Annotated in this window: 102 protein-coding genes, 1 pseudogene and 1 riboswitch (1 of these 104 running past the window's edge); of the genes and pseudogenes, 54 read left to right on the top strand and 49 right to left on the bottom strand. The window is 69.3% G+C overall.

Annotated features, from left to right (window positions below; genetic code table 11):
- The 3 genes in view from AC1DYD_RS02675 to AC1DYD_RS02665 are tightly spaced (at most 57 nt apart) and all read right to left on the bottom strand, a layout consistent with a single transcriptional unit that may run on beyond the window.
- Positions 1 to 989, bottom strand: partial view of a 3-hydroxyacyl-CoA dehydrogenase NAD-binding domain-containing protein gene (locus AC1DYD_RS02675; RefSeq protein WP_478171197.1) — the 5' portion only. The gene continues 19 nt to the left of window position 1, outside the view; only the first 989 of its 1,008 coding nucleotides appear in the window; the start codon lies at positions 987 to 989; its stop codon lies beyond the left edge, outside the window.
- Positions 941 to 2,149 carry an ABC transporter substrate-binding protein gene (locus AC1DYD_RS02670; protein ID WP_478171196.1) on the bottom strand — a complete coding sequence of 403 codons (1,209 nt, stop codon included), beginning with the start codon at positions 2,147 to 2,149 and terminating at the stop codon, positions 941 to 943. Before AC1DYD_RS02670 ends, AC1DYD_RS02675 begins: the two co-directional genes overlap by 49 nt.
- A 57-nt stretch (positions 2,150 to 2,206) precedes the next feature.
- Positions 2,207 to 3,127: a beta-keto acid cleavage family enzyme gene (locus tag AC1DYD_RS02665; protein ID WP_478171195.1), complete on the bottom strand. Its 921-nt coding sequence runs from the start codon at positions 3,125 to 3,127 to the stop codon at positions 2,207 to 2,209.
- A gap of 101 nt (positions 3,128 to 3,228) precedes the next feature.
- Here AC1DYD_RS02665 and AC1DYD_RS02660 point away from each other — a divergent pair, with 101 nt between their 5' ends.
- The 4 genes from AC1DYD_RS02660 to AC1DYD_RS02645 all read left to right on the top strand — a co-directional run bounded on the left by AC1DYD_RS02660 (position 3,229) and on the right by AC1DYD_RS02645 (position 6,365).
- Positions 3,229 to 3,948, top strand: a complete 720-nt coding sequence (locus tag AC1DYD_RS02660) for a Crp/Fnr family transcriptional regulator (protein ID WP_478171194.1) — start codon at positions 3,229 to 3,231, stop codon at positions 3,946 to 3,948.
- 114 nt (positions 3,949 to 4,062) lie between these two features.
- A complete protein-coding gene (locus AC1DYD_RS02655) occupies positions 4,063 to 4,665 on the top strand; it encodes a DUF1326 domain-containing protein (RefSeq protein WP_478171193.1) in 603 nt (200 codons plus the stop codon).
- Positions 4,666 to 4,678: 13 nt separating this feature from the next.
- A complete protein-coding gene (locus tag AC1DYD_RS02650; protein WP_478171192.1) occupies positions 4,679 to 5,497 on the top strand; it encodes a DUF2182 domain-containing protein in 819 nt (272 codons plus the stop codon).
- Complete coding sequence (locus AC1DYD_RS02645) at positions 5,490 to 6,365, top strand: DMT family transporter (protein WP_478171191.1); 876 nt, start codon at positions 5,490 to 5,492, stop codon at positions 6,363 to 6,365. The genes AC1DYD_RS02650 and AC1DYD_RS02645 overlap by 8 nt, the downstream gene beginning before the upstream one ends.
- Before the next feature lie 133 nt (positions 6,366 to 6,498).
- Here AC1DYD_RS02645 and AC1DYD_RS02640 read toward each other — a convergent pair whose 3' ends face one another.
- From AC1DYD_RS02640 to AC1DYD_RS02585, 12 genes are all read right to left on the bottom strand, one after another.
- The gene (locus AC1DYD_RS02640; RefSeq protein ID WP_478171190.1) at positions 6,499 to 7,281 is read right to left on the bottom strand and encodes an adenylate/guanylate cyclase domain-containing protein; all 783 of its coding nucleotides are present in this window, start codon (positions 7,279 to 7,281) and stop codon (positions 6,499 to 6,501) included.
- Positions 7,278 to 8,363 carry a carboxymuconolactone decarboxylase family protein gene (locus AC1DYD_RS02635; RefSeq protein ID WP_478171189.1) on the bottom strand — a complete coding sequence of 362 codons (1,086 nt, stop codon included), beginning with the start codon at positions 8,361 to 8,363 and terminating at the stop codon, positions 7,278 to 7,280. Before AC1DYD_RS02635 ends, AC1DYD_RS02640 begins: the two co-directional genes overlap by 4 nt.
- 82 nt (positions 8,364 to 8,445) lie before the next feature.
- Positions 8,446 to 8,631, bottom strand: coding sequence for a TetR/AcrR family transcriptional regulator C-terminal domain-containing protein (locus AC1DYD_RS02630; protein ID WP_478171188.1), 186 nt, complete (start codon positions 8,629 to 8,631; stop codon positions 8,446 to 8,448).
- Positions 8,632 to 8,654: 23 nt separating this feature from the next.
- Positions 8,655 to 9,356, bottom strand: coding sequence for an ABC transporter ATP-binding protein (locus AC1DYD_RS02625; protein ID WP_478171187.1), 702 nt, complete (start codon positions 9,354 to 9,356; stop codon positions 8,655 to 8,657).
- Between the two features lies 1 nt (position 9,357).
- Positions 9,358 to 10,104, bottom strand: coding sequence for an ABC transporter ATP-binding protein (locus tag AC1DYD_RS02620; RefSeq protein WP_478171186.1), 747 nt, complete (start codon positions 10,102 to 10,104; stop codon positions 9,358 to 9,360).
- On the bottom strand, positions 10,101 to 11,057 hold the full coding sequence (locus AC1DYD_RS02615; RefSeq protein WP_478171185.1) for a branched-chain amino acid ABC transporter permease: 957 nt from the start codon (positions 11,055 to 11,057) through the stop codon (positions 10,101 to 10,103). Before AC1DYD_RS02615 ends, AC1DYD_RS02620 begins: the two co-directional genes overlap by 4 nt.
- Entirely contained in the window at positions 11,057 to 11,929 is an 873-nt protein-coding gene (locus AC1DYD_RS02610) for a branched-chain amino acid ABC transporter permease (protein WP_478171184.1), read from the bottom strand. The genes AC1DYD_RS02615 and AC1DYD_RS02610 overlap by 1 nt, the downstream gene beginning before the upstream one ends.
- A 154-nt stretch (positions 11,930 to 12,083) precedes the next feature.
- Entirely contained in the window at positions 12,084 to 13,250 is a 1,167-nt protein-coding gene (locus AC1DYD_RS02605; RefSeq protein ID WP_478171183.1) for an ABC transporter substrate-binding protein, read from the bottom strand.
- Between the two features lie 109 nt (positions 13,251 to 13,359).
- Positions 13,360 to 14,157: an alpha/beta fold hydrolase gene (locus tag AC1DYD_RS02600; protein ID WP_478171182.1), complete on the bottom strand. Its 798-nt coding sequence runs from the start codon at positions 14,155 to 14,157 to the stop codon at positions 13,360 to 13,362.
- A complete protein-coding gene (locus AC1DYD_RS02595; protein ID WP_478171181.1) occupies positions 14,157 to 15,722 on the bottom strand; it encodes a benzoate-CoA ligase family protein in 1,566 nt (521 codons plus the stop codon). Before AC1DYD_RS02595 ends, AC1DYD_RS02600 begins: the two co-directional genes overlap by 1 nt.
- A gap of 38 nt (positions 15,723 to 15,760) precedes the next feature.
- Positions 15,761 to 17,314, bottom strand: a complete 1,554-nt coding sequence (locus tag AC1DYD_RS02590; protein WP_478171180.1) for a 3,4-dehydroadipyl-CoA semialdehyde dehydrogenase — start codon at positions 17,312 to 17,314, stop codon at positions 15,761 to 15,763.
- Positions 17,315 to 17,435: 121 nt separating this feature from the next.
- Positions 17,436 to 17,900 (bottom strand): 4-hydroxylaminobenzoate lyase, encoded by a 465-nt coding sequence (locus tag AC1DYD_RS02585; RefSeq protein WP_478171179.1) that lies wholly within the window; start codon positions 17,898 to 17,900, stop codon positions 17,436 to 17,438.
- Between the two features lie 160 nt (positions 17,901 to 18,060).
- Between AC1DYD_RS02585 and AC1DYD_RS02580 the strand changes: the two genes are divergently transcribed.
- The 5 genes from AC1DYD_RS02580 to AC1DYD_RS02560 all read left to right on the top strand — a co-directional run bounded on the left by AC1DYD_RS02580 (position 18,061) and on the right by AC1DYD_RS02560 (position 24,182).
- Positions 18,061 to 18,993 (top strand): helix-turn-helix transcriptional regulator, encoded by a 933-nt coding sequence (locus AC1DYD_RS02580; RefSeq protein WP_478171178.1) that lies wholly within the window; start codon positions 18,061 to 18,063, stop codon positions 18,991 to 18,993.
- A gap of 157 nt (positions 18,994 to 19,150) precedes the next feature.
- The gene (boxC, locus tag AC1DYD_RS02575; RefSeq protein ID WP_478171177.1) at positions 19,151 to 20,818 is read left to right on the top strand and encodes a 2,3-epoxybenzoyl-CoA dihydrolase; all 1,668 of its coding nucleotides are present in this window, start codon (positions 19,151 to 19,153) and stop codon (positions 20,816 to 20,818) included.
- A 35-nt stretch (positions 20,819 to 20,853) separates the two neighbouring features.
- Positions 20,854 to 22,281, top strand: a complete 1,428-nt coding sequence (gene boxB / locus AC1DYD_RS02570) for a benzoyl-CoA 2,3-epoxidase subunit BoxB (RefSeq protein ID WP_478171176.1) — start codon at positions 20,854 to 20,856, stop codon at positions 22,279 to 22,281.
- A 186-nt stretch (positions 22,282 to 22,467) separates the two neighbouring features.
- Positions 22,468 to 23,745: a benzoyl-CoA 2,3-epoxidase subunit BoxA gene (boxA, locus tag AC1DYD_RS02565; protein WP_478171175.1), complete on the top strand. Its 1,278-nt coding sequence runs from the start codon at positions 22,468 to 22,470 to the stop codon at positions 23,743 to 23,745.
- Complete coding sequence (locus AC1DYD_RS02560) at positions 23,745 to 24,182, top strand: MaoC family dehydratase (RefSeq protein WP_478171174.1); 438 nt, start codon at positions 23,745 to 23,747, stop codon at positions 24,180 to 24,182. Before boxA ends, AC1DYD_RS02560 begins: the two co-directional genes overlap by 1 nt.
- A 349-nt stretch (positions 24,183 to 24,531) precedes the next feature.
- On the opposite strand, the gene AC1DYD_RS02555 is transcribed toward AC1DYD_RS02560, so the two are convergent.
- The 8 genes from AC1DYD_RS02555 to AC1DYD_RS02520 form a co-directional block, all read right to left on the bottom strand.
- Positions 24,532 to 26,160, bottom strand: a complete 1,629-nt coding sequence (locus AC1DYD_RS02555; RefSeq protein WP_478171173.1) for a mechanosensitive ion channel family protein — start codon at positions 26,158 to 26,160, stop codon at positions 24,532 to 24,534.
- A 174-nt stretch (positions 26,161 to 26,334) separates the two neighbouring features.
- Complete coding sequence (fahA, locus tag AC1DYD_RS02550; protein ID WP_478171434.1) at positions 26,335 to 27,660, bottom strand: fumarylacetoacetase; 1,326 nt, start codon at positions 27,658 to 27,660, stop codon at positions 26,335 to 26,337.
- 8 nt (positions 27,661 to 27,668) lie between these two features.
- The gene (locus AC1DYD_RS02545; RefSeq protein ID WP_478171172.1) at positions 27,669 to 28,475 is read right to left on the bottom strand and encodes a cyclase family protein; all 807 of its coding nucleotides are present in this window, start codon (positions 28,473 to 28,475) and stop codon (positions 27,669 to 27,671) included.
- Positions 28,476 to 28,610: 135 nt separating this feature from the next.
- Positions 28,611 to 29,366, bottom strand: a complete 756-nt coding sequence (locus tag AC1DYD_RS02540) for an ABC transporter permease (protein ID WP_478171171.1) — start codon at positions 29,364 to 29,366, stop codon at positions 28,611 to 28,613.
- Positions 29,366 to 30,223 (bottom strand): ABC transporter permease, encoded by an 858-nt coding sequence (locus AC1DYD_RS02535; protein ID WP_478171170.1) that lies wholly within the window; start codon positions 30,221 to 30,223, stop codon positions 29,366 to 29,368. The genes AC1DYD_RS02540 and AC1DYD_RS02535 overlap by 1 nt, the downstream gene beginning before the upstream one ends.
- Positions 30,216 to 31,010: an ABC transporter ATP-binding protein gene (locus tag AC1DYD_RS02530; protein ID WP_478171169.1), complete on the bottom strand. Its 795-nt coding sequence runs from the start codon at positions 31,008 to 31,010 to the stop codon at positions 30,216 to 30,218. Before AC1DYD_RS02530 ends, AC1DYD_RS02535 begins: the two co-directional genes overlap by 8 nt.
- Positions 31,007 to 31,951: an ABC transporter substrate-binding protein gene (locus AC1DYD_RS02525; RefSeq protein ID WP_478171168.1), complete on the bottom strand. Its 945-nt coding sequence runs from the start codon at positions 31,949 to 31,951 to the stop codon at positions 31,007 to 31,009. Before AC1DYD_RS02525 ends, AC1DYD_RS02530 begins: the two co-directional genes overlap by 4 nt.
- Positions 31,948 to 32,670, bottom strand: coding sequence for a TetR/AcrR family transcriptional regulator (locus tag AC1DYD_RS02520; protein ID WP_478171167.1), 723 nt, complete (start codon positions 32,668 to 32,670; stop codon positions 31,948 to 31,950). Before AC1DYD_RS02520 ends, AC1DYD_RS02525 begins: the two co-directional genes overlap by 4 nt.
- A gap of 98 nt (positions 32,671 to 32,768) precedes the next feature.
- Here AC1DYD_RS02520 and AC1DYD_RS02515 point away from each other — a divergent pair, with 98 nt between their 5' ends.
- Positions 32,769 to 34,787 (top strand): acetoacetate--CoA ligase, encoded by a 2,019-nt coding sequence (locus AC1DYD_RS02515; protein ID WP_478171166.1) that lies wholly within the window; start codon positions 32,769 to 32,771, stop codon positions 34,785 to 34,787.
- A gap of 95 nt (positions 34,788 to 34,882) precedes the next feature.
- On the opposite strand, the gene AC1DYD_RS02510 is transcribed toward AC1DYD_RS02515, so the two are convergent.
- The 3 genes from AC1DYD_RS02510 to AC1DYD_RS02500 form a co-directional block, all read right to left on the bottom strand.
- Complete coding sequence (locus AC1DYD_RS02510) at positions 34,883 to 35,281, bottom strand: phage holin family protein (protein WP_478171165.1); 399 nt, start codon at positions 35,279 to 35,281, stop codon at positions 34,883 to 34,885.
- Between the two features lie 89 nt (positions 35,282 to 35,370).
- Positions 35,371 to 35,646, bottom strand: coding sequence for a hypothetical protein (locus AC1DYD_RS02505; protein ID WP_478171164.1), 276 nt, complete (start codon positions 35,644 to 35,646; stop codon positions 35,371 to 35,373).
- A gap of 119 nt (positions 35,647 to 35,765) precedes the next feature.
- Positions 35,766 to 37,184, bottom strand: coding sequence for an 8-oxoguanine deaminase (locus AC1DYD_RS02500; RefSeq protein ID WP_478171163.1), 1,419 nt, complete (start codon positions 37,182 to 37,184; stop codon positions 35,766 to 35,768).
- Positions 37,185 to 37,288: 104 nt separating this feature from the next.
- Between AC1DYD_RS02500 and AC1DYD_RS02495 the strand changes: the two genes are divergently transcribed.
- Positions 37,289 to 37,936, top strand: coding sequence for a hypothetical protein (locus AC1DYD_RS02495; RefSeq protein WP_478171162.1), 648 nt, complete (start codon positions 37,289 to 37,291; stop codon positions 37,934 to 37,936).
- 248 nt (positions 37,937 to 38,184) lie between these two features.
- Here the strand turns inward: AC1DYD_RS02495 and AC1DYD_RS02490 are convergent, their stop codons facing one another.
- The gene (locus AC1DYD_RS02490) at positions 38,185 to 38,553 is read right to left on the bottom strand and encodes a hypothetical protein (protein WP_478171161.1); all 369 of its coding nucleotides are present in this window, start codon (positions 38,551 to 38,553) and stop codon (positions 38,185 to 38,187) included.
- A 120-nt stretch (positions 38,554 to 38,673) separates the two neighbouring features.
- On the opposite strand from AC1DYD_RS02490, the gene AC1DYD_RS02485 reads away from it, so the two are divergent.
- Complete coding sequence (locus AC1DYD_RS02485) at positions 38,674 to 39,399, top strand: TetR/AcrR family transcriptional regulator (RefSeq protein ID WP_478171160.1); 726 nt, start codon at positions 38,674 to 38,676, stop codon at positions 39,397 to 39,399.
- Here the strand turns inward: AC1DYD_RS02485 and AC1DYD_RS02480 are convergent.
- The gene (locus AC1DYD_RS02480) at positions 39,293 to 40,255 is read right to left on the bottom strand and encodes a LysR family transcriptional regulator (RefSeq protein ID WP_478171159.1); all 963 of its coding nucleotides are present in this window, start codon (positions 40,253 to 40,255) and stop codon (positions 39,293 to 39,295) included. The genes AC1DYD_RS02485 and AC1DYD_RS02480 overlap by 107 nt on opposite strands.
- A 173-nt stretch (positions 40,256 to 40,428) precedes the next feature.
- On the opposite strand from AC1DYD_RS02480, the gene AC1DYD_RS02475 reads away from it, so the two are divergent.
- The 4 genes from AC1DYD_RS02475 (at position 40,429) to AC1DYD_RS02460 (ending at position 45,673) form a co-directional block, all read left to right on the top strand.
- Positions 40,429 to 41,628 (top strand): acyl-CoA dehydrogenase, encoded by a 1,200-nt coding sequence (locus AC1DYD_RS02475; RefSeq protein ID WP_478118562.1) that lies wholly within the window; start codon positions 40,429 to 40,431, stop codon positions 41,626 to 41,628.
- Positions 41,628 to 42,875: a CaiB/BaiF CoA transferase family protein gene (locus tag AC1DYD_RS02470; RefSeq protein WP_478171158.1), complete on the top strand. Its 1,248-nt coding sequence runs from the start codon at positions 41,628 to 41,630 to the stop codon at positions 42,873 to 42,875. The genes AC1DYD_RS02475 and AC1DYD_RS02470 overlap by 1 nt, the downstream gene beginning before the upstream one ends.
- Positions 42,872 to 44,542 carry an alpha,alpha-trehalase TreF gene (gene treF, locus AC1DYD_RS02465; RefSeq protein ID WP_478171157.1) on the top strand — a complete coding sequence of 557 codons (1,671 nt, stop codon included), beginning with the start codon at positions 42,872 to 42,874 and terminating at the stop codon, positions 44,540 to 44,542. The genes AC1DYD_RS02470 and treF overlap by 4 nt, the downstream gene beginning before the upstream one ends.
- Before the next feature lie 240 nt (positions 44,543 to 44,782).
- Positions 44,783 to 45,673 (top strand): LysR family transcriptional regulator, encoded by an 891-nt coding sequence (locus AC1DYD_RS02460; protein WP_478171156.1) that lies wholly within the window; start codon positions 44,783 to 44,785, stop codon positions 45,671 to 45,673.
- A gap of 12 nt (positions 45,674 to 45,685) precedes the next feature.
- Here the strand turns inward: AC1DYD_RS02460 and AC1DYD_RS02455 are convergent, their stop codons facing one another.
- The 7 genes from AC1DYD_RS02455 to AC1DYD_RS02425 are packed head-to-tail and all read right to left on the bottom strand — an operon-like array spanning position 45,686 to position 50,842.
- Positions 45,686 to 46,150 carry a CopD family protein gene (locus tag AC1DYD_RS02455; RefSeq protein ID WP_478171155.1) on the bottom strand — a complete coding sequence of 155 codons (465 nt, stop codon included), beginning with the start codon at positions 46,148 to 46,150 and terminating at the stop codon, positions 45,686 to 45,688.
- 36 nt (positions 46,151 to 46,186) lie between these two features.
- A complete protein-coding gene (locus AC1DYD_RS02450) occupies positions 46,187 to 46,669 on the bottom strand; it encodes a hypothetical protein (protein ID WP_478171154.1) in 483 nt (160 codons plus the stop codon).
- A complete protein-coding gene (locus tag AC1DYD_RS02445) occupies positions 46,670 to 47,584 on the bottom strand; it encodes a glutaminase (RefSeq protein ID WP_478171153.1) in 915 nt (304 codons plus the stop codon).
- On the bottom strand, positions 47,581 to 48,483 hold the full coding sequence (locus AC1DYD_RS02440) for a DMT family transporter (protein ID WP_478171152.1): 903 nt from the start codon (positions 48,481 to 48,483) through the stop codon (positions 47,581 to 47,583). The genes AC1DYD_RS02445 and AC1DYD_RS02440 overlap by 4 nt, the downstream gene beginning before the upstream one ends.
- Before the next feature lie 51 nt (positions 48,484 to 48,534).
- On the bottom strand, positions 48,535 to 49,035 hold the full coding sequence (locus AC1DYD_RS02435; RefSeq protein ID WP_478171151.1) for a BON domain-containing protein: 501 nt from the start codon (positions 49,033 to 49,035) through the stop codon (positions 48,535 to 48,537).
- Positions 49,032 to 49,568 carry a flavin reductase family protein gene (locus AC1DYD_RS02430; protein WP_478171150.1) on the bottom strand — a complete coding sequence of 179 codons (537 nt, stop codon included), beginning with the start codon at positions 49,566 to 49,568 and terminating at the stop codon, positions 49,032 to 49,034. Before AC1DYD_RS02430 ends, AC1DYD_RS02435 begins: the two co-directional genes overlap by 4 nt.
- Before the next feature lie 44 nt (positions 49,569 to 49,612).
- Positions 49,613 to 50,842, bottom strand: a complete 1,230-nt coding sequence (locus AC1DYD_RS02425; protein ID WP_478171149.1) for a nucleoside recognition domain-containing protein — start codon at positions 50,840 to 50,842, stop codon at positions 49,613 to 49,615.
- A gap of 55 nt (positions 50,843 to 50,897) precedes the next feature.
- On the opposite strand from AC1DYD_RS02425, the gene AC1DYD_RS02420 reads away from it, so the two are divergent.
- The gene (locus tag AC1DYD_RS02420; RefSeq protein WP_478171148.1) at positions 50,898 to 52,445 is read left to right on the top strand and encodes an alkaline phosphatase D family protein; all 1,548 of its coding nucleotides are present in this window, start codon (positions 50,898 to 50,900) and stop codon (positions 52,443 to 52,445) included.
- A 10-nt stretch (positions 52,446 to 52,455) separates the two neighbouring features.
- Here AC1DYD_RS02420 and AC1DYD_RS02415 read toward each other — a convergent pair whose 3' ends face one another.
- Positions 52,456 to 53,274 (bottom strand): metallophosphoesterase, encoded by an 819-nt coding sequence (locus tag AC1DYD_RS02415; protein ID WP_478171147.1) that lies wholly within the window; start codon positions 53,272 to 53,274, stop codon positions 52,456 to 52,458.
- A 37-nt stretch (positions 53,275 to 53,311) separates the two neighbouring features.
- Between AC1DYD_RS02415 and AC1DYD_RS02410 the strand changes: the two genes are divergently transcribed.
- The gene (locus AC1DYD_RS02410; RefSeq protein ID WP_478171146.1) at positions 53,312 to 53,569 is read left to right on the top strand and encodes a hypothetical protein; all 258 of its coding nucleotides are present in this window, start codon (positions 53,312 to 53,314) and stop codon (positions 53,567 to 53,569) included.
- 3 nt (positions 53,570 to 53,572) lie between these two features.
- Here AC1DYD_RS02410 and AC1DYD_RS02405 read toward each other — a convergent pair whose 3' ends face one another.
- Positions 53,573 to 54,547: a LysR family transcriptional regulator gene (locus tag AC1DYD_RS02405; protein ID WP_478171145.1), complete on the bottom strand. Its 975-nt coding sequence runs from the start codon at positions 54,545 to 54,547 to the stop codon at positions 53,573 to 53,575.
- 107 nt (positions 54,548 to 54,654) lie between these two features.
- Here AC1DYD_RS02405 and AC1DYD_RS02400 point away from each other — a divergent pair, with 107 nt between their 5' ends.
- Positions 54,655 to 55,200 (top strand): hypothetical protein, encoded by a 546-nt coding sequence (locus AC1DYD_RS02400; RefSeq protein ID WP_478171144.1) that lies wholly within the window; start codon positions 54,655 to 54,657, stop codon positions 55,198 to 55,200.
- Positions 55,201 to 55,446: 246 nt separating this feature from the next.
- On the opposite strand, the gene AC1DYD_RS02395 is transcribed toward AC1DYD_RS02400, so the two are convergent.
- A complete protein-coding gene (locus AC1DYD_RS02395) occupies positions 55,447 to 57,294 on the bottom strand; it encodes a phosphoenolpyruvate carboxykinase (GTP) (RefSeq protein WP_478171143.1) in 1,848 nt (615 codons plus the stop codon).
- 213 nt (positions 57,295 to 57,507) lie between these two features.
- The gene (locus tag AC1DYD_RS02390; RefSeq protein ID WP_478171142.1) at positions 57,508 to 57,660 is read right to left on the bottom strand and encodes a hypothetical protein; all 153 of its coding nucleotides are present in this window, start codon (positions 57,658 to 57,660) and stop codon (positions 57,508 to 57,510) included.
- A 262-nt stretch (positions 57,661 to 57,922) separates the two neighbouring features.
- On the opposite strand from AC1DYD_RS02390, the gene AC1DYD_RS02385 reads away from it, so the two are divergent.
- Complete coding sequence (locus tag AC1DYD_RS02385; protein WP_478171141.1) at positions 57,923 to 58,309, top strand: hypothetical protein; 387 nt, start codon at positions 57,923 to 57,925, stop codon at positions 58,307 to 58,309.
- A 10-nt stretch (positions 58,310 to 58,319) separates the two neighbouring features.
- Here AC1DYD_RS02385 and AC1DYD_RS02380 read toward each other — a convergent pair whose 3' ends face one another.
- Positions 58,320 to 59,519: a threonine ammonia-lyase gene (locus AC1DYD_RS02380; protein WP_478171140.1), complete on the bottom strand. Its 1,200-nt coding sequence runs from the start codon at positions 59,517 to 59,519 to the stop codon at positions 58,320 to 58,322.
- Between the two features lie 120 nt (positions 59,520 to 59,639).
- Between AC1DYD_RS02380 and AC1DYD_RS02375 the strand changes: the two genes are divergently transcribed.
- Together AC1DYD_RS02375 and AC1DYD_RS02370 are read left to right on the top strand one after the other, a co-directional pair.
- Positions 59,640 to 61,961 (top strand): ATP-binding protein, encoded by a 2,322-nt coding sequence (locus AC1DYD_RS02375; protein WP_478171139.1) that lies wholly within the window; start codon positions 59,640 to 59,642, stop codon positions 61,959 to 61,961.
- A gap of 50 nt (positions 61,962 to 62,011) precedes the next feature.
- Positions 62,012 to 63,577: a S41 family peptidase gene (locus tag AC1DYD_RS02370; protein ID WP_478171138.1), complete on the top strand. Its 1,566-nt coding sequence runs from the start codon at positions 62,012 to 62,014 to the stop codon at positions 63,575 to 63,577.
- A 27-nt stretch (positions 63,578 to 63,604) separates the two neighbouring features.
- Here AC1DYD_RS02370 and AC1DYD_RS02365 read toward each other — a convergent pair whose 3' ends face one another.
- A complete protein-coding gene (locus AC1DYD_RS02365) occupies positions 63,605 to 65,665 on the bottom strand; it encodes a RecQ family ATP-dependent DNA helicase (RefSeq protein ID WP_478171433.1) in 2,061 nt (686 codons plus the stop codon).
- 100 nt (positions 65,666 to 65,765) lie between these two features.
- Positions 65,766 to 66,227, bottom strand: a complete 462-nt coding sequence (locus tag AC1DYD_RS02360; protein ID WP_478171137.1) for a PaaI family thioesterase — start codon at positions 66,225 to 66,227, stop codon at positions 65,766 to 65,768.
- Positions 66,228 to 66,547: 320 nt separating this feature from the next.
- Here AC1DYD_RS02360 and AC1DYD_RS02355 point away from each other — a divergent pair, with 320 nt between their 5' ends.
- The 13 genes from AC1DYD_RS02355 (at position 66,548) to AC1DYD_RS02295 (ending at position 81,018) form a co-directional block, all read left to right on the top strand.
- On the top strand, positions 66,548 to 67,513 hold the full coding sequence (locus AC1DYD_RS02355; protein WP_478171136.1) for an ABC transporter substrate-binding protein: 966 nt from the start codon (positions 66,548 to 66,550) through the stop codon (positions 67,511 to 67,513).
- Between the two features lie 33 nt (positions 67,514 to 67,546).
- A complete protein-coding gene (locus AC1DYD_RS02350; RefSeq protein ID WP_478171432.1) occupies positions 67,547 to 68,389 on the top strand; it encodes an ABC transporter permease in 843 nt (280 codons plus the stop codon).
- Positions 68,389 to 69,168 carry an ABC transporter ATP-binding protein gene (locus tag AC1DYD_RS02345; protein ID WP_478171135.1) on the top strand — a complete coding sequence of 260 codons (780 nt, stop codon included), beginning with the start codon at positions 68,389 to 68,391 and terminating at the stop codon, positions 69,166 to 69,168. Before AC1DYD_RS02350 ends, AC1DYD_RS02345 begins: the two co-directional genes overlap by 1 nt.
- A gap of 25 nt (positions 69,169 to 69,193) precedes the next feature.
- The gene (hutC, locus tag AC1DYD_RS02340) at positions 69,194 to 69,991 is read left to right on the top strand and encodes a histidine utilization repressor (RefSeq protein ID WP_478171134.1); all 798 of its coding nucleotides are present in this window, start codon (positions 69,194 to 69,196) and stop codon (positions 69,989 to 69,991) included.
- 57 nt (positions 69,992 to 70,048) lie between these two features.
- Entirely contained in the window at positions 70,049 to 71,686 is a 1,638-nt protein-coding gene (hutH, locus tag AC1DYD_RS02335; protein WP_478171133.1) for a histidine ammonia-lyase, read from the top strand.
- 41 nt (positions 71,687 to 71,727) lie between these two features.
- On the top strand, positions 71,728 to 73,446 hold the full coding sequence (hutU, locus tag AC1DYD_RS02330; RefSeq protein ID WP_478171132.1) for a urocanate hydratase: 1,719 nt from the start codon (positions 71,728 to 71,730) through the stop codon (positions 73,444 to 73,446).
- 12 nt (positions 73,447 to 73,458) lie between these two features.
- Positions 73,459 to 74,079, top strand: a complete 621-nt coding sequence (locus AC1DYD_RS02325) for a HutD/Ves family protein (protein ID WP_478171131.1) — start codon at positions 73,459 to 73,461, stop codon at positions 74,077 to 74,079.
- A gap of 5 nt (positions 74,080 to 74,084) precedes the next feature.
- Entirely contained in the window at positions 74,085 to 75,338 is a 1,254-nt protein-coding gene (gene hutI, locus AC1DYD_RS02320) for an imidazolonepropionase (protein ID WP_478171431.1), read from the top strand.
- A complete protein-coding gene (locus tag AC1DYD_RS02315; protein ID WP_478171130.1) occupies positions 75,335 to 76,783 on the top strand; it encodes a formimidoylglutamate deiminase in 1,449 nt (482 codons plus the stop codon). The genes hutI and AC1DYD_RS02315 overlap by 4 nt, the downstream gene beginning before the upstream one ends.
- 5 nt (positions 76,784 to 76,788) lie before the next feature.
- Entirely contained in the window at positions 76,789 to 77,607 is an 819-nt protein-coding gene (gene hutG, locus AC1DYD_RS02310; protein WP_478171129.1) for an N-formylglutamate deformylase, read from the top strand.
- Positions 77,608 to 77,619: 12 nt separating this feature from the next.
- On the top strand, positions 77,620 to 78,753 hold the full coding sequence (locus AC1DYD_RS02305; RefSeq protein ID WP_478171128.1) for a histidinol-phosphate transaminase: 1,134 nt from the start codon (positions 77,620 to 77,622) through the stop codon (positions 78,751 to 78,753).
- 123 nt (positions 78,754 to 78,876) lie between these two features.
- A complete protein-coding gene (locus tag AC1DYD_RS02300; protein ID WP_478171127.1) occupies positions 78,877 to 79,923 on the top strand; it encodes a homocysteine S-methyltransferase family protein in 1,047 nt (348 codons plus the stop codon).
- 336 nt (positions 79,924 to 80,259) lie between these two features.
- Positions 80,260 to 81,018, top strand: a complete 759-nt coding sequence (locus AC1DYD_RS02295) for an SH3 domain-containing protein (protein ID WP_478171126.1) — start codon at positions 80,260 to 80,262, stop codon at positions 81,016 to 81,018.
- A 10-nt stretch (positions 81,019 to 81,028) separates the two neighbouring features.
- Here the strand turns inward: AC1DYD_RS02295 and AC1DYD_RS02290 are convergent, their stop codons facing one another.
- Positions 81,029 to 81,916, bottom strand: coding sequence for a LysR family transcriptional regulator (locus tag AC1DYD_RS02290; protein WP_478171125.1), 888 nt, complete (start codon positions 81,914 to 81,916; stop codon positions 81,029 to 81,031).
- A 100-nt stretch (positions 81,917 to 82,016) separates the two neighbouring features.
- On the opposite strand from AC1DYD_RS02290, the gene AC1DYD_RS02285 reads away from it, so the two are divergent.
- The 5 genes from AC1DYD_RS02285 to AC1DYD_RS02265 all read left to right on the top strand — a co-directional run bounded on the left by AC1DYD_RS02285 (position 82,017) and on the right by AC1DYD_RS02265 (position 88,489).
- Positions 82,017 to 82,454 carry a PACE efflux transporter gene (locus tag AC1DYD_RS02285; protein ID WP_478171124.1) on the top strand — a complete coding sequence of 146 codons (438 nt, stop codon included), beginning with the start codon at positions 82,017 to 82,019 and terminating at the stop codon, positions 82,452 to 82,454.
- Between the two features lie 8 nt (positions 82,455 to 82,462).
- A riboswitch (S-adenosyl-L-homocysteine riboswitch) is annotated at positions 82,463 to 82,555 on the top strand.
- A 21-nt stretch (positions 82,556 to 82,576) separates the two neighbouring features.
- The gene (gene metH / locus AC1DYD_RS02280) at positions 82,577 to 85,330 is read left to right on the top strand and encodes a methionine synthase (protein WP_478171123.1); all 2,754 of its coding nucleotides are present in this window, start codon (positions 82,577 to 82,579) and stop codon (positions 85,328 to 85,330) included.
- Between the two features lie 54 nt (positions 85,331 to 85,384).
- On the top strand, positions 85,385 to 87,151 hold the full coding sequence (locus tag AC1DYD_RS02275) for an ArnT family glycosyltransferase (RefSeq protein ID WP_478171122.1): 1,767 nt from the start codon (positions 85,385 to 85,387) through the stop codon (positions 87,149 to 87,151).
- On the top strand, positions 87,144 to 88,109 hold the full coding sequence (locus AC1DYD_RS02270) for a glycosyltransferase family 2 protein (protein WP_478171121.1): 966 nt from the start codon (positions 87,144 to 87,146) through the stop codon (positions 88,107 to 88,109). Before AC1DYD_RS02275 ends, AC1DYD_RS02270 begins: the two co-directional genes overlap by 8 nt.
- On the top strand, positions 88,106 to 88,489 hold the full coding sequence (locus AC1DYD_RS02265; protein WP_478171120.1) for a GtrA family protein: 384 nt from the start codon (positions 88,106 to 88,108) through the stop codon (positions 88,487 to 88,489). The genes AC1DYD_RS02270 and AC1DYD_RS02265 overlap by 4 nt, the downstream gene beginning before the upstream one ends.
- 178 nt (positions 88,490 to 88,667) lie before the next feature.
- Here the strand turns inward: AC1DYD_RS02265 and AC1DYD_RS02260 are convergent, their stop codons facing one another.
- From AC1DYD_RS02260 to AC1DYD_RS02250, 3 genes are read right to left on the bottom strand one after another with little or no spacing between them, the layout of a single operon-like run.
- Complete coding sequence (locus AC1DYD_RS02260) at positions 88,668 to 89,855, bottom strand: amidohydrolase family protein (protein ID WP_478171119.1); 1,188 nt, start codon at positions 89,853 to 89,855, stop codon at positions 88,668 to 88,670.
- Positions 89,801 to 90,571: a TetR/AcrR family transcriptional regulator gene (locus AC1DYD_RS02255; protein WP_478171118.1), complete on the bottom strand. Its 771-nt coding sequence runs from the start codon at positions 90,569 to 90,571 to the stop codon at positions 89,801 to 89,803. The genes AC1DYD_RS02260 and AC1DYD_RS02255 overlap by 55 nt, the downstream gene beginning before the upstream one ends.
- Positions 90,572 to 90,584: 13 nt before the next feature.
- Complete coding sequence (locus AC1DYD_RS02250; protein ID WP_478171117.1) at positions 90,585 to 91,358, bottom strand: ferredoxin--NADP reductase; 774 nt, start codon at positions 91,356 to 91,358, stop codon at positions 90,585 to 90,587.
- A 249-nt stretch (positions 91,359 to 91,607) separates the two neighbouring features.
- Here AC1DYD_RS02250 and AC1DYD_RS02245 point away from each other — a divergent pair, with 249 nt between their 5' ends.
- From AC1DYD_RS02245 to AC1DYD_RS02190, 12 genes are all read left to right on the top strand, one after another.
- A complete protein-coding gene (locus AC1DYD_RS02245) occupies positions 91,608 to 93,233 on the top strand; it encodes a 6-hydroxynicotinate reductase (RefSeq protein ID WP_478171116.1) in 1,626 nt (541 codons plus the stop codon).
- A gap of 15 nt (positions 93,234 to 93,248) precedes the next feature.
- A complete protein-coding gene (locus AC1DYD_RS02240) occupies positions 93,249 to 94,172 on the top strand; it encodes a UPF0280 family protein (RefSeq protein WP_478171115.1) in 924 nt (307 codons plus the stop codon).
- A 21-nt stretch (positions 94,173 to 94,193) separates the two neighbouring features.
- Positions 94,194 to 94,835, top strand: a complete 642-nt coding sequence (locus tag AC1DYD_RS02235; protein ID WP_478171114.1) for an amino acid synthesis family protein — start codon at positions 94,194 to 94,196, stop codon at positions 94,833 to 94,835.
- Between the two features lie 35 nt (positions 94,836 to 94,870).
- On the top strand, positions 94,871 to 95,455 hold the full coding sequence (locus AC1DYD_RS02230; RefSeq protein ID WP_478171113.1) for an amino acid synthesis family protein: 585 nt from the start codon (positions 94,871 to 94,873) through the stop codon (positions 95,453 to 95,455).
- 50 nt (positions 95,456 to 95,505) lie between these two features.
- The gene (locus AC1DYD_RS02225) at positions 95,506 to 96,717 is read left to right on the top strand and encodes an ABC transporter substrate-binding protein (RefSeq protein ID WP_478171112.1); all 1,212 of its coding nucleotides are present in this window, start codon (positions 95,506 to 95,508) and stop codon (positions 96,715 to 96,717) included.
- Between the two features lie 18 nt (positions 96,718 to 96,735).
- Positions 96,736 to 98,652: an ABC transporter permease gene (locus AC1DYD_RS02220; RefSeq protein WP_478171111.1), complete on the top strand. Its 1,917-nt coding sequence runs from the start codon at positions 96,736 to 96,738 to the stop codon at positions 98,650 to 98,652.
- Positions 98,649 to 99,452, top strand: coding sequence for an ABC transporter ATP-binding protein (locus AC1DYD_RS02215; RefSeq protein WP_478171110.1), 804 nt, complete (start codon positions 98,649 to 98,651; stop codon positions 99,450 to 99,452). The genes AC1DYD_RS02220 and AC1DYD_RS02215 overlap by 4 nt, the downstream gene beginning before the upstream one ends.
- The gene (locus AC1DYD_RS02210; protein ID WP_478171109.1) at positions 99,449 to 100,183 is read left to right on the top strand and encodes an ABC transporter ATP-binding protein; all 735 of its coding nucleotides are present in this window, start codon (positions 99,449 to 99,451) and stop codon (positions 100,181 to 100,183) included. The genes AC1DYD_RS02215 and AC1DYD_RS02210 overlap by 4 nt, the downstream gene beginning before the upstream one ends.
- A gap of 26 nt (positions 100,184 to 100,209) precedes the next feature.
- Positions 100,210 to 100,926 carry a bifunctional nicotinamidase/pyrazinamidase gene (gene pncA / locus AC1DYD_RS02205; protein ID WP_478171108.1) on the top strand — a complete coding sequence of 239 codons (717 nt, stop codon included), beginning with the start codon at positions 100,210 to 100,212 and terminating at the stop codon, positions 100,924 to 100,926.
- A gap of 13 nt (positions 100,927 to 100,939) precedes the next feature.
- A complete protein-coding gene (locus tag AC1DYD_RS02200; RefSeq protein ID WP_478171107.1) occupies positions 100,940 to 101,500 on the top strand; it encodes a (2Fe-2S)-binding protein in 561 nt (186 codons plus the stop codon).
- Positions 101,497 to 105,219, top strand: a complete 3,723-nt coding sequence (locus AC1DYD_RS02195) for a molybdopterin cofactor-binding domain-containing protein (RefSeq protein ID WP_478171106.1) — start codon at positions 101,497 to 101,499, stop codon at positions 105,217 to 105,219. The genes AC1DYD_RS02200 and AC1DYD_RS02195 overlap by 4 nt, the downstream gene beginning before the upstream one ends.
- A gap of 74 nt (positions 105,220 to 105,293) precedes the next feature.
- Positions 105,294 to 106,478: a fumarylacetoacetate hydrolase family protein gene (locus tag AC1DYD_RS02190; RefSeq protein ID WP_478171105.1), complete on the top strand. Its 1,185-nt coding sequence runs from the start codon at positions 105,294 to 105,296 to the stop codon at positions 106,476 to 106,478.
- 108 nt (positions 106,479 to 106,586) lie between these two features.
- On the opposite strand, the gene AC1DYD_RS02185 is transcribed toward AC1DYD_RS02190, so the two are convergent.
- From AC1DYD_RS02185 to AC1DYD_RS02175, 3 genes and pseudogenes are all read right to left on the bottom strand, one after another.
- Entirely contained in the window at positions 106,587 to 107,816 is a 1,230-nt protein-coding gene (locus tag AC1DYD_RS02185) for an MFS transporter (protein ID WP_478171104.1), read from the bottom strand.
- A gap of 49 nt (positions 107,817 to 107,865) precedes the next feature.
- Positions 107,866 to 108,117: pseudogene (locus AC1DYD_RS02180) on the bottom strand (aquaporin); the annotation flags it as partial.
- A gap of 56 nt (positions 108,118 to 108,173) precedes the next feature.
- Positions 108,174 to 109,715, bottom strand: a complete 1,542-nt coding sequence (locus tag AC1DYD_RS02175; protein WP_478171103.1) for a YifB family Mg chelatase-like AAA ATPase — start codon at positions 109,713 to 109,715, stop codon at positions 108,174 to 108,176.
- A gap of 166 nt (positions 109,716 to 109,881) precedes the next feature.
- Here AC1DYD_RS02175 and AC1DYD_RS02170 point away from each other — a divergent pair, with 166 nt between their 5' ends.
- Entirely contained in the window at positions 109,882 to 110,742 is an 861-nt protein-coding gene (locus AC1DYD_RS02170) for a TorF family putative porin (protein ID WP_478171430.1), read from the top strand.
- A 56-nt stretch (positions 110,743 to 110,798) separates the two neighbouring features.
- On the top strand, positions 110,799 to 111,137 hold the full coding sequence (glnK, locus tag AC1DYD_RS02165) for a P-II family nitrogen regulator (RefSeq protein WP_162565354.1): 339 nt from the start codon (positions 110,799 to 110,801) through the stop codon (positions 111,135 to 111,137).
- Positions 111,138 to 111,296 lie beyond the last annotated feature (159 nt).

Genomic DNA, 111,296 nt, shown 5'->3' with positions numbered 1-111,296 from the left:
TCGCTGAATACTGCGGCCTTGGCGCGGATCAGGTCCAGCAGCAGCGTGTCGCGTGCCGCTTCGAGCTCGGCGCGGCTGCGCTCGCCGAGTTCGGACGCCACGCCGTCGGCCACCTGCTGCTTGAGTTCCGTCGTCATCGACGGTGCGCCGAGGTCGTGCCACCAGTCCTCGATCGGCCCGCCCAGGTGGTCGAGGAGGTGGGCGATGCCGCCGGCCCCGCCCGAGAGATGCAGGTTCATGAACGGACCCATCAGCGCCCAGCGCAGGCCCGGGCCGTGCGCGATGGCGGTGTCGATGTCGGCCACCGACGCCACGCCTTGCTCGACCAGGTGAAAGGCCTCGCGCCACAGCGCCGCCTGCAGCCGGTTCGCGATATGGCCCTTGACCTCGCGCTTCACGTGGATCGGCCGCTTGTCGATCGCGGTGTAGAAGGCCATCGCACGCGCGATGGCGTCGGCCGAGCTGCGCTCGCCGCCCACCACTTCGACCAGCGGGATCAGGTGCGGCGGGTTGAAGGGATGGCCCAGCACCACGCGCTCCGGGTGCCGGCATTCGGACTGCACCGCGCTGATCGCCAACCCCGACGAGCTCGACGCCAGCAGCGTGGCCGGCCGCGCCGCGGCGTCCATGCGGCGGAACAGGTCGATCTTGAGGTCGAGGCGCTCGGGCCCGTTCTCCTGCACGAAGTCGGCGCCGGCCACCGCGTCCTCGAGCCGCGCGTGGAAGCGCAGCCGCTCGGGCGAGGCGCCGTCGGCGAGCCCGAAACGCACCATCGTCGGCCAGTGCTGCGCCACCGCCTCGCGCAGCCGCGCCTCGGCGCCCGGCGAGGGATCGGTGGCGTCGACATCGAGTCCGCGGGCCAGGAAGCAGGCGGCCCAGCTGGCGCCGATGACGCCGGTGGCGACCACCGCCACCCGTTTCACGTCGCTTTCCGCCCCGCTCATGATGCCTTCCAGCGCGCGCAGCGGCTCTCGGCGCGCGTGGTCCATGCGGTCTCGCCGCGAATCGGCTCGACCACCTTGTAGTAGTCCCAGGGCTCCTTCGATTCCTCGGGCGTCTTGACCTGCATCAGCTGCATGTCGTGCACCATCAAGCCGTCGTCGCGCAGCCAGCCGCCCTTGACGAACATGTCGTCGAACTTCGACTTCCGCAACCGCGCCATCACCTTGTCGCCGTCGTCGCTGCCGGCTGCCTTGACTGCCTTCAGGTACTGGAGCGCGGCCGAATAGTCGCCGGCCTGGAAGGAGGAGGGCATGCGCTTGTTCTTGTCGAAGAAGCGGTGTGCCCAGGCGCGCGATTCGGGGCTCTGGTTCCAGTACCAGCTGTCGGTCAGGTACATGCCCTGCGAGGTCTTGAGCCCCAGCGCGTGCACGTCGTTGATCGTGATGATCATGCCGGCCAGCTTCATCTTCTTGTTGATGCCGAATTCGGCTGCCGACTTGATTGCGTTCACCGTGTCGCCGCCGGCGTTGGCGAGCGCCAGCACCTGGGCCTTGGCGTTCTGCGCTTGCAGCATGAAGGATGAGAAGTCGCTGGCGCCGAGCGGGTGCTTGACCGCGCCGGCCACCGTCCCGCCGTTGGCCTCGACGACTTTGCCGGCGTCGTTCTGCAGCGCGGCGCCGAAGGCGTAGTCGGCGGTCACGAAGTACCAGCTCTTGCCGCCGGCCTTGACCACTGCGCCGGCGGTGCCGCGCGCCATCGCCACCGTGTCGTAGGCGTAGTGCAGCGTGTAGGGCGAGCAGAACTCGTTGGTCAGACTGGAGGCGCCCGCGCCGACCACGAAGTACGGTTTCTTCTTGTCGGCCGCGACGCCGGCCATCGCGATCGCGGCGCCCGAGTTGACGCCGCCGATCAGCATGTCGACCTTGTCGACATCGAACCACTCGCGCGCCTTGGCGGCGGCGATGTCGGGCTTGTTCTGGTGGTCGGCGGTGACCAGCTCGATCTTCTTGCCGTCGAGGCTGCCGCCCATGTCGGCGATCGCCATGCGGATCGCTTCCGCGCCGGCCGGGCCGTCGTAGTCGCGGTAGAGGCCCGACATGTCGCTGATGAAGCCGATGCGGATCACCTCGTCCGATACCTGGGCCGAGGCGCCTGCGGTGAAGGCGGCGCCCAGTGCCAGGGCGAGGGCGGTGCGTGCGGGGGGCATGGGTGTCTTGTCTCCGGAAGGTCTTGTCGTATGCGGTGCGGCTGCCGTGTGGGAACCTCAGCGCGGCGCGAATTCGGGCCGCGGCGCGCCCACGCGCGGCAGGCCCATGATCTCGCGCGCCTCGGCCGGCGTGGCGGGCTCCATGTCCATCTCGCGGATGACCCGCACGATCCGTTCGGTCAGCTGCAGGTTGGTCGCCAGCTCGCCGTGGCGGTAGTAGAGGTTGTCCTCGAGCCCCACGCGCGCATGGCCGCCCAGCAGCAGCGCCGCGATGTTGGCCTCGAGCTGCGACGGGCCGATGCCGCTGACGCCGAAGATCGCGCCCTTGGGCAGCGTGTCGACCATCATCTGCAGGTTGCGCGGCGAGTAGGGCATCGCGTTCTGGAAGTTGCGGTGCACGTTCATCACCAGGTTGATGAAGTAGGGCTCGTCGTCCAGGCCCTCCTGGATCAGCGTGCTCGTGTCCTGCAGGATGTGGGTCGGGCTGAACACCTCCCACTCAGGCTTGATGCCGCGCGCCTTCATGCCGGCGGCCAGCTCGCGGCCCTTGGTCAGCGGCGTATCCATCAGGATCTCGCGGCCTTCGAAGCTGAGGTTGAGCGTGGTGGCATCGAGCGTGCACATCTCGGCGCCGGCGTCCATGCCCTTGATGCGCTCCTCGAAGGCGATCTCCCAGCGGTCGCCGGGCAGCGGCTTGATCATGTCGCCGTGCACGCCGCCGCCGGTCGAGTTGTTGATCACGATGTCGCAGCCGGCCGCCCGGATGCGGCTGTTGATGTCGCGGTAGACGTCCGCGTTGCAGGTGGCGCCGTCGTCGGGCCGGCGGGCGTGCAGCGCGACCACGCTGGCGCCGGCGCGCCAGCAGGCCACCACGTCGGCGGCGATCTCGGCCGGCTGGGTCGGGAGGTGGGGGTTCTGCGACTTGTGGGCCATGCCGCCGGTGGGGGCAATGGTCACGATCACTTTGCGCTTCGACATGGGTGTCTCCTGTGAACAGCGGAGTATTATTTTTGGCTGCCGACACCCGTGCAGTCATCGCAACGACATTTGGGATCAGGGTTTACGAGGCGAAAGCGTTCATGCCCCACAAGCCGACACAGAGACAACACGCCGCGCTATCGCTGTCCATCCCGGGCCTGCTCGAGGTCTCGGGCTGGTTCCCGGACCTCGACGCCGAGGCCCAGGCGCGCGTGCTCGACGAAATGCGCGAGGAGCATGTCGCCGCCGGCGCCGCCCTCTGCCGGCGCGGCGAGACGCCGCTGCACTGGTACGGCACGCTGGAAGGCCTGCTCAAGTGGTCGATCACCTCGGACGACGGCCGTTCGGTGACCTTCGGCGGCCTCTCGGTCGGCAGCTGGTTCGGCGAGGGCACCTTGCTGCGCGCCGTGCCGCGCACGGCCGACATCATCGCGCTGCGCGACAGCCGGGTGGCGGTGCTGCCCATCGAGACCTTCGAATGGCTGCACCGCACGCAGATGAGCTTCAACCACTTCCTGCTGGTGCAGATCAACGAGCGCCTGCACTGGTTCATGGGCAACTACGCGGCCCAGCGGCTGCTCGATGCCGACAGCCAGGTGGCGCGGGCGATCGCCGGGCTGTTCCACCCCTGGCTGCATCCGCTGGGGCAGGCGCACCTGGAGACTTCCCAGGAGGAGATCGCGAATCTGTCGGGGCTGTCGCGGCAGCGCTGCAATGCGGCACTGAACCGGCTGCGCGCCGCGGGGCTGCTGCAGATCGACTATGGGGGGATCACGGTGGTGGATCTGGAAGGGCTGCGGCGCTTCGTGGATCAGATCTGAGGGGCGGGGCATCGAACTGGACTTGGTTCGTCTCGCGGCGTAGCATCGTCGGGCCCCTTGCCGCCCGAGCCGCGGCGACAAGGCGATATGCGTGCGGCTTCAATGGAGGTTCGTATGAGCTATCACCTGGAAGGACGTCTCCTGGAGGTGTGCAACTGCAATGTGCTGTGCCCCTGCTGGATCGGCGAGGACCCCGACAACGGAACCTGCGACACCATCATCGCCTGGCGCGTCGACAAGGGAACCATCGACGGCGTCGACGTGGGCGGCAACACCATCGCAGCCGTGGCGCATGTGCCGGGCAATATCCTGCAAGGCAACTGGACCGCGGCGATCTTTGTCGACGACCAGGCTTCGAAGGCGCAGGAGGAGGCCCTGCTCAAGGTCTACACCGGCCAGGCCGGCGGGCCGATTGCCGACCTCGCCAAGCTCATCGGCCAGGTGGTGTCGGTCGAGCGGGCGCCGATCCGCTTCACGGTGAACGAGGGCAAGGGCGAACTGGAGATAGGCAAGGACTACTACGCCGAACTCGAACCCTATCGCGGCGCGACCGGCGGCCAGACCACCCTCTCCGACACCGTGTTCTCGACCGTGCCGGGCGCTCCGGTCTTCGTCGGCAAGGCCCCGTCCTATCGGTCCAAGAACGCCGCCCTCGGCATCGACGTCGACATCAAGAACCACAACGCCCTGCAGAGCACCTTCGTCTTCGACGCCTGAACACGTGCTGCCAATGAGCGCCACGCCGGCGCGCCCATCGCCGAGCAGCGCCTCCCGCCACCGCCGGGTGTTCCTGCCGGTCCTGGCCGCGCTGGTCTCGCTCGCGTGGCTCGTGTTGTGGGCCTGGGCGCGCAGCCCGTACGGCCGCTATCTCGCGCACGACGAGTGGACGTCGTCGGGACCGGCGGCGTTTCTGTGCCGTGCCGTGCCGGCCGGCGACGTGGTGGTGCCGCTGGTGCTCTACGCCGCCGCGTGGATCCTCATGACGGCCGCCATGATGCTGCCGACCACGCTGTCCCTGTTCAACGCCTTCGATCGGTTGACGGCCCAGCGCCCGGACCATGGGCGCCTCCTGGTGCTGCTCGGCCTGGGCTACATGGCGGCGTGGGGGGGCTTCGGGCTGCTGGCGCATGGGCTTCACAGCGCAATGCTGTTCCTGCTCGCCAGGGAGCCCGCGCTCGCCTGGCATGGCTGGATGATCGGCGCCGCGACGATCGGGTTGGCTGGCGCCTTCCAGTTCAGCAAGCTCAAGCACCGCTGCCTGGACAAGTGCCGCACGCCCCTGAGTTTCGTCATCCAGCACTGGCGCGGGCAGGCGCAGGCGCGTCATGCCTTCATGCTCGGCGTGCACCACGGCGTGTTCTGCGTCGGCTGCTGCTGGGCGCTGATGCTGCTGATGTTCGCGCTCGGCGCCGGCAGTCTCGGCTGGATGCTGCTGCTCGCTGCCGTGATGGCGGTCGAAAAGAACCTTCGCTGGGGCCGGCGTCTCAGCACGCCGGTCGGCATCGCCCTGCTGGCCTGGGCCATCGTCCTGGTGGCGACCCATGCGTGAGGCGCGCGGCGACCTGCCCGCGCTGCGGACGATCCTCCTCACCGCTGCGGCCATGCTCGCCTTTGCCGCCAACTCGCTGTTGTGCCGGCTCGCATTGCAGCGCAAAGGCATCGATCCGGCCAGCTTCAGCAGCGTCCGGCTGGTTTCCGGAGCGCTCACGCTCGCCGTCATCGTCCATGTCCGGCCGGGCCGGCCGTCGCAGGGGCGCACCGACTGGCTCGCCGCGGCGATGCTGTTCGCCTATGTCGCGTTCTTCTCCTTCGCCTATCTCAGCCTGTCTGCGGGCACCGGTGCGTTGATTCTGTTCGGCGCCGTTCAGTTGACGATGTTCAGCGTGGGACTGCGCGCCGGCGAGCACTTCGGACCCATCGCGTGGACCGGTCTGGTGCTGGCTGTCGCAGGGCTGGTCTACCTCGTGTCGCCGGGCGTGGCCGCGCCGCCGCTGCTGGGTGCCGCATTGATGGCCATCGCCGGCGTGGCCTGGGGCGTGTATTCGCTCCGCGGCCGCGGAGTCGCCGATCCGCTGGCCGCGACGGCGTCCAACTTCGCGCGGGCGGCGCCGATGGCGCTGCTGCTGAGCCTGATGCTCGCGGCCAGAGCGCAGGCGGATGCCGGCGGGCTCGCCCTGGCCATCGCCTCCGGCGCCCTCACGTCCGGCATCGGCTATGTCATCTGGTATGCCGCCCTGCCCGGGCTGTCCGCCATGCGCGCCGCCACGGTGCAGTTGTCGGTGCCGCCCATCGCCGCGTTCGGTGGGGTCCTGTTCCTGGCGGAGTCGATCACGCCGCGCCTGGCCCTTGCCTCCGGGGCGATCCTCGGCGGCATCGCGCTGGTGCTGACCAGCAGATCGCGCAAGCCGCGGCCGTAGCCGGCCTTCAAGAAGATCCGGTCGCTGCCGATAAGAAGGCGTGGCGGCCTTGAGCCGCCGCGCCGAACCATGACCACGACCGAAGTTTCCACGCCCGAGGCGTTGCGCGCCGGGCTCGCCGAACAACAGCCCCTTACGCTTTGGCCTCCACGTGATAGGTCCGGATCGGCTCCGCCTTGCCCTTGACCAGTGCCGGTGGCATGGGCCGCAGGCGAAACTGATCATCGATCGCGCGGCGAATATCCTCTGTGATCAGCAGATCGACTTCGTACTTGCTGGTCAGCCCTTCGACCCGGGAGGCGACGTTGATCGGGTCGCCCGTGACGCTGAACTTCGACAGCCCGGTGGTGCCGATCACGCCTGCCACCACCTCCCCACCGTGAATGCCGATGCCGAAGCGCAGTTCGGGCAGTCCCTTCTCACGCAAAATGGCGTTGTAGCGCGCCAGCTCCGCGCGCATTTCCAGAGCGGCCAGCACGGAATCTCGCGCCTGCCAGGGGTTGGGTTCCATGGCGCCGAACAGGGCCAGCAAGCCGTCGCCCACGAACTCGGTGACATGGCCGTGATGATGGGCAATGGCAATCGTCATGTGGCGGAAGTAGTCGTTCAGGATGCTCACCGTGACGGCGGGGTCGAGCCGATCGCACAGGGCCGTGAAGCCGCGCAGGTCGGCAAACAACATCGTCACCTGGCGTCGCTCGGGCGCGAAGGCGTCACCGGGACGAGTGAGCCGCTCCACCACGTCCGCCGGCGCGAAACGCTCGAACTGACGTTGCAGTCGCTCCAGCTTTTCATCGGCGGCCAACAGCAGCTTCTCGAGCTGGTCGTTCTGGCGGCGGCCGCGCAGGACGAGCACTGCCAGGCCCGAGAGAACGAAGGCCCCGACCGCGGCAAGGACCCAGGCCAGCGCCATCATTCCAGCAACATGGCCAACCGGACGGTCCCATTCGCCAGCGATGCCACGCCGATGGCTTCCAGCAACGCGTCGGCGCCCAGTTCGGCACCGAGGGCGCGTGTCTCTTGCTGGATCGACGAAGGTTCGTAGTACACGGTGTCGCGCGCCCAGGCCAGGAGGCCGGCTTCGCGTTGCGCCAGGCGGGGGCAACGAAGCGTCGCCATCGCGCTGTCGATTTCCGTCTGACCCAGGCCCTCTGCGAGAAGCAACTGCGTCGCCGCGGCTTCGCAATGCGGGCAGCCGAGTGTGCGCGCCACCACGGCGAACATCAGCGCCTTGGCGCTGCGGCTCAGCACCCCCGTTTCGAACGCGCCGTCGAGCGCCGCCTTCATGACCCGACCTGCACGCAGACCGGCAAGCGGCGCCACCACCACGCCAAAGGGTCCGGCAGCCAGCGCAGCCCGATCCAGCGCCGCTTCCACCGGCCTTCTCGGCGCGAGCTTCTTCATCAACGGGATCGCGAGCGCGAGCAGCCAGCGCAACGGTCCGCTGGCCATGCGTTCGAACTTCTGTTCCGGCGGACACGCGAGCAGGGTGCTGACGCGGTTGTAGAAGCACCCGAGCGAGATCGCGAAGGCGATCTCGCCTATTTGCTCCGGGGTGTAGCCGAGCGTGAGCAGGGCGGCACGCTCGGCCGCAGCCGGGCGTGGCCTCGATCGAGCCAGACTGCGGCAGAAGGCGATGTACGCGCGCTCCTTGTCGTCCAGCTCGGCCGTCTGCACGTCGCGTTCGACTTGCTGGATGAAAGACTCGGAATAGCCCAGCACCTTCATGTAGGCGCGGGTCGCGCCATAGCAGTAACGGCACGAATTCTCCTGTGCCGTCACCATGTTGCCGATGCGGTACAGCCGCTCCGGCAGGGCGACCGGCACATAGCTCATCGTTTCGTAGGCGGCCTCGCGCAACCAGCGGCTGGGTGCGACCCGGCGGTCAACTTCAAGGACCTGGGCGCCGCGGCGCTTGAGCTCGGCTTCCCATGCCACATCGTGCGCTACCGGCAGGACCGGGTCTCCCCACTGAATTTCGCTCAGCAATACAGCCATCAGCCACTCCACGGATATCGGACGCAGTTGTGGCCGTATTCTGCGCCCGGCCGAACACCGGGCGCCAGCCGAGCGTGGCTGATCAGCGCGGTGCGGCGCCGCCCAGGAACATGTCGACCGCGCGCTCGACCATGCCCCGGATCTGCCGAGCCGTCAGCGGCGGCGGATTCTGCTGGTACAGCCGAAGGTCGGTCTCGGAAGTCACGATCCCCAGGAAGTGCAGCGCCATGACATGGGGATCCGCGCCGCGCAGCTCGCCGCGTTCCATGCCCTGCTCAAAATCGCGGCGCGTCAAACGCCGAGCAGTTCCTCGAGCACGGCCGGTTCGGCGACGAGATCGGCGGACGGCCCGTGCCGCACGATCTTCCCCTTCTCCATGACCACCGCGCGGTCGGTGTGCGCGAGCACCTTGCGCCAGTCGCGGTCGACGATCAGCGTCGCGATGCCGGTCGAGCGGATGTCGGCGATCACGCGCCAGATCTCGGCCACGATCAGCGGCGCCAGCCCTTCGGTCGCCTCGTCGAGGATCATCAGCCGCGGGTTGGTCATCAGCGCACGGCCGATCGACAGCATCTGCTGCTCGCCGCCCGACAGCTGCTGGCCACCATGCAAGAGCCGCTCGGTCAGCCGGGGAAAGGTCGCCATCACGCGGTCGTAGGTCCAGTCGCGCTTGCCGTCGATGCCGGCGCGCGCGCTCATCAAGAGGTTCTCGCGCACCGACAGGTTCGGGAAGATGCCGCGGCCCTCGGGCACGTAGCCGATGCCGCGCCGGGCCATCTTCTCGGGCGTCCAGCCGGTGACGTCCTGGCCGTCCAGCTTCACCTGGCCGGAGGCCGGCCGCACGTAGCCCATCAGCGAACGGATCAGCGTGGTCTTGCCCATGCCGTTGCGGCCCAGCAGGCCGACCGAGGTCGCGGCCGGGATCTCGACGTCGACGCCGCGCAGGATGTGGCTGTCGCCGTAGTAGGTGTTCAGGCCTTCGATCGTCAGCATCTCAATGATCCTCGCCCAGGTAGGCGGTGCGCACGTCGGGATTGGTGCGGATCGACGCCGGATCGCCGGTTGCGATCACCGTACCGTTGACCATCACCGTGATGCGGTCGGCGATGCGGAACACCGCGTCCATGTCGTGCTCCACCAGCAGGATCGCGTGCTGTGCCTTGAGGTTCGCGAGCAGGCCCAGCATGCGCTCGGTTTCTTCTGCGCCCATCCCGGCCAGCGGCTCGTCGAGCAGCAGCACGCGCGGCTTGGTCGCCAGGCACATCGCGACCTCGAGCTGGCGCTTGGCGCCGTGGCTCAAGGTGCCGGCGATGCGTTCCGCCACGCCGTCGAGGCCGGCCGCCGCCAATGCCTCATGGGCCGCGGCGTTGCTCGCCGCGCACTGCCGCGAGGACTGCCAGATGGCCCACGGCCGCGGCGTCGCGGCCTGCGCCGCCAGGCGGCAGTTCTCCAGCACCGTGAACTCCGGGAAGATCGTGGTGCGCTGATAGCTGCGCCCGACACCGGCCAGCGCGCGGCGGAACTGGGCCCGCGTCGTGATGTCCTCGCCGTCGAGCGTGATGCGGCCGTCGGAGGCATCGATCTCGCCCGACAGCATGTTGATCAAGGTCGACTTGCCTGCGCCGTTGGTGCCGATCACCGCGTGGACTTCGCCGCGGCGCAGGTCGAGCGTCACGGCGTTCACCGCGACCAGGCCGCCGAAGCGGCGCGTGAGCGTTTCGACTGCCAGCAACGTGCTCATGTCGCAGCTCCCTTCGGCGACAGCCGCGCCGCAATCCCGATGATGCCCTTGGGCAGCAGCGCGACGAAGGCGATGATCGCCAGCCCCAGCGTCAGCTGCCAGTGGTCCGCCATCGGGCCGACCAGCGCATGGGTGGAGAGCAGCTCCTTCAGCAAGGTGAACGCCACCGCGCCGATCACCGCGCCGCGCAGGTGGCCCAGGCCGCCGAGGATGATCATCAGCAGCACCTCGCCGGAGTTGTGCCAGGCCAGCAGTTCGGGGTTGACGACACCGTCGCGCGAGGCGAGCAGGAAGCCCGCCAGCCCGGCCAGCGCGCCGGCGATCACGAAAGCCGCCAGCTTGTAGCCGTAGACCGGGAAGCCGGCCGCGCGCATGCGCTGCTCGTTGACGCGGATGCCGGCCAGCGCGGCGCCGAAGCGCGAGCGCCGGATCAGCGCCAGCAGGCCGTAGGTCGCCGCCAGCGCGGCCAGCACGAAGTAGAACTGCACGCCGCGGTTCTCCATGTCGAGCGCGCCCAGGGCCGGGCGGATGTACATGTAGATGCCGTCGCTGCCGCCGCCGAGCGCGGTGTCGTGGAAGACGAAGAAGGCCATCTGCGCGAAGGCCAGCGTGACCATGATGAAGTAGACGCCGCGGGTGCGCAGGCTCAAGGCGCCGACGGCCAGCGCGTAGGCCGCGGCCGAGCCCATGGCCAGCGGCAGCAGCAGCGCGATCGAGCCGCCCTCCTTGCCGGAGCCGAGCACCGTGGCATAGGCGCCGATGCCGTAGAAGGCCGCATGGCCCAGGCTCACGAGCCCGGTCATGCCGACCAGCAGTTCGAGGCTCAGCGCGAAGATCGACAGGATCATCACCTTGACGACCAGGTCGGACATGTAGGGGCTCAGCATCGGGCCGAGCAGTGCCAGCGCGATCGCGCAGAGCAAGGGGAGCCAGTGGTTCAGTTTGGTCATCATCAGGTCTTGCGCCCCATCAATCCTTCGGGACGCCATATCAAGACGATCGCCATCAGTACGTACACGCCCATGCCGCTGAGCTCGGCGAAGAACACCTTGCCGAAGGTGTCGACGAAGCCGACCAGCAGCGAGGCCACCAGCGCACCGGTGATCGAGCCGATGCCGCCGATCACCACCACCACGAAGCAGATGATCAGCACGCTCGCGCCCATGCCCGGGTAGACCGAGGACATCGGCGCCGCGATCATGCCGGCCAGCGCGGCCAGTGCCACGCCGGCCGCGAACACGATGCGGTAGAGCCGGCGGATGTCGATGCCGAGCCCGCGCACCATGTCGCGGTTGCTGGCGCCGGCGCGGATCATCATGCCCAGCCGCGTGCGGTTGACCACGAAGTACAGGCCCACCGCCAGCAGCACGCAGGCCGCCGAGGCGAAGAGCCGGTACCACGGGTAGCTCATGAGGTCGCCGAGCGCGAAGCTGCCCTCGAGCCAGGGCGGCGCCTTGACGCCGTGGACGTCGTTGCCGACCAGCAGCGAGCGCAGTTCCTCGAACACCAGGATCAGGCCGTAGGTCATCAGCACCTGCTGCAGGTGGTCGCGCTGGTAGAGGTAGCTGAAGAAGGCCCACTCGAGCAGGTAGCCGAACACCGCGGCCAGCACCACGCCGGCCGCCAGCATCAGGATGAACTGGTCGCCGAACAGCGGCGACAGTGCGAAGGCCATGTAGGCGCCCAGCATGTAGAAGCTGCCGTGCGCCAGGTTGATCACGCCCATGATGCCGAAGATCAGCGTCAGGCCGGAAGCCACCAGGAACAGCAGCAGCCCGTACTGCACGGAGTTCAGGCACTGAACGAGAAAGGTACCGAAGTCCACAAGCAGTTTTCTAGGTTGAGATCGTTGAAAGGTGAGTTCCCCTTTCGGGAAACACCGCGGAACCGGCTCCGCCGGGCCGCCGGTGTTGCCCCCGGTAGGGGGTGGGCGCGCGACACGAAGTGCGCGCAACCTGGGGGCGAGCTACATGCTCGAGCTACATCCTGCAGCCGCGGGCCGGGTCGGAGAGGTTCTTGACGGCGATGCTCACCATCTTGTTCTCGTTGCCCTCGACCTTGCGCAGGTAGAAGTCCTGCACCGGGTTGTGCGCCTTGCTGATCGTGAAGGCGCCGCGCGGGCTGTCGATCTTCGCCTTCTCGATGGCACCGGCGAACTCGGCCTTCTTGCTGATGTCGCCCTTGACCGCGGCGAGGCCGATCGCCAGCATCTGGGCCGCGTCGTAGCCCTGCACCGCATACACGTCGGGCTGCAGCTTGAAGGACTTGGCGTAGGCGGTGCGAAAGGCGGTGTCGCGCGGCGTGTTCAGGCCGTCGGCGTAGTGCAGCGTGGTCAGCATGCCCTGGGCGGCTTCGCCCTGCGCTTCGAGCGTGCCGTCGGTCAGGAAGCCCGGGCCGACCAGCGGAATGGTCTTGTGGAGGCCGGCCGCCGCGTAGTCCTTGACGAACTTGACCGCCCCGCCGCCGGCGAAGAAGGAATACACCACGTCCGGCTTGGCCGCCGCGATTTCGGTCAGCAGGGCCTGGAACTCGACGTTCGGGAACGGCACGGTGAGCTGCTTCTCCACCTTGCCGCCGGCCTTCTCGAAGCCTTCCTTGAAGCCGGCCACGGATTCATCGCCGGCCGCGTACTTCCAGGTGATGGTCATCGCCTTCTTCTTGCCCTGCTTGCCCGCCACCTCGCCCATGGCGTAGGCCGGCTGCCAGTTCGAGAACGAGCTGCGGAAGATGTTCTGCGCGCACATCGGGCCCGTGACGGCGTCGGCGCCGGCGTTCGGCACGATCAGCACGGTGCCGCTTTCCTTCGCCGCCTTGGCCATCGCCATCGCCACGCCCGAATGCACCGTGCCGACGATGACGTCGACGTTGTCGCGCTTGATCAGCTTGTTGACGTTGTCGGTGGCCTTGGCCGGGTCCGACTCGTCGTCGACCTTGACGAACTCGATCTCGCGGCCGCCGAGCTTGCCGCCCTGTTCCTCGATGCGCAGCTTGAAGCCGTTCTCGATGGCGACGCCGAGCGCGGCATAGGTGCCGCTGAACGGCAGCATCAGGCCCACCTTCAGCTTGCCCTGCTGGGCATGGCCCAGGGTGGCGATACACGCCAGCGCCAGGGCTGTGAGGGTGGTGCGTGCGACGCGGTGGCTCATGGGAAGCTCTCCTTCGGTTGATTGAAATTACTTTACAGCTAAACTATTCATGACTCAAGTAAGAGTTTCCCCCAGGGCTGCCGGTTCGTCGCGCGTGCGAGCCGGCAGGTCAAGAGGAGTTTTCTGACTTGATGAATGAAACGGTCGCCACTATCGCTGTTTCGGGCTGATCGCGATGCGGGGAATGCCCGCAGTCCGGGATCTCCACCAACCGGGTCTGCGGCACGCGCTCGGCGATGCCGCGAATCTGCCGCAGTGTGCCGTACTCGTCGTCGACACCCTGGATCGCGAGCACCGGGCAGCGGATGCCGTCGAGCTCGGGCTCGATGTTCCATTGCCGGAAGGGCGGGTGCAGCCAGATCCGGTTCCAGCCCCAGAAGGCGGAGTCGGCATCGTCGTGGTATTGGCCCAGCTTCTTCGGCAGGTCGGTCTCGAGGTAGGCCTGCCGCGCCAGTTCGATGTTGGCCACGGTCACGTCCTCCACGAGGATGTGCGGCGCCAGCACCACCAGGCCCGCGACCCGTTCCGGGAATCGCGCGGCGTAGAGCAGCGAGATCGAGCCGCCGTCGCTGTGCCCGAAGAGCCACGGCTTCTCGGCGATGCCCAGCGCCTCGAAGAACGCCGGCAGCACCTCGTGTGCCTGCCGGTGCATGAAATCGACGTCCCAGGTTTCGTCGGCCCCGCGCGGCGTCGAGCGGCCGTAGCCGGGGCGCGAGAACACCAGTCCGCGGAAGCCGCCGGCCACGCACAGGCGCTCGGGGAAGTCCTTCCACATCGCGATCGAGCCGAGGCCTTCGTGCAGGAAGACGACCAGCGGGGCGTCGGCGCGCTCAGGGGCGATGCGCTGGTATTCGATGCGCACGTCCTTTCCCCGCCAGCGGATGGCGGCGAATTCGGGCTGCGCCATCACGCCTTCCGCTCCCGCTCGCGCAGGCGGAAGCGCTGGATCTTCCCTGTGGCGGTCTTCGGAAGTTCGTCCACGAACTCGATGAAGCGCGGGTACTTGTAGGGCGCCAGCCGTTCCTTCACGAAGGCCTTGAGCTCTTCGTCGGTGGCCGAGCGGCCGTCCTTCAGCACCACGTACGCCTTGGTCTTGGTCAGCCCGTCGGCGTCTTCCTTGCCGATCACCGCCGCCTCCAGCACGGCCGGATGCTGCATCAGCGTGGCCTCGACCTCGAAGGGCGAGACGTAGATGCCGCTGACCTTGAGCATGTCGTCGCTGCGCCCGGCATAGGTGTAGTAGCCGTCGGCGTCGCGCGAGTACTTGTCGCCGCTCTTGGTCCAGCCGTCGCGGAAGGTCTCGGCGCTCTTTTCCGGATTGCCCCAGTACATGATGGCCGTGCTGGGACCCTTGATGTAGAGGTCGCCGACCTCGCCGACCCCGACCGGCTGGCCGTCCTCGCCGCGCAGCTCGATCTCGTAGCCCTCGACCGGCTTGCCGGTGGTGCCGTAGCGGATGTCGCCGGGCCGGTTCGAGAGAAAGATGTGGAGCATCTCGGTCGAGCCGATGCCGTCGACGATCTCGCAGCCGAAGTGGGCCTTGAAACGCTGCGCGATCTCGCCCGGCAGCGCCTCGCCGGCGGAGGAGCACATGCGCAGCGCCACCGCTTCGCGCGCCGGCAGGTGGGGCGAAGCCAGCATGCCGGCAAAGCCGGTGGGCGCGCCGAAGAACACGGTCGGCTTGAGGCCTGTCTGGCCGGTCCAGCGCTTGAAGGTGGCGTCGGGCGTCGGCCGCTCGGCCATCAGCAGCACGGTGGCGCCGACCGACAGCGGGAAGGTCAGCGCGTTGCCGAGGCCGTAGGCGAAGTACATCTTGGCGGCCGAGAAGCAGACGTCGTCTTCGGTCAGGCCCAGCACCGGCTTGCCGTAGAGCTCGGCGGTCCACCAGGGGTTGGCGTGGGTATGGACCGTGCCCTTGGGCTTGCCGGTGGAGCCCGAGGAGTAGAGCCAGAAGGCGTGGTCCTGGGGCGTGGTGGCGGCGGGTGCCGCGAGCGGCTCGCTGGCGGCGATGGCCGAGTCGAAGTTCCGAGCGCCGGCGGGCAGGGCGCTGGTGGGCTGCGATACGAACAGGGCGCGGACAGGGTTGGGTCCCTTCGAGTCCTTCGCCATGGCCTCCTGCAGCACCGGCAGCAGCGCGCCCGACACCAGCGCCGCGGTGGCGCCGCTGTGGGCCAGCATGTAGGCGTAGTCGTCGGCCGTGAGCAGCGTGTTGACTGCCACCGGCACCACGCCGGCATAGAGGCTGCCGAGGAAGCTGATCGGCCAGTCGCTGCCGTCGAGCATCAGCAGCAGCACGCGGTCCTCGCGGCGCACGCCGCTGGCGAGCAGGGCGGCGGCGAGGCGGCGCGCGCGGTCCTCGAGCTGGCCGTAGCCGAGTGCGCCGCGGTCGTCGATGTAGGCCGCCTTGGTGGCGCGGCCGCGGTTCAGCGCGAACAGGTGTTCGGCGAAGTTGAAGGTGTCAGGCAGGTTCATCGTGTGTCTCCTCGGGTCCCATTTCGTCGGCAGGCGGCCTACTGGAGGCCGAGCTGCGCCAGCACCGCGGGGCTGGCCTGCACCGCGCTCCGGCGGTGATAGAAGTCCAGCGCCCGCAGGCCGCCGAGTTCGGCGCCGCCGCCGGCGCGCCCCGGGCCGCCATGCAGCGACATCGGCATCACGTTGCCGTGGCCGGTCTGCGCCTGGGCCACCTCGGGCGTGATCACGTGCACCCGGCCATGGCTGGCGGCGAGCCGTACCGCGGCCTGGCCGAGCGCCGCATCGTCCGCGCCATAGAGCGAGGTCACCAGCGAGCCCTGGCCGCGGTGGGCCAGCGCCACCGCGTGGTCGAGATCGCGGTACGGCAGCAGCGTGGCGACCGGGCCGAAGACCTCGATGTCGTGCACCAGGCCCGCCGCGTCGGCATCGCGCGCGCCCAGCAGCACCGGGCCGATGCAGGCCGCGATCGCCGGATCGGCATCGACCAGTGCCCGGGCGCTGCCGTCGTGCAGCACGTCGGCCTGCGCCTTGAGCTGTTCCAGCCCTTCGCGCACCGCGACGAGTTGGGCGCGACTGACCAGCGAGCCCATGCGCACGCTCTCGTTGCGCGGATTGCCGACCGTGACGCCGGCCAGCTTCGTGCCAAGCGCTTCGGCCGCGGCGTCGTAGAGCGCGGCGGGCACCAGGATGCGCCGGATCGCGGTGCATTTCTGGCCCGACTTCACGGTCATCTCGCGCACCACCTCGCGCACCAGCAGGCTGAAAGCCTCGCTGCCGGGCGTGGCGTCGGGCAGCAGCAGGGCCGAGTTCAGGCTGTCGGCCTCGATGTTCACGCGCACCGAGCGCTGCGCCACCGCCGGGTGCGAGCGGATCACGGCGCCGGTCTCGGCCGAGCCGGTGAACGACACGACGTCGAAGGGCTCGAGCGGGTCCATGAGCCCGGCCGAGCTGCCGCAGATCACCGACAGGGCGCCGGCCGGCAACACGCCGGCCTCGACCACGTCGCGCACCATGCGCTGCGTCAGCCAGGCGGTGGAGGTCGCGGGCTTGACGATCACCGGCACGCCCGAGAGCAGCGCCGGTGCGGCCTTTTCCCAGAGACCCCAGGACGGGAAGTTGAAGGCGTTGATGAACAGCGCCACGCCGCGCGTCGGCACCTGCAGGTGCTGCGACAGGAAGACCGGCTCCTTGCCGAGCTTGGCGGCATCGCCGTCGCGCAGCGCGCGCACGTCGCCGAGCGCATCGCCCCACTTGGCGTACTGGCCGAGCGTGAAGATCGCGCCGTCGATGTCGACCGCCGAGTCGTTCTTCACGGTGCCCGAATTGGCCGTGGCGATCTCGTAATAGGCGTCGCGGTGGGTCTGCAGCACCTTGACGATCGCGGCGAGCAGCCCGGCACGCTGGCGGTAGGTCAGGGCGCGCAGCGCCGCACCGCCGGTGTCGCGTGCAAAGCGGAAGGCCTCGGGCAGGTTGAGCCCCGTGGCATCGACCCGCGCCAGCTCGGTGCCGAGCACCGGGTCGACGAGCGCCGTGCCGGCGCCGCTGCCGGCCTGCCAGCGGCCGGCGACGTAGTTGGAAAGAAGTTCAGTCATTTCGGATGGTTCCAATCGTCTGTTCGGGAAACACCGCGGAACCTGCTTCGCCGGGCCGCTGGTGTTGCCCCCTGCAAGGGGGTGGGCGGCTACACGCAGTGAGCCAACCTGGGGGTGTGCGTCATTTGGTGAACTGGATTTGCCCTTCGGGCAGCAGGTAGAGAACCAGCGCGCGGCCTTGTGCGACGGTGGGGTGATGGGCGCTCCCGGGCGGATAGACGCACCAGCCGGCCGGCTGGCCATCGAAGGTCGCGTCGCCTTCCAGCGGCATGATCAAATCGATCTCGCCATTCGGATGCGTGTGGTGCGGGCCGGCGATGTCGCGCATGTCGACCACGTCGACCGAGAATCGGCCGAGCGCGTCCTCGGCCTTGAAGACGCGTCCATAGCGGATGCCGCCGCCTTCGCGATCGCACAGCCAGCCTTCGGCGACGCCGTCGATGCAGGCCTGCTTGAGCTGCTCGAAGCGCGTGCTGCCGGCGCCGTGCTGGCTGTTGAGCCAGCGGTCGAGGTCCTGGTCGAGCGGGCGGCCGGCGATCTGGCCCGTGAGCTCGGCGACGAGTTGGTGGAAGCTGTCTTTGGACATGGAAGTGTTCATGCGTGGGAGTTGAACTTGCGGCAATCGGCTGCGTGCAGTATCTTGCCTGTGCATGAACCATAAGCACCGACTACAAAGGTGTCAAGCAATATAATGCATGTACAGGTGTTAACCCTTAGCCGAACTGCCGGCCGAGCGAAAGCGAGTCATGAACCAGCGAGCTGAGGAGGTGGTGCTGTCCGCCTCTCCCGATGTCCCCGCGCCGCCCGAGGAGGCGAAGAACCCTTTGCTGGCGGCGCTCGGCGAGCGCGTGCGCAACCTGCGCGCGCGCCGCGGCCTCACGCGCAAGGCGGTGGCACTGGCGGCCGACGTGTCGGAGCGGCACTTGGCGAATCTCGAATACGGGATCGGCAACGCCTCGATCCTGGTGCTGCAGCAGGTCGCGACCGCGCTCCAGTGCTCGCTGGCCGAGCTGGTCGGCGACGTCACGACCATTTCGCCCGAATGGCTGCTGATTCGCGAACTGCTCGAGAACCGCAGCGAGGCCGACCTGCGCCGGGCCCGCGTCGCGCTCGGCGAACTGCTCGGCACCGCGGCGGGCGACCCGGCGCGGCATCGGCGGATCGCGCTGATCGGGCTGCGCGGCGCCGGCAAGTCCACCCTGGGCCAGATGCTGGCCGACGACCTGGAGATGCCCTTCATCGAGCTGAGCCGCGAGATCGAGAAGGTCGCCGGCTGCAGCGTGCGCGAGATCCACGACCTCTACGGCACCAACGCCTATCGCCGCTACGAGCGCCGGGCGCTCGAGGAAACCGTGCAGATCTACGGCGAGGTGGTGATCGCCACGCCGGGCGGCATCGTCTCCGACCCGGCCACCTTCAACCAGCTGCTGGCCCACTGCACCACGGTCTGGCTGCAGGCCGCGCCCGAAGAACACATGGGCCGCGTTGCCGCCCAGGGCGACACGCGCCCGATGGCGGCCAGCAAGGAAGCCATGGACGACCTGCGGCGCATCCTGAGCGGCCGGGCCGCGTTCTATTCGAAGGCCGATATCAGCGTCGACACCGGTGGGCAAGACCTGGCGCGCAGCTTCGAACGCTTGCGCAGCGCCGTGCGCGAAGCCATTCGCCATTCCGGCTGAGCGGCCCCCAGGAGGCGCCGGCCGGTGCTCGGACGCGGCCTGTAAAAAAGTCATTCGAGGGTTGACGCGCGCCAGAACATGCAGCATGATGCATGTTCTGGCGATCGACAAATGCACTATTGTTCCTCGTCAGCCCCCGACACCCCAGGAGACCCGCATGACCGACAGCACCCAAGCCCTTCGCGTGGATTACCGCACCGACCCCACGCAGTACCGCCACTGGAAACTCAGCGTCGAGGGCCCGGTGGCCCGCCTGTCGCTCGACATCGCGGAAGACGGCGGCATCCGCCCCGGCTACAAGCTCAAGCTCAACAGCTATGACCTGGGCGTGGACATCGAACTCAACGACGCCCTCAACCGCGTGCGCTTCGAGCACCCGGAAGTCCGTTCGGTGGTCGTCACCAGCGGCAAGGACCGGATCTTCTGCTCGGGCGCCAACATCTTCATGCTCGGCGTGTCGAGCCATGCCTGGAAGGTGAACTTCTGCAAGTTCACCAACGAGACCCGCAACGGCATCGAGGACACGTCGAAGCACTCGGGCCTGAAGTTCATCGCCGCGGTGAACGGCGCCTGCGCCGGCGGCGGCTACGAACTGGCGCTGGCCTGCGACGAGATCATCCTGGTCGACGATCGTTCTTCTTCCGTCTCGCTGCCGGAAGTGCCGCTGCTCGGCGTGCTGCCCGGCACCGGCGGCCTGACCCGCGTGACCGACAAGCGCCGCGTGCGCCATGACCTGGCCGACATCTTCTGCACCAGCGTCGAAGGCGTGCGCGGCCAGCGCGCGGTCGACTGGCGCCTGGTCGACGCGATCGCCAAGCCGGCCCAGTTCGCCGCCACGGTGCAGGAGCGCGCCGCCAAGCTGGCCGAAGGCAGCGACCGCCCGGCCGGCGGCAAGGGCGTGAGCCTCGCGCGCCTCGAGCGCGAAGACGGCGCCGACAGCCTGCGCTACGAACACGTCACTGTCGAGATCGACCGCGCGCGCCGCACCGCGACCCTGACCGTGAAGGCGCCCACGGGCGCGCAGCCGGCCGACATCGCCGCGATCGAAGCCGCGGGCGCCGCCTGGTGGCCGCTCGCGATGACGCGCCAGCTCGACGACGCCATCCTCAACCTGCGCACCAACGAGCTCGACATCGGCACCTGGCTGCTCAAGACCGAGGGCGACGCCCAGGCCGTGCTGGCCAGCGACGCCACGATGGTGGCCCACAAGGACCATTGGCTGGTGCGCGAAACGCTCGGCGCGCTGCGCCGCACGCTGGCCCGCCTGGATGTCTCGTCGCGCAGCCTGTTCGCGCTGGTCGAGGCCGGCTCCTGCTTCGCCGGCACGCTGGCCGAACTCGCCTTCGCGGCCGACCGCGCCTACATGCTGGCCTTGCCCGACGATGCCGCCAAGGCGCCTAGGCTGACGCTCGACGAACTCAACTTCGGCTTCTTCCCGATGGTCAACGACCAGAGCCGCCTGCAGCGCCGCTTTTACGAGGAGACGGCGCCGATGGAAGCCGCACGCGCCGCAGCCGGCCAGGCGCTCGACGCCGACGAGGCCCTGAAGCTCGGCCTGGTCACGGCCGCGCCCGACGACATCGACTGGGACGACGAGATCCGCATGGCGATCGAGGAGCGCGCCGCGATGTCGCCCGACGCGCTGACCGGCCTCGAAGCCAACCTGCGCTTCGCCAGCAAGGAGAACATGAACACCCGCATTTTCGGGCGGCTCACCGCCTGGCAGAACTGGATCTTCAACCGCCCCAACGCGGTCGGCGCCAAGGGCGCGCTGAAGGTCTACGGCACCGGCGAGAAGGCCGGCTTCGACCTCAACCGCGTCTGATCCACCCCGCCCGCAACGAACCCGAGGAACCTGACATGAGCACGATCAACTACAGCGAGAAGATCCCGAACAACGTCAACCTGAGCGAAGACCGCACCTTGCAGCGTGCGCTCGAAGGCTGGCAGCCGAACTTCATCAACTGGTGGGACGACGTGGGCCCCGAAGGCTCGACCAACTTCGACGTGTACCTGCGCACCGCCGTGAGCGTCGACCCGAACGGCTGGGCCCAGTTCGGCCACGTGAAGATGCGCGACTACCGCTGGGGCATCTTCCTGAATCCGGGCGACGCGGAGCGCAAGATCCACTTCGGCGATTCCCTCGGCGACAAGGCCTGGCAGGACGTGCCCGGCGAGCACCGCGCCAACCTGCGCCGCATCATCGTCACGCAGGGCGACACCGAGCCCGCCTCGGTCGAGCAGCAGCGCCACCTCGGCCTGACCTGCCCGAGCCAGTACGACCTGCGCAACCTGTTCCAGGTCAACGTCGAGGAAGGCCGCCACCTGTGGGCCATGGTCTACCTGCTGCACAAGTACTTCGGCCGCGATGGCCGCGAAGAAGCCGAAGCCCTGCTGCAGCGCCAGTCCGGCGACCAGGACAACCCGCGCATCCTCGGCGCCTTCAACGAGAAGACGCCCGACTGGCTGGCCTTCTTCATGTTCACGTACTTCACCGACCGCGACGGCAAGTTCCAGCTGTCGGCGCTGGCCGAGAGCGCCTTCGACCCGCTGGCGCGCACCACCAAGTTCATGCTGACCGAAGAAGCGCACCACATGTTCGTCGGCGAGAGCGGCGTGTCGCGCGTGCTGCAGCGCACCGCGCAGGTCATGAACGATCTCAAGACCGACGATCCGCAAAAGGTGCGCGCGGCCGGCGCCATCGACCTGGGCACCATCCAGCGCTACCTGAACTTCCACTACAGCGTGACCATCGACCTGTTCGGCGCCGACCAGTCGAGCAACGCCGCCATCTTCTACAGCTCCGGCCTCAAGGGCCGCTACGAGGAAGGCAAGCGCACCGACGACCACGTGCTCAAGGGCCAGACCTACAAGGTGCTCGAAGTGCAGAACGGCCAGCTCGTCGAGAAAGACGTGCCGATGCTCAACGCGCTCAACGAAGTGCTGCGCGACGACTTCATCAAGGACTCGGTGGCCGGCGTGCAGCGCTGGAACAAGGTGCTCGAGAAGGCCGGCATCCCGACCCGCCTGACCGTGCCGCACAAGGCCTTCAATCGCCAGATCGGCGCCCTGGCCGGCATCAAGGTGTCGCCCGAAGGCCGGGTGGTGAACGAGGCCGAATGGGCCGCGAAGAAGAGCGAATGGCTGCCGACCCCCGAGGACTTCGCTTTCGTGGCATCGTTGATGGGCCGCGTGGTCGACCCGGGCAAGTTCGCCGGCTGGATCGCACCGCCGGTGATGGGCATCAACCGCCAGCCGGTCGATTTCGAGTACGTGAGGTTCGGTTAGATGTTGCTCGCCCCCAGGTTGCCCGGCACTTCGTGTCCGGGCGCCCACCCCCCTGCCGGGGGCAACACCAGCGGCCTGGCAAAGCCAGTTCCGCGGTGTTTCACGAAGGGGCCTGCGCTTTGCGCGGCCGGGGCGTACAAAGGTGTTGAGCGGTGATTGGCCGTCGGGGCGATAGAGGAGATACACATGGATATGGCGGTCGATATCAACGTCATCAGGCAGCACCTGATCGACCCCGAGATCTGCATTCGGTGCAACACCTGCGAGGCGATCTGCCCGGTCAATGCGATCACGCATGACGAGCGCAACTACGTCGTGCGCGCCGATGTCTGCAACAGCTGCATGGCCTGCATCTCGCCGTGCCCGACCGGCTCGATCGACAACTGGCGCACCATGCCCCTGGTGCGCGCCTATTCGATCGAGGAGCAATTCACCTGGGACGAGTTGCCGGCCGAACTCACGCCCGAGCAGCTCGAGGCCGAAGGCGTGGGCGCGCCACAGGAGGCGCTGATGCAAGTGCCGGCCGCGTCGCCGCAGCCGCCCGCCGCGCCCGGCGAAGTGGTCTTCAATTCGGCCCAGTACGGCGCCACTGTGCCGCCCTGGTCGGCGGCCCATGCGTACACCAACCTGCATCCGCCGAAGAACCCGACCACGGCCACCGTGGTCGGCAACTTCAACTGCACCGAGGCCGGCTACGAGAACCAGACCCACCACATCGTGCTCGACTTCGGCGCGATGCCGTTCCCGGTGCTCGAGGGCCAGTCGATCGGCATCATTCCGCCCGGCACCGATGCCAACGGCAAGGCGCATTTCGCGCGCCAGTATTCGATTGCCAGCCCGCGCAACGGCGAGCGGCCCGGCTACAACAACATCTCGCTGACCGTGAAGCGCGTGCTGGAGGACCACCAGGGCAAACCGGTGCGCGGCGTGGCCAGCAACTATGTGTGCGACCTCAAGGTCGGCGACAAGGTGCAGGTGATCGGGCCCTTCGGCACCTCGTTCCTGATGCCGAACCATCCGAAGTCGCACATCGTGATGATCTGCACCGGCACCGGCAGCGCGCCGATGCGCGCGATGACCGAATGGCGCCGGCGGCTGCGCAAGAGCGGCAAGTTCGAGAGCGGCAAGCTGATGCTGTTCTTCGGCGCCCGCACGCAGCAGGAGCTGCCGTACTTCGGCCCGCTGCAGACCTTGCCGAAGGATTTCATCGACATCAACTTCGCTTTCTCGCGCACGCCGGGAAGCCCCAAGCGCTACGTGCAGGACCTGATGCGCGAGCGCGCCGCCGACCTGGCCGAGTTGCTGAAGGACGGTCAGACCCATTTCTATGTCTGCGGCCTCAAGAGCATGGAAGAGGGCGTCGTGCTGGCGCTGCGAGACGTCGCGACCGATGCCGGGCTCGACTGGGACACGGTCGGTGCGAGCCTCAAGCGCGAGGGGCGGCTGCACCTCGAAACCTACTGATGAAATTCGCCGACTTCCACGAGGGACAGGTCATCGAGGCCGGCCCCTACCTCGTGACCGAGGCGGAGGTGCTTCAGTTCGCGCGGGCCTACGACCCGCAGTGGTTCCACACCGATGCCGATGCGGCGGCCGAAGGCCCCTTCGGCGGCCTGATCGCGAGTGGCTGGCACACCAGCGCGATCGCGATGCGCCTGGTCGCCGATGCCGCGCTGGCGGGCTCCGAATCCTTCGCCTCGCCGGGCCTGGCCTTCCTCAAGTGGCCGAACCCGGTGCGCCCGGGCGACATCTTGCGGCTGGTGGCCGACGTCATCGAAGTGCGCCGCTCGGAGAAGAGGCCGCACCTTGGCATCCTGCGCTGGCGCTGGCGGCTCTTCAGCCAGCGCGAACTACCGGTGCTCGACCTCGAGGCGACCAGCCTGTTCAGGCTGGCGGCTTGAAGACGGGATCAGCGCCGTTTCCGTCTCAATGCCAGGGATACCGCGGAACCGGCTTTGCCGGGCCGCCGGTATCGCCCCCCTTGAGGGGGCTGAGGTCCGCGGCTCCAAGCCTGCCTGCGCAGGCTTGGACGGACCCGAAGAGCCGCTGCCTCTGGCAGCGACTCGAGGCGCCGCAGGCGCTTCGGGGGGTGTTTCATCCTAGCGGCTCCACCGCGCCTGGCGCGACCCACGACGCATGAAACCGGCGCAGTTCGATACCAGGGATACCGCGGAACCGGCTTTGCCGGGCCGCCGGTATCGCCCCCCTTGAGGGGGGAGGCGCCGCAGGCGCTTCGGGGGGTGTTTCATTTCAGTCCGCCGCGGCCGGCGCCGCCCGCAAGTCCTCCTTGGTCACCAGCACCGGCGTGGCCGGCTGCAGCACGAAGTTCGGCGACATGATCTGCACGCCGTACTCGTTGAACACATCCTGGATGTGGCCGTGCAGGACGCTGAGCACGTCGTACTTGGGCGCGCCCGCGCGCATGAAGACGTTGAGCTCGTATTCGGGGTAGAAGTCCTGCAGCCGCACCTGCCGCACCGTCGGTGGCGGCTCGCTGAGCAGGTCGGGCGTGCGGCCGGCGGCCATCATGAGCATGGCGTGCACCTGGCGCCAGGGGCTGTCGTAGCCGATCGTGACCGAGGTCGACAACGCGATGCCGCCGCCGCTGGTCTTGGTGGTGTCGCTCGAATTGAGGATGCGCGTCCCGACCACCACCGAGTTGGGCAGCGTCACCTCCTGGTCGAGCCGGTTGCGCAGCTTGGTCGAGAGCGTGCCGAGCTCGACCACGTAGCCCTCGGATTCGCCGATCTGCACGTAGTCGCCGGGCCGCAGCGCACGCGAATAGATCAGCACGAAGCCCGACATGATCTGCGACACGACGCCGGACGACCCGAGCGTCACCAGCACGCCGAAGAACACGCTCAGGCCCTTGAACGCATTGGAGTCGGAGCCGGGGATGAAGGGATAGGCCACCACCGCGGCGAACAGCCACACCAGCACCACCGTCAACCGGCGCGTGGCGCCGATGGTGTCGCTCTGCAGCGCCGCCACCTTCACGCCGCTGGCGTGCGCGGCGTTGAAAAGCGTGTGCAGGCCGCGAACGCCAAGGTGCGCCAGCAGGAAGATCAGGGCGACCATCGCCAGGTCGGGCAGCGCGTGCAGCACCGTGACCGCGACCTGCGAGGCCACGGAGATCAGCGAAGTGTCGAGTGTCTCGCCCCAGGGGGCGGTGTAGGGGAAGCGGGTCAGCACATAGGCCAGCCACACATACGCCGCCATCCCCATCAGCGCGATCTTGAACCACTGGATCGCATAGCCCAGCACCGAGACCGCGATGCGGCGGGCGTTGAACAGCGGCCGGGACGCCGCACGCTCGCGCAGCCCGCGGGTGCGGGCCCCGATGGCGCGGGCCAGGTGCTGCAGCCCGATCAGCACGGCGAAGAGCGCCAGCGTGGCGAGCGCAATCCAGCCGAGCGAGGCCGCGAACTGGCGCCCGCTGCTTTGCGCCTGGCGCGCCAGCAGTGCCTGGTGCAGCCGCGAGGCGGCCTGCGCAGCCACCTGCGCCAGCGCCGGATCGCCGGGCTCCAGGTCGCTGGCGAAGACGGCGAACAGCGTCCCGCCGTCGAGCATCACCGCGTAGCCCGGCACGCCTTCGTGCGCGAAGCTCGCGACCTCGACCGGGGCACCCAGGCTGGTCAGCGGAATGTCGCCGATGCGCTCGGCTGCCCGGCTGGCGCGCTGTTGCGGCGAGAGGCCGAACATCGGCACCCGGAAGACGAAGACCGTGCGGTTCCAGACCTTCAGCGTGGCGCCGGTGGAGGGGGCCTCCTGGGCGCCCGCGCCGCCGGCCGCGCACAGCAGCAAGGCCAGCAGCCAAGGCCCCCGGCGCAGGGCCATCCCGAGAAGCACGAAAATGCGGACGAATCGAAAGAGCACCATCCCGGGCTGCCGCATCAGGCGCCAGCGGCCGACCGCGCCGCACACCGGCGGCCATCCGGAGGGAGGGGCGCCTGCCCCGGTGCAAGCTTTCGACAGTCGTCCATGGGTGTTCCTTTCAGGTGCGGCCACCGGAAAGTACACCACGATCGGCGGGCGCAGACAAGGCGCGCGGCCTCAGCCCGGCACGCGGCACGGCAGCACCGTGCCGCGGCTTTCGCCGAAGCCGATCCGCGCCGCGCCCGGCTTCTCGCACCAGCCGCGCAGCATGACGGCGTCGCCGTCCTGCAGGAAGCCGCGCGGGTCGCCGTTCGCAAGCGTGATCGGCGCCTGGCCGCCGCGCGTCAACTCGATCATGGCGCCGGCTTCGCCTGGACCCGGACCGGAGATGGTGCCGCTGCCGAACAGGTCGCCCGGGTTCAGGCTGCAGCCGCCGACGGTGTGGTGCGCGACCATCTGGGCGACGCTCCAGTACTGGTGGCGGAAGCTGGTCCCCGACAGGCGGGTCGGGCCGAGACCCTGGTCGCGGTCGCGCTGGCTCTCGAGCCAGACCTCGAGCCGGATGTCGATCGCGCCGCCCTCCCGGTTGGCCCGGCCTTCGAGGTACGGCAGCGGCTGCGGGTGATCGGCCGGCCGCGTCCATGCGGCGCGGTACGGCGCCAGCGCATCCATCGTGACGATCCAGGGCGACACCGTGGTGGCGAAGTTCTTCGCCAGGAAGGGCCCGAGCGGCGCCATCTCCCAGAACTGGATGTCGCGCGCCGACCAGTCGTTCAGCAGACAGATGCCGAAGACATGTTCTTCGGCGCGCTCGAGCGGAATCGCTTCGCCGGCCGCGTTGCCCTGGCCGATGTAGATGCCGAGCTCGAGCTCGTAGTCGAGCCGCGCGCAAGGGCCGTAGCTCGGCGCTTTGGCGCCCGGCGCCATCGTTTGCCCCATCGGACGGTGGAACCGTTGTCCGCTGACGCCGAGGGTCGACACCCGTCCGTGGTAGGCGATCGGGATCCACTGGAAGTTCGGCGTGATCGGGTCCTCGGGCTTGAGCAGGCGGCCGATGTTCAGCGCGTGGTCGATCGAGGTGTAGAAGTCGGTGTAGTCGCCGATGCGCGCCGGCAGCGCGAACTCGATCGCCGACTGGGGTCGCAGGCAGGCGCGCATCGCATCGGCGGTGGCGGCGGCAGCGCCTTCCTTCAGCGCCGCGAACAGCGCATGCCGCAGCGTGCGCCAGGCCGCGGGGCCGAGCGCGAAGAAGTCGTTGAGCACCGGCTGCGCACAGGCGCGCGCGGCCTGCAGCGCCGGGCCTTCGAGGAGCCGCGCGTCGGCCAGCGCCGCCAGGTCGACGACCTGGTCGCCGATCGCGACGCCGCCGCGAAAGGCCTCGCCGCTGCCCGCGCCGCGAAACACCGCAAAGGGCAGGTTCTGGATCGGAAAATCGCAGCCCCCGGCCTGGGCCGAGGCGAGCCAGCTGCGGGCGGCGGGGTCGTGCGTGTGATCGAGCGGCATCGCGGTGCTCACGCGCTGGCCATCAGGGCGTCGTCGAAGATCGCGACCGCGCGCGTCCAGCCGGCCGAGGCGCCGCGGATCTTGTGCGGGAAGCAGCTGATGAAGAAGCCGTCGGGCGGCAGCACCTCGAGGTTGTGCAGCTTCTCGATGTGGCAGTAGCCGATGTCGCGGCCGGCCTTGTGGCCTTCCCAGATCAGCGAGGCGTCGTGGGTCTCGCCGTACTTCTTGGCGGTGTGCACGAAAGGCGCATCCCAGCTCCAGGCGTCGGTGCCGGTGAGCCGCACGCCGCGCTCCAGCAGGTACATCGTCGCCTCGTAGCCCATGCCGGCGCCGGCCGACACGTAGTCGTTGTGGCCGTAGCGCGAGCCGGCGCGCGTGTTGACTACCACGATCTCGAGCGGCTTGAGCGTGTGTCGGATGCGCTTGAGCTCGGCCTCGACGTCGTCGGCCGTCACCACGTAGCCATCCTCGAAGTGGCGGAAGTCGAGCTTCACGGCAGGCTGGAAGCACCACTCGAGCGGCACCTCGTGGATCGCGATCGCGGGCTTCTTGTCGCCCAGCGCCTTGTCCATCGTCGAATGGAAGTGATAGGGCGCATCGAGGTGCGTGCCGTTATGGGTCGACAGCTGCACCAGCTCGACGGCCCAGCCCTCGCCGTCGGGCAGGTCCTCGCGCTGAAGGCCCGGGAAGAAGGGTTCGATCTGCTCGTAGGTCTGCGCGTGCGTGAAGTACTGGATCTTCGGCGCGAAAGCCGGCGGGTCGGACATCACGTCGTTTTCGAGAAAGATGGACAGGTCGACGAACTTGCGGGTCATGGTGGGGCTCCTTTTAGTCAGTTGGGGACAGAGCAAAAACTGCTGCGCAGTTTCTTGGTCTGTCCCGCAAGGTTTCAATCAGTTGAGGACAGAGCAAAAATGGCTGCGCCATTTCTTGGTCTGTCCCGCAAGGTCTCACGGGTGCTGCCAGCGCAACAATTTCTTTTCCGCGAATGCCAGCAGCGCGTTGCTGGCAAAGCCGATCAGGCCCAGCAGCGCGATGCCGGCGAACAGGTCGCTGGCGCGGAAGGCGCGCGCCGCGAGCAGGATGGCCTGGCCGAGACCGCTCTGCGAGGCGATCATTTCGCCGACCACGGCGACGATCAGCGAGATCGTCATCGACAGGCGCATGCCGGCCAGGATGTCGGGCAGCGCATTCGGCAAACCGATCTTCCAGACGAAGGCGGCGCGCGGCAGCTGCAGGCAGCGCGCCACCTCGGCCAGCCGCGGCTCGACGGCCGCGAAGCCGTGCACGGTCGCCAGCAGCACCGGCCACATGGCGCCGAAGGCGACCACGAACAGCACCATGCCGGGGTTCAGGCCGAAGATCGAGATCGCCAGCGGCAGCAGCGCCGAGGCCGGCAGCGGACGGATGAATTCGAGCGTCGGCTGCACCCATGCGCGCACCGCCGGCGAGACGCCGATGGCGGCACCGAGCACGACGCCGAAGACCGACGCCAGCAGCCAGCCTTCGAGCATCCGGCGCACGGTCGCCAGCGTGTAGCCGAGCAGGTCGCCGCGCAGGCCTTCGGCCAGGCCCGCGAGCGTGGCTTCGGGGGTCGGCAGGAACACGCGGCTGACCCAGCCGGCATGGCTCGCGGCCCACCACAGCGCGACCAGCGCCGCGAGCACGCCAGCCGAGCCGAGCCAGCTTCCCAGACGGGCGTTCATCACGTTGCAGCTCCCATGCGCCGCGCCACGCGCTGCTGCAGCCGCTGCATCGCGGCGTTGATCGCATAGCCGACGATGCCGATCCAGCCCAGCCAGGCCAGCATCAGCGCCGGGTCGAAGCTCTGCTGCGCGATCATCATCGCGTAGCCCATGCCGTTGGGATTGGCCGCGATCTCGACCGTCACCGCCACCACCAGCGCCACCGCCACGCCCAGGCGCAGCGCCACGAACAGGCGCGGCATGATCGCCGGCAGCACGATCTTGAAGGCCCGGTCGCGGCGCGACAGGCCCAGCACCCGGCTGACTTCGAGCAGCCGAGGGTCGACCTGCCGCACCGCCGCCTGCACCAGGATCAGGATCGGCCAGAAGGTGGCGAAGGCGACGATTGCGAGCTCCATGCGCACGCCGAAGCCGAACATCAGCATCGCCAGCGGAATCAGCGCCACCGACGGCACCGGGCGCAGCACCTCGATCGACAGCAGGCCCAGATCGGCGGCGCGGCGCGAGAGCCCGAGCACGATGCCGCCGCCGATGCCGAGCACGGCGCCGAGCAGCAAGCCGAGCGCCGCGGTGCCGAGCGTGAAGGCGGTGGCCTGCCACAGCGAGCCGTCGACGGCTGCAGCCGCGAAGGCCCGTGCCGCGGCGCTCGGCGGCGCCAGCGCATCGCTGCCCAAGGCGGCGGCGCGGCGCGCATACCACTCGAAGGCGCTGAGCAGCAGGGCCGGCAGCACCCAGGGCCGCAGCAGGGCGCCGAGGCTGCGGCGTTCAGGCCGGCGCCGGGCCGCCCCATGCCGACCTGCGCCCCCTCGGGGGGCAGCGCGTACACGCAGTGACGAGCGTGGGGGCCTCTCAGTCATGGCTCTGCGCGATGAAGGCGAACAGCTCGCGGCGCAGCCGCAGGAACTCGGGGTGTTCCTTGGTCGTGAGTTGGTCGCGCGGGCGCGGGATGTCGACCTCGATCATCCGCGCCAAGCTGGGCCGTCCCGGTCCGGGGTCGGCCTGCAGCGCGATCACGCGGTCGCCGAGATAGATCGCTTCTTCGAGATCGTGGGTGACGAAGAGCACAGTGAGGCCGTCCTCTCGCACCAGCCGGGCCAGCTCGTCCTGCAGGCCCTGGCGCGTCAGCGCGTCCAGCGCGCCGAAGGGCTCGTCCATCATCATCAGCTCGGGCTTCTGCGCCAGGCAGCGCGCGATCTGGGCCCGCTGCTGCATGCCGCCCGACAGCTGCGTCGGGAACTTGGCTGCATGGCGCGCGAGGCCGACCTTGGCCAGCGCCTCGGCGATGCGCGGCGGCCGCAGGCCCGCGGGTACGCCGGCGGCTTCCAGTGCCAGGCTGACGTTGCCCTCCACCGTGCGCCAGGGCAGCAGGGCGCGGCCGTAGTCCTGGAACACGAAGGCGACTTCGCGCGACGGGCCGGTCATCGGCAGGCCGTGGCGCCGCACCTCGCCGGCGCTGGCCGCGACCAGCCCGCTGGCGGCGCGCAGCAGGGTGGTCTTGCCGCAGCCGCTGGGGCCGACGATGCACACGAACTCGCCGCGCGCCACCGCGAAGGAGGTCGGCGACAGCACCTCGCGGCCGTCGTAGCGGATGGCGACGCGGTCGACGCAGAGGACGTCCGCGGGCTGGATGTCGCGGGCGTTCACTTCACGACCAGCTTCGCGACGTCGATCGGGGTTTTCAGCATCTCCTGGTCCTTCATGAGCCCGACCCAGTAGGCGAGCTGCTTTTCGCTCACCAGGGCGCCGGGCGGAGAGATCTGCACCTTGGCCAGCACCTCCGGCGGCAGCTTGATGTACTTGCCGATGCTGGCGCGGACCCGGGCATCGTTCTTCGGCTGCTGCATGAAGGCCGCGCCCTCCTGCACCGCCTCGCGGAAGCCGCGTGCGGCGGCGGCGTTCTGCTGTACCCACTCGCGCTTGGCGGCGTGGACGATGGTCTGGTTGCCTTCGGGCAGGAAGGTCGAGTAGTACGAGGCCACGTAGCCGGCGCCGCTGTCGGTGATGCGGCTCATGAACGGATCGGCCGACACCACCGCGTCGACCGAGCCGCCGCGCAGCAGATCGCCGTGCTGCGGAAAGGCGGCCTCGACGAAGTTCACCTTGCGGTAGTCGACGCCGTTGTCCTTCAGGTAGGCGCGGAAGGTCACGTGCAGGAAGGCGCCGAGGCCGGGCACGCCGATCTTCTTGCCCACGCAGTCCTGCGCGGTCTTGATGCCCGAGCCCGCCCGCGCCACCAGTCCGAAGCCGGTGATGGTCTTGGAGGTCAGGCCGCCGCCGGACACGACCACCAGGTCGAGCCCGCCATCGACCGCCTGCAGGAACACCGATGGCGTCGGCCCGCCGATCTGCAGCGAGTCCGACTGCAGGGCGGCCGGAATGGTCGAGTTCAGCGGAATGAACTTGAGCTCGACGTCGAGGTTGCGCTTCTTGAAGCAGCCCTCTTCGGCGGCCACGAAGACCGAGGCGAAGTCGGTCACGGCGGTGTAGCCGAACACGATCCGGGTGGCGGCTTGGGCGCGGGCGGGCAGGGCGGCGCCGAGGCCGGCGGCGCCGAGCGCCGACAGCAGGCTGCGTCGTTTCATCATGTCTGTCTCCTGGGGTGGGTTTTCTTCTGCGGGGTCCGGGGTCGCGGCAGCGCGGCGCGCAGGCCGCCGACGATGAAGCTCACGAGCATCGGCGCGGCGGCCGGGTCGGCGCGCCGGTTTTCGCCGTGCGACAGCCGTTCGATGCGGCTGTCGTTGAGGTGGTGCAGCAGAGCGCCCAGCGCGAACTGGTAGCCCCAGGCGACCTGGCCGCGCGTCGCGTGCGGCAGCGCGATGTGCAGGGCGTCGATGTAGGCCTCGGCCAGCGGGTCGAAGTAGCCGCGCAGCACACGGTCGGCTTCCTCGGTCGCGTGGTAAAGCTCGCGCGCCACCAGCAGGGCGTAGTACTCGCCTTCGGCGCTGGCGCGCAGGGCCAGCACCGGGCCCGTGAAGGCCTCGATGATGCGCGGCAGCGTGCGCGGATCGGCCGGGTCGTTGCGCACCGCGCGCAGGCCCTCGAGCCGCTCCTCGATGGTGTGGCTCCAGTGCGCGAAGATCGCGTGGAAGAGTTCGTGCTTGGGCCCGAAGTAGTAGCCCACCAGCGCCAGCGGCACGCCGGCCTCGTCGGCGATCTGGCGGATCGACACCACGTGGTAGCCGTGCTGGGCGAACAGCTTTTCCGCCGCCAGCAGGATCGCCTGCCGACGATCGGGCCGCGCGTCCTCGGCCGCCGCGGCGCTGCGGCGAGGCGATCGGCGAACGGGTGCGGTGCGTTGGACCATGGCGCTATTGAACGAGCGTACAAACTTATTGAACACTCGTACAAACCCTGTGCTAACCCGAATTGATGTCCGGGTACCGGCGGCGTTAGGCTGGAAGGGTGAAACCCACGACACCCGCCCCCTTCGTTCCCCGGATCCGCCTCTACCAGAACTGGTTGCGCGACACGCGCGGCCTGGCCTTCGACAGCTACGATGCGCTGTGGCGCTGGTCGGTCACCGACCTGCCGGCCTTCTGGCAGAGCATCTGGGACTTCTTCGGCATGCAGTCGCCCACGCCGGCGAGCGACGTGATCACCGACCGGCACATGCCCGGCACGCGCTGGTTCCCCGGCGCCCAGGTGAACTATGCGCGCGAAGTGTTCCGGCATGTCGATGCCGCGCACGCGGCCGGCATGCCGGCGGTGATCAGCGAGAACGAGCTCGGCGACGTGCGCGAGATGTCGTGGCCCGAATTGCGCCGGCAGGTCGCCGCCTTCGCGCTGGCGCTGCGCGAACTGGGCGTCGAGCGCGGCGATCGCGTGGCGGCGTACCTGCCCAACGTGCCGGAGGCGCTGATCGCCTTTCTCGCCTGCTCGAGCATCGGCGCCGTGTGGAGCGTGTGCGCGCCGGACATGGGAACGGTCGCGGTGGTCGATCGCTTCCGGCAGATCGAGCCGAAGGTGCTGGTCGCGATCGACGGCATCCACTACGGCGGCAAGCCGCTGGACCGCAGCGCCGTGGTGCAGGAATTGCGCGCCGCGCTGCCGAGCGTGCGCAGGCTCGTGCTGGTGCGCACCCCCTTCGCGGCGACGCAGATCCCGGCCGACGCCGAATGGAGGAAGGCGGTGGCCCGCGACGATGCCGCGACCGCCGCCTTCGAGCCCGAGTGGCTGCCGTTCGAGCATCCGATCTGGATCGTCTATTCGAGCGGCACCACCGGCCTGCCCAAGCCCATCGTGCATGGCCAGGGCGGCATCATCGTCAACCTGTATGCCTGCGGCCTGCACCACGACCTGGGGCCGAGCTACAGCGCCAACAACCACGGCGAGCGCTATCACTGGTACAGCTCGACCGGCTGGGTCATGTGGAACTCGCAGCTCTCGGGCCTGGCTTTCGGCTCGACCCTCTGCATCTACGACGGCCATCCGGCCGGCAGCAAGGAGCAGCCCGACTGGGGCGTGCTGTGGCGCTTCGTCGCCCGGCACGAGGTGACTTTCTTCGGCGCCGGCGCGGCCTATTTCACCCACTGCATGAAGTCGGGGCTGGACGCGAAGGCGTGCGGCGACCTGTCGCGGGTCAGGGCGCTCGGGAGCACCGGCTCGCCGCTGCCCGAAGAGGTGCAACGCTGGGGCACGGCGCAGGTGCTCGCTGCGGGTTCGCCGGCGGTGTGGTGGTACAACATCTCGGGCGGCACGGACTTCTGCGGCGCCTTCGTCGGCGGCAACCGCGAGCTGCCCGAAGTCCCGGGCCAGATGCAGTGCCGCTTCCTGGGCGCCGCGGTCGAAGCCTGGAACGAAGCCGGCCAGCCCGTGATCGGCGAAGTGGGCGAGCTGGTCTGCGTCCAGCCCATTCCCTCGATGCCGTTGTACTTCTGGGGCGACGCGGGCAACGCGCGCTATCTATCGAGCTACTTCGACACCTACCCGGGCGTCTGGCGCCACGGCGACTGGATCAAGATCGGCGAGGACGGCGGCTGCATCATCTACGGCCGCAGCGACGCCACCATCAATCGCCAGGGGCTGCGCATGGGCACCAGCGAGATCTACACCGCGGTCGAGGGCCTGCCCGAGGTGCTCGACTCGATGGTGGTCGATCTCGAATACCTCGGCCGCGAGAGCTACATGCCGCTGTTCGTGGTGCTGCGCGAAGGCGTTGCGCTCGACGACGCGATGCGCGCGAAGATCAACCAGGCGATCAAGACCTCGCTGTCGCCGCGCTTCGTGCCCAACGACATCTTCCAGGTGGCGGAGATTCCGCGCACGCTCTCCGGCAAGAAGCAGGAGCTGCCGATCAAGAAGCTGCTGCTCGGCCAGCCGATCGACAAGGTCGTGAACCGCGAGGCGATGGCCAATCCAGGCAGCCTGGACTGGTTCGTCGCTTTCAAAGGCTCGCCCCCAGGTCGGGCTCACTTCGTGTAGCCCTCCCACCCCCTGCCGGGGGCGCAGTCCGCGGCCCGGCGAAGCCGGTTCCGCGACTGCCCACGAACAGGCGCGCTGCGCGCGGCCGTGGGAGGTCAGAGCCAGTTACCTGTGGACGGCAGCTGGATCGCATCGGGGCCGCTGGTGTCGACCAGCGCGCCGAGGAAGACGCTCAGCAGCGAGATGAAGATGCTCGCAAACATCGCGGTCCAGAAGCCGGACACCTTGAAGCCACGCACCAGCGCCGACACCAGCAGGATCATCAGCGCATTGATCACCAGCAGGAACAGGCCGAAGGTCAGCAGCGTCAGCGGCAGGGTCAGGATGATCAGCAGCGGCTTGACCACCGCGTTGGCGAAACCCAGCAGCAGCGCGGAGATCACCAGCGAGCCGGTGCTCTCGAACTTGAGCCCGCGGAAGATGTAGCTCGCGACCCAGAGCGAGAGGGCGGTGATGGCCCAGTGCAGCAGGAAGGGCGCCAGGGAATTCAGCATGTCGAGGCTCGCGGTTCGGATTGGAGCGGCCGATCATATCGACCGCCCGCAGGGTCATGCCGGCAAACGTGAACGTGCACGCGTTTCCGTCAGGCTCGACGGTTCGACAGCTTGGTCAGCAATTCGTCGGCCAGTTCGAAGGCGCGGTGCTCCAGCACGGCCACCGGGTAGCTGCCGATCCGCATGCGGTCGTAGATCACGGTGGCGTAGCTGAACTCGGTGCCGAGTGCGGCGGCCGCGTCCTGCAGGCAGTCGGCCACCGACGGCAGCCCCTCGCGCGCGTAGCGCCGGGTGCCGTCCCCGATCCCGACGTAGGCGTTGAAGTTCCCGTCTCCGCGTTTCGTGATCTCGACCTCAGGTTGCATGTCTGACTCTTCCAGAATTCCAGATGACTTCGTTCGTTGGGTCCGCCGGGGCGGAACCCTCGAAGATACAAAGAGATGCGCGCTTGCGCCATCACGGAAAACGGTGAGCGAGGGGGCAGTCAATTCAGATGCGGGTGGCGTGCCTGTTCGTACAGCGTGCGGGCCAGTTCGCGGTGACGCGCCAGCAGGGGCGCGAGCGCCAGGTCCGCGAAGCGGCCGTCACGGATCCGCACGCGGCCGTTGACCAGGTTCAGCGAGACGGCGCCCGGCTGGCAGAACACCAGTGCGGCCACCGGGTCGTGGCCGGCGCCCGCGTGCCCGACGCCGCGCAGGTCGAAAGCCACAATGTCGGCCGACATGCCCGGGGCCAGCGCGCCGATGTCGTCGCGCCCGAGCACGCGGGCGCCGCCCAGGGTGGCAATCTCGAGCGCCTCCCGGGCGGTCATCGCGGCCGGGCCGAAGCCCACGCGCTGCAGCAGCATCGCCTGGCGCGCTTCGCCGAGCATATGGGCGCCGTCGTTCGAGGCGCTGCCGTCGACCCCGAGGCCCACCGGCACGCCGGCCCGGCGCATGGCGCCGATCGGCGCGATGCCCGAGGCCAGCCGCATGTTCGAACAGGGGCAGTGCGCCACGCCGGTGCCGGTGCGGCCGAACAGCGCGATGCCGGCCGCGTCGAGCTTGACGCAGTGCGCATGCCAGACGTCGCGGCCGACCCAGCCCAGGTCCTCGGCGTACTCGGCCGGCGTCATGCCAAATTTCTCGCGCGAGTAGGCGATGTCGTTGTCGTTCTCGGCCAGGTGGGTGTGCAGCGAGACGCCGCGCTCGCGCGCCAGTTCGGCCGACAGCCGCATCAGGTCGCGCGAGACCGAGAACGGCGAGCAGGGGGCCAGCACGATGCGGCGCATGGCGTGGCGCGAGGGATCGTGCCAGCGGCCGATCAGGCGCTCGCTGTCGCGCAGGATCGCCTCTTCGCTTTCGACCACCTCGTCGGGCGGCAGGCCGCCGAGGCTCTTGCCCACGCTCATGCTGCCGCGGGCGGCATGGAAGCGCATGCCCATCGCGTCGGCGGCCTCGATCGAGTCGTCGAGCCGGGAGCCGTTCGGGAACAGGTACAGGTGGTCGCTGGTGGTGGTGCAGCCCGACAGCATCAGCTCGGCCATCGCCGTCTGGGTCGAGACCCGGATCATCTCGGGCGTGATGCGGGCCCACAGCAAATACAGGCTCGTGAGCCAGCCGAACAGCTCGGCGTCCTGCGCCTCCGGTACGGCGCGCGTCAGGCTCTGGTACATGTGGTGATGGGTGTTGACCAGGCCGGGCATCACCACGTGGCCGCGCATGTCGATCGCCTCGGCCCGGCCGCGCGCCAGCGCCTCGGCGTAGACCGCCGGCAGCTCGGCCGTGGCGCCGACCCAGGCGACCGCGGGGCCTTCGGTCACCACGGCGCCGTCGGGGATCTCGCGCCGGGCGGTGTCCATGGTGACCAGCACGTCGGCGTGCCGGAGGATCAGCGGGCGGGGGGGCGTCGCGGGGGCGTTCATGGAGGGGTTCCGTGTGAGGGGCCGGGGCACAGTGTGCCCCAGCGGGCCCGACTTTTTTTCCATCTTCCCCTGTTCCCGCGCGCCATCGCTGCCGATAGATTGGGGTGGACACGCGGACGATTCTTCCCACCGGCGAGCCGGGCTATCGCATCCTGATGCGCGAAGGGTGCCGGGTGGTCTATGGGCACATGCCGCTGCCCGAGTTCCTGGCCCTGGTGAAGCAGGCCCACGACACCGAATTGCTGCACGCCGGCCTGGCGCGCATGCTGGACGCGAACGCGGTGATCGGCACCCCCGCGGCGCTGGCGCGGCTGCGGCTGCGCGAGACGCCCGCCGCGATCGAGCGCATGCGCGCCCAACTGGGGCGTGCCGCGCTGCGGCTGGATCCGCAATCGCTGCGCTGGCTGGCGGCCGGCGAGCAGGGGCCGGCGAGCCTGTCGCTGTTCGTGCTGCTGACCGGCGTGCGGCCGCGCCACCATCGCCACCCGGGCCCGCAACTGCCGCGTGATGCCGGTGCGTTCCGGCGCTGCCGGCTGCTGATCGAGCAGGTGCCGGCGCTGCAACATGCGCTGCCCTTGCTGGCGCAGCGCGTCGCCGAACCCGGCGTGGCCGAATGGGCGGCGCTCGCGCAGGCCTGGGACGACCTTTGCGCCCAGATGGACCACGAAGCGCCGGACTGGCGGCAAGGGCCGGTCGAGGCGCCGGGCCTGACCGCGATGCTGGCTTGCTTCAGGGAGCTCGAAACGGTCTGAAATGAAACACCCCCCGAAGCGCCTGCGGCGCCTCCCCCCTCCAGGGGGGCGATACCGGCGGCCCGGCAAAGCCGGTTCCGCGGTATCCCTGGCATTTGGCTGCGCCGGTTTCATGCGTCGCGGGTCACGCGATCACGTGGTGGAGCACTGAGGTGAAACCGATCGATCGGACAGGGCCGCGTTGTCGCGTCAGTTTGCGGTCGCACCTGTGCGGTGCGCCGGCCGGCTCGGGCCCGGACGGCCGAAGATCAGCCGAGGTCGAAGGCTTGCCGGAAGGCTGCGCAGAACGCCGCTGTTCCGCTGATCGACAGACTGACCGTGTGCCGGGCCGCGCCGGGCGGTCCGGCCTGCACCCGAAGCCGCCCCGAGCCCGGGTCGAATTCGATCGTCTCGGACAGGCTGATCTCCTGCGTCCCCTGCAGGTCGTAGTCCCAGTCGCCGCCATCGTCGACCGGCGCCCCGGGTTCGCCGAAGCCGGTATGCGCCCAGGCCAGCACCTGCACGATCTCGGCGTGCACCGCCGCGACCTGCTGCGCGCCGGTGCTCGCCATCGCGTCGAAGACGCCGACCCCTTCGGTGTCCTCGCTGTAGTCGAAATCCAGATAGTCCAATGTCATGCGCGCCCCGCGGGATTCAGGCGGCCATCATCGACGATCCGGCAGGCGCTGAAGTAGACTGGCGCCTGCGAATCCGAATTTAAATTCAAACTCAGGCCGCCTCGGCCATCCCTCCAGAGCATGCCTGCGCCCGCCCCGAAGAAGTCCTCCGCGCCTGCCTCGCGTTCGCCGCGTCCCGACGGCGACGCCACGCGCGCGCTGTTGCTCGAGACCGCCGGGCAGGTGTTCGCCGAGCGCGGCTTCGCCGACGGCACCAGCAAGGAGATCTGCGAGCGCGCCGGCACCCCGATGGCCTCGGTCAACTACCACTTCGGCAGCCGCGACGCGTTGTACGAGGCCGTGCTGATCGAGGCCCATCGCCAGATCATGGCGCTGGACGATCTGCTGGCCCTGACCCACGGGCTGGACGACCCGAGGAAGAAGCTGCGCGCGGTGCTGGCGCACCTGATCGGCCTGGCCGCGCGCGGCGCGGCGCCCTGGGGCTTCCGGGTCATGCTGCGCGAGGTGATGACGCCCTCGGATGCGGTGCCGGCGCTGATCGAGCAGGCGATCCGGCCCAAGTCCAGGGTGCTGCTGGGGCTGGTGGGCGAGGTCCTGGGCCTGCCGCCGGAGCATCCGGCGACGCAGCGCGGCCTGATGTTCGCGGTGCTGCCCTGCCTGGTGATGCTGGTGGCGCCCAAGGAGGTTCCGGCCCGGCTGCTGCCGGCGCTGGCCCAGGGCGAGGGCCTGGCCGACGAATTCATCCGCTACGCGCTGGCGGGGCTCGACGCGATGGCGAAGGCGCATCGTGCGGAGGAGCCGCCGGGCCCGACGCCTGTGCGAGCAGCCAGTCGCGAAAGAACCTGAGCGCCGGCCGTTCGTCCTGCGCCGCCGGGGCCACCAGGAAGTAGCTTCGCTCGCCGCGCAGCGGCCGGTCGCAGGCCACCACCAGTTCGCCCCGCGCCAGTTCGGCCTCGATCAGCATGCGCGGCATCAGCGCCACCCCCAGCCCGTGCGCGGCGGCGGTGGCGAGCATCGAGAACAGCTCGTAGCGCGGTCCGCTGTGGGCGCGCGGCGCGTCGACCTGCTGGGCATCGAACCACTGGCGCCAGCCCTCGGGGCGGGTGCTCTGCTGCAGCAGCGGCAGGCGCGCCACCGCGGCCGGCGAGACTTGCCCGCGCGGCGCGATCAGGGCCGGGCTGCAGACCGGCAGCACGTCCTCGTTGAACAGCGCGGTCGACTGGGTGCCGGCCCAGTTGGCCGTCTGCGCCGGCGTGCCCGCATAGAGCGCGGCATCGAAGGGCGTGTCGGTGAACAGGAAGGGGCGGGTACGGGTCTCGATGTGCACCGTGATGTCGGGATGCCGGGCCGCGAAGTCGGGCAGCCGCGGTATCAGCCATCGGGTCGCGAAGGTCGGCACCGCCGCCAGCTGCAGCGAGCCGCCCAGGCCCTGCCGGGCCATGGCGTCGAGCGTGTCGCGCTCCATGGTGTCGAGTTGGCGCGCGATCTGGCGGGCATAGTCGGCGCCGGCCGGTGTCAGCGCCACGCCGTGCCGCGTGCGTCGGAACAGCGCCATGCCAAGGAAGCCCTCGAGCGCCGTGATCTGCCGTGACACCGCGCTCTGGGTCAGGGCCAGTTCCTGCGCAGCACGCGTGTAGCTCTCGTGGCGGGCGGCGGCCTCGAAGCAGATCAGGGCCTGGGTGGACGGTATCTTTCGGCGCATGGTATGCGGTGCCTACATAGTTGAAGTGCGGCGCGTGCCAGTGGAAGGCTGTAGGGTGATTGTGCCTAGAAGTGCGCCGAACGCATAACTGGGTGTGGAATCGTCGTTTGCGCTCCCTCTCCCCGGCGCTTACGATCGGGGCCGACCTCAGCATCCATCCACGGAGACCTCACATGGCCAAGCACGCCGCATTTCAATGGGACGACCCCCTTCTGCTCGACCAGCAACTCACCGACGACGAGCGCATGGTGCGCGATGCCGCCAACGCCTACTGCCAGGAGCGCCTCGCCCCGCGCGTCATCGAAGGCTTTCGCAGCGGCGAGACCGATCCGGCGATCTTTCGCGAGATGGGCGCCCTGGGCCTGCTGGGCCCGACGATCCCCGAGCAGTACGGTGGTCCCGGCCTCAACTACGTCTGCTATGGCCTGATCGCCCGTGAAGTCGAGCGCGTCGACTCCGGCTACCGTTCGATGGCCAGCGTGCAGAGCTCGCTGGTGATGGTGCCGATCAACGAATTCGGCACCGAGGCGCAGAAGCAGAAGTACCTGCCCAAGCTTGCCACCGGTGAATGGATCGGCTGCTTCGGCCTGACCGAGCCCGACCACGGCTCCGACCCCGGCAGCATGGTCACGCGCGCCAAGAAGGTGCCCGGCGGCTATTCGCTCAGCGGCGCCAAGATGTGGATCAGCAACAGCCCGATCGCCGACGTCTTCGTCGTCTGGGCCAAGGAAGTCAGCGAGAGCGGCACGGTCGGCCCGATCCGCGGCTTCGTGCTCGAGAAGGGCGCGAAAGGCCTGAGCGCCCCGGCGATCCACGGCAAGGTCGGCCTGCGTGCCTCGATCACCGGCGAGATCGTGATGGACAACGTGTTCTGCCCCGAAGAGAACGCCTTCCCCGAAGTGCAGGGCCTGAAGGGCCCGTTCACTTGCCTCAACAGCGCCCGCTACGGCATCTCGTGGGGCGCGCTCGGCGCCGCCGAAGACTGCTGGCACCGCGCCCGCCAGTACACGCTCGATCGCAAGCAGTTCGGCCGCCCGCTCGCGGCCAACCAGCTGATCCAGAAGAAGCTGGCCGACATGCAGACCGAGATCACGCTGGGCCTGCAAGGCTGCCTGCGCCTGGGCCGCATGAAGGACGAGGGCACCGCCTCGGTCGAGGTCACTTCGCTGCTGAAGCGCAACTCCTGCGGCAAGGCGCTCGACATCGCGCGCCTGGCGCGCGACATGATGGGCGGCAACGGCATCAGCGACGAGTTCGGCGTGGCACGGCATCTGGTCAATCTCGAAGTCGTGAACACCTACGAAGGCACGCACGACATCCATGCGCTGATCCTGGGTCGCGCACAGACCGGCATCGCCGCCTTCGCCAACTGATGACAGCCGCCGCCGCCACGCAGGGGGCCCTCGCGGGCCTCAAGGTACTCGACCTCTCGCGCGTGCTCGCGGGCCCGTGGTGCACCCAGATCCTCGCGGACCTGGGGGCCGACGTGGTCAAGATCGAGCGGCCCGGCGTCGGCGACGACACCCGCAGCTGGGGCCCGCCCTTCCTCAAGGACGCCGACGGCCACGACACCAACCAGGCGACCTACTTCACGGCCTGCAACCGCAACAAGCGCTCGGTCACGATCGACATGGCCACGCCCGACGGCCAGGCGCTGCTGAAGCGCATGGCGGCCGAGAGCGACGTGCTGGTCGAGAACTTCAAGACCGGCGGGCTCAAGCAGTACGGCCTCGACCCCGAGAGCCTGCGCGCGGCCAATCCGCGCCTCATCTACTGCAGCGTGACCGGCTTCGGCCACGACGGCCCGCATGCCATGCGCGCCGGCTACGACCTGATGATCCAGGCCACCACCGGCATGATGAGCATCACCGGCCGTCCCGACGACGTGCCCGGCGGCGGCCCGCTGCGGGTCGGCGTGGCGCTGACCGATCTCTTCACCGGCGTCTATGCCAGCACCGCCATCCTGGCTGCGCTCGAAGTGCGCCATCGCACGGGCGAGGGCCAGCACATCGACATGGCGCTGCTCGACGTCGGCATGGCGATCCTCGCCAACCAGGCCAGCGCCTTCCTCAACACCGGCGTGGCGCCGCAGCGCCAGGGCAACAGCCATCCGAGCCTGGCGCCCTACCAGGACTTCCGCACCGCCGACGGCGCGATGCTGCTGGCGATCGGCAACAACGGCCAGTTCACGCGCTTCTGCGAAGCCGCCGGCCATCCGGAGTGGGCCACCGACCCGCGCTTCGCCACCAACACGCTGCGCGTCAAGCACCGCGAGGTCCTGATCCCGCAGATGGAGATCGTGACGCGCACGCGCAGCACGGCGCAATGGATCGCGCTGCTCGAAGACAAGGCCGTGCCCTGCGGCCCGATCAACGACATCGCCCAGGCCTTCGACGACGACCAGGTCAAGGCGCGGGGCCTGGCCGTGACCCTGCCGCGCGATGCCGGCGACGGCATCGACAAGATCGTCGGCGTGGCCAGCCCGCTGCGGCTTTCTTCCACGCCGCCGGTCCTGCGCCATGCGCCGCCGGCCCTGGGCCAGCACACCGACGAGGTGCTGGCCGAATTCGGTGTCGACGCCGCCCAGCGCGCGGCACTGCGAGAGGCAGGCGTGCTTTGACCGCGCCGGGCGCTTCCACCGCGAAGCGCTCGACGCGCGCGGCGGCCGCGCCTGCGCCCGACTCGCTGACGCCGGCGGACCGCTACCAGGAGCTGTTCATCGCGGTCCAGTCGGGCCGCGTCTTCGCCGACAGCAAGACCTTCGTCGACAGCGCGCCGCGCGGCGACCCGGACGCCATCCTGGCGGCCTACCGGGTGCAGCGCGGCCGGCCGGACTTCGATCTCGCGGCCTTCGTGCGGGCGAACTTCGAACTGTCCGAGCCCGCGCCCAGCGACTACGTTTCGGTGCCCGGACAGCCGATCGCGACCCACATCGGCGACCTGTGGCCGGTGCTGACGCGGCATCCCCGATCGCATCCGCCGCGCTGCTCGCTGCTGCAGTTGCCCCATCCCTACCTGGTGCCGGGCGGACGCTTTCGCGAGCTCTACTATTGGGACTCCTACTTCACGCTGCTGGGCCTGGGCGCCGAGGGCCACCGGCCGCTGGTGCGCGGCATGGTGGAGAACTTCGCCTACCTGATCGACACCTACGGCCATGTGCCGAACGGCACGCGCAGCTACTACCTGGGCCGCTCGCAGCCGCCGGTGTTCGCGCTGATGGTCGGGCTCGCGCAGCAGTTCGGCGCGGTTGACGCCATCGACTTCCTGCCGCAGCTGCGGCGCGAGCATGCCTGGTGGATGGCGGGCAGCGAGGGCCTGGCGCCGGGCGAGGCGAACCGGCGCGTGGTGAGGCTGCCCGGCGGTGCGCTTCTCAATCGCTACTGGGACGCGCGCGATACGCCGCGCGAGGAGTCATGGATCGAGGACGTGGCCACGGCGCAGGCCTGCGAGCGCGATTCGAACGAGATCTACCGCGAGATCCGCGCGGCCTGCGAGTCGGGCTGGGACTTCAGCACCCGCTGGATGCGCGAGCCACCGCCGCCGCCCGAATCTCCGCGCTGCGCCCATGTGCGCGCCGCCACCGCCCCATCGCTCGCGACGCTCTGCACCACCGACATCCTGCCTGTGGACCTCAATGCCTTCCTGCACAAGCTCGAATGCATGCTCGCCGTGCTGAGCGGGGAGGCCGGCGACGCCGCCGCCGCGCAGCACTACGCGCAGCGGGCCGAGGCGCGCCAAGCCGCGATCGGCGCGCTTTTCTGGGATCCGCAGCAGGGCGCCTTCTTCGATCACGACTGGCGTCTCGGCGCGCGCCGCAGCTGCCTGACCGCAGCCAGCGTCGTGCCGTTGTTCGTCGGCGTCGCGACACCTGCCCAGGCGCAGGCACTGGCCCAGACCCTGTCGCAGCGCATGCTGGCGCACGGGGGCCTGGCGACCACCGAATGCGGCAGCGACCAGCAATGGGACCGGCCCAACGGCTGGGCGGCGCTGCAATGGATGGCGGTGCGCGGGCTGGCCGACTACGGCCACGAGGCGCTGTCGCGGACCATCGCCAGGCGCTGGCTGGCCACCGTCGCCGCGCTCTACGAGCGCGAGGGCAAGCTGGTCGAGAAGTATGCGCTGCGGCGGGTCGAGCAGGACGAAACCGAAGGCGGCGCCGGCGGCGAGTACCCGCTGCAGGACGGCTTCGGCTGGACCAACGGCGTCACGGCCGCCTTGCTGGCCGAGCATCCGCAGCACACGGCGCACGGCTGCGTCGCGCATGCGGTGGTGCCGCAGCATCGCTGAGCAACCAGGGGATCTCGCTGCGGCCCACGCCGAGGTCGCGCAGCTCGAGCTCGCTCATCGAGCGCAGCTGGCGCTGGTCCAGCCAGCAGCGACGCAGCGCACGAACCCCGTCGATCAGGCGGGTGACGAGGGCGGGCTGGGTCGACGGCATGGCGTGGCTCCTTGAATGGAAAGCCATCTTGCAAGCCTGCGTGCTATTGTGGAAGTTGAGAATCCTGTCACTTCCAATCAGCTTTCCTGATGCGGCAACTCAACCTCGACCAACTGCGCACCCTGGTGGCCATCGCCGACCTCGGCAGCTTCTCGGCCGCGGCCCGGGCCCTGCACCTCGCGCAACCCACGGTCAGCCTGCACATCAGCGAACTCGAATCGCGCCTGGGCGCCCGGCTGGTGGTGCGGGGCAGCCGCCGGATCACGCCGACCGCCGCCGGCGCCGTGCTGGTCGAGCGCGCCCGCCAGCTGTTGCGCGATGCCGACGAGGCGGTCGATGCGGTGCGGCGCCAGGCCGAGGGCCGCGTCGGCCGGGTGCGGCTCGGCACCTCGACCGGCGTCGTGGTCGACCTGCTGCCGCAGGTGCTCGAGGCCCTCGAGCAGAGCCATGCCGGCATCGATGTCGAGGTCAGCATCCTGGGCTCGAATGACGCGATGGCGCGGCTCGCAACGGGCACGATCGACATCGGCCTGGTGGCGATGCCGCAGCCGCCGCTGCGCGACCTCGTGGTGACGCGCTGGCGCAACCAGCCGATGATGGCCTTCGTGCCGCGCAAGTGGAAGGCGCCGCAGCGCGCGACCCCGAAATGGCTGGCCCAGCAGCCCTTGATCGCCAACGACAGCAGCACCCACATGTACCGGTTGACGACGCAGTGGTTCGCGGCCGCGGGCGAGGCGCCGCGGCCGCGCATCGAGCTCAACTACGACGCCGCGATGCGCAGCCTGGTGGCCGCGGGCTACGGTGCCGCGGTGCTGCCCGTGCTGCCGGCCAGCGACAACCCGAGCGACGAGCGCATGCGCATGCTGCCGCTGCGGCCGACGCTGGTGCGCCGGCTGGGCATCGCGCATCGGCCGCGCGCGGCGCTGGATGGCGCGACCGAGAGCGTGCTGCGGATCCTGGAGACCTTCAGCCAGCGCTGAGCTGACACGCGGTCACAGCGCGCGGCCGACCACGGCGAACGCGAACACGATCACGCCCAGCACCAGGTTCACGCCGACCAGCTTGCGAATCGTGTTCAGGTTCGCCGCCGCCACCGGCCATTCGCGCGCCGCGACCGCGCGCTTCAGCCGCGGATAGGGCGCGAAGCGCAGGTGAAGGAACAGCGCCATCATCACCAGCCCGAGCGTCAGCATCGCATGCACGCTCCAGTGGACCCGGGCGAAGCCGCCGCGCGTCCAGACCAGCAGCAGGCCGGTCGCCAGCAGCACGCCGATGGCGGCCGAGACGCCGGCGAAGAAGCGCGACAGCGCCGCCGCCATGAAGGGCAGGCGCAGCGGCGGCTCGAGGCAGGCGACCGCGGCAGGACGCACCGCGAAGTGCATCGTCGCCATGCCGCCGACCCAGAAGGCGGCGGCGAGCAGGTGGAGGAACAGCAGGAGGGCGGGAAGAAGAGGCATGACGTAGCGTAGAGCAGAACGCCGATGTCCGCCGTTTCAGCGGGGCTTCTCGAATCCGCTGTCGATCCAGGCCTCGGCGCTGGCGGCGCTGAGCTTGAAGTCCGGCTTCACCCGCAGCTCGGCGAGCTCGCTGCCGGATTCGTCGAGCGCCCTCAGCATCGCGTGCGGGTTGTCCTCGTCGGGCACGATCTGCAGCGAAACGCGGATGCGTTGCGAACCGGCGCCCACGCTGACGCTCTTGTTCAATCGCGCGTGCAGCTGCTGCTCGTGCCGGCGCAGCACCTCGGAGGCGGTCTTCACCAGCGTGTGGAAGGCCGGCGCATCGAGCGGCTTGGGGTTCTTCTTGTCGCGGCCCATGGTCCAGGGGCCGACCAGGGCCGGCTCGGGGTCGCCCTGCCGGGTCATCGCCACGGCCCAGCCGTCGTCGTCTTCGTTCTTGATCACGCGGGCGGTCCAGAGCTCGTCGCTCCAGACCGTGGCTTCCTGGATCGGAGGGGCAGTGTCTGTCATGTGTGTCATTCAAAAAATGGAAAGGCCGGTGCGGGTCGCGAACAGCTCGAGCGCCTTCAGGCCCAGCAGCGAATTGCCGTTGGCGTCGAGCGCCGGCGACCAGACGCACAGTGTCAACTGGTCGGGCACCACGGCGACGATGCCGCCGCCGACGCCGCTCTTGCAGGGCAGGCCGATCGAGAAGGCCACGTCGCCGGCGGCGTCGTAGGTGCCGCAGGTCAGCATCAGCGCATTGATGCGGCGCGCGTGCCGCTCGGTCGTGATCTCGGGCTCGCCGTCGATCGGATGGGCGCCGTCGCGGCACAGGAAACCGGCGGCGCGCGCCAGCTGCCGGCAGCTCATGCGGATCGCGCACTGGTGGAAGTACAGGCTCAGCACTTCGCGCACGTCGTTGTCGATCTTGCCGAAGCTCTTCATGAAGTTGGCCAGCGCGATGTTGCGGAAGCCGGTCACGGCCTCGGAGGCGGCCACTTCCTCGTCGTAGGCGATCGCCTCGCCGCAGAGCTCCGACATCAGCGCCAGCAGGTCGGCCTCGGCGTGGCCCAGGCTCACGAGCCGGTCGGCCACCGCGATCGCACCCGCATTGATGAACGGGTTGCGCGGCTTGCCCTGCTCGTTTTCGAGCTGCACCAGCGAATTGAAGGGATTGCCCGATGGCTCGCGTCCGATGCGCTCCCACAGCGTATCGCCCAGGCGGCGCATCGCCAGCGTCAGCGTGAACAGCTTCGAATTGCTCTGGATCGAGAACGGCGCGTCGGCGTCGCCGGCCGAGGCCTCCTGGCCCTCGCAAGTCCTGAGTGCGATGCCGAACTGCTGCGCCGGCACCCGCGCCAGCGCCGGGATATAGCTGGCCACCTGGCCCTCGGCCCCGAGCAGCGGGCGGAGTTCGGCGTCGATGGCGTCGAGCACGGGCTGGAAGTTCATGGGTTGGCTCCTGGCCGGCGATTCACCAGCACGATGCCGAGCGCCACGCCGGTCAGCGCCAGCACCAGTTGCAGCGTCAACGGCTCCGCCAGCAGCGCCACCCCGAACACCAGCGCGAACAGCGGCGTGAGGAAGGTGAAGGACGAGATGCGGGTGGCCGGGTAATGGCGCAGCAGCCACATCCAGGCGAGGTAGCTCGCGAAGGCGCCGATCGCGGTCTGCAGGCCGATCGAGAACCAGGCATAGCCCGAGTAGGCGAAACCCCAGCGCTCGCCCAGCAGCAGCGACAGCAGCGGCGAGACCGCGGCGGTCACCGCGATTTGATAGAAGAGCGTCTTCTCGGCGCTGGCGACGGCGAGCCGGGTGGTGCGGATGGTCAGTGTGGTCAGCCCCCACAGCACGCCGGCGGCCAGCGCCAGCGCATCGCCGCGCAATTGCCCCGAGGTGCTGTGGCCGAAGCTCTCGCTGAAGGCCAGCACCACGCCCGCGAAGGCGATCGCCAGGCCGATCCATTGCAGGCCGCCCAAGCGCTCGGCCGCCACCCAGCGCGGCAGCAGCAATGCGACCACGAAGGGCGCGGTGTAGAGGAACACCGTGAGCCGCGAGGCCGTCGTCAGCTGGAGTCCGAGGTAGATGCAGGTGAACTCGCCGGCGAACAGCGCGCCGGCGAGCAGGCCGCCCGGCAGCGTGCCGTCGCGCTTGAACAGCGGCACGCCGCGACGCGCGCACCAGGCCCACAACAGCACGACGGCGCCCGCCATGCGGATCGAGGCCTGCCACAGCGGCGGCACCTCGCCGACCGTGGTCTTGATCAGGATCTGCTGCAAGCCCCAGAAGGCACAGCAGGCGAGCAGCAGGGTGGTGGCGCGGGTGTCGAGATGTTCCTTGCGTTCGATCATTCCGGATGTCTCTGTTCTTCTTGTGGTGCGGCCGATGGCCGGCGCAAAGTGTCAGGGGGACACGATTGCATAAGGCGGGCGGCCGCGCGTGCCGACCATCAGTTCGGGCAGCACCACTTCGACGTCGGACACGCCGCGCGCGGCGCGGTCCAGCGCCGCGCCCATGGCGCGCGAGGGCACGCAGCCCTGCAGGTAGACCCAGCGCCGCTGGATGACGACCCAGACGCTGGCGCGCTGCACGCCCGGCACGGCGGCCAATGCGGCGCGCACCTTGGGCGCCAGCGGCTTGTCGTAGCGGTAGGCGTTGCTGTCGGCGCAGCGCCCGGCCAGCCAGCAACTGGTGCCGCGCTCGAGGCGCGAGTGCATCTGCGCACGGCGTTCTTCCGCGGTCAGCAGCGGGCCTTCGGGCACCGGGCAATTGCGCATGCCCGACGCGACCTGGAAGAAGGGGTCGTCGAACCAGTTCTGCTTGTCGGGCTTCGGCGTCTCCTGTGCAGCGGCGGCCTCGACCGCACAGGCCATTGCCAGCAGCACCGCCGGCGCGGCCTTCAAAGCGGATGCTCCGTGTAGAAGCGCCCGCCGTGGAACAGCAGCGGCGAAGCCCCCGCGCTGTGCATGCAGCGCTCGACCTCGCCGACGAAGATCACGTGGTCGCCCTCGTCGTAGCGGCTGCGGTTGAAGCACTCGAAACTGGCCGCGGCACCCACCAGCACCGGCGCGCCGCCGAGGCCCTCGGTGTAGGCGACGTCGCGCCAGCGATCGACATTCTTGGTCGCGAAACGCTCCGCCAGGCTTTTCTGGCTGGCGGCGAGGATGTTGATCGCATAGTGCGAGCCGGTGCGCAGGGCCGCCATCGAGGCCGCGCTGCGCGCCAGGCTCCACAGCACCAGCGGCGGATCGAGCGAGACCGAATTGAAGGAGTTGGCCGTCAGGCCCACCAGCGTGCCGTTCGCGGCCCGCGCGGTGACGATGGTCACGCCGGTCGCGAACATGCCGAGCGATGCGCGGAACTCGTCGATGGAGAAGGAAGGCGGTTGCGCCTGGGCGGGAGCGGTCACGGGGGAGCGGGGCAGTTGGGGGCCCATTTTGGCCGATCGGCCGCGCGGCCGTCTGTCGTCGGCTCGGGTCGTCATCCGAAGAACCAGTAGCCGACGCCGATGGCGGCGACCACGCCCGCCAGTTCAGCGAGCAGCGCGCAGCCCACGGCATGGCGCGCGCGCTGGACTCCGACCGCACCGAAGTACACCGCCAGCACGTAAAAGGTGGTCTCGGTGCTGCCCTGGATGGTGGCCGCGACCCGCGCCGCGAAGCTGTCGACGCCCTGGCTCTGCATGGTCTCGATCAGCATCGCGCGCGCCGCGCTGCCCGAGAAGGGCTTGACCAGCGCGGTCGGCAGGGCATCGACGAAGCGCGTGTCCCAGCCGGTCCGGGCCACTCCCCATCGGATGCCTTCGAGCGCCAGGTCGAGCGCGCCGGAGGCCCGCAGCACACCGACCGCGCACAGCATCGCGACCAGGTAGGGCAGCAGGTTTTTCGCGACATCGAAGCCCTCCTTGGCGCCCTCGATGAAGCACTCGTAGACCTTGACTCCGCGGATCGCGCCGACGCCGAGGAAAGCGATGATCAGCCCGAACAGCGTCAGGTTGCCGAGCAGCGAGGACAGCGTTGCCAGCGCCGCGGCCGAGAGCGTGGCCAGCAGCGCCATGAAGCCGCCCAGCAGCAGCGCGCCGGGCAGCAGGTAGGCCAGCACCACCGGGTCCCAGAGCCGGAGCCGCTGCATGAAGGCCACCGACAGCAGCCCGGCCAGCGTCGAGGCGCTGGTCGCCAGCAGGATCGGCAGGAACACCAGCGTCGGGTCGGCCGCGCCCTGCTGCGCGCGGTACATGAAGATCGTCACCGGCAGCAGGGTCAGCGAGGACGCGTTGAGCACCAGGAACAGGATCTGCGCGTTGCTCGCCGTGTCCTTGCGCGGGTTCAGCGTCTGCAGCTCGCGCATCGCCTTGAGCCCGATCGGCGTCGCCGCGTTGTCCAGCCCCAGCGCGTTGGCGGCGAAGTTGAGCGTGATCAGGCCGAGCGCCGGGTGTCCGGCCGGCACCTCGGGCATCAGCCGGCGGAACAGCGGCCCGAGCATCCGCGCCAGCCGGTCGACGATGCCCGCCGCCTCGGCGATGCGCAGGAAGCCGAGCCACAGCGTGAGCGTGCCGAACAGCAGCACCATCACCTCGACCGAGAGCCTGGCCATCGCGAACAGGCTCTCGACCATGGCGGCGAACACGCCGGCGTCGCCGCCCAGCAGCCAGCGGCCCAGCGCCGCGGCCGCCGCGGTCAGAAAGAAGCCCAGCCACAGTCCGTTGAGCACGCCGATCCCCTGGTTGCGAATGCGCGCCGATCATAGGGGGCGCGACAATGCGCCCATGAGATGGCGTCGCAGGGAGTTGAATCGCGCAGCGTTGTGGCTCGCGCTGGGGGCCTGGGCCGTGCCGCTGCCGGGGCGCGCGCAGGCCGCGCCGCGCTGGCGGGCCAACCCCTTCGCGCTCGGCGTCGCGAGCGGCCAGCCGCGGGCCGATGGCATGGTGCTGTGGACCCGGCTGGCGCCCGAGTCCGATGACCTGGACCCGATCGCCGACGCGGCCTGCGTCGTGCAGTACGAGATCGCAGCCGATGCCGCTCTGAAGCGCGTCGTCGCCCGAGGGGAACGCGCGACCGATGCATCGCGCGGCTTCAGCGTGCACGTCGTGGCACAGGGCCTGCAGCCCCAGCGCGACTACTGGTACCGCTTCCGCTGCGGCGATGCCGTGAGCCCGGTCGGCCATACGCGCACCGCCCCGGCCCCCGACGCGCAGGTGCGCCGCCTGCGGCTCGCGCTCGCCTCCTGCCAGCACTACGAGCAGGGCTTCTTCGTCTCGCACCGGGACATCGCCGCGCGCGACCTCGACTTCGTGCTCTTCGTCGGCGACTACATCTACGAAGGCAGCAGTCCGGCCTACACGCTGCGCCAGCACGGCACGCCGACGCCGCACACGCTGGCCGGCTACCGCGAGCGGCATGCGCTCTACAAGCGCGACCCCGACCTGCAGGCCGCCCATGCCGCCCATCCCTGGATCCTGACCTGGGACGACCACGAGGTGGTCAACGACTACACCGGCGACCGCGAGCCGGCCCACGACGACGCGGCGCGCTTCCTGCGGCGCCGGGCCGCGGCCTACCAGGCCTACTTCGAGCACATGCCGCTGGCGCTGCCGCCGCAGGGCGCCGAGATGCGTATCCACGACCGCTTCGCCTGGGGCCGGCTGGCCGAGCTGTGGACCCTCGACTGCCGCCAGTACCGCAGCCACCATGCGTGTCCCGACCCGGCGCGCGACGTCGGCCGCAGCGTGACCGCCTGCGCCGAGCTGGCCGATCCCGCGCGGACGATGCTCGGCGACGGGCAGGAGCGCTGGCTGGCGCAGGGGCTGGCCGGTTCGAGCCGCCAATGGAAGCTGCTCGGCCAGTCGACCCAGATGAGCGCCACCGGCATCGACACGCCCGAGGGGCGCCGGACCTGGACCGACGGCTGGGACGGCTACCCCGAGGCGCGGCGCCGCCTGCTGCAGGGCGCGGCCGAGGCCGGCGCGGACAACCTGGTGGTGCTGGGCGGCGACGTCCATCGCCATGTCGCGGCCGACCTGCGGGTGCGGCCCAACGACCCGGGCTCGCCGGTGGTGGCCAGCGAGTTCGTCGGCGGCTCGGTCACTTCGCGCGGCGCCAGCGCGGCTGCCATGGCGCGCCTGCGGCGAGACAACCCCGACGTGGTCCATGCGCGCGGCGACCGACGCGGCCATGCGTTGATCGAAGTCACGCCGACGGCGCTGCGCTGCGACTTCCGCACCACCGCGCACCCGGTGCTGGCCGAAGCGCGCTTCGAGACCGAGCTCAGCTTCGAGGTCGAGGCCGGCCGCGCCGGCGTGCGGCCGGGCGGCTGAACCGGGCGGCTCAGCGCCGTCGGGCAGGCACTTCGATCAGCAGTTCCGGGTCGAAGTCGTCCTGCTCCCCCTTGCCCAGGTAGCCCAGCGGATTCGCGACCACGCGGCAACCGTCCTTCACATAGTCGAACTGGCAGTGCAGGTGGCCGTGCAGCCAGAGCTCGGCCTGCGGCAGCAGATCGTCGAGGTTGTTGCAGAAGCCGGCGGTTCCCGGGCTCAGGCCGTAGCGCGGATCGGCACTCGACAGGCTCGGTGCGAAATGCGTGATTGCCACGGTCGTTCCGTCGAAGGGTTGGGCGAGAGCCTCACGCAGCCATGCTTGGCATATAAGTGAGTGCTCCCTCAGAGAGTCGGCGAGGAAGATCTTTCCGTCCCGCAGGGTGGCCGCCTTCTGCAGGTAGAAGTTGGCGGCTCGCATCGCCTTGCCGCGCTTCGTGAGCGCGTCGGCCAGGCCGTCCGTCGGCTCGACCAGGGCATCGAAGTCGGCCCACAGGGTGGTGCCGACGAAGCGCACGCCGTCGATGACCCGGGTCTCGCGCTCGAGCCAGAGGATGTCCAGCGCCTCGCAGGTTTCGCGCAGCCGCTGGTGCACGACATCGAAATCGGCGTTGTCGTACTCGTGGTTGCCCGGCACGTAGATCACCGGCGTCGGCCAGCCGTGGCGCGGCGAGAAACGGGCGAGGCCGAAATCCGGCTCGATCAGCGACGAGCCCTCCTGGTAGGAGCCGATGTCGCCTGCCAGCACCAGCAGGTCGGCACCGGCAGCGGGCGCGATCTGCAGGTGCGGGTGCACCTCGATGTGAAGGTCCGAGAGCAGTTGAAGCTTCATGGATGCAGTCTAGAAGATAAGGTTATGCGTTTCACGCATGACTTTCGACTTGAAGAATTGGGGAAAACCCTTAATCTTGTCTTATCGTCACTCCGCGCCGCCCGATGGGCAGCGCACCATCATGTTTCAGCTCATTGCCCTCGTGGCCCGATTTCTCCGCCCCGCCGTCCAGGCCGTCGATGCCAGCCCGGCCGCCATCCTGATGCAGAACGCCGACAGCCGCGCCGGCCTCGACGCCCATCACGCGCAGGAACTGCGCGCCGCCGCCAGCGCCTGGTTGTCGGTCGTCCGCTGATTCTCAGTCCGCCGATGCAGGCGGCGAGTTCGCGAAGGCAGCGCCGGCCGAGCGCAGCAGCGCCTGCCGCAGCCACCCGTGCGCATGCGCATGCTGCGCCCGTCGGTGCCACAGCGCGTCGACATGCACCAGCGGCTGGTCGAAGGGAAGCTCGCGCAGCACCAGGTGGTCGTCGATGCCGGTCACCCGCGCGAAATGCCGCGGCATCACGGTCAGCAGATCCGAATTGGCGACCACCCGGCCGGCCGTGAAGAACTGGTTCACCGTGACCACGATGCGCCGCTCGCGCCCCAGCGCACCCAGCGTCTGGTCGATGAAACCGTAGGGCCGGCCCGAGAAGCTCACCAGCAGGTGCCGCGCGGCACAAAAGCTGTCGAGCGTCAGCGGCGCGTCCGCCAGCGGATGGCCCTGGCGCATCACGCACACGTACTGCCCGACATACAGCCGCTGGGTTTCGAAGGGCTCGCCGACGCCGGATTGCCCGCGCGCCGCCAGGCTGGCGATCACGGCGGGAAAGTAGCCGATCGCGACGTCCACCTCCTCCTGCTCCAGCATGCGGCGCGGATCGCGGGTCGTCAGCGGCAGCACCCGCAGCGAAACGGCCCGGGCTTCCTCCTCGACGATCCTGATCAGGCCCGGCATCAGCTCGGCCGCGGTGGCATCGGCCATGGCCAGCAGAAAGCTGGTGTCGGCGATCCCGGCATCGAATTCGCCCGGGGCCAGCGTGTGCTGCAGTTGCCGCAACGCGTCCCGCACGGTGGGCCAGAGCGCCAGCGCCCGCGGTGTCGGCTCCACGCCCGCACCGGCGCGCCGCACCAGTTCGTCGCCCAGCGCTTCGCGCAGCCGCCGCAGCGCATTGCTGACCGCCGGCTGGGTGATCGACAGGTTGCGGGCTGCGCGCGTCAGGTTGCGCTCCGCCATCACCTCGTCGAAGACGCGCAGCAGGTTCAGGTCGAGCGTGCGAAAGTTCACGTCCATAAGTGATGTGAATGATAAATATCAGCAAGATAAAGTGGCAACACACTAGGGTAACCCCTAATATCACCCTATCGGCCTCGGCCACTCGTCCTTCCAGGAGGAACACCATGACCAGTTTCATCCACGTTGAAAAGCCCGCTACGCACCCCGGCATCGTTCGCGCCGAGGCAGCGATCGACCGCGTCCGCGCTGCCCGCCGCGGTTTCGATGGCGCCCGTGGCCTGGCAGCGCTGCTGCTCGCGGCCATTGTGTCGTCGCTGCTGGTCGTCGCCGACAAGCTGGTGTCCACCACCGACGAAGGCGGCCTGCTGCTGGCCTGGGTGGTGCTGTGGGGCGTCGCCTTCGTGAGCCTGGCGCTGTTCGCCGGCACTGCGCGCAAGCTGGCCGTCCGTGCCATTGCCGCTGCCCAAGGTGTCGCCAAGCGCCGCGCTGCCGCCCGCGCCGACGAGAAGTTCCTGGCCTATGCCAAGTTCGACCCGCGCATCATGAACGAAATCAACGTGATCGCCACGCACCAGCAGGCAGCCGAGCTCGAACTGCCGGTCGCCGGCAAGGCGCAGTCGCTGGCGCGGGTCGCCAAGCGCTCGGCCGACGCCCGCATCCCGACGCTCCATGAAGCCATGCGCCGCGTCAACCTCGGCCAATACTATTGATCGATCCGCCGGCCTTCGGGCCGATGCAAAAAAGCCGCCCGAGGGCGGCTTTTTCGTGGGTGGCTGAAATGCTCAATCCGCCGCCGGGCCGCCCCAAGGCGGACAGCGCCCCCTCGGGGGGCAGCGAGTACACGAAGTGACGGAGCGTGGGGGCTCAAGTCCGCCGCCGGGCCGCCCCAAGGCGGACAGCGCCCCCTCGGGGGGCAGCGAGTACACGAAGTGACGGAGCGTGGGGGCTCTGCGCCTTCAGGCCGCCAGACGCTTCTCGATCGCAGCCTTGGTCGCCGGAAGTTCCTTCGGCAGGTGGTGCGACAGCTGCTCGAACAGCTCGGCGTGCAGCTTCAGTTCGGCCTGCCAGGCCGCCTTGTCGATGCTGGTGACGGTGTCGAACTGCTTGGCGCTGAAGTCCAGGCCGGTCCAGTTGAGATCCTCGTAGCGCGGGCTGACGCCGAACACGTGCTCGCTGCCGTCGGCCTTCTGCTCGATGCGGTCGATCATCCACTTGAGCACGCGCATGTTTTCGCCGTAGCCGGGCCAGACGAACTTGCCGTCCTCGCCCTTGCGGAACCAGTTGGTGGTGTAGATCCTCGGCAGCTTGGCGCCCGCGGCCTCGAGCTTCTTGCCGAGGTCCAGCCAGTGCTGGAAGTAGTCGCTCATGTTGTAGCCGGCGAACGGCAGCATCGCGAACGGATCGCGCCGCACCACGCCCTGCTGGCCGGCGGCCGCAGCGGTGGTCTCGGAGCCCATGGTCGCGGCCATGTAGACGCCTTCGACCCAGTTGCGGGCCTCGGTCACCAGCGGCACGGTGGTCGAACGGCGGCCGCCGAAGATGAAGGCGTCGATGGCCACGCCCTTCGGGTCGTCCCAGGCGGGGTCGAGGGCGGGGTTGTTGGTCGCGGCGACCGTGAAGCGGGCGTTGGGGTGCGCCGCCTTGGCACCGGTTTCCTTGGCGATCGCGGGCGTCCAGTCCAAGCCCCGCCAGTCGATGGCGTGGGCCGGGGCTTCGCCCATGCCTTCCCACCAGACGTCGCCGTCGTCGGTCAGCGCGACGTTGGTGAAGATCACGTCGCGGTCGAGGCTGGCCATGCAGTTCGGGTTGGTCTGCGTGTTGGTGCCGGGGGCGACGCCGAAATAGCCCGCCTCGGGGTTGATCGCGTTGAGCTTGCCGTCGGCGCCGGGCTTGATCCAGGCGATGTCGTCGCCGATGGTCGTGACCTTCCAGCCTTGGAAGCCGGCCGGCGGGATCAGCATCGCGAAGTTGGTCTTGCCGCAGGCGCTCGGGAAGGCGGCCGCCACGTGGTACTTCTTGCCGGCCGGGTTGGTCACGCCGAGGATCAGCATGTGCTCGGCCAGCCAGCCTTCGTCGCGGCCCATGTTCGATGCGATGCGCAGCGCGAAGCACTTCTTGCCCAGCAGCGCGTTGCCGCCGTAGCCCGAGCCGTAGCTCCAGATCTCGCGCGACTCCGGGTAGTGGACGATGTACTTGGTCTTGTTGCACGGCCAGGCCGCATCCTTCTGGCCCGCTTCGAGCGGTGCGCCGACCGTGTGGACACAGGGCACGAACTCGCCGTCGTCGCCGAGCACGTCGCACACGGCCTTGCCCATGCGGGTCATGATCTTCATGTTGACGGCCACGTAGGGACTGTCGGACAGCTCGATGCCGATGTGCGCGATCGGCGAGCCCAGCGGGCCCATGCTGAAGGGCACGACGTACATGGTGCGGCCCTTCATGCAGCCGTCGAACAGCGGCTGCAGCGTGGCGCGCATCTCGGCCGGCGCCATCCAGTTGTTGGTCGGGCCGGCGTCTTCCTTCTTCGCGGAGCAGATGAAGGTGCGGTCCTCGACGCGGGCGACGTCGCTCGGGTCGGAGGAGGCGAGGAAGGAGTTGGGGCGCTTGGCCGGGTTGAGCCGCTTCAGGGTGCCGGCTTCGACCATCTGCTGGCAGAGGCGGTCGTACTCTTCCTGGCTGCCGTCGCACCAGTGGATGCGTTCGGGCTTGCACAGCGCGGCCATCTCGGCCACCCACGCGATCAGCTTCGCGTTCTTGACGTAGGAGGGTGCCTGCATGGCAAGACCCTTCAGCGGTGCGTTCATCGTCTATCTCCTAAGTTGTAAACCGTCTTTTCGAACGGGACGCGACGCGCTGGGGCGATCGAAATCCGTTGGAGAAAACGCTTCCGTCGAGGGAGGAGGCTGGATGGAAGCCCGTTTGAACCGGGGAGGGGCGTCGCGGCGACGACCGGTTCGGGGGTGGCAGATCGCGCCCCGCGGGCGGCACGCAGTGCCCCGCGGCGACGCGCCGCGGGCTCAGGCCATGTAGATGGCGATGGAGGCCAGAAGAAGCATGAGCACCCCGCCGACCATCGGCAGCACCAGGGGCATCAGGGGGACGATCGACTCGACCGCGTCTTTTTCGACGGCGGCGGCATGGCCGGGTTCGATGGGGGTGGGGTTGGACATCGGGATTCCTTGGGTTCGCAAGACTGGGGCCATTTTACCGGCTGGTACGCAGTCGGCGATCTAGGGGGTTGCCAGACCCTTTCAAGGCGCCCTCGTCGCCCGAGGGCAATTCTCGCAGCGCATCGATCATGGCGAAGTGCACGTGGACGCGGCTTGCGCTTCGCGACGTCTGAATTTTCTTCGAGAGTATCGGAAATGGCTTCGTGGTTCCGGGGGCGCAGACGGCATACAGAACAGGGGCCACAGCCTAACCTTGCTGCCCATGAGTGACCTAGACAACGACGACGAGCAAGTCCTGGGCGTCGCCGAGTCCGGCAATGACGGCATGGGCGTCCATATGCACCCGCGCAACCCGTCGCTGCGCCTCGGTTCCGTCAAGCGACGCAAGCTCCTGAACTACCCCGGGCCTGGCTTCCTGCACATCACCAAGGAAGAGTGGCGCCGGCTGCCCCGCAACTGCAAGGGGTCATGGCTGGAGGGTATCGATGCGCCGGGCCATGCCGCGCATCGGGTGCGTGTCGCCGTGGTGCACAGCGCATCGCTGTCGCCGGTCTACATCGTCGATGCCTTGCGCATCGATCCGCCCTGGCCCTCCGTGCGAGGGCCTCGCGTTCCGGGCTGTGCCGCCAGCCAAGAAATAAACGCTTGACGCTTCACATCTAGCGCTGCTCCACTGCCTCGAACCCCGCCTCCCTCAGGGCTTCCAGCACCGCCGCGAGATGGTCCCGGCCGCGCGTCTGCAGCACCAGTTCCACGTCCACGTTCTGCGCCGCCAGCATGGTGAAGGCACGCTGGTGGTGCACCTCGTCGATGTTGGCGCCCGCTTGCGCGACAGTGGCCGTGATATGGGCCAGCGAACCCGGTACATCGCGCGCACTGACCCGCACGCGCGCCAGCCGGCCAGCGCGCACCATGCCGCGCTCGATGATGGCCGCCAGCAGCAGCGGATCGATGTTTCCCCCGGACAGCACGAGCCCGACGCGCTGTCCCCTGAACTGTTCGGGGTGCCGGATCAGCGCCGCGAGCCCGGCCGCACCTGCCCCCTCGACCAGCGTCTTCTCGATCTCGAGCAGCATCAGCACCGCCTGCTCGATGTCGCCCTCGTCCACCAGCAGCAGGTCGTCGACTTCGCGGGCGATGATCTCGCGGGTCAGCACGCCCGGCGTGCCCACGGCGATGCCCTCGGCAATCGTGCTCGTGCCCTGGGGATGGTGGGTGCCCCGCACCGCGTTCACCATCGCCGGGAAGCGCGAGGTCTGGACACCCACGACGCGAATGCCCGGCCGGCGCGCCTTGGCGGCCACCGCCATGCCGGCGATCAGCCCGCCGCCGCCGACCGACACCACCAGCACGTCCAGGTCGGGCACCGCATCCAGCATTTCGAGCGCCACCGTGCCCTGGCCGGCGATGATCGCCTCGTCGTCGTAGGGATGGACGAAGGCCAGCCCCTCGCGCTCGGCCAGCGCCAGTGCGTGCGCGCGGGCGGCGTCCAGGGTGTCGCCGTGCAGCACCACTTCGGCACCGAAGCCGCGCGTACGCTCGATCTTCACGCCCGGCGTGAAGCGCGGCATCACGATCAGCGCCCGCAGCCCCAGGCGCTGGGCGTGGTAGGCCACACCCTGGGCATGGTTGCCGGCCGACATGGCGATCACCCCGCGGACGCCGCTTTCCGAAAGATCGACCAACTTGTTACAAGCGCCGCGTTCCTTGAACGAGGCGGTGAACTGCAGGTTCTCGAACTTGAGGAAGACCTGGGCACCGACGATTTCGGACAGGGTGCGCGACTCGACACAGGGCGTGTCCAGCACTTGCCCGTGGAGGCGCCGGGCTGCGCGTTCGATCGCTTCGATTCCAATCATCGGTGGAATTGTGGACGGATTTGCAACAACAAGGTATTTCGTGTCGGCAGGCTTCCCCAAGCCAAAACTCTGCGCTATGGTCGCGTCCAGATTCACCTTCTCCTAGCTGGAGGTTGCCCGATGGTCAAGCGTTCCGGTGTCGATGCAGTGGCTGCGGCTTCCCGCGGCCATGCACTGCCGTCGCCAGGACTCAAGGAAGCGCCGGTGCTCGAACTCATGTGTTCGCACTTCGTGCTCACGCTGGCCGCCAAGCAGGGTCCGCGCTTCAATGTGCGCCGGGACCTCAACGGGCTGCTGTCGCTCACGGGGCGCCACCTGGTCTGGCCGCTGCCGGTGCTGCAGCGCCTGCGCGAGTTCCTCGGCCGGCGTTGCGTGGGCAACGAGGTCTGGAAGGGCGTCGAGGGCTTCGATGGCCGTACGCTGCTCGATCGCCACGGCGTCTGGCGCGGCCCCTACGAGGAAGGCACGCTGTTCTTCTACCTGGACGAATACGCCAAGGACCAGCCGAAGGACCTGCTGTCGGTGCTGTCCGTCACGCGCGACTGGCTCACGCATGCGCTGCGCAAGCAGTCGACCCTGGTCGAGAAGAACATCGATGCGCTGGCCGGTCTGCTGCAGCTCAACAAGGCCGAGCGGGCGCTGCTGCTCTACGGCACGCTGGCGCGCTACCAGCGCGACCTGCGCTCGCTGCTGGTCGAGTTCAAGGTCAACAACGCGCCCGAGGCCTATGCCGCGATCGCCGAGGTGGCCGGCGTCAACGCCAGCGAGGTCGGCGAGGCGCTGCGTGCCGGTTCGAGGCTGGAGCGCATCGGGCTGGTCGAGAACCTGATCTCCGAACACAACATCACCGACCTGGCCGACCTGATGAAGGTCAGCGAGAAGCTGCCGCCGGTGCTGATGCGCGAGTACCGCGACCGCAACGAGCTGATGGCCGTCTTCACGCGGCCTTCCGCCAAGAGCAACCTGTCGGTCCAGGATTTTTCCTTCGTCGAGGACGACGCCCAGATGCTGGTCACGCTGCTGCGCGCGGCGGTGGCGCGCAAGGAGCCCGGCGTCAACGTGCTGCTCTACGGCCCGCCGGGCACCGGCAAGACCGAACTCGCCAAGGTGGTGGCACAGGCCGCGGGGCTGGAGCTGTTCGAGGTCGAATACGCCGACCGCGACGGCAACTCGCTGTCGGGCCGCGACCGTTATCGCTCGCTGCAGATCGCGCAGGTGTTCCTGAAGGGCAGCGAGCAGGCGGCGCTGCTGTTCGACGAGGTCGAGGACGTGTTCCCGCCGATCAGCACCGAGGCCGCGCAACTGATGGCGCGCGCCGAGCAGGGTCCGTCGCCGGCCAGCGGCAGCGTCAGCGGCAAGGCCTGGGTCAACCAGATCCTCGAGTCGAACGCGGTGCCGACGCTGTGGGTCACCAACCGCATCGAGCAGATCGACCCGGCGTTCCGGCGCCGCTTCGCCTACCACCTGGAGCTCAAGTCGCCGCCGCCCGGCGCGCGCGAACAACTGGTGCGCAAGACCCTCGAAGGCGTTTCGGTGTCGGAGGCCTTCACCGCCAAGCTGGCCGGGCGCAAGGGCCTGACGCCGGCGCAGATCCGCACCGCGGTGCGCTTCGCAGAGCTGGCCATGACCGACGGTGGCTCGGTCGAGAACCTGATCGAGCGGCAGCTCAAGAATGCCGATCTCGCGCTCGGCACGCCCGACGCACCGGGCGCGCGCCGCAGCGTCACGACCTACGACCTCGACATGCTCAACGTCGAGACCCGCTTCGAGATCCCGCGCATCGTCCTGGCGCTCAAGGCGCGCGGCCATGGCACCATGTGCTTCTACGGCGCGCCCGGCACCGGCAAGACGGCGCTGGCCGAGCACATCGCCAAGGCCGTCGGCAGGCCGCTGATCGTCAAGCAGGCCAGCGACCTGATGAGCAAGTACGTCGGCGAGACCGAGCAGAACATGGCGGCCATGTTCAAGGAGGCCGAGGCCGAGAAGGCGGTGCTGCTGCTCGACGAGGCCGACAGTTTCCTGCAGGACCGCCGCGGCGCCCAGCGCACCTACGAGGTGACCGAAGTCAACGAGATGCTGCAGGGCATGGAGCGCTTCGACGGCATCTTCGTCTGCACCACCAATCTGCTCGACCGGCTCGACCAGGCGGCGCTGCGCCGCTTCACCTTCAAGATCAAGTTCATGCCGCTGACCGCCGAGCAGCGCGAGCGGATGTTCGTCACCGAGGCGCTGGCCGGAGATGCCAGCTTGCTGACCCCCGAGATCGGGGTGCGGCTGGCCAGGCTGTCGCAGCTGTGCCCGGGAGATTTCGCGGCCGTCAAGCGCCAGACCGATATCCTGGCGGTCGAGTTCTCGGCGACCGAGTTCCTCGACCAGCTCGAAGCAGAGCACCGGATCAAGCCCGAAGTGCGCGAATCGCGCAGCATCGGTTTCGTCCAGTAAAGACCCACGGAAGAAGAGCGCGGATTGCCGCGCGCGAGGGAGAGCGATCGATGAGGTGTGTCCGGAAGATGGGCGCGGCGCGCTGCGCGTCGGCCGTCGTGGCGCTGGCAGCGCTTTGCCTGCTGGCCGCGTGTGGGGGTGGTGGCGGCGGCGGCGGTGTGGCATTGCCGCTGTCCGCGTTGCCGTCGCCGACGCCTGCGGCGTCGGGCGGCGATCCGATCGTCAAGTCTTCCAGCGTGGCCGGCCAATGCGCTTCACCGCGCATCGGTGTCGACCCGGACACCGGCGCCGCCTTCCCCGATGGGATGGGCTCGCTGGCCATCGAGAAAAGCTGGGTCCGCGCCTGGATCGCGGAGACCTACCTCTGGTACGCCGAAGTGCCCAACGACCTCCGGGCCGCCGACTTTGCCACCCCGATCGCGTACTTCGACGTCCTGAAGACGCCGAATCTGACGGCCTCCGGCAAGCGCAAGGACCGCTTTCACTTCGCCGTCGATACGCTCGGCTATCGCGAACAGTCGCAGGCCGGCTCCGAGGTCGGCTACGGCCTCGAACTCGCCTTCCTGAGCGCCGCACCGCCCCGCGATATCCGCGTCGCCTTCACCGAGCCGAGCTCCCCGGCCGCGCAAGCGGCGATCGATCGCGGCCTGAAGCTGGTCGAGATCGACGGGATCGATGTCGTGGCCGGCGCCGATGTGGCCGCCCTGAACGCCGCCCTGGCGCCGGCGAGCATCAACCAGACCCACAGTTTCAAGCTGCAGGCCGGCGACGGCAGCGTACGCAGCGTGAGCCTGACCTCGGCCCGGATTACACGCGCGCCGGTGCAGAACGTGAAGACCATCGACAGCCCGACCGGGCCGGTCGGCTACCTGTTGTTCAACGACCATCTGGCGACCGCGGAAGGGCCATTGATCTGGGCCATGAATATCCTCAAGGCAGCGGCCGTCAGCGACCTCGTGATCGACATGCGCTACAACGGCGGCGGCCTGCTCGACGTGGCGAGCGAACTGGCCTTCATGGTCGCCACGCCCGAGGCCACCTTCGGCAACGTGTTCGAGCAATTGCGGTTCAACGACCAGAATCCGTTTGGCCAGAAAGGGAACCAGGTCAACCTGCCGTTCTACCCGACCTCGCGTGGCTACTCGACGAGCGCCGGCGACCCGCTGCCCCAGCTGGGCTTGTTGCGCGTCACCGTGCTGGTGGGGCCGGACACCTGCTCGGCCAGCGAATCGGTCGTCAACGGCCTGCGCGGCGTCGGCATCACGGTGAATCTCGTCGGTGCCGGCACCTGCGGCAAGCCCTACGGCTTCTTTCCCCAGGACAACTGCGGCACGACCTATTTCGCGATCCAGTTCCAGGGCGTGAACCAGCAGGGCTTCGGCGACTACGGCGACGGTTTCGCGCCGACCTGCGCGGTGGCCGATGACTTCGGCCATGCGCTGGGCGACCCGGCCGAGGCCCGGCTGGCGGCTGCGCTGACGCTGCGCAGCACCGGCGCCTGCCCGGCTGCAACGACCAACAAGGCGGAACTGGCGCTCGGCAAGGCCGAGGCCGCCGGCACGCGCTACCTGGTCCGCCCGCCCCTGCGCGAGAACCGCATCGTTCCCCGTCCTTAGGGCCCGGCCGGCGCGGACTGGCGCGCGCTAGAAGGCCTTGCAGACGCGCAGCACGTCCTCGCCGTAGGCGTCGAGCTTCTTGGTGCCGATGCCGCTGATGCCCTGCAGATCCTCGAGCGTCGCCGGCGCGCGCTCGGCGATCGCGGCCAGCGTGGCGTCGTGGAAGATCACGTAGGCCGGCAGGTTGTGCTCGCGCGCCACCTCGGCGCGCCAGGCCTTGAGTGCGGCGAAGCGGGCCTGGCCGGCGGCGTCGAGCGACGCCGCGGCGGGCGGGGGCGCGGCGCGCGCGGTCTTCTCGCGCCGCGACTTGCGCTCGGCCGGCGACGAGACCGATTCGCGCAGCATCACCTGGATCTCGCCCTTGAGCACGGCGCGCGAGGCGTCGGTGAGCTGCAGCGTGTTGTAGGCCTGGGCATCGACGGCGAGGGCGCCGGTGGCGATCAGCTGGCGCAACACGCCGCGCAGCTGGGCCTCGCTGAAGTCGGCGCCGATGCCGAAGGTGCTGACGCGCTCGTGGCCGAACTGCTTGACCTTCTCGGTCGCCTTGCCGCGCAGGATGTCCATGATGTGGCCGGCGCCGAAGCTGATGCCGCTCTGCTGCTGCACGCGGTAGATGGTGGACAGCAGCTTGCGGGCCGCATCGGTGCCGTCCCACACCTGCGGCGGCGTGATGCAGTTGTCGCAATTCCCGCATGTGGCCCCCACGCTCGGCACTGCGTGTCCTCGCTGCCCCCCGAGGGGGCCGCTGCCGCCTTGGGGCGGCCCGGCGGCGTCAGTGGCCCCCACGCTCGGCACTGCGTGTCCTCGCTGCCCCCCGAGGGGGCCGCTGCCGCCTTGGGGCGGCCCGGCGGCGGCAGTGGCGTGCCCATAGGTCTCGCCGAAGTAGCCGAGCAGCCGCACGCGCCGGCAGTCGCTGGCTTCGGCCAGCGACAGCAGGGCGTCGAGCTTGCCGCGCATCACCTGCTTGAACTCCTCGCCGGCCGGGCTTTCGTCGATCATGCGGCGCTGGTTCACCACGTCCTGCAGGCCGTAGGCCATCCAGGCATCGGCAGCCGCGCCGTCGCGGCCGGCGCGGCCGGTTTCCTGGTAGTAGCCCTCGATGTTCTTCGGCATGTCGAGGTGGGCGACGAAGCGCACGTCGGGCTTGTCGATGCCCATGCCGAAGGCGATGGTGGCGACCATCACGATGCCCTCGTCGCGCAGGAAGCGGTCCTGGTGCTTCTGGCGCACCGCGGCGTCCAGGCCCGCGTGGTAGGGCAGGGCGTTGATGCCGGCGTCGCGCAGCGTCTGCGCCACGTCCTCGACCCGCTTGCGCGACTGGCAATAGACCACGCCCGCGTCGCCCTCGTGCTCGCGTTCGATGAAGCGCAGCAGCTGCGTGGTGGCTTCCTTCTTCTCGACGATGGTGTAGCGGATGTTCGGCCGGTCGAAGCTCGAGACGAACTGGCGGGCCTCCTCGAGCTGCAGCCGTTCGACGATGTCGGCCCGCGTCAGCGCATCGGCGGTGGCGGTGAGCGCGATGCGCGGCACGCCGGCGTAGCGCTCGTGCAGCACCGAGAGCGCGCGGTACTCGGGGCGGAAGTCGTGGCCCCATTGGCTTACGCAATGGGCTTCGTCGATGGCGAACAGCGCCAGCTTGCCGCGCTCCCGGAGCGAGTCGAGCTGCGACAGGAAGCGCGGCGTGTTGACGCGCTCGGGCGCGGCGTACAGCAGCGTGATCTCGCCGCGCAGCATGCGGCGCTCGACGTCCTGCGTCTGCTCCCAGTCCAGCGTCGAGTTGAGGAAGGCGGCATCGACGCCGGCCTCGTGCAGCGCGCCGACCTGGTCGTGCATCAGCGCGATCAGCGGCGACACCACCACGGTCACGCCATGTCCCGCGCGCTGGCGCGCGATGGCGGGGATCTGGTAGCACAGCGACTTGCCGCCGCCGGTGGGCATCAGCACCAGGGCGTCGCCGCCGGCCACGACGTGGTCGACGATCGCTTGCTGGGGACCGCGGAACTGCGCGTAGCCGAAGATCTCGTGGAGGATCAGCTGCGGATCGTCGGCGCCGGACGGAGGCGCGAGCGCGGAGACGGAGGAGGCGATGGGCAAGGCGGACACTGTTCGGCGTTGGATGAAGGACGGCCCGCCAGGTGCGCAGCGGCGAGCCGGTCTTCATTGTCGCTTGGTGGCGGGCCCTCGGCTGTCAGTGGCGGATGTTTTCGCGGCCGGAAACCGCCATCAACGTGCACCCCATGGTGGCAACCAGCTTCTCTCGGCCCTCGTCGATCGCGTAGGCATGGCCCTCGCAGACCGTGATCGTGCGGCCGGGCTTGATCACGCTTCCGACCATTCGGAAGCTCCGGCCCTTGGCGGGCGCGAGCAGGTTGATCTTGAATTCGATGGTCAGCACGGCGGCGTCGGCTGGCATCAGGGTGAAGCCCGCATAGCCGCATGCCGAATCGAGCGCGGCGGCCACCATGCCGGCATGCAGGAAACCATGCTGCTGGGTCAGGGCCGCGGCCCAGTCGAACTCGATGGCCACGCGGCCGGGCGTGATCTCGCCCAGGCGCGCACCGAGCGTGGCCATGGCGCCCTGGCGCTCGAAGCTCTGGCGCACGCGCTGCGCATAGTCGGGATCCTGGGGGACGAACGGGGCGGGTTGCATTCGGGTCGGCCTGACGTTGACGTAAACGTCAATTATCGAGGCGCCGCATCGGTGGGAAAAGGGAGATCTGGTGGCGGGCACGAGGGTTGCTTGTTGACTCGCGTTCGCCGCAGCCAGATCCTGTCTAGACAGCGTTTGGTGCATGAAACCGCTTTCGCGCACTGACAAGGGGCGAAGCGGCTGTTGACCCGGACCGCCATTCCGGGTTAACCTGTATATACAGGTGCATCGCGGGGAATCAAACTCGGCACTCTGCTGGAACTCGCGTCTTTCGCGTCGCCGGCGAGCCGGAATCTTTGAAACGCAACAGGAGAACCTGAATGGTCAAGACGGTCGCAAAAATCGCCTCGCTGGTGGCGGCGGGTGCATGTATCGCGGGCATGGCGACGAGCGCCAATGCCGAGGACACCAAGATCACGCTGGGCATGTCCGGCTGGACCGGCTTCGCGCCGCTGACGCTGGCCGACAAGGCCGGCATCTTCAAGAAGAACGGGCTCGACGTCGACCTGCGCATGATCCCGCAGAAGGACCGCCACCTGGCGCTGGCTTCCGGCGCGATCCAGTGCGCGGCCACCACGGTCGAGACCCACGTGGCCTGGAACGCCAACGGCGTGCCGATCGTGCAGATCTTCCAGATGGACAAGTCCTACGGGGCCGACGGCCTCGCGGTGCGCAACGACGTCAAGAGCTTCGCCGACCTCAAGGGCAAGGCCATCGGCGTCAGCGCACCGGGCACCGCGCCGTACTTCGGCCTGGCCTGGATGCTCAACAAGAACGGCATGAGCATGAAGGACGTCAAGCTGGTCTCGCTCGAACCGCAGCCCGCGGCACAGGCCTTCGTCGCCGGCCAGAACGACGCCGCGATGACCTACGAACCCTACCTGTCGACCGTGCGCAGCAACCCCACATCCGGCAAGATCCTCGCCACCACGCTCGACTACCCGATGGTGATGGACACCGTGGGCTGCGCGCCGACCTGGCTCAAGACCAACGCCAAGGCCGCCCAGGCGCTGGCCAACGCCTACTTCGAAGCGGTCGAGATGATCAAGAACGACCCGGCCAAGTCGAATGAGATCATGGGCGCGGCGGTCAAGCAGAGCGGCGAGCAGTTCGCCAAGTCGTCGGCCTATCTGCGCTGGTCGGACAAGGCGGCCAACCAGAAGTTCTTCGCCAACGACATCACGCCGTTCATGAAGGATGCCCAGGCGATCCTGTTGGAGTCGGGCGTCATCCGCAAGGTGCCCGACGACCTCGCCGCCACCTTCGACACCCGCTTCATCCAGTAAGAAGCGAGATCGATCATGAGCGCGACGCCTGTCATGCATTCATCCAAGCCGACGCTGCCCGCCGCGGCGGCGGCGCCCGTGGCGCCTCGGCGGCGCCGCGCGCTGGCGCCGCTCGAGCCCGTCAGCGCGCGCGCGCGCTGGCTGCTCGGCGTCGGCTTCTTCGTGGTCTTCGTGGTGGTCTGGGCCTTGTTCACGCTCGGCGGCTTCGTCTCGCCGACCTTCCTGGCCAGTCCGGTCACGATGGTCAAGGAAGCGGTGCTGCTCTTCACCGAGTACAACTTCAGCCACGACATCGGCATGACCGTCTGGCGCGTGTTCGGCGGCTTCGTGCTGGCGACCGTGGTGGCGGTGCCGCTGGGCATCGCGATGGGCACCTGGAAAGGCGTCGAGGCCTTCTTCGAGCCTTTCGTCTCGTTCTGCCGCTACCTGCCGGCCTCGGCCTTCATCCCCCTGCTGATCCTCTGGGCCGGCATCGGCGAGACGCAGAAGCTGCTGGTGATCTTCATCGGCTCGGTGTTCCAGATCACGCTGATGGTGGCGGTCACGGTGGGCAGCGCGCGGCGCGACCTGGTCGAGGCCGCCTACACGCTGGGCGCCAACAGCCGCGGCATCGTCGCCCGGGTGCTGATTCCGGGTGCCGCACCGGGCATCGCCGAGACGCTGCGCCTGGTGCTCGGCTGGGCCTGGACCTACGTGATCGTGGCCGAGCTGATCGGTTCGTCGTCGGGCATCGGCCACATGATCACCGACAGCCAGGCGCTGCTGAACACCGGGCAGATCATCTTCGGCATCATCGTCATCGGCATCATCGGCTTGATCTCCGACTTCGCCTTCAAGGCGCTCAACCGCCGTCTCTTCGCCTGGAGCACGATCTGATGAACCAGCTTTCGATTCGCGGCGTGTCCCGCACCTTCACCGGCACACGCGGCCAGACCACGCAGGCGCTGCTGCCGATCGACTTCGAGGTGCGCGAGAACGACTTCGTCACCATCCTCGGCCCGTCGGGCTGCGGCAAGTCGACCCTGTTGCGCATCGTCGCCGGGCTCGACCATCCGACCGAAGGGCGCGTGCTGCTCGACGGCCGGACCGTCGAAGGCCCGGGTGCAGACCGCGGCGTGGTGTTCCAGAGCTACACGCTGTTCCCCTGGTTGACGATTGCACAGAACATCCGGTTTGGACTGCGGGAGCGCGGCATGGGCGAGGCCGACCAGAAGGAGCGCAGCGACTTCTTCATCGCCAAGGTCGGCCTGCGCGGCTTCGAGAACCATTTCCCCAAGCAGCTCTCGGGCGGCATGCAGCAGCGCACCGCGATCGCCCGCGCGCTGGCCAACGACCCGAAGATGCTGCTGCTCGACGAGCCCTTCGGCGCGCTCGACAACCAGACCCGCGTGCTGATGCAGGAACTGCTGCTCGGCATCTGGGAGTCGGCCCGCAAGACGGTGCTGTTCGTCACGCACGACATCGACGAGGCGATCTTCATGGCCAACCGCGTGGCGGTGTTCAGCGCCCGACCTGGCCGCATCAAGACCGAGATCCCGGTCGACTTCGGCCATCCGCGCCACTACACAATCAAGACCTCGCCCGAGTTCATGGACATCAAGGCGCGCCTGACCGAAGAGATCCGCGCCGAGTCCATGGCCGCCGCCGAGCATTGATGATCCACGCCCCGAGAAGGACCGCATGACAGCCGCCAGCCTCCGCAAAGCCCCCGACGCCCACCGCACCGCGCCTGCGCGCGCGGCGGCCTCGACGTCGCCCGCGCTGGCGCTGTACGAGCAGATCAAGGCTTTCATCACCCACAAGATCCAGGACGGCTCCTGGACCGCCGGCCACCGCCTGCCATCGGAGAGCGAGCTGGTGGCGCAGTTCGGCGTGGCGCGCATGACGGTCAACCGCGCGCTGCGCGAGCTGGTCGAGCAGGGACGCATCGTGCGCGTGGCGGGCGTCGGCAGCTTCGTCGCCGAGAACAAGCCGCAGTCGACCCTGCTGCAGATCGCCAACATCGCCAGCGAAATCCGCGACCGCGGCCACGACTACCGGTGCGAGTTCCTGACCGCCGAGCGCGTCGCCGCCGCGCCCGACGTCGCCGTCTGGCTCGACCTGCGGCCCGGCGAGTCGGTGTTCCACACGGTCTGCCTGCACATGGAAAACGAGACGCCGGTGCAGCTCGAGGACCGCTATGTCAACCCGCGCGTGGTGCCGGACTTTCTCGACCAGGACTTCTCGCTCGTTCCGCCGAGCGAATACCTGGTGCGCAACGTGCCCTTCGACCAGATCGAGCACGTGGTCGATGCGGTGCTGCCGACCCCCGAGCAGGCCGAGCGCCTGGCGATGCCGGTGACCGATCCCTGCCTGTTGCTGACGCGCCGCACCTGGACCCGGACCCTGCCGGTGACGGTGGTGCGCTGCCTGCACCCGGCTTCGCGCTACCGCCTCGGCAGCCGCTTCCGAGCCGACGGCAACCCTTCGTTCGGCTGAACGCGCGCGTCCGTTTTCGTTTTCGCGCGCGCCTACTTGTATAGACAGGAGAATTCCATGACCGCCACCCCTACCGAAGCCGCAGCGATCGTCCTCGCACCCGGTGACGTCGACCTCGCGACGCTGCGCCGCGTGCATGCCGGTGGCGTGCAGCTCGCACTCGATCCATCGGCGCGCGCCGGCCTGCTGGCGGCCCAGGCCACGGTGCGCGGCATCGTCGAGGCCGGCGAGGTGGTCTACGGCATCAACACCGGCTTCGGCAAGCTGGCGCAGACCATCATTCCGCCCGAGCGGCTGGCCGAGTTGCAGCGCAACCTGGTGCTGTCGCACAGTGCCGGCACCGGCGAGCCGCTGAAGGCCGGGGTGGTGCGGCTGGTGCTTGCGACCAAGGCCGTGAGCCTGGCGCGCGGTCATTCGGGCGTGCGGCCCGAGATCGTCGACGCGCTGCTGGCGCTGTCGAACGCCGGCCTGCTGCCGCGCATTCCCTCGAAGGGGTCGGTCGGCGCCTCCGGCGACCTGGCGCCGCTGGCGCACCTGGCCTGCGTGCTGATCGGCGAGGGCGAGGTCACGGCGCCCGACGGCGAAGTCATCACCGGCACCGACGCGCTGGCGCGCATCGGCCTCGCACCCTTCGTGCTCGGGCCGAAGGAAGGCCTGGCGCTGCTCAACGGCACGCAGGTGTCGACGGCGCTCGCGCTGGCCGGGTTGTTCGGTGCCGAGGACGTGTTCGCGGCCGGCCTGATGGCGGGCGCGCTGTCGCTCGAGGCGATCCAGGGTTCGATCAAGCCCTTCGATGCCCGCATCCACGCCGCGCGCGGCCAGCCGGGCCAGATCGCGGTGGCGGGCGCGGTGCGCGCGTTGCTCGAAGGCAGCGAGATCCTGCCTTCGCATGCCGACTGCGGCCGCGTGCAGGACCCGTACTCGATCCGCTGCGTGCCGCAGGTGATGGGCGCCTGCCTCGACAACCTCGCGCATGCGGCGCGCGTGCTGCGCATCGAGGCCAACGCGGCGTCGGACAACCCGCTGGTGTTCGACAACGGCGACGTGATCTCGGGCGGCAACTTCCACGCCGAGCCGGTCGCCTTCGCGGCCGACATCATCGCGCTCTCGCTGGCCGAGATCGGCGCGATCTCCGAACGCCGCATGGCGCTGCTGCTCGACAGCGGCCTGTCGGGCCTGCCGCCGTTCCTGGTGCGCGATGGCGGCGTCAACTCGGGCTTCATGATCGCGCAAGTCACGGCCGCGGCGCTGGCGTCGGAGAACAAGTCGCTCGCGCACCCGGCCAGCGTCGACAGCCTGCCGACCTCGGCCAACCAGGAAGACCACGTGTCGATGGCCACCTTCGCGGGGCGCCGGCTCGGCGACATGGTCGACAACACGGCGGTGGTCGTCGGCATCGAGGCGATGGCGGCGGCGCAAGGCATCGAGCTCAAGCGAGGCAGCACTACGGCCCCCACGCTCGGCACTGGCGTGTCCTCGCTGCCCCCCGAGGGGGCGCAGCCCGCCTTGGGGCGGCCCGGCGCCGGGCTGAAGAGCTCGCCCCTGCTCGAAGCCGAATTCGCCGCCATCCGGGAACGCGTCGCCTTCATCGACCAGGACCGCTTCCTCGCACCGTCGATCGAAGCCATGCGCCTGTGGGCACGCCAGGGCCAGTGGCCTGCGGCGGTCCAGGCCATCCTGCCCAGCCACGCCTGAACCCACGTCCATCCAGACCCGTCATCGAAAGGAACATCGCCATGAACGCACCCGACAAATTCCTCGCCGGCACCATCGACCCGCGTCACGATGCGAGCCGCGTGATCCGCGCACCGCGCGGCAGCGCGCTCCACTGCAAGAGCTGGCTCACCGAAGCCGCCTTCCGCATGCTGCAGAACAACCTCGACCCGGAAGTGGCCGAGCGGCCGCAGGACCTGGTGGTCTATGGTGGCATCGGCCGCGCGGCGCGCGACTGGGCCTCCTTCGACCAGATCCTCGAATCGCTCAAGCAGCTGAACGACGACGAGACCCTGCTGATCCAGTCGGGCAAGCCGGTGGGCGTCTTCAAGACCCACGAGAACGCGCCGCGCGTGCTGCTCGCGAATTCGAACCTGGTCCCGAAGTGGGCCACCTGGGAGCACTTCAGCGAGCTCGACCGCAAGGGCCTGATGATGTACGGCCAGATGACTGCCGGCAGCTGGATCTACATCGGCAGCCAGGGCATCGTGCAAGGCACCTTCGAGACCTTCGTCGAAGCCGGCCGCCAGCACTACGACAACGATCTCGCTGGCAAGTGGATCCTGACCGCCGGCCTCGGCGGCATGGGCGGCGCGCAGCCGCTGGCGGCGACGCTGGCCGGTGCGGTGTCGCTCAACATCGAGTGCCAGCAGGCCAGCATCGACTTCCGCCTGCGCACGCGCTACCTCGACAAGCAGGCCAAGGACATCGACGACGCGATCGCGCTGATCAAGCAGCACACGGCAGCGAAAGAAGCGGTGTCGATCGGCCTGCTGGGCAACGCGGCCGAGATCCTGCCCGAGCTGGTCAAGCGCGCCAAGGCGGGCGGCATCAAGCCCGACCTCGTGACCGACCAGACCTCGGCGCACGACCTTGCGAGCGGCTACCTGCCGATCGGCTGGACGCTGGCGCAATGGGAAGCGGCCAAGGCCGATGCGACCCAGCATCCGACCTTGCGCAAGGCCGCCGCCAAGTCCTGCGCCGTGCACGTGCAGGCGATGCTCGACTTCCAGGCGATGGGCATCCCGACCGTCGACTACGGCAACAACATCCGCCAGGTGGCGTTCGACGAAGGCGTTCAGCGCGCCTTCGACTTCCCGGGCTTCGTGCCGGCCTACATCCGGCCGCTGTTCTGCGAGGGCAAGGGCCCGTTCCGCTGGGTCGCACTCTCGGGCGACCCGGAAGACATCTACAAGACCGACGCCAAGATCAAGGAACTGTTCCCCGAGAACAAGCACACGCACCGCTGGCTCGACATGGCGCGCGAGCGCATCGCCTTCCAGGGCCTGCCGGCGCGCATCTGCTGGCTGGGCCTGGGCGAGCGTGAAAAGGCCGGCCTGGCCTTCAACGAGATGGTGAAGTCGGGCGAGCTCAAGGGGCCGATCGTGATCGGCCGCGACCACCTGGACACCGGCTCGGTCGCCAGCCCGAACCGCGAGACCGAGAGCATGAAGGACGGCAGCGACGCGGTGTCGGACTGGCCGCTGCTCAACGCGCTGCTGAACACCGCGGGCGGCGCGACCTGGGTCAGCCTGCACCATGGCGGCGGCGTCGGCATGGGCTACTCGCAGCATTCGGGCGTGGTGATCGTGGCCGACGGCACCGAGGCGGCGGCCCAGCGCCTCGCGCGCGTGCTCTGGAACGACCCCGCCACCGGTGTCATGCGTCACGCCGACGCGGGCTACGACATCGCCATCGCGACCGCGAAGAAGCAGGGCCTGAACCTGCCGATGATCAAGTAGTCAAGCGCGGCCGTGCGAATCCATCGCTTCGACACCGCCTCGCTGGCCGCCACGCCGTGGAAGAACGGCGGCGGCACCACGCGCGAGATCGTCTGCATCCCGCCGGGCGCCGGCATGGATGGATTCGACTGGCGCGTGAGCATCGCGACCATTGCCGCGGCCGGGCCGTTTTCGGCCTTCGCAGGCATCGACCGCGTGATCATGCTGCTGGACGGCACAGGCGTTCGCCTGCGTTCGGGCGATGGCCGCATCGACCACCGGCTCGATGCGGCGCATGCACCCTTCGCCTTTGCCGGCGATGCAGCGTTGGACTGCGAAATGCTCGGCGGGACCTCCATCGATTTCAACCTGATGGCGCGGCGTGCCCGGCTGCGCCCCGGACTGCGCGTGCTGGGGGCCGTCGAGGAGATCGCGCCCGCAGAGAGCGGTCTGCTGATGGCCCTGCGCGGCCGTTGGCGCTTGCATGCGGTGCACGGCGTCGGCTCCGGCGCGATCGACTGCGCGCCGGGCGAGGGCGTCTGGTGGGATGCCGCCGCGCACGGCTGGCTCGCCAGCCCCCTGGACGCGGGCGCCGCACTGGCCGCGGTGCGGCTCGACGCGACGGCCACGAACACGACGATGATCAGCGAGTGAACACCATGATCCTTGCCACGCTTCCCTGCGCCGACGGCGTCTGGGGCTCTCTGCGGCTCGCCCCCGGTGCACTGGGGGACGATCCGGTTCCTGATGGCGAAGCGGCCATCGTCGTGGCCGACGGCAGGATCCGCTGGGTCGGCGAGCGCAGCGCGCTGCCGGGCGACTGTGCGGCCCTGCCGCGCTTCGATGGCGGCGGCGCACTCGTCACGCCCGGGCTCGTCGATTGCCACACCCACCTGGTCTACGGCGGCCAGCGCGCCAACGAGTTCGCAATGCGGCTCGCCGGTGCCAGCTACGAAGAGATCGCGAAGGCGGGCGGCGGCATCGTGTCCTCGGTGCGCGCCACGCGCGAGGCCGACGAAGACACGCTGCATGCCCAGGCCGCGGCGCGGCTCGAACAGCTGCTGGCCGATGGCGTCTGCGCGATCGAGATCAAGTCGGGCTACGGCCTCTCGCTGGCGCACGAGCGCAAGCAGCTGCGCGTGGCGCGGCGGCTCGGCGAAGCCTATGGCGTGACGGTGCGCAGCACCTTCCTCGGCGCCCATGCGCTGCCACCCGAGTACGCGGGCCGCAGCAGCGACTACATCGACCTGGTCTGCCGGGAAATGATGCCGGCGCTGGCCGCCGAAGGACTGATCGATGCGGTCGACGTCTTCTGCGAGCGCATCGCCTTCTCGCTGGCCGAAACCGAGCGCGTGTTCCAGGCGGCGCAGGCGCTCGGCCTGCCGGTCAAGCTGCATGCCGAGCAGCTGTCGGACATGGGCGGCGCCGCGCTCGCCGCGCGCTACGGCGCGCTGTCCTGCGACCACATCGAGCACCTGTCGGCCGAGGGCATCGAAGCGATGCGCGCGGCCGGCACCGTGGCCGTGCTGCTGCCCGGCGCCTATTACACGCTGCGCGACACGCAGCTGCCGCCGATCGAGGCGCTGCGCGCCGCCGGCGTGCCGATGGCCGTGTCCACCGACCACAACCCCGGCACCTCGCCGGCATTGAGCCTGCTGCTGATGGTCAACATGGCCTGCACGCTGTTTCGGCTGACCGTGCCCGAAGCGCTGGCCGGCGTCACCCGCCATGCAGCGCGCGCGCTCGGCCTGCAGGACACGCACGGGGTCATCGCGCCGGGCATGCCGGCCAACTTCGTGCTGTGGAACGTGCGCGATGCGGCCGAGCTGGCTTACTGGTTCGGCCAACGGCCGCTGCGCGCGGCCGTGCGCCAGGGGCGCATCGCCGTCGGCACGGTGGGGGCGATGCAATGAGCGCAGCGCCGGGCCGCTCCCAAGCAAACGCGCACCGCAGTGCGAAGCACGAAGGTTCTCCATCGAGCCGGGCCGTGTTCGCAGCCGATGCCTTGCTGCCTGGCGGCTGGGCCCGCAACGTCCTGCTCGAATGGGACGATTCGGGCCGGCTGACGGCGGTGCGGCCCGGCGCGCAGGCACCGGCAGGCGTCGCGCGCGCGGCCGGCCCGTTGATTCCAGGCCTGCCGAACCTGCATTCGCATGCCTTCCAGCGCGCCTTCGCGGGCCTGACCGAACACCGCGCCGAGCAGCAGGACAGCTTCTGGAGCTGGCGCACGCTGATGTACCGCTTCGCCGCGCGCCTCGGGCCCGAGCAGATGGAGGCGATCGCCACCTGGCTCTATGCCGAGATGCTCGAAGCCGGCTACACGAGCGTCTGCGAATTCCAGTACCTGCACCATGACGCCGACGGCCGTCCCTACGCCGACGACGCGACCTTGAGCCTGGCGCTGCTGCGCGCCGCGCGGCGCGCCGGCATCGGTTTCACGCTGCTGCCGGTGCTCTACCAGGCCAGCGGCTTCGGCGGCCGGCCGCCGAACGAAGGCCAGCGTCGCTTCGTCCGATCGACCGAATCGATGCTTCGCCTGCTCGATGCGTTGAAGCCGGTGTGCGACGCGCAGGGCGCACGGCTGGGCCTCGCGCCGCATTCCCTGCGTGCCGTCGCGCCCGACGCATTGCGGGATGCGCTCGCAGGCCTCGATGCGCTCGATCCCGCGTCGCCGATCCACATCCACATCGCCGAGCAGACCCAGGAAGTGGACGACTGCCTGGCGTGGAGCGGGCAGCGCCCCGTGGCCTGGCTGCTCGACCATGCACCGGTCGATGCGCGCTGGTGCCTGGTCCATGCCACGCACATGGATGCGGACGAATACCGGCGCGCGGCGACGAGCGGTGCGGTCGCCGGCCTGTGTCCAACGACCGAGGCCAATCTCGGCGACGGCATCTTCGACTTCGCGGCGTGGCGCCGCCACGGCGGTACCTGGGGCATCGGTTCCGACAGCCACGCCTGCGTCAACGCGGCGGAGGAGCTGCTGATGCTGGAGTACAGCCAGCGCCTGGCCACGCGACAGCGCAACGTGGGCGCCGACGGCGCGCACCCTCAGGTCGCGACCGCGCTCGCGCTGGCTGCCGTGCGGGGCGGCGCGCAGGCCGCGGGCCGCGCCATCGGTGGCCTGGCGGTGGGGCAGCAGGCCGACTTCGTCGCGCTCGATGCCCGCCACCTCGCGCTGCAGGGCCTTGCCGCGCCCGACATGCTCTCGGCCCATGTCTTCGCCAGCCACCGCACCTCCGCCATCGATGCCGTGTGGGTGGACGGGCGGCCGCGCGCCGCCGGCGGCCGCCACGCGTTGCACGACGAAGCCGCAGCCGCCTTCGTGGCCGCGCGCACCCAACTTCTCGAGGATTGAATCCCATGAGCTTCACCACACCCGAGCCCCCTTTCCGCTTTCACCCCGGCAAGCGCCCCTTGCTGATCTCGATGCCGCACGTCGGGACCTATGTTCCGCCGCAGCTCGCGGCGCGCTTCACCGACGAGGCCCGCCAGGTGCCCGACACCGACTGGCATCTCGAGCGCCTCTACGATTTCGCGGAGGAACTCGGCGCCTCGGTGCTGATCGCCACGCACTCGCGCTACGTGATCGACCTCAACCGGCCGCCCGACGGTGCGAGCCTCTATCCGGGCCAGAGCGTCACCGGCCTGTGTCCGGTCGACACCTTCGACGACACGCCCCTCTATGCGGCCGGCGACGTGCCCGGCGAAGCCGAGATCGCGCAACGCCGCGAGGCCATCTGGCAGCCCTACCACCGCCAGCTCGCGGGCGAGCTCGAGCGCTTGAAATCGCTGCACGGCGTCGCCGCGCTGTGGGACGCGCATTCGATCCGCTCCGTGCTGCCGCGCTTCTTCGACGGCAAGCTGCCGGACCTCAACCTCGGCACCGCGCAGGGCGCCAGTTGCGATCCGGCGCTGGCGCAATCGCTGCGTGACATTGCCGGGCAGGCGCAGGGGTTCACTTCCGTGCTCGACGGCCGCTTCACCGGCGGCTACATCACGCGCCAGCACGGCCGACCCGCGCAAGGCGTGCATGCCGTGCAGCTCGAGATGACGCAATGCAGCTACATGCAGGAAGTCCTGCCTTTCGACTACCTGCCCGAGGTGGCGGCGCGCGTGCAGCCGCATGTGCGGCGAATGCTCGAAGCGGTGCTCGATTTCGTCGAACGCCGCCGCGCCTGAAGCCAAAGACCCATGAACGCATCCGACATCCTTGATCTCGCCCGTCCCGAGGTGCCGCCGCTGCCGCCCTACAACGCCGGCCTGTCCTCCGCGGCGGTGCGCGCGCGCTACGGCGCGACCGCGATCAGCCGCCTCGCGAGCAACGAGAACCCGTTCGGCGCCAGCCCGCAGGTGGCGCGGGCGCTGGCCGACGTGGCACCGTGGCTCATGAACTATCCCGATGCGGCCTGCACCGCGCTGCGCAGCGCGATCGCCGGCCGCTGCGGCGCCGAGGCCGGCCAGGTCGTGATCGGCAACGGCTCCGAGGACATCCTGCAGATGCTGTGCCTGGCCCTGCTGTCGCCGGGCGACCGGGTGCTCGCGCAGCGCCCGGGCTTCGGGCTGCACGAGATATTCCCGCGAATGATGGGCGCCGAGGTCGAATCGCTGGCGCTGACTCCGGCGCTCGAATTCGATCTCGACGCCTGGTGCGAGGCGCTGGCGCGCGGACCGAAGATCGCGATGATCGCCAACCCGTCGAATCCGGTCGGCTGCATGTTCGATGCGAGCGCCTTCGAGCGCCTGCTCGCGGCCACGCCGGCCGGCACGCTGCTGGTGATCGACGAGGCCTACGTCGAGTACGCGCGACTGGCCCCCGGCTTCCCCGACGCGCTGGTGGCGCTGCGCGACCAGCAGCGGCCCTGGATCGTGCTGCGCACCTTCTCCAAGGCCTGGGGCCTGGCGGGCCTGCGCGTCGGCTACGGCGTCGCCTCGGACGCTGCGCTGGTGCAACTGCTCGACCGCGTGCGCACGCCCTTCAACGTCAACCAGGCGGCCCAGGCCGCCGCCCTGGCGGCATGGGGCGACGAGTCCTTCACGGCCCATGCGGTGCGCGAGACCGTGCAGTACCGCGAGGCACTGGCGGCGCAGCTGCGCGCGCTGGCGCTGCCGGGGCTGCGGATCGCGCCGTCGGCGGCCAACTTCCTGTTCATCGACCTCGGCCGACCGAACGGCCCGGTCAACGAGGCCCTGCTGGCGCGCGGCATCATCGTGAAGCCCTGGAAGGAGGCCGGCTTCGAGACCTTCATCCGGGTTTCGATCGGCATGCCGGCGGACAACGAGCGCTTCCTGCGGGCCCTGCGCGAGATCCTCGACGCGACGCCGTGAAGATCTTCCGGGGGCCAGCGGCTTGCTGGCGCTGCTGTCGGCGCTGTGCCTGACGGGCGCTGCGCGCTGGCGTCCAAGACCCGCCAGCGCCGACGGACCGGCGCCGCTTTCTACAATCGGGGCATGAAGCCCGTCGTCTACACCCGCGCCCAGCAACTGCCCGCCATCCTGGCCCGGCGCATCGCCATCCTCGACGGCGCAATGGGCACGATGATCCAGCGCTTCAAGCTGAGCGAGGCGCAGTACCGCGGCGAGCGCTTCAAGGACTTCCCGCGCGACGTCAAGGGCAACAACGAGCTGCTCTCGCTGACGCGGCCCGACATCATCCGCGACATCCACGAAGGCTACCTGGCCGCCGGTGCCGACCTGATCGAGACCAACACCTTCGGCGCCACCCGGATCGCGCAGGAGGACTACAAGATGGCCGACCTGGCGCGCGAGATGAACCTCGAATCGGCGAAGCTCGCGCGCGCGGCCTGCGACAAGTTCAGCACCCCGGACAAGCCGCGCTTCGTCGCCGGCGCCCTCGGCCCGACGCCCAAGACCGCCAGCATCAGCCCCGACGTCAACGATCCGGGCGCGCGCAACGTGAGCTTCGAGGAACTGCGCGCCTCCTACCACGAGCAGGTCGAGGCGCTGGTCGAAGGCGGGGCCGACCTGCTGCTGGTCGAGACCATCTTCGACACGCTGAACGCCAAGGCCGCGCTGTTTGCGATCGACGAGTACTTCGAGGCCAGCGGCGAGCGCTTGCCGCTGATCATCAGCGGCACCGTGACCGACGCCTCGGGCCGCATCCTGAGCGGCCAGACCGTGACCGCCTTCTGGCACAGCGTGCGGCATGCGCAGCCGCTGGCCATCGGCCTGAACTGCGCGCTCGGCGCCGCACTGATGCGGCCCTATATCCAGGAACTGGCGCGCGTCGCCGACGACACCTTCATCAGCTGCTACCCCAACGCCGGCCTGCCCAATCCGATGAGCGAGACCGGATTCGACGAGACGCCCGACGTCACCTCGCGCCTGCTGCACGAGTTTGCGGCCGAAGGGCTGGTGAACATCGTCGGCGGCTGCTGCGGCACCACGCCCGAGCACATCGCCGCGATCGGCCAGGCGGTCGCGCCGCTGGCGGGGCGCAGCCTGCATCGCACCGCGTTCTACCGCGAAGCGGCTTGATCGGGCCCCCACGCTCCCTCACTGCGTGTGGTCGCTGCCCCCCGAGGGGGCCGCAGGCCGCCTTGGGGCGGCCCGGCGCCGGCCTGGGCCCCCACGCTCCCTCACTGCGTGTGGTCGCTGCCCCCCGAGGGGGCCGCAGGCCGCCTTGGGGCGGCCCGGCGCCGGCCTGATCCGTGCATCGGCTGTCGTTCCGGCGCGCGTGAAGCCGGGATGAAGAAGCTCTCCAAACGTTTTTCGTGTGCGCGAATGCGTGCGCCGGGACGTTCTGGGTGAAGGCCATGGCTGATTGACATCGGGCGATAGCCCCCTCTACCCTGGTCCGCAAAGGAAATCTACATGAACGACAAGGCTCTGCGCTGGTTCGGCCTCGGCGCCATGGCACTGATGGTGCCGTTGGCCGCTACGGCCCAGCAGGCATTCACCCGCGGTCCCGTCAACCTGCGCGCCGGTCCCGGCGACGCCTACCCGCTGGTGGCCACGCTGGCGCCCGGGCAGTCGCTGCAGGTGATGGGCTGCACCGCCGGCTACGGCTGGTGCGACGTGGTGCTGCCCGACGGCCTGCGCGGCTGGTCCTATGCGGCCAGCCTCGAATACGCCTACCTGGAGGAACGGGTGCCGCTGGCGACCTACGGCGCAATCATCGGCGTTCCGCTCGTGACCTTTGCGATCGGCAGCTACTGGTCGAACTACTACCGTGACCGCCCCTGGTACAACCAGCCGCGCTGGTGGGGCGGTCGGCCGCCGCCGCCGCCGGTTGCGGGTTGGCGGCCCCTGCCGACGCCGGTGCCGGGCTGGCGGCCCAATCCCTGGCCAGGCTATCAGCCACATCCGCCGGGCTTCCGCCCGCCGCCGGTCCCGGGGTTCCGCCCGCTGCCGGCGCCCGGCTTCCAGCCGCCGCATGGCGGGGGATCCCGGCCCCCGGCGGCGCGGCCGCCCGGCAACGGCTTCCAGACCGGCGGTCGTCCACCGGGGCAAGGGGGCGGTGGTGGTGGCCGCGAAGGCGGCCAGGGTGGTGGGCACGGTGGCGGCCACGGAGGTGGTCACGGAGGCGGTGAGGGTGGTGGGCACGGAGGGGGCGGCGGCCGCGGCGGCTGAGCGCCGGCCTTCAGTCCTTCTTGCGGGCGATCAGCGACACGAAGCGCTGGGCGCCCAGGCCGAGCGGCCGCTCGCGCGACCAGACCACGTCGACCCACAGGTCGAGCCCGTTGGACAGGTTCTCGAACGGAATCTCGACCAGCGCGCCCGCCGCGACATGCGGCCGCGCGAAGTTGCGCGGCAGCCAGCCCCAGCCCAAGCCGGCCGTGATCAGGCTCAGCGCGGCCAGCGCGTTGTCGGTGCGCCAGACATGGCGCGCGAAGACGAAGCGCGGGTCGCTGGTGGCCAGGTCGCGCCCGGCGACCACGATCTGCCGCGTGGTCGTCAGGTGCTCCTCGCGCAGCCGTCCGCCGGCCGCGGCCAGCACCGGGTGGTCGGGCGCCATCACGGCCACCATGGTGTCGCTGGCCACCTCCTGGAATCCCTCCCGACCATCCAGGCTGGGGCGTTCGAAGACCAGCGCCAGCTGGGCCCGGCCGCTGTGCAGCAGCGCCAGCGCGTCGGCCTGCGGCGCGGCCAGCACCTCGACCTCAAGCAACGGGTATTCGTCCGCCAGGGCGGCCAATGGGCCGCTCCAGGGCGCCGCCAGCAGCTCGGGGGCGATCGCCAGCGTGAGGCGGTTCTCGAGCCCCCGGGTGAGCGCCAGCGCCTGAACCTGGAGCTGCTTCAACTGCGCCGCCAGCAGGCGCGCCTGCGGTTCGAGCGAACGCGCGGCGGCGGTCGGCCGCGGCTCGCGGCCGCTGCGGTCGAACAGCGCCAGGTCGAGCTCGGCCTCGAGGTTGGCAATGGCCATGCTGACCGCTGAGGGCACCCGGCCCAGTGCCCGCGCCGCGGCGGAGAAGGAGCCGTGGTCGATGACCGCAAGGAACACTTCAACGGTATCGCTGGAAAAACTCATGGCAGCCAATTTATCAATTTATCTGAAAGAAGATGACTTTATATATCAGCCATATGAACATAAAGTCCAGCTCAAAACCAACCAACACAGGATCGATCTCATGCAAGGGCTCAAGCGCCGCGTCGTCTACATCAGTCTCTACGAGGGCATCGCCATCGTGGCCGCCAGCGCCGGGCTGGCGCTGATGTCGGGCCAGGGCCTGGGCCATTCGGGCGTGCTGGCGGTCATCGCGTCGGTTATCGCGGTGCTGTGGAACCTCTCGTTCAACGCCCTGTTCGAGCGCTGGGAATCCCGCCAGGCGGTGCGCGGCCGCAGCCTGCGCCGCCGCGTCGCCCATGCGATCGGCTTCGAGGGCGGGCTGGTGGCCTTCCTGGTGCCGGTGTTCGCCTGGTGGCTCGGCGTGAGCCTCTGGGAGGCCCTGGTGATGGACCTCGGCCTGGTGGTCTTCTTCCTGGTCTACACCTTCGTTTTCAACTGGAGCTTCGACGCCGTCTTCGGCGTGCCCGCATCGGCCGCCGGCGCCGCCCAGCCAGCGTAAAATCCGCGGCTCCCAAGGAGCGTTGCAGCGCCGCCGGCCTTCAGGTCGGCCGCGTCAGGCTTGGGCTTCCAGCCACTGGAGTGCAACGACGCTCGCCTGACCCCGTTTCCACAGGTGAGCCCATGCCAACCGATCCGTCCGCATCCCACAATCCGCCTCCGATGAAGCTGTCCGGCCTCGAGCCGGTGCAGATCGGCGAGGGCGCGCTGTTCGTCAACATCGGCGAGCGCACCAACGTCACCGGCTCCAAGGCCTTCGCGCGCATGATCCTCAACGGCCAGTTCGAGGACGCGCTCGCGGTGGCGCGCCAGCAGGTCGAGAACGGCGCCCAGGTGATCGACATCAACATGGACGAGGCCATGCTCGACAGCAAGGCCGCGATGGTGCGCTTCCTGAACCTGATCGCCAGCGAGCCCGACATCGCCCGCGTGCCGATCATGGTCGACAGCTCGAAGTGGGAAGTGATCGAGGCCGGACTGCGCTGCATCCAGGGCAAGGGCATCGTCAACTCGATCAGCATGAAGGAGGGCGAAGACCCCTTCCGCCACCAGGCCCGGCTGCTGCGCCGCTACGGCGCGGCCGCGGTCGTGATGGCCTTCGACGAGAAGGGCCAGGCCGACACCTACGAGCGCAAGATCGAGATCTGCGAGCGCGCCTACCGGATCCTGGTCGACGAGATCGGCTTCCCGCCCGAGGACATCATCTTCGACCCGAACATCTTCGCGATCGCCACCGGCATCGAGGAGCACAACAACTACGCCGTCGACTTCATCAACGCGGTGCGCTGGATCAAGCAGAACCTGCCCGGTGCCAAGGTCTCGGGCGGGGTCTCGAACGTGAGCTTCAGCTTCCGCGGCAACGACCCGGTGCGCGAAGCCATCCACACCGTCTTCCTGTATCACGCGATCCAGGCCGGCATGGACATGGGCATCGTCAACGCCGGCATGGTCGGCGTCTACGACGACCTCGAGGCCGAGCTGCGCGAGCGCGTGGAAGACGTGGTGCTGAACCGCCGCCCCGATGCCGGCGAGCGCCTGGTCGAGGTCGCCGAGACCGCCAAGAGCGGCGCCAAGGACGAAAGCAAGAAGCTCGAATGGCGCGGCACGCCCGAGCACCCGGTGCACGTGAACCAGCGGCTCTCGCATGCGATGGTGCACGGCATCACCGACTTCATCGTCGAGGACACCGAGGAGGCCTACCAGCAGATCCTGGCCAGGGGCGGCCGCCCGCTGCACGTGATCGAAGGGCCGCTGATGGACGGCATGAACATCGTCGGCGACCTGTTCGGACAGGGCAAGATGTTCCTGCCGCAGGTGGTGAAGTCGGCCCGCGTGATGAAGTCGGCCGTGGCCCACCTGATCCCCTACATCGAGGAAGAGAAGCGCCTGGACGAGGCCGCAGGCCGCGACGTCCGCACCAAGGGCAAGATCATCATCGCCACCGTCAAGGGCGACGTCCACGACATCGGCAAGAACATCGTCACGGTCGTGCTCCAGTGCAACAACTTCGAGGTCGTGAACATGGGCGTGATGGTGCCCTGCCACGAGATCCTGGCGCGCGCCAAGGTCGAGGGCGCCGACATCGTCGGCCTCTCGGGCCTGATCACGCCGAGCCTGGAGGAGATGCAGTACGTGGCCGGCGAGATGCAGAAGGACGATCATTTCCGCATCCGCAAGATCCCGCTGCTGATCGGCGGCGCCACCACCAGCCGCGTGCACACCGCGGTCAAGATCGCGCCGCACTACGAAGGGCCGGTGGTCTACGTGCCCGATGCCTCGCGCAGCGTGAGCGTGGCGCAGTCGCTGCTGTCGGAGCAGGCCGCGAGCTACATCGACGAGATCAACGCCGACTACGACAAGGTGCGGCACCAGCACGCCAACAAGAAGCAGGTGCCGCTGTGGCCGCTGGCCAAGGCGCGCGCCAACAAGACGCCGATCGACTGGTCGAGCTACCTGCCGCCGGTGCCCAAGTTCATCGGCCGCCGGGTGTTCCGCAACTTCGACCTCACCGAGCTGGCGAAGTACATCGACTGGGGCCCTTTCTTCCAGACCTGGGACCTGGCCGGCCCGTTCCCCGCGATCCTCAAGGACGAGATCGTCGGTACCGAGGCGGTGCGCGTCTATGCCGACGGCCAGCGCATGCTCAAGCGGCTGATCGAGGGGCGCTGGCTCAAGGCCAGCGGCGTGATCGGCTTCTGGCCGGCCAACACGGTGAACGACGACGACATCGCGCTCTTCGCCGACGAATCCCGCAGCGAGGTCGCGCTGACCTGGTACGGCATGCGCCAGCAGACCGAGAAGCAGGCGATCGAGGGCGTGATGCGGCCCAGCCGCTGCCTGGCCGATTTCGTCGCGCCGCGCGAGAGCGGCTTGAAGGACTACGTGGGCATGTTCGCGGTCACCGCCGGCCTGGGCGTCGAGAAGAAGGAGAAGTACTTCATGGACGACCTCGACGACTATTCGGCGATCATGCTGAAGGCCCTGGCCGACCGCCTGGCCGAAGCCTTCGCCGAGGCGCTGCACCATCGCGTGCGCACCGACCTCTGGGGCTATGCGGCCGACGAGGCCCTGAGCAACGTGGACATGATCGGCGAGAAGTACCGCGGCATCCGGCCGGCGCCCGGCTATCCGGCCTGCCCGGACCACAGCGTGAAGCGGCCGATGTTCGAGGTGCTGAACTGCGCCGAGATCGGCATGACGCTGACCGACAGCCTGGCCATGATGCCGGCCGCCAGCGTCAGCGGCTTCTACCTGAGCCACCCCGACGCGACCTACTTCAACGTCGGCAAGATCGGGCACGACCAGTTGCAGGACCAGGCGGCGCGGCGCCATGAGAGCGAGGCCGATCTCGAGCGTCTGCTGGCGCCGAATCTTTGATACCAACAGGCCGTCGCTAAGGCGCGGCGAGCGGGAGTTCCTATTCAGAAGTTGATGTTCGGGGCCGCGCACTATGCGGCGGCGGCGGTCTTCGTGGTCGCCTGCTGGGGCTTCGGCCGGGCGCTGCTGGCGCGCATCGGCGCGCCGCCGCGGCGCGACCGCGGGCTCGAGACCGCGATGGCCTCCGCCGCCGGCCTCGGCCTCATCGTCTGCGTCTTCCAGGCGATCGCGATCGCCGGGCTGTTCGGCCGGACCGCGGTGATCGGCACGGTCGCGCTCGGCCTGCTGGCGGCCGCGCTGCAGGCGCCGGCCTGGCGGCGCGAACGTCATGCGAGCGCGCCGCCCGCGCCCTTCGACTTCGTCGAGAAGCTGGCCCTGCTGGCGCTGGCGCTGACCGCGCTGCCGGCCCTGGTCGAGCCGCTGGCGCCGCCGGCCGTCTTCGACGAGTTGATGTACCACCTGCCCTATGCGCGCGAAGTGGCGCAGAGCGGCCGGCTCGGCGTCCACGAATGGCTGCGCTATCCCTGGTTCCCCTACAACTACAACCTGATTCATGCCGCCGGGCTGGTGCTCGGCGACGACGTCCTGCCGCATCTGCTGAGCGGGCTCGCGGGCTGGCTGTCGGTGTGGATGGTCTACCGGCTGGGCGCGCAGCATGCGAGCCGGCTGACCGGCCTCGTGGCCGCCGCCATCTGGCTCGGCATCGCCGACTTCGAGAGCGCGCTGATCGACATCGCCGTCGCGCTCTTCGTGCTCGCGGCCTGCACCGCCCTGTGGTGGTGGCGCGAATCCGCCGACACGGCGCGCGGGCCGCGCTGGCTGGCGCTCGCGGCCTTCTTCCTCGGCGTCGCCGCGGGCTCCAAGTACCAGGCGCTCACCGTGCTGCCGCTGGTCGGCCTGTTCGTGCTGCGGCGCGAGCGCCGGCTCAAGGTCTGGGGCGTGGCGCTGCTGTGCTTCCTGATCCCCTGCGTCTATTGGTATGCGCGCAATGCCCTCATGACCGGCGACCCTTTCAATCCGATCGGCTCCCGGCTGTTCGGATTCACCAACTGGATCCCGGCCGACTACAAGAATCAGGTCGACGACGTGAGGTCCCATGCCGCGTGGCCCAACGGCTTTCTCTGGGGCGTGCTGTTCGCGCCGCTGGGCCTGCTCTGGAAGCGGTCCCCCGCGGTTCGTGCGGCGGCGGTGTTCACCGCCTACTCCCTGCTCGTCTGGGCCCTGACCTCGCGCTATCCCCGCTATCTGGCCGCCTCGGTGCCGCTGATCGCGCTGGTCTCGGTGGTCGGTTGGCAGGCGCTGCTGGGCGGCGTGGCGAGCGGGCTGCGCCGCCTGCTGCCGCGCTGGAGCCAGAGCGGCGCGCTCGACCGCGCCGGCCGCTGGCTGGGCGTGCTGCTGCTGGTGGCGGGGGTCGGGGTCTCCTTCCACCTGACGCGGCGGAGCATCGCGACGATCGCGACCACGCAGGCCGAGCGCGCGGCCTTCCTCGAGGCCCACGTTCCGGGCTATGCGGTCATGAACTACCTGCGCGAGCACGCGACCGGCCGCGTCTACCAGATCGCGCTGATCGAAGCCACCTACTACGGGCCGGCTCAGGTCTGGGGCGATGCGATCGGGCCCTGGCGCTATTCCGATTTCATCGTGCTGCCGCCGGGCGAGTTCGCCCGCAAGCTGCGCGGCCTCGGCTTCGAGGCGATCGCGGTGGGCGCCGGGACCGCGCCGGTGCTCGAAGCCCGGCCCGGCTTCCTTGACCATTTCGCCCTGATGTACGAAAAAGCAGGCGCCAAGGCCTACCGCATCCTGCCTCCCAAGAATGACTGACCACCCTGACCTCAGCGGGCTGCGCATCGCCGCCGTGATCCCCTGCTTCAACGAGGCGCTCGCCATCACCCAGGTGGTGGAGGCGTTCCGCGCCGCGCTGCCCGAGGCCGAGATCTACGTCTTCGACAACAACTCGACCGACGGCACCGCGGCCGTGGCGCGCGCCGCCGGCGCCACCGTGATCCATGTCGCGCTGCGCGGCAAGGGCAACGTGGCGCGGCGCATGTTCGCCGACGTCGAGGCCGATGTCTATGTGATGGTCGACGGCGACGCCACCTACGACGTCAGCGAGGTGCGCCGGCTGATCGCCTTGATGGCGGAGGGCAACCTCGACATGGTGGTCGGTTCGCGCGTGGACGACGGCGCCGATGCGCAGACCTACAGGCGCGGCCACCGCTTCGGCAACGCGCTGCTGACCGGCGCCGTGGCAAGACTTTTCGGCGGCCATCTGAGCGACATGCTGTCGGGCTACCGCGTGTTCTCGAGGCGCTATGCGAAGTCTTTCCCGGCGGTGTCGGAAGGCTTCGAGATCGAGACCGAGCTGACCGTGCATGCGCTCGAGCTGCGCATGCCCTTCGCCGAGGTGCCGGTGCCGTACCGCTCGCGGCCCGAGGGCTCCGAAAGCAAGCTGTCGACCTATCGCGACGGCTGGCGCATCCTGAAGACCATCTGCAAGCTGTTCGTGAGCGAGCGGCCGCTGCAGTTCTTCTCCGGCATCGCGGGCCTGCTGGCGCTGCTGTCCGTGATCCTCGCCGTGCCGCTGGTCCTGACCTACGTGCAGACCGGCCTGGTCCCGCGGCAGCCCACGGCCGTGCTGGTGACCGGCACCATGCTGGTCGCGATGCTGTCGCTGGTCTGCGGCGTGGTGCTGCACACCGTGACCATCGGACGGCAGGAGGCCAAGCGCCTGTGCTACCTCGGCATTCCGGGCGTGCGCGAGCGCATCGGCAAGGCGTGAGGCTCGGTCGCGAGTTCCTGTCCTTCGCCGTGGTCGGCACGATCGGCTTCGTGGTCGACCTCGGCGTGCTGTACCTGGTGGCGCCGGCGCTCGGCTGGTATGGCGGGCGCGTGGTGTCCTTCATCGCGGCCGCGACCGCGACCTGGATACTGAATCGCCACTACACCTTCGGTCACCGGCGCTCGGAAGCGTCGCTGGCGCGCGAGTACGCCCGCTACCTGCTGACCATGCTGGGCGGCGCGCTGGTCAACTACGCGGCCTACGCCCTGACCCTGCATTGGCTGGGCGGCCCGCTGGCGCCCGCGCTCGGCGTCGCTGTCGGCAGCTGCGCCGGCCTGGCGGTCAATTTCCTGACGGCGCGCTTCCTGGTGTTCAGGTAGCCCGGCCGGCGCAGCTGGGCCCCTTCGTGAAACACCGCGGAACCGGCTTCGCCGGACCGCTGGTGTTGCCCCCGCAGGGGGCTGAGGAGCCGCGGCTCCAAGCCTGCCTGCGCAGGCTTGGACGGCTTCGAAGAGCCGCTGCCTCTGGCAGCGACTCGAGGCGACTACTGGGGGCGAGCTAAATCACCACCGGAATCTCAGTCGCCGGCGGCGTGTTGCGGCTGCGGCCGCAGCGCACGATGCCGTCGATCATCACCATCCCGACGCCCGGGATGTCTCCGAGCTGCACGCTCTCGAGCAGGGTCTTGCCGGCGGTGTGCTGCGCGCGGTCCATGAAGACGAAGTCGGCGTCGCGGCCGACCTCGATCAGGCCGCAGTTGAGCTTGCGGATGCGCGCCGTGTTGCCGGTCGCGAAGCAGAACACCAGTTCGGCCGGGATGTTGGCGATCGAGGACAGCATCGCCACCATGCGAAGGATGCCCAGCGGCTGCACGCCCGAGCCCGCCGGCCCGTCGGTGCCGAGGATCACGCGGTGCGGGCACTTGAGATCGAGCGCCGCCTTGGCCGCCGCGATGGCGACGCGCTCGTTGCCGTTGTGCACGATCTCGATCGCGCGCGACGACTTCTCGCACAGCTCGCAGACATGCGCCTCGGGCAGCGCGGTGTGGCCGCCGTTGATGTGGCCGATGATGTCGGCGTCGGCCTCGAGCACCACGTCCTTGTCGATCAGGCCCGAGCCCGGGATCGACGGGCCGCCCGTGTGGATGGTGCTCTGGATGCCGTACTTGCGGGCCCAGGCGACCATCTCCTTGGCTTCGTAGCCGGCCTTGACCGAACCCAGGCCGACCTCGCCCAGCAGGCCGACGCCGGCCTCGGCCAGTTCCTTGAAGTCGCTCTCGACCATGCCCTTTTCGATGACCGGCGCGCCGGCCAGCACCTTGACGCCGCCGGGGCGGAAGTTGTCGAAGGCGCGCTGCGCGGTGATCGCCAGTGCCTTGAGGCCGACGATGTCCTTGGGCCGGCCGGGCAGGTGCACCTCGCCGGCCGAGATCATGGTGGTGACGCCGCCGTGCATGGTCGAGTCGATCCAGCCGATCTGGCCCTGGCGCGGGGTCCAGTCGCCGAACACCGGGTGCACGTGGCTGTCGATCAGGCCCGGCGCGACGCAGGTCTTCTTGACGTCGATGACGGTCTTCGCGCCTTCCGTGTCGCAGTCCTTCTCCTTGCCGACCGCGACGATCAGGCCGTCGTCGACGACGATGGTGTCGGCGTCGAGGATGGGTTTGTCGATATCGCCCGAGAGCAGCAGGCCTATGTTCCGGATGACGACCTTGCCCGACTTGGCACCGGTTGCGACTTCTGCCATTTCTTTTCCTCGTGAGTGGATTCTTCTTCCGAAGCGCCGGCATCGACCGTGCGCAGCACCGTCTCGATGACGAAGTCTTCCCAGTGCGTGACGGCTTCGGGCGTTTCGAGCGGCTCGCCGAGGAAGGCGGTCAGCGTGTGCCGGTTCGATGTATAGAAATAACCCGTCGACGCGATCAGCAGGTACAGGTCGCGCGGCGCGACGTCGTCGCGAAACAGTCCCTGCGCGACGCCCGCTGCCACGATCTCGCTGATGATGGAGATCGCCCGCGACGAATATTCGCGGGCCCGCAGCGACTTCGCGATGTGCCGGCCCTTGTGCAGGTTCTCGGTGTTCAGCAGCGTGACGAACTCGGGGTTCTTGCGGTAGTAGCCGAGCACGAAGCGGATCACCGCGGTCAGCGACTCGACCGGCCGCGTGGCGTCGAGGTCGATCGCGGCCTCGGCGTCGTCCATGCGCCGGTAGATGCCTTCGAGCACCGCGATGAACAGGCCTTCCTTGCTGCCGAAGTAGTAGTAGATCATGCGGTCGTACGACTTCGCGGCCTTCGAGATCTTCTCGACGCTGCCGCCGTCGTAGCCGTACTTCGCGAACACCTTGGTGGCTGCGCGCAGGATGCTCTCGCGCGTGGCCTGCGCTGCGGCTTCGCGCACGCCGGTGCGGCGTGTCGCAGGCTTGGGCGCGCCTTTGCGCGGGGCTGCCTTGGACTCGGCCATCTCGGCGCGCCGGCTACTTCTCGGCGAAGGCGCGTTCGACGACGTAGTCGCCGGGCGTCGATGTGTTGCCTTCCTTGAAGCCGCGGGCCTCGAGGATGTGCTTGAGGTCGACCAGCAGGCCCGGGCTGCCGCACAGCATCACGCGGTCCTCGGCGGCATTGAGCGGCGGCAGGCCGAGGTCGTCGGTGAGCTTGTTGGTCTCGATCAGGTCGGTGATCCGGCCCATGTTGCGGAACTCCTCGCGCGTCACGGTCGGGTAGTAGAGCAGTTGCTTCTCGATCATCTCGCCGAGGATCTCGTGCTTGGGCAGGTGGTCGGTGACCAGGTCGTGGTAGGCCAGCTCGTCGACCTGGCGCACCCCGTGCACCAGGATGACCTTCTCGTACTTCTCGTAGGTCTCGGGGTCGCGGATGATGCTCATGAACGGCGCCAGCCCGGTGCCGGTGCCGAACAGGTAGAGCCGCTTGCCCGGCAGCGTGTAGTCGATCAGCAGCGTGCCGGTCGGCTTGCGCCCGACGATGACGGTGTCGCCGACCTGGATGTGCTGCAGCTTGGAGGTCAGCGGGCCTTCCTCGACCTTGATGCTGAGGAACTCCAGGTGCTCTTCATAGTTGGGGCTGACGATGCTGTAGGCCCGCAGCAGGGGCTTGTTGTTGACCTTCAGGCCGATCATCGTGAAGTGGCCGTTCGAGAAACGCAGGGCCGGATCGCGCGTGGTGGTGAAGGTGAACAGGCGGTCGGTCCAGTGGTGGACGCTCAGCACACGTTCTTCGCTGAATGCACTCATAAGGGTCAGGAATGGTTATGAACGAAAAAGGGATGCACCAATTGTCGGCGATGCAGGAGAAAACACCATTGCAAGCATCGGGCCCGTTTGCTACATTGATCTCGAAAATGTAGTGTTCACCACATGAAGGTGTAGTGGATGCTACACAAACGTCAGTTCCAGCACAAGTGAAGGTGCAAGCGGGTTTCCGGCACAGATGTTGCACTCCCGCTGGCCTCATCCCAAGAAATTGCCACGAGGTTCCCCGCGATGACCGAACACACCAAGACAGACGGACTGCCCGGCATGGACATGCCGGTGCTGCCCGAGGCGACCGGCCGGGCGCCGCTGCGCAACGAGCGCATGAATGCCGCCAAGGTCGAGTGCAATGCCTGCCCCGTGCTGTGCCAGATCTCCGAGGGCCGCACCGGCGCCTGCGACCGCTACGCCAACCGCGCCGGCGTGCTGGTCCGGGTCGACCCGGTGGTGCTGCTGCGGCGCGAACTGGCCAGCGAGTCGCCCGCGCTGGTGCCCTTCGCCCGCGTCGGCAACGAGATCGACGAGGCCGGGCGCACCGAGCCGCCGGTGGCCGATGCCGACTGGACCGGCGATCTCCTTCACGCCGACGAGGTCTTCGTGACCGGCGTGGGCTCGTCCACTACCTACCCCGACTACAAGCCCGCGCCCTTCATCGTGGCCTCGAAGGCGCAGGGCGTCGACATGGTGACGGTGGTCACCGAGGGCATCTTCAGCTACTGCAGCTTCAAGGTGAAGATCGACACCGACCGCTTCCTGGGCGCCGAGCAGGCCAACGTGCGCTACAAGGGCGAGGTCGTGGGCCACGTCACCACGGCCGAGTACGGCTCGCAGATGCTGTCGCTGGGCGGCGTGCACCACCTCACGGGCGGCAGCAAGAAGGAAGGCCGCATGACCTGCGAGCTGATGCAGCTGCTGGGCAACAAGCAGGCGGTCGAATGCGTGATCGACGGCGGCGCCAGCATGGTCATCCAGGCCGGCCGCGCACCGATCGTCAACGGCGTCGAAGAAAAGCGCATGCGCGTGGGCTGCGGCTCGGCGGCCGTGGGCATCTTCGCGCGCCAGCTGTTCGGCCATGCCGACGAGGTGGTGGTGGTCGACGACCACATCACCGGCGTGCTGACCGAGCACCAGGCCGGGCGCTGCCTCGACATGCCGCCCTCGGGCATCCAGATGCGCGGGCGCAAGTCGACGCCCGGGCGCTATTTCCAGGTCGCCAATCCGGGCGACGGATGGGGCGGCACCGACATCGCCGACCCGCTGTCGATCATCGAGGGCTGGGAGGAGGGCGTGGCGCGGCCGGGCCTGCGCCTGCTCATGACCTCCACCACCGGCGAGCATGCCCAGTGGTATGTGCTCGACGAGCAGTTGCAGCCGGTCGAGCAGCCGATGCCCGCCGACGTGCGCCGCATCGTCGATCGCATCGGCGAGAACTGCGAGCCTTCGCTGTGCACCGTGCTGTTCCTCGGCGGCGCCGGCGGTTCCTTGCGCGCCGGCGTCACCGAGAACCCGGTGCTGCTCACGCGGGCCATCAAGCGTGCGCTGGTCAACGTCACCTGCGGCGGTGCGCCGGCCTATGTGTGGCCGGGCGGCGGCATCACCGTGATGGTCGACGTGCTGCGCATGCCCGACAACAGCTTCGGCACGGTGCCGACCCCGGCCATCGTGGCGCCGATCGAATTCAGCATGCGCCGCGAGGACTATGCCGCGCTCGGCGGCCACATGGAGCACGTGTTCACGCTCGAGCAGGCGCTGGCGCGCGGCGCCTGGCAGGACGACGGTGCGCCGCTGTCGCGCCAGTGGCGGCGCATGGATGCGGCCAATCCCTGGCCGCTCGGCCAGCCGCCGATGCTGGGCTAGGACTAGGACTGGGACATGTCTGCACAACGCACCGCGCTCGACGGCGGCCGCTGGCATTTGAACCACGGCCCGATCGACATCATTGCCGAAGCCCACGGCAATGACGTCGAGGTCGCGGTCGCGCACGAGCATGCCTGGCGGCGCTTCGCCGTGCTGCTCGATGAACTGGTGGCCGAACTGCCCCTGCTGCGTCGCCCGGTGGGTACCGACTGTCCCGTGAAGGGCCCGGTCGCCCGCCGCATGTGGGAAGCCTGCGCACCGTTCCGTGCCGGCTTCATCACGCCGATGGCGGCGGTCGCCGGCGCGGTGGCGCAGGAACTCATCGCCTGCTTCCACCGCCCGGGCATCGAGCGCGCCTGGATCAACAACGGCGGCGATATCGCGCTGCACCTGGCGCCCGGGCAGACGGCGCGCATCGGTCTGTTCGCCGACCTCGCGCGCTTCGACCTGCGCGACTGCGGCCCCATCACCACCGATGGCCAGTTCGAGCTGCGTGCCGAGCATCCGGCGCGCGGCGTCGCCACCAGCGGCTGGCGCGGCCGGAGCTTCTCGCTCGGCATCGCCGACAGCGTGACGGTCTTGGCGGCGACAGCGGCCCAGGCCGATGCGGCGGCCACCGTGATCGCCAATGCGGTCGATGCCGACGATCCCGGCATCCGCCGCTGCCCCGCGAGCGAATGCAAGGACGACAGCGACCTCGGCGACATCCCGGTCACGGTCGACGTGGCCACGCTGGCGCCCGCCGTCGTGCACCGTGCACTGGAGGCGGGCGTCGCGCGCGCCGAGCGGCTGCAGCAGCTCGGGCTCGCATGGTCGGTGGTACTGGTCTGCCAGGGGCAGTGGCGGGTCGTGCAGCCCTTAAGCTCCGGTCTTCCGGCGGCACCGCCCCAGAGCGAGGGCAGCATCGCAGCCGATGCAGTTGGTTCAGTATTTGCTTAACGAAAAGCAGGGCACCTTTTCATGATCGATATCCGTCGCGTCTTCACCCATGTCGAGCACATCCACCACGAGTTCGGACCACCCGTCGCAACGCCGCTGGTGCGTGGCGCCATCGGCGCGGTGCTGACCAATCCCTTCGCGGGCCGCTACGAGCCCGACATCCTGCCGATGATGGCGCTGCTCGACCCGGTGGGCGTCGACATGGCGCATCGGCTGCGCGCCGCCATGGACGTGCCGGTGGAGCGCATCGCGACCTACGGCAAGGGCGCCATCGTCGGCGCTGCCGGCGAGCTCGAGCACGGCGCGCTGTGGCACGTGCCCGGCGGCTACGCGATGCGCGAACTGCTCGGCTGGAAGGGCGACCGCGAGGCCTATCGCAAGGGCCAGGTCGAAGAGAAGACCGGCCAGCCCGGCAACGCGCTGTCGATCGTGCCGTCGACCAAGAAGGTCGGTCCACCGGGCGCCACGCTCGACGTGCCGCTGACCAACATCAACGCCAGCTACGTGCGCGGCCAGTTCGACGCCATCGAGGTCCGCGTGCCGGGTGCGCCGGCGGCCGACGAGATCGTCTTCATCCTCGCGATGAGCACGGGCTACCGCGTGCATGATCGCGTCGGCGGGCTCCGCGCGGAAAACATCAGCAAATGGGACGGCCTGCGCTGAACCCCGATCGCATCGAAGAGACAAGGAACAAATCCATGACCGCGAACATCCGCAAGCTCGTTATCCAGGTCGACGAAACCCGCAAGGAAATGGGCCAGGCCATCGACCCGCCCACGCGCCGCGCCGTCGCCATCGCCGTGATCGAGAACCCCTACGCCGGCCGCTACAGCGAGTCGCTCGACGAACTGATCGCGATCGGCGAGGAGCTCGGCGCGCTGCTGGGCCGGAAGGCCGTGGCCGCGCTCGGCATCGAGCCTGGCCAGGCACAGAGCTACGGCAAGGCCGCGATCGTCGGCGAGGCCGGCGAGCTCGAGCATGCCGCCGCGATCCTCCATCCGAAGCTCGGCGCACCACTGCGCGCGGCGGTCGAGAAGGGCGCCGCGCTGGTGCCGTCGAGCAAGAAGCGCGGCACGCTCGGCACCGCCATCGACGTGCCGCTGGGCCACAAGGACGCCGCCTTCGTGCGCAGCCATTTCGACGCCATCGAGGCCCGCGTGTCGGATGCTCCGCGCGCCAACGAGATCGTCGTCGCGGTCGCGGTCACCGACAGCGGCCGTCCGCTGCCGCGCATCGGCGGCCTCCAAGCCTCCGAGATCAAGGGCGAGGACGGGCTCCGTTGAGCCCGTTCGTCGCAAAGCTTTTCTTTCTGTTCGATCCCAAGGAGTTCCCGATGAATCCATTGCGCCTTGCCTTCACCGCGGCCGCGGTCGCCACGCTCGCCACTGCACTCGTTCCCGCGCACGCACAGGGCGTGATCAAGATCGGCGAGATCAACAGCTACAAGGCGCAACCCGCCTTCCTCGAGCCCTACAAGAAGGGCATGGAACTCGCGGTCGACGAGATCAACGCTGCCGGCGGCGTCAACGGCAAGAAGATCGAACTGATCAGCCGCGACGACAACGCCAACCCGGGCGACGCGGTGCGCGTGGCCGAAGAGCTGGTGTCGCGCGAGAAGGTCGACATCCTGGCCGGCACTTTCCTGTCGAACACCGGCATGGCGGTGGCCGACTTCGCCAAGCAGAAGAAGTTCTTTTTCCTGGCCGGCGAGCCGCTGACCGACAAGCTCACCTGGCAAGGCGGCAACGCCTACACCGTGCGCCTGCGTCCCGGCACCTACATGCAGGCCGCGATGCTGGTGCCCGAGGCGGCCAAGCTCAAGAAGAAGCGCTGGGCCGTGGTGTACCCCAACTACGAGTACGGCCAGTCGGCGGTGGCGGCCTTCAAGACCTTGCTGAAGGCGGCACAGCCCGATGTCGAGTTCGTCGCCGAGCAGGCCACGCCGCTCGGCAAGGTCGACGCCGGCAGCGTGGTGCAGGCGCTGGCCGATGCCAAGCCCGACGCGATCTTCAACGTGCTGTTCGGCGCCGACCTGTCGAAGTTCGTGCGCGAAGGCAACACCCGCGGCCTGTTCAAGGACCGCGACGTGGTGAGCGTGCTGACCGGCGAGCCCGAGTACATGGACCCGCTCAAGGACGAGGCGCCCAACGGCTGGATCGTCACCGGCTACCCGTGGTACGGCATCACCACGCCCGCCCACAAGGCCTTCGAGCAGGCCTACCAGGCCAAGTTCAAGGACTATCCGCGGCTCGGCTCGGTGGTCGGCTACAGCATGATCAAGTCGGCCGCCGCCGGCATCGCCAAGGCCAAGAGCACCGACACCGAGAAGGTGGTCGCGGCCTTCAAGGGCCTGCAGGTCGACACGCCCTTCGGCAAGATCACCTACCGCGCCGAGGACAACCAGTCGACCATGGGCGCCTTCGTGGGCCGCACCAAGAACGACGGTGGCAAGGGCGTGATGGTCGAATACGTGTACCTCGACGGTGCGGATGCCAAGTACCAGCCGAGCGCCGCCGAGATCAAGAAGTCGCGCGCTGCCGACTAAGCCAGGAACGAACGGGCCATGAGCTTCTCAGGTTTCATCGTCCAGCTGCTCAACGGGCTGGCGAGCGCGTCCTCGCTGTTCCTCGTGGCAGCCGGGTTGTCGCTGATCTTCGGCGTCACGCGCATCGTGAACTTCGCCCATGGCTCGTTCTTCATGGTCGGCATCTACGTCGCCTACACGCTGGTCGACCGGCTCGGCACCGGCTTCGGCTTCTGGCCGGCGCTGGTGATGGCGGCGCTGGCGGTCGGCGTGCTGGGCGCGCTGATCGAGGTGGTGCTGCTGCGGCGCATCTACAAGGCGCCCGAACTCTTCCAACTGCTGGCCACCTTCGCGCTGGTGCTGGTCATCAAGGATGCGGTGCTGTGGCTTTGGGGCCCCGACGAACTGCTGGGCCCGCGTGCGCCCGGCCTGTCGGGTTCGGTCACGATCCTCGGCCGGCAGTTTCCCTCCTACGACCTGTTCCTGATCGTGGTCGGGCCGGTGGTGCTCGGGCTGGTCTGGCTGCTGCTCACGCGCACCCGCTTCGGCACGCTGGTGCGCGCCGCCACGCAAGACCGCGAGATGGTCAGCGCGCTGGGCGTCAACCAGGCCTGGCTCTTCACCGCGGTGTTCGCGCTCGGCGCGCTGCTTGCGGGGCTCGGCGGCGCGCTGCAGCTGCCGCGCGAACCCGCCACGCTCGAGATGGACCTCAACACCATCGGCGCCGCCTTCGTGGTGGTGGTGGTCGGCGGGATGGGCTCGATCCCCGGCGCCTACGCGGCCGCGCTGCTGATCGCCGAGATCAAGGCGATCTGCATCTGGCTCGGCGTGGTCGAGGTCTTCGGGCTCACCGTCTCGTTCTCCAAGCTCACGCTGGTGGTCGACTTCCTCGTGATGGCCGTCGTGCTGGTCTGGCGGCCCTGGGGCCTGTTCGGCAAGCCGCAAGCACCGAGCCGCTACGTGGGCATGCAGGAGGAACCGCTGCGCCGTCCGGGACGCACCTACGTCATTGCGGCCGCGCTGTTCGGCCTGGTGCTGGCGGCGATGCCGTTCATCACCGCCGGCTCGCCCTACACCACGGTGCTGATGATCGACCTGCTGATCGCCGCGCTGTTCGCGGCCAGCCTGCACTTCATCATGGGGCCGGCCGGCATGCACTCCTTCGGCCACGCCGCCTACTTCGGGCTCGGTGCCTACGGCGCCGCGCTGCTGGTGCGTTCCAGCGGCATGCCGATGGAGCTGGCCTTGATCGTCGCGCCATTGGTGGCCGCGCTGGGCGCCTTCGTCTACGGCTGGTTCGCGGTGCGGCTGTCGGGCGTCTACCTCGCGATGCTGACGCTGGCCTTCGCGCAGATCACCTGGGCCATCACCTACCAGTGGGACAGCTTCACCGGCGGCAGCAACGGGCTCACCGGGGTCTGGCCTTCCGAATGGCTGGCCGACAAGCGGGCCTACTACTGGGTCACGCTGGCGCTCGTCGGGCTCGGCGTGCTGTGGTTGCGGCGCGTGCTGTTCTCGCCCTTCGGCTATGCGCTGCGCGCGGGCCGCGATTCGCAGCTGCGCGCCGATGCGATCGGCATCGACGTCAAGCGCATGCAGTGGGTGGCCTTCGTGATCGCCGGCACCGCGGCCGGCCTGGCCGGTGCGCTCTACGCGTTTTCCAAGGGCAGCATCTCGCCCGAGTCGCTCAGCGTCGGCAAGTCGGTCGACGGCCTCGTCATGGTGCTGCTCGGCGGCATCCAGACCCTGGCCGGCCCGGTGGTGGGCGCGGTCACCTTCACCTGGCTGCACGACACGGTGGCGCGCAACACCGACTACTGGCGCGCCATGCTGGGCGGCATCATCCTGCTGCTGGTGCTGCTGTTCCCGCAGGGCATCGCGGGCTTCGTCAAGCAGCTCTTCGACCGGCGCCGCCACGCGGCCGAAGCGGTCGACCTCAAGGAGGTGAAGGCATGAGCCTTCTCAAAGTACAAGAACTCGGCAAGTCCTTCGGCGGCGTCAAGGCGGTCGACGGCATCAGCTTCGAACTGGCTGCCGGCGAACTGCTGGCACTGATCGGCCCCAACGGCGCCGGCAAGTCCACCACCTTCAACATGGTCAACGGCCAGCTCAAGGCCGACCGCGGCTCGATCCGGCTGGACGGCCAGGAACTCGTGGGCCGCAAGCCACGCGAGATCTGGCGCCTGGGCGTGGGCCGCACCTTCCAGATCGCCGAGACCTTCGCCTCGCTGACGGTGGCCGAGAACGTGCAGATGGCCCTGCTGTCGCACGACCACAAGCTGTTCTCGACCTGGCGCCGCGCGGCCGACCACAAGCGCGACGAGGCGCTGTCGCTGCTCGACCAGGTCGGCATGAAGCCCCAAGCCGACCGGCCCTGCAGCGTGCTGGCCTACGGCGACGTCAAGCGCGTCGAGCTCGCGATCGCGATGGCCAACAGCCCCAAGCTGCTGCTGATGGACGAGCCCACCGCGGGCATGGCACCGAAGGAGCGCAACGCGCTGATGGCCCTGACCAAGCAGCTCGTGATCGACCGCGGCATGGCGGTGCTGTTCACCGAACACAGCATGGACGTGGTGTTCGCCTACGCCGACCGCATGATCGTGCTGGCCCGCGGACGCCTGATCGCGCAGGGCAAGCCGCTCGAGATCCGCGACCATCCGAAAGTGCAGGAGGTGTACTTCGGCAGCGGCAAGACCTTCGAGAAGATCGCGGAGAAGGCGGCCGCGGTGAATGCGGCGGTAGGAGAGCACGCATGAGTTCGCACGAGACCCTGCTCGAAGCCAAGGCGCTGTGCGCCTGGTACGGCGCCGCGCAGATCCTCTACGACGTCGATCTCGAGGTGCGGCGCGGCGAAGTCGTGGCGCTCATGGGCCGCAACGGCGCCGGCAAGTCGACCACGCTGAAGGCCCTGATCGGCATGCTGGCCAAGCGCCGCGGCGCGGTGCGCTTCCTCGGCCACGACATCTCGAAGAGCGAGCCGCACCTGGCGGCCCGGCTGGGCCTGGGTTTCGTGCCCGAGGACCGGCGCGTGTTCACCGACCTCAGCGTGATGGAGAACCTCGAGGTCGGCAAGCAGGCGGCGCGGCGCTGGAGCGACGGCACCGATGCCCCGCTGTGGACGCCCGAGCGCCTGTTCAAGCTGTTCCCGAACCTCGGCGAGATGCCGAACCGTCCGGGCGGCCGCATGAGCGGCGGCGAGCAGCAGATGCTGACCGTGGCCCGCACGCTGATGGGCAACCCCTACCTGGTGCTGCTCGACGAGCCTTCCGAGGGCGTGGCGCCGGTGATCGTCGAGCAGATGGCGAACATGATCCTGGAGCTCAAGGCGCAGGGCGTGAGCATCCTGCTGTCGGAGCAGAACATGCACTTCGCGGAGCTGGTGTCCGACCGCGCCTATGTGCTCGAGAAGGGGCAGATCCGCTACCACGCGTCGATGGCCGAGCTGGCCGCGAACGACGAGGTGCGCAGGGCCTATCTCAGCGTCTGATTTCATCAACCCGAGGAGCGACAACCATGCACAACACCCGCAGAACCCTCTTGAAGTCCACCGCCGCGCTGGGTCTGCTCGGCCTCGGCGTTTCGCCGCTCTTCGCCGCCGCGAAGATCAAGCCCGCGGCCAACGCGGCGCTGATCGTGGTCGACGTGCAGAACTGCTTCGTCGAAGGCGGCACGCTGCCGGTCAAGGGCGGGGCCGAGGTGGTGCCGGTCATCAACAAGCTGGCCGAGGCCTTCGACAACATCGTGGTCACGCAGGACTGGCACACGCCGGGCCATGCCTCCTTCGCCAGCACCCATGCCGGCAAGAAGCCCTTCGAGACCACCAAGCTCAGCTACGGCAATCAGGTGCTCTGGCCGGACCACTGCGTGCAGGGAACCGACGACGCCGGCCTCCACAAGGAACTCAAGCTGCCGACCGCCCAGTTGATCATCCGCAAGGGCTTCCACAAGGACATGGACAGCTACTCGGCCTTCGAGGAGGCCGACCACAAGACCACCACCGGCCTGGCCGGCTACCTGAAGGGACGCGGCGTCAAGACCGTGTTCGTCACCGGTCTCGCGACCGACTTCTGCGTGGCCTGGACCGCCATGGATGCGCGCAAGGCCGGCTTCGAGGTCTACGTGATCGAGGACGCGACCCGCGCCATCGACCTCAACGGTTCGCTTGCCGCGGCCTGGAAGCAGATGGCCGCCAAGGGTGTCAAGCGCATCCAGTCGAGCGACTTCGTCTAGGCCGTCACCAGAGATGCCGGGGTTCGCACTGAAGGTCAACGGTCGCAGCGTCGAACTCGCGGCGTCGCACGAGGCCTCGCTGCTGCACGTGCTGCGCAACGACCTGGGGCTCAATGGCCCCAAGTACGGCTGCGGCCTGGGCCAATGCGGCGCCTGCACCGTGTGGGTCGACGGCGTCGCGGCGCGGGCCTGCGTGATCCCGGCGCACGGCGTCGCGGGCCGCGAGATCACCACGCTCGAAGGATTGCCTGATGTGGCCCCCACGCTCGGCACTTTCGTGTCCTCGCTGCCCCCCGAGGGGGCTGCCGCGCCTTGGGGCGGCCCTGCGGCGCGGCGCGCGCGCTGGCACCCCGTGCAGCAGGGCTTCGAGGATGCCCAGGCCGCGCAATGCGGCTACTGCCTCAACGGCATGGTGATGCAGGCCGCGGCGCTGCTGGCGCGCGAGCCGAATCCGAGCGAGGCGCGGATTCGCAGCGAACTCTCGGGCAACCTGTGCCGCTGCGGCACGCACATCGAGATCCTGGCCGCCGTGCAGCGCGCCGCGCTGCTGATCGCGAAGGGCGCGCAGACGTGAGCCGGCGCGCCGACTCGCCCCGCACGCGCAGCGAATTCCTCCAGGCCGACGGCGTCCTCGTCGTCGTCCGCGAGACGCCTCCGGCGCCGCCGCCGGCACCGGGCCAACCCGCGCTGGTGTCGGGCAACCCGGCCGAAGGCCCCGAGGTGCTGCTCGCGGTCTGGGACGACGGCAGCGTCACCGCGCTGAACGGCCACGTCGATCTCGGCACCGGCATCCAGACCGCGCTGTCGCAGATCGTGGCCGAGGAACTTGACGTGCCGATGGCGCAGGTCCGCATGGTGCTCGGCGATACCGCGCGCACGCCCAACCAGGGCGCGACGATCGCCAGTGCCTCGATCCAGATCCACGCAGCGCCTTTGCGGCTGGCGGCGGCGCAGGCGCGCGGCTGGCTGCTGGCCCAGGCGGCCGAGCACTTCGGCGTCCAGCCCGCGCTGCTGACGCTGCGCGACGGCCGCATCCAGGCCGGCGACGACCCGGCCTTCGGCATCGGCATCGGCGAACTGGTGGCGGGCGGGCGCAGCGTGCTGCAAGTGGATGAGGCGGCGCGGCTCAAGGACCCGGCCGACTACCGCATCGTCGGCAGTTCGCCGCCGCGCGTCGACATCCCCGCCAAGCTGGCCGGCGACACCGTCTTCGTGCACGACATGCGCCTGCCCGGCATGCTGCACGGCCGCGTCGTGCGGCCGCCCTATGCGGGCGCGGACCACGGCGACTACATCGGCAACACGCTGGAGTCGGTCGACGAGGCCTCGATCGCGCACATCCCCGGCATCCGCGCGGTGGTCGTGATCCGCGACTTCGTCGGCATCGTCGCCGAGCGCGAAGAGCATGCCGAGCAGGCGCTGCGCGAACTGCGCGTGCGCTGGAAGGCCTGGCCCGGACTGCCCCCGCTCGACGACCTCGAAGGCGCGATCAGCGCCAACCCGTCGAGCCAGCGATTGCTGGTCGACGAAGGCGATGTCGACGCGGCGCTGGCGAGTGCCGCGAAAGCGATGCCGCGGACCTACGTCTGGCCGTACCAGATGCATGCGTCGATCGGGCCGTCGTGCGCGCTCGCGCATTGGCAGCCGGACGGCGACGCGGAACTTCGTGTGTGGGCGGGCTCGCAGAACCCGCACGTGCTGCGGGCCGATCTCGCGAAGCTCATGGGCCTCGACGACATCGAAGTCGACGTAGTCCGAATGGAGGCCGCCGGCTGCTACGGCCGCAACGGCGCCGACGACGTCGCGGCCGACGCGGCGCTGCTGGCGCGTGCGGTCGGCGCGCCGGTGCGGGTGCAGCTCACGCGCGAACAGGAGCACCTGTGGGAGCCCAAGGGTGCCGCGCAGCTGATGCGGATCAACGGCGGCCTCGATGCCGAGGGCGGTGTCGCGGCCTACGACTTCGAGACCTCCTATCCGTCCAATGGCGCGCCCACGCTGGCGCTGCTGCTGACGCGCACCATCGAGCCGGTGGCCCAGGCCTTCGAGATGGGCGACCGCACTGCGCGCCCGCCCTACGGCTACGCCAACCTGCGCGTGAAGGTCAACGACATGGCGCCGATCGTGCGCGCCTCGTGGCTGCGCGGCGTCTCGGCGCTGCCGAGCTCGTTCGCGCACGAGTCCTACGTCGACGAGCTCGCGACCGCCGCGGGCGTCGACCCGGTCGCATTCCGGCTGCGCCACCTGCACGATCCGCGCGCCGCCGAGCTGGTGCGCGAGACCGCGCAGAAGGCCGGCTGGCGCATGCGCACCGGCCCGCAGGAAGATGCCGACGGCGATCATCCTTCCAGGCGCGCCGACGCCCGCGTGGGCCCCGGCGGCGACATCCTGTTCGGCCAGGGCTTCGCCTATGCGCGCTACGTGCACAGCAAGTGGCCGGGCTTCGGCGCCGCCTGGTCGGCCTGGGTGGCCGACGTCGAGGTCAACCGCAAGACCGGCGAAGTGCATGTGCGCCGTGTGGTGGTCGGGCATGACGCGGGGCTGATGGTCAACCCGGCCGGCGTCGAGCACCAGATCCACGGCAACGTGGTGCAGACCACCAGCCGCGCGCTCAAGGAGCAGGTCCGCTTCGCGCCGCAGGGCGCGCCGGATGCGGCGCTGCTGCCCGGCGTGCCGCCCTCGGGCGTGGTCGCCAGCCGCGAGTGGGGCAGCTACCCGATCATCAATTTCCGCGAAGTGCCGGTGATCGAGGTGATGCACCTGCAGCGCCCGGGCGAGCCGCCGCTGGGCGCGGGCGAGTCGTCCTCGGTGCCGGGCACCGCGGCGATCGCCAATGCGATCTTCGACGCCACCGGGGTGCGCTTCCGGGCGCCTCCGTTCACGCCCGAGGTGGTGCGCGCGGCGCTGAATCCGCTGCCGGCGCCCGCCGGGCCGGAAGACGCCGCCGCGGCACGGCGAGCGCTGCCGGCCTCCGCGCCATGGCCGACGCGCCGCGGCCTCTGGGCCGGCGCCGGGGCGCTGATCGTCGGCGGCATCGGCGTGGTCGCGGGYCTGCTGGGCTGGCGCTCGGCCATCGCGCCGGTCAGCTTCAGCGCGTCCGCCTACAGCGAAACCACGATCGAGCGCGGCCGCACGCTGGCCGCGCTCGGCGACTGCGCGGTCTGCCACACCGCGCCGGGCGGCACGCCGAACGCCGGCGGCCGCGCGATGGAGACGCCCTTCGGCACCCTCCACACCACCAACCTCACGCCCGATGCCGACACCGGCCTCGGCCGCTGGTCCTTCACGGCCTTCCAGCGCGCGATGCGCGAGGGGATCTCGCGCGACGGCCGCCACCTGTACCCGGCCTTCCCGTACACCGCCTTCGCCAAGACCAGCGACGACGACCTGCAGGCGCTGTATGCCTACTTCATGTCGCTGCCGCCGGTGCGAGCCGAGACCCCACCGGCCGAGCTCAGGTTCCCGTTCGGCCTGCGCCCGTTGATGGCCGGCTGGAATGCGCTGTTCCACGACCCCGCGTCCTACCAGCCGGTGGCGACGCAGAGCGCCGAGTGGAACCGCGGCGCCTACCTGGTCAACGGGCTCGGCCACTGCGGTGCCTGCCACACGCCGCGCAATGCGCTCGGCGCGGAGCAGGGCGGCCGCGCCTTCCTGTCGGGGGCGATGGTCGACGGCTGGGAGGCGCCGGCGCTGACCGCGCTGTCGACCTCGGCCGTGCCCTGGACCGCCGACGCGCTCTACGGCTACCTGCGCCACGGCCATGCAACGCAGCACGGCACCGCCGGCGGCCCGATGGCCGAGGTGGTGCGCGAACTCGCGGCGGTGCCGGACGCCGACATCCGCGCGATGGCCAGCTATCTCGCGTCCTTCAGCCCTGCCACGCCCCAAGAGGTGGCGCAGGCGCAGACGCAGCACGTGGTCGCCACGGCGGCGGCGCAGCAGGGCCGCCTGCTCGGCCCGGCGCAGCGCATGTTCGACAGCGCCTGCGCCGCCTGCCACCACGACGGCGACGGCCCGACCCTGCTCGGCGTCAACACGCCGCTGGCGCTCAACAGCAAGCTCACGAGCGCGCGGCCCGACAACCTGCTGCGCACCATCCTCGATGGCGTGCGCGAGCCGGCCGCGCGCGACATCGGCTTCATGCCGGCTTTCCGCGAGGCGCTCGACGACGCCCAGATCGCCGAGCTGGCCGGCTACATGCGGGCCCGCTTCGCGCCGCAGGAGCCGGCGTGGAAGGACCTGCCGGCGAGCGTGGCGCGCCTGCGGGCCGAGCCGCCGAACGCCCCGCGACGCTGAGAACAGGTTCTCAGACTCCCGTACGATCCGGGGCGCAGAGGCCGAATCACCGGCCCGCTCCTGGAGACCTTCGCATGACCTCGATCTTTTCGCCCGCCCAGTCCCTGCCTCGCGATGCCGAGCGCGCCACGCTGGTCGGTCGCCTCTGGCAGCCCGACATCGGACCGGTGCTGGTCGCGGTGCACGAGGGCGGCCTGCACGATCTCTCGCGCATTGCCGCCACCGCCAGCCAGCTGCTGGAGCTCGACGACCCGGTCGGCGCGGTGCGCGAGGCGCTGCGCGACCAGCGCACGCCGCGTGTGGCGTCGCTCGAACGGGCGCTCGCCAACAGCGACGCGACCCGCCGCGACCCGCAGCATCCGTGGCTGCTCGCGCCCTGCGACCTGCAGGCCGTGAAGGCCAGCGGCGTGACCTTCATCGCCAGCCTGCTGGAGCGCGTGATCGAGGAGCAGTCGCGCGGCGATGCCTCCAAGGCCGAGTCGATCCGCGCCGCGCTCGGCGGCGTGCTGGGCGACAACCTGGCCGGGATCGTGCCGGGCTCGCCGCAGGCCGCCAAGGTCAAGGACGTGCTGATTGCGCAGGGCGCCTGGTCGCAGTACCTCGAGGTCGGCATCGGGCCCGACGCCGAGATCTTCACCAAGGCGCCGGTGCTGGCCGCCGTGGGCACCGGCGCCGATGTCGGCATCCATTCGGGCTCGGTCTGGAACAACCCCGAGCCCGAGGTCGTGCTGGCGGTCGACAGCCGCGGCCGCACGCTCGGCGCCGCGCTTGGCAACGACGTCAACCTGCGCGACTTCGAGGGCCGCAGTGCGCTGCTGCTCGGCAAGGCCAAGGACAACAACGCGTCCTGCGCCATCGGCCCTTTCATCCGCCTGTTCGACGATCACTTCGGCATCGAGGACGTGCGCCGCATCACGGTGGCGCTGCGGGTGGTCGGCTCCGAGGGCTTCACGCTCGACGGCGCCAGCTCGCTGGCGAAGATCAGCCGCGACCCGCTCGACCTGGTGGCGCAGGCGATCGGCCCGCACCATGCCTACCCGGACGGCCTGATGCTGTTCCTCGGCACCATGTTCGCGCCGACGCAGGACCGCCACGGCCCGGGCCAGGGCTTCACCCATGTGGTCGGCGACCAGGTGACGATCTCGGCCCCCGAACTCGGCGCGCTGCACAACCGCGTGGTGCATGCCGACCAGGCGCCGCGCTGGACCTTTGGCATCGGCGCGCTGATGCGCAACCTCGCAGGCCGCGGGATCATTTGACTCGCCCCCACATGTTGCTCGCCCCCAGGTTGGGCTCACTTCGTGTAGCCCGCCCACCCCCTGCCGGGGGCAACACCAGCGGCCCGGCGGAGCCGGTTCCGCGGTGTTTCACGAAGGGGCCGGGCTGCGCCGGCCATGGCGTTGGGCGGCCAGCAGCGCGAGTACCGCCACCAAGCTGCCGATCAGAAGGATCCACAGGCCGGCCGTGTAGCCGCCCGCGGGCGTCCACAGCAGGCCCAGCGTCAGTGGCGCGAGGGCGCGGGCGATCGCGCTGGGCAGGCCCAGCGCGCCGTTGAGCGTGGCCACGTGTTCGCGGTTCACGTACTGGGCGATCGCGGTGCCCTTGACGATTGTCAGCATCCCGTTGCCCATGCCGTAGAACAGCACGAAGGCCAGCGCCGCGGCCGGATGGCCGGCGCCGGCCAGCAGGGTCGCGAGACCGATCGGGATCAGGCAGGGGATCAGCCGGTTGGCCAGGTGCAGGTCGAAGTGGTGCTCGAAGAAGTAGAGCAGGGCGCGGCCGAACACCTGCACGATGCCGATCGCGGCCGGCACCGCGATGGCCCAGGTTTCCGACAACCCGGCGCCGCGCAGCAGGCTCACCATGTGCGGCGGCAGCGCAGCGGTCACCGCCATCAGCAGCACGGTGAAGACGCCGATCAGCAGGAAGGGCGCGCTGCGCAGGTAGTGGCCGACGGGTTGCCGTGGTGCGGCGGCGCCCGTGGCCGGCGCGCCGACGCTGCGCTTCGGCGCGTGCCGCAGGATCGATGCATGCAGCGGCGCGCACAGCAGCAGATGGATCGCGGCCAGCACCCACAGCGCGTGGCGCCAGCCAAGCCGCGCGATCAGCCAGGCGTCGAGCGGGATGAAGACCGTGCTGGCCAGACCGCCGAGGAAGGTCAGCGTGATGATGGCGCGGCGGAAGTCGTTTGGAAAGCGGCGCGTGACGACCGCGAAGGCCGGGTTGTAGAGCGTGGCCGAGAGCGCCGTGCCGAGCAGCAGCCAGGCCGCATAGAAGCCGGCCGCGCTGTGCACCCCGCTGTGCAGCAGCAGGCCGGCGGCGATCAGCAGCGAGCCGCCGGTCATCACCGCGCGCTCGTGGCCGCGGTCGATCCAGCGTCCGACGGGCCACGCCATGGCGCCTTCCGCCAGCAGCGCGAGGCTGAAGGCGAGCGAGGACTGGGCCCGGCTCAGGCCAAGCTCGCGCTCCACCGGCTCCATCAACAGCGCGAAGGTGTAGAAGACGCTGCCCCAGGTGATGAGCTGGCCCAGGGAGAGCCAGGCGACGAGGCGGCGGTCGTAGGGGGCGGGAAGCGGCTGCGGTTCGGAAAGGCCCATCGGCCCTGACTCTAACGGGCGGAGCCCGCCCGGATCGGGGCCCGGTTCTTCAGTTCGAGGCGGTCAGTGGCCGCGCCACGTCGCGGGTGGAGGCTGATTGCGACGTGTCGGTCTTCGACGTCAGCAGCAGCTTGTGGATCACCGCGCCGATGACCGCCCCCGCGATCGGCGCCACCCAGAACAGCCACAGCGGGTCCACCGCGATGGCCGGACCGAACAGGGCCGGCCCGGTGCTGCGCGCCGGGTTGACCGAGGTGTTGGTCACGGGAATGGAGACCAGGTGGATCAGCGTCAGGCACAGCCATTGCGATTACACGGTGTCAGGACATGTCATGAGCCGACGCGACTGTCGGTCCTTCAGTCGACCGTCTGCAGTGCCCGCCGGTACTGCACCGCCTCCGCCACATGCGCGACGTCGACGTCCTGGGTGCCTGCGAGGTCGGCAATCGTGCGCGCCACCCTGAGCGCCCGATGCGTGCTGCGCGCCGACCAGCCCAGGCGTGCTGCCGCGGTGTGCAGGAATGCCAGCGCCGCCGGCAGCAGGGCCGCGTGCCGGTCGATCTCGGCACCGGCCAGCGCCTGGTTGGTCCCGCCCTGTCTGGCCAGGGCGCGTTCGCGCGCCACCACGGCCCGGGCCCGGATCGCCTCGGTCGCTTCGCCGGCCGCGGCTTCCAGCAGCTGCTGCGCCGACACCCCGGGCACCTCGATGTGCAGGTCGATGCGGTCGAGCAGCGGGCCGCTGAGCTTGCCCTGGTAGCGGGTCACCTGGTCCGGCGTGCAGCGGCAGGCCTTGACCGTCGAGCCGCGCCAGCCGCAGGGGCAGGGGTTCATCGCGGCGATCAGCTGGAAGCGGGCCGGGAATTCGGCACGCCGCGCGGCGCGCGAGATCGTGATGGTTCCCGTCTCCAGCGGCTCGCGCAGCGCCTCCAGCGCCGCGCGCGTGAACTCGGGGAACTCGTCCAGGAACAGCACGCCGTGATGGGCCAGCGAGATTTCTCCCGGCCGCGGCGGCGATCCGCCGCCCACCATCGCCACTGCGCTGGCGCTGTGGTGCGGGCTCGCGGTCGGCCGGCGCATCCACTGGGCAGTCTCGAAGCGGCCGCCCAGGCTGGCGACCGCCGCGCTCTCGAGCGCCTCGTCGACGCTCATCGCGGGCAGCAGCCCGGCGAAGCGCTGGGCCAGCATCGACTTGCCCGACCCGGGCGGGCCGACCATCAGCAGGCTGTGGCCGCCGGCGGCGGCGATCTCCAGCGCCCGCTTGGCGCCCGCATGCCCCTTCACGTCGGCCAGGTCGGGATGGCGCGCCACCGCGCTGGCAGGCGCCGCCAGCACCCGCGCCCAGCCGTCCTCGGCCGCCTCGGTGGCCGGCGGCACGGCGCCGGCCGGCAGGAACTGCCGCACCACGTCGAGCAGGTGACGGGCCCCATAGACCTCGGCGCCCGGCACCAGCGCGGCCTCCCGGGCGCTTTCGGCCGGCAGCACCAGCCGGGTGGCGATGCCGCGGACGTGCAGGGCCAGCGACATGGCCAATGCACCACGCACGGGACGCAAGTGCCCCGACAAGGAGAGTTCGCCCGCGAATTCGTGGCCCGCCAGCCGGTCGGCCTCGATCTGGCCGCTGGCCGCGAGGATGCCGAGCGCGATCGGCAGGTCGAAGCGGCCGGAATCCTTCGGCAGGTCGGCCGGCGCCAGGTTGACCGTGATGCGCTTGTTGGTGGGAAATTCGAGACCGGCGTTCTGGATCGCGCAGCGGACCCGTTCCCGGGCTTCCCTGACCTCCACGTCGACCAGGCCGACCAGCGTGAAACTGGGCAATCCGTTGGCCAGATGCACCTCGACCGTGACATTTGCGGCTTCAAGACCCACTAAGGCGCGGCTCTGCACCAAAGACAGACTCATTTCGCTCCCTTTCACCAAGATGGTGCGTCCATCTCTTGTTCTTCATTGTGACCAAGTGCGTCAGGCGTAAAACCCTGCCTCGTCGGGGGGATGCGCTTTGGCACGCTCCCTGCTTTGAGAAGGATTCCTACTCACTTCCAAAACACTCCGAGGAGTCCGCTCGATGATGCACCGTAAATCCGTCCAGATCCTGGCTGTGGGCGCGCTTGCCGCCCTGCCGATGCTCGCCAGCGCCCAGGCAGCCGCCGACGCGGCGGCACCGGCGCCGAATCTCACGGGCAACGTCGCGCTGACGACCAACTACAAGTTCCGTGGCCAGGACCAGGACGTCATCGGCAGCAACGGCTTTGCCAAGACCAGCTGGTTCAAGCCCGCCATCCAGGGCGGCATCGACTATGCCTTCGGGGACAGCGGCTTCTATGTCGGCAACTGGAACTCCAGCGTCAACTGGCTGCCCGGCAACTCGGTCGAGATGGACTTCTACGGCGGCTATAAATTCAAGGGCGGCCCGATCGACTGGGACGTCGGCGTCTATCAGTACTACTACCCCGGCAATACCGCGGGCAATACCACCGAAATCTACGGCGCGGGTACCTGGTCCGACGAGACCTTCGGCGCGTTCACCGCCAAGTACTCCTGGACCGTCTCCAACGACTACTTCAACTACGCCGGCAACAAGCGTGGCTCGAGCCTGGACGGCCAGAACACCGGCTACCTGAACCTGGCGTACACCAAGGAGATCGTGCCCAAGCTGACCTTCAAGACGGCCATCGGCTACACCTTCTTCACCAGCGACATCAAGAGCCTGGGCTACAAGGACTACCTGGACTACAACGTGGGCGTGTCCTACGACTTCGGCAGCGGCCTGGCCCTGGCCGGCTCGGTGCAGGGCGGCAACAACCAAAGCGCCTTCAACCTGATCGCCACGCCCGGCATCCCCACGGGAACGGTCTTCGGACCGATCGGCCAGACCACCTTCTCGCCGAATGCGACGCGTTTCATTGTCATGTTGACCAAGACCCTCTAGTCATAGAAGGCGTGGCCCGGGGCTGCGCTGTCCCTTTCATCCGCAGGAGAAACATCATGAAGCTGGTCACAGCCATCATCAAACCATTCAAGCTCGATGAAGTGCGCGAGGCACTGTCCGCCATCGGCGTGCAGGGCATCACGGTCACCGAGGTCAAGGGCTTCGGTCGCCAGAAAGGCCACACCGAGTTGTACCGTGGCGCCGAGTACGTCGTCGACTTCCTGCCGAAGGTCAAGATCGAAGCCGCTGTGGCCGACGAACTGGTGGAACGCGTCATCGAGGCGGTCGAGAGCGCGGCGCGCACCGGCAAGATCGGCGACGGCAAGGTCTTCGTCTACGACCTGGAGCAGGTCGTGCGCATCCGCACCGGCGAAACGGGCCGCGAAGCCCTCTGACACGCAAGGCACGAAAGAAACTAACCGAAATGAAAAAATTCCTTGTCTCACTCGCGTTGGGCCTGAGCCTGCTCGGCGCCGGTACGTCCGGCTTCGCGCAGGCGCCCGCCGCCCCCGCGGCCGAAGCGTCGGCCCCCGCCGCTGCGGCCGCACCGGCCG

The sequence above is a fragment of the Variovorax sp. P4_B11 genome (assembly GCF_056402355.1).
This window is presented reverse-complemented; position numbering and strand designations above follow the sequence as displayed.

Bases quoted from the DNA above. Each gene is read 5' to 3' on its own strand.
- hutC (WP_478171134.1), top strand. From the start codon at position 69,194: ATGACAGCCGCCAGCCTCCGCAAAGCCCCCGACGCCCACCGCACCGCG.
- AC1DYD_RS02185 (WP_478171104.1), bottom strand. From the start codon at position 107,816: ATGGGCCTTTCCGAACCGCAGCCGCTTCCCGCCCCCTACGACCGCCGC.
- AC1DYD_RS02485 (WP_478171160.1), top strand. From the start codon at position 38,674: ATGCCTGCGCCCGCCCCGAAGAAGTCCTCCGCGCCTGCCTCGCGTTCG.
- AC1DYD_RS02450 (WP_478171154.1), bottom strand. From the start codon at position 46,669: ATGACACACATGACAGACACTGCCCCTCCGATCCAGGAAGCCACGGTC.
- AC1DYD_RS02245 (WP_478171116.1), top strand. From the start codon at position 91,608: ATGACCGAACACACCAAGACAGACGGACTGCCCGGCATGGACATGCCG.
- AC1DYD_RS02545 (WP_478171172.1), bottom strand. From the start codon at position 28,475: ATGACCCGCAAGTTCGTCGACCTGTCCATCTTTCTCGAAAACGACGTG.
- glnK (WP_162565354.1), top strand. From the start codon at position 110,799: ATGAAGCTGGTCACAGCCATCATCAAACCATTCAAGCTCGATGAAGTG.
- AC1DYD_RS02505 (WP_478171164.1), bottom strand. From the start codon at position 35,646: ATGCAACCTGAGGTCGAGATCACGAAACGCGGAGACGGGAACTTCAAC.
- AC1DYD_RS02630 (WP_478171188.1), bottom strand. From the start codon at position 8,631: ATGGAACGCGGCGAGCTGCGCGGCGCGGATCCCCATGTCATGGCGCTG.
- AC1DYD_RS02225 (WP_478171112.1), top strand. From the start codon at position 95,506: ATGAATCCATTGCGCCTTGCCTTCACCGCGGCCGCGGTCGCCACGCTC.
- AC1DYD_RS02605 (WP_478171183.1), bottom strand. From the start codon at position 13,250: ATGAGCCACCGCGTCGCACGCACCACCCTCACAGCCCTGGCGCTGGCG.
- AC1DYD_RS02540 (WP_478171171.1), bottom strand. From the start codon at position 29,366: ATGAACGCCCGTCTGGGAAGCTGGCTCGGCTCGGCTGGCGTGCTCGCG.
- AC1DYD_RS02240 (WP_478171115.1), top strand. From the start codon at position 93,249: ATGTCTGCACAACGCACCGCGCTCGACGGCGGCCGCTGGCATTTGAAC.
- AC1DYD_RS02360 (WP_478171137.1), bottom strand. From the start codon at position 66,227: ATGCAACCCGCCCCGTTCGTCCCCCAGGATCCCGACTATGCGCAGCGC.
- AC1DYD_RS02350 (WP_478171432.1), top strand. From the start codon at position 67,547: ATGCATTCATCCAAGCCGACGCTGCCCGCCGCGGCGGCGGCGCCCGTG.
- AC1DYD_RS02470 (WP_478171158.1), top strand. From the start codon at position 41,628: ATGACAGCCGCCGCCGCCACGCAGGGGGCCCTCGCGGGCCTCAAGGTA.
- AC1DYD_RS02370 (WP_478171138.1), top strand. From the start codon at position 62,012: ATGAGGTGTGTCCGGAAGATGGGCGCGGCGCGCTGCGCGTCGGCCGTC.
- AC1DYD_RS02315 (WP_478171130.1), top strand. From the start codon at position 75,335: ATGAGCGCAGCGCCGGGCCGCTCCCAAGCAAACGCGCACCGCAGTGCG.
- AC1DYD_RS02475 (WP_478118562.1), top strand. From the start codon at position 40,429: ATGGCCAAGCACGCCGCATTTCAATGGGACGACCCCCTTCTGCTCGAC.
- AC1DYD_RS02405 (WP_478171145.1), bottom strand. From the start codon at position 54,547: ATGGACGTGAACTTTCGCACGCTCGACCTGAACCTGCTGCGCGTCTTC.
- AC1DYD_RS02380 (WP_478171140.1), bottom strand. From the start codon at position 59,519: ATGATTGGAATCGAAGCGATCGAACGCGCAGCCCGGCGCCTCCACGGG.
- boxC (WP_478171177.1), top strand. From the start codon at position 19,151: ATGACCGACAGCACCCAAGCCCTTCGCGTGGATTACCGCACCGACCCC.
- AC1DYD_RS02375 (WP_478171139.1), top strand. From the start codon at position 59,640: ATGGTCAAGCGTTCCGGTGTCGATGCAGTGGCTGCGGCTTCCCGCGGC.
- AC1DYD_RS02580 (WP_478171178.1), top strand. From the start codon at position 18,061: ATGAACCAGCGAGCTGAGGAGGTGGTGCTGTCCGCCTCTCCCGATGTC.
- AC1DYD_RS02295 (WP_478171126.1), top strand. From the start codon at position 80,260: ATGAACGACAAGGCTCTGCGCTGGTTCGGCCTCGGCGCCATGGCACTG.
- AC1DYD_RS02190 (WP_478171105.1), top strand. From the start codon at position 105,294: ATGACCTCGATCTTTTCGCCCGCCCAGTCCCTGCCTCGCGATGCCGAG.
- pncA (WP_478171108.1), top strand. From the start codon at position 100,210: ATGCACAACACCCGCAGAACCCTCTTGAAGTCCACCGCCGCGCTGGGT.
- AC1DYD_RS02390 (WP_478171142.1), bottom strand. From the start codon at position 57,660: ATGTCCAACCCCACCCCCATCGAACCCGGCCATGCCGCCGCCGTCGAA.
- AC1DYD_RS02345 (WP_478171135.1), top strand. From the start codon at position 68,389: ATGAACCAGCTTTCGATTCGCGGCGTGTCCCGCACCTTCACCGGCACA.
- AC1DYD_RS02355 (WP_478171136.1), top strand. From the start codon at position 66,548: ATGGTCAAGACGGTCGCAAAAATCGCCTCGCTGGTGGCGGCGGGTGCA.
- boxA (WP_478171175.1), top strand. From the start codon at position 22,468: ATGGATATGGCGGTCGATATCAACGTCATCAGGCAGCACCTGATCGAC.
- AC1DYD_RS02590 (WP_478171180.1), bottom strand. From the start codon at position 17,314: ATGACTGAACTTCTTTCCAACTACGTCGCCGGCCGCTGGCAGGCCGGC.
- AC1DYD_RS02455 (WP_478171155.1), bottom strand. From the start codon at position 46,150: ATGCCTCTTCTTCCCGCCCTCCTGCTGTTCCTCCACCTGCTCGCCGCC.
- AC1DYD_RS02660 (WP_478171194.1), top strand. From the start codon at position 3,229: ATGCCCCACAAGCCGACACAGAGACAACACGCCGCGCTATCGCTGTCC.
- AC1DYD_RS02635 (WP_478171189.1), bottom strand. From the start codon at position 8,363: ATGGCTGTATTGCTGAGCGAAATTCAGTGGGGAGACCCGGTCCTGCCG.
- AC1DYD_RS02230 (WP_478171113.1), top strand. From the start codon at position 94,871: ATGACCGCGAACATCCGCAAGCTCGTTATCCAGGTCGACGAAACCCGC.
- AC1DYD_RS02615 (WP_478171185.1), bottom strand. From the start codon at position 11,057: ATGATGACCAAACTGAACCACTGGCTCCCCTTGCTCTGCGCGATCGCG.
- AC1DYD_RS02420 (WP_478171148.1), top strand. From the start codon at position 50,898: ATGAGATGGCGTCGCAGGGAGTTGAATCGCGCAGCGTTGTGGCTCGCG.
- AC1DYD_RS02500 (WP_478171163.1), bottom strand. From the start codon at position 37,184: ATGAACGCCCCCGCGACGCCCCCCCGCCCGCTGATCCTCCGGCACGCC.
- AC1DYD_RS02290 (WP_478171125.1), bottom strand. From the start codon at position 81,916: ATGAGTTTTTCCAGCGATACCGTTGAAGTGTTCCTTGCGGTCATCGAC.
- hutG (WP_478171129.1), top strand. From the start codon at position 76,789: ATGAGCTTCACCACACCCGAGCCCCCTTTCCGCTTTCACCCCGGCAAG.
- AC1DYD_RS02275 (WP_478171122.1), top strand. From the start codon at position 85,385: ATGTTCGGGGCCGCGCACTATGCGGCGGCGGCGGTCTTCGTGGTCGCC.
- AC1DYD_RS02440 (WP_478171152.1), bottom strand. From the start codon at position 48,483: ATGATCGAACGCAAGGAACATCTCGACACCCGCGCCACCACCCTGCTG.
- AC1DYD_RS02210 (WP_478171109.1), top strand. From the start codon at position 99,449: ATGAGTTCGCACGAGACCCTGCTCGAAGCCAAGGCGCTGTGCGCCTGG.
- AC1DYD_RS02260 (WP_478171119.1), bottom strand. From the start codon at position 89,855: ATGGCAGAAGTCGCAACCGGTGCCAAGTCGGGCAAGGTCGTCATCCGG.
- hutI (WP_478171431.1), top strand. From the start codon at position 74,085: ATGATCCTTGCCACGCTTCCCTGCGCCGACGGCGTCTGGGGCTCTCTG.
- AC1DYD_RS02215 (WP_478171110.1), top strand. From the start codon at position 98,649: ATGAGCCTTCTCAAAGTACAAGAACTCGGCAAGTCCTTCGGCGGCGTC.
- AC1DYD_RS02410 (WP_478171146.1), top strand. From the start codon at position 53,312: ATGACTTTCGACTTGAAGAATTGGGGAAAACCCTTAATCTTGTCTTAT.
- AC1DYD_RS02170 (WP_478171430.1), top strand. From the start codon at position 109,882: ATGCACCGTAAATCCGTCCAGATCCTGGCTGTGGGCGCGCTTGCCGCC.
- AC1DYD_RS02645 (WP_478171191.1), top strand. From the start codon at position 5,490: ATGCGTGAGGCGCGCGGCGACCTGCCCGCGCTGCGGACGATCCTCCTC.
- AC1DYD_RS02620 (WP_478171186.1), bottom strand. From the start codon at position 10,104: ATGAGCACGTTGCTGGCAGTCGAAACGCTCACGCGCCGCTTCGGCGGC.
- AC1DYD_RS02670 (WP_478171196.1), bottom strand. From the start codon at position 2,149: ATGCCCCCCGCACGCACCGCCCTCGCCCTGGCACTGGGCGCCGCCTTC.
- AC1DYD_RS02460 (WP_478171156.1), top strand. From the start codon at position 44,783: ATGCGGCAACTCAACCTCGACCAACTGCGCACCCTGGTGGCCATCGCC.
- AC1DYD_RS02395 (WP_478171143.1), bottom strand. From the start codon at position 57,294: ATGAACGCACCGCTGAAGGGTCTTGCCATGCAGGCACCCTCCTACGTC.
- AC1DYD_RS02305 (WP_478171128.1), top strand. From the start codon at position 77,620: ATGAACGCATCCGACATCCTTGATCTCGCCCGTCCCGAGGTGCCGCCG.
- AC1DYD_RS02665 (WP_478171195.1), bottom strand. From the start codon at position 3,127: ATGTCGAAGCGCAAAGTGATCGTGACCATTGCCCCCACCGGCGGCATG.
- metH (WP_478171123.1), top strand. From the start codon at position 82,577: ATGCCAACCGATCCGTCCGCATCCCACAATCCGCCTCCGATGAAGCTG.
- AC1DYD_RS02650 (WP_478171192.1), top strand. From the start codon at position 4,679: ATGAGCGCCACGCCGGCGCGCCCATCGCCGAGCAGCGCCTCCCGCCAC.
- AC1DYD_RS02510 (WP_478171165.1), bottom strand. From the start codon at position 35,281: ATGCTGAATTCCCTGGCGCCCTTCCTGCTGCACTGGGCCATCACCGCC.
- AC1DYD_RS02555 (WP_478171173.1), bottom strand. From the start codon at position 26,160: ATGGTGCTCTTTCGATTCGTCCGCATTTTCGTGCTTCTCGGGATGGCC.
- AC1DYD_RS02625 (WP_478171187.1), bottom strand. From the start codon at position 9,356: ATGCTGACGATCGAAGGCCTGAACACCTACTACGGCGACAGCCACATC.
- AC1DYD_RS02600 (WP_478171182.1), bottom strand. From the start codon at position 14,157: ATGGCGCAGCCCGAATTCGCCGCCATCCGCTGGCGGGGAAAGGACGTG.
- AC1DYD_RS02655 (WP_478171193.1), top strand. From the start codon at position 4,063: ATGAGCTATCACCTGGAAGGACGTCTCCTGGAGGTGTGCAACTGCAAT.
- AC1DYD_RS02415 (WP_478171147.1), bottom strand. From the start codon at position 53,274: ATGAAGCTTCAACTGCTCTCGGACCTTCACATCGAGGTGCACCCGCAC.
- AC1DYD_RS02270 (WP_478171121.1), top strand. From the start codon at position 87,144: ATGACTGACCACCCTGACCTCAGCGGGCTGCGCATCGCCGCCGTGATC.
- AC1DYD_RS02535 (WP_478171170.1), bottom strand. From the start codon at position 30,223: ATGACTGAGAGGCCCCCACGCTCGTCACTGCGTGTACGCGCTGCCCCC.
- AC1DYD_RS02525 (WP_478171168.1), bottom strand. From the start codon at position 31,951: ATGATGAAACGACGCAGCCTGCTGTCGGCGCTCGGCGCCGCCGGCCTC.
- AC1DYD_RS02385 (WP_478171141.1), top strand. From the start codon at position 57,923: ATGAGTGACCTAGACAACGACGACGAGCAAGTCCTGGGCGTCGCCGAG.
- AC1DYD_RS02595 (WP_478171181.1), bottom strand. From the start codon at position 15,722: ATGAACCTGCCTGACACCTTCAACTTCGCCGAACACCTGTTCGCGCTG.
- AC1DYD_RS02490 (WP_478171161.1), bottom strand. From the start codon at position 38,553: ATGACATTGGACTATCTGGATTTCGACTACAGCGAGGACACCGAAGGG.
- AC1DYD_RS02200 (WP_478171107.1), top strand. From the start codon at position 100,940: ATGCCGGGGTTCGCACTGAAGGTCAACGGTCGCAGCGTCGAACTCGCG.
- AC1DYD_RS02220 (WP_478171111.1), top strand. From the start codon at position 96,736: ATGAGCTTCTCAGGTTTCATCGTCCAGCTGCTCAACGGGCTGGCGAGC.
- AC1DYD_RS02255 (WP_478171118.1), bottom strand. From the start codon at position 90,571: ATGGCCGAGTCCAAGGCAGCCCCGCGCAAAGGCGCGCCCAAGCCTGCG.
- AC1DYD_RS02250 (WP_478171117.1), bottom strand. From the start codon at position 91,358: ATGAGTGCATTCAGCGAAGAACGTGTGCTGAGCGTCCACCACTGGACC.
- hutH (WP_478171133.1), top strand. From the start codon at position 70,049: ATGACCGCCACCCCTACCGAAGCCGCAGCGATCGTCCTCGCACCCGGT.
- AC1DYD_RS02480 (WP_478171159.1), bottom strand. From the start codon at position 40,255: ATGCGCCGAAAGATACCGTCCACCCAGGCCCTGATCTGCTTCGAGGCC.
- AC1DYD_RS02520 (WP_478171167.1), bottom strand. From the start codon at position 32,670: ATGGTCCAACGCACCGCACCCGTTCGCCGATCGCCTCGCCGCAGCGCC.
- AC1DYD_RS02175 (WP_478171103.1), bottom strand. From the start codon at position 109,715: ATGAGTCTGTCTTTGGTGCAGAGCCGCGCCTTAGTGGGTCTTGAAGCC.
- AC1DYD_RS02640 (WP_478171190.1), bottom strand. From the start codon at position 7,281: ATGATGGCGCTGGCCTGGGTCCTTGCCGCGGTCGGGGCCTTCGTTCTC.
- AC1DYD_RS02400 (WP_478171144.1), top strand. From the start codon at position 54,655: ATGACCAGTTTCATCCACGTTGAAAAGCCCGCTACGCACCCCGGCATC.
- hutU (WP_478171132.1), top strand. From the start codon at position 71,728: ATGAACGCACCCGACAAATTCCTCGCCGGCACCATCGACCCGCGTCAC.
- AC1DYD_RS02300 (WP_478171127.1), top strand. From the start codon at position 78,877: ATGAAGCCCGTCGTCTACACCCGCGCCCAGCAACTGCCCGCCATCCTG.
- AC1DYD_RS02430 (WP_478171150.1), bottom strand. From the start codon at position 49,568: ATGGGCCCCCAACTGCCCCGCTCCCCCGTGACCGCTCCCGCCCAGGCG.
- boxB (WP_478171176.1), top strand. From the start codon at position 20,854: ATGAGCACGATCAACTACAGCGAGAAGATCCCGAACAACGTCAACCTG.
- AC1DYD_RS02560 (WP_478171174.1), top strand. From the start codon at position 23,745: ATGAAATTCGCCGACTTCCACGAGGGACAGGTCATCGAGGCCGGCCCC.
- AC1DYD_RS02235 (WP_478171114.1), top strand. From the start codon at position 94,194: ATGATCGATATCCGTCGCGTCTTCACCCATGTCGAGCACATCCACCAC.
- fahA (WP_478171434.1), bottom strand. From the start codon at position 27,660: ATGCCGCTCGATCACACGCACGACCCCGCCGCCCGCAGCTGGCTCGCC.
- AC1DYD_RS02445 (WP_478171153.1), bottom strand. From the start codon at position 47,584: ATGAACTTCCAGCCCGTGCTCGACGCCATCGACGCCGAACTCCGCCCG.
- AC1DYD_RS02285 (WP_478171124.1), top strand. From the start codon at position 82,017: ATGCAAGGGCTCAAGCGCCGCGTCGTCTACATCAGTCTCTACGAGGGC.
- AC1DYD_RS02585 (WP_478171179.1), bottom strand. From the start codon at position 17,900: ATGTCCAAAGACAGCTTCCACCAACTCGTCGCCGAGCTCACGGGCCAG.